The sequence below is a fragment of the Bacillus sp. RC251 genome, assembly GCF_044908765.1.
Classification (GTDB): domain Bacteria; phylum Bacillota; class Bacilli; order Bacillales; family Bacillaceae_G; genus Bacillus_A; species Bacillus_A wiedmannii.
The window spans coordinates 115,344-218,557 of record NZ_JBIYDP010000004.1; the positions used below are offsets into that span (position 1 = coordinate 115,344).

The window sequence follows — 103,214 nt, forward strand, 5'->3', positions numbered from 1 at the left end:
AGCAACTGGCTCTGGAATAAGTTCAACTTGTTTTGGACTAAATACGATAAAGCAAATCCAAACAGTAAAAGTATAAAAAAGAGTTACAAATCCATTAGCGATAGAAATTGCTTTCAGTTTTGCCACAGAATTCCCATTTACTTTTGGGAAAGCGATAAGAATAATCTCAAAACCATACATAGCTGTAATGGTTTCTTTTGATGCTTGAATAATATTCCACCATCCGGCTTCTGTAATTGGAAAAATGTAAGAAAAATCAGCTCGTGTAAGCCCTAGGGCAATTAAAAGAGCCATTGGTAAAATGAGAATAGAAGCCATGACGTAAAACCGTACGATGACTTTGAACGTATTATAAGCTATGTAACAACAAGCTATTGTAAATAGCATGAGGGTGGCATACCAAGGAGTTGCTTGTAATATCCAAACTTTAATGACATTACAAGCATTTAACATAACCGTCATACCGATAAGGGTAAAATAAAAAACATAAGCAAAACCTAATAGTTTTCCAAGCTTATTCCCAAATAGCATACAAACACTTTCATACATATCTGCATCAGGAAATCGTTTTAAGAAAAGCCACATAAGTAAAATAATAAGTTGAATTGCAAGACCAGCGATGAGAGCAGAAATCCATCCGCCACCTTTCGCTATTGGGTGAAGACGGTTTGGTAGAGAAAGTATACCAACTCCGATTTGGCATTGAATAACGAAAAAGGTAAATTGAACAAGTGAAATTTTACTTTGCGTGTTTGTCACCGTTCTCATCCTCTCTCGTTACATGTTGTCGTTGCATTTCTTTCGGTTTTGAATCATGTGGTCGTTCCCAAAACGACCAAATTGGTAGTCGTACAAAAGAGTCTTTCATATCTTTTATCCGCATCGGAGCAACAGGAGAAAGATATGGGGTATGAAATGAATGTAACTGGCATAAATGAACGAAAGTTATAATGAGACCGAATGATATTCCTACATAGCCGAATATGGCAGCAAGGAGCATTAATGGAAAGCGAAGAATCCGAACTGCGGAACTCATATCATTTGATGGAACAAGAAAAGATGAGATTGCAGTTAAAGCTACAACGATAATCATTGTATAAGAAACGAGACCGGCTTTTACAATTGCATCACCAATTACTAAACCACCTACAATACCGATTGTTTGTCCAACTCGGCTTGGCAAGCGAATACCAGCTTCCCGTAATAATTCAAAGATTAATTCCATTAAGAGAGCTTCAAAAATAGGAGGAAGTGGCACTTTTTCTAATGAAGCTTTAATCGTATAAACAAGTTCGAGCGGCAACACATCAGGATGAAAAGCAACTGTTGCGATATATATAGCGGGCAAGAGAAAGGCAATCAAGAAACTGACTAAGCGAATCATTCGGATGAAAGAACCGACAATCCAGCGGTTATTATAATCATCTGGAGATTGATAAAAGGCAAATAATGTGACGGGTACAATAAGTGCTGTTGGATCCCCATCAGAAAAAATGGCGACTCGTCCCTCCATTAGATTCGCCGCGACTCTATCTGGACGTTCTGTATTTAATTGTTGTGGAAAGGGTGAGAAAGAGGTATCTTCTATGAATTCTTGTATGTATCCTGGAGGCATTAATGCATCCGTTTGAATCGTTTCTAACCTTCTTTTTACTTCTGTAACTAGATCGTCATTCGCTATATTTTGCATATAAGCAATTGCCACTTTCGTATGCATTTCTTCACCGAGTGTGAAATATTTAACGACGACATGTGGACTTTTTATGAGTTTACGAATAGAAGCTAAATTGGTTGCTAAATCTTCTACTAAACCAGTATGCGGTCCACGGACAATCCCTTCATTATCAGGTTCTGTTATATCTCTCTTTAAAGATAGAGCTGTTTCGAAAATACAAAAACTGTCGACGTGTTCATGAAAATATAAAGATTTACCTTGTAATAAAAGCTGCACACCATAATTTAAATTTGTTTCTTTTTTCATATTTAATGTGGCAAAAGCTTTATCTAAAGACAGATCCGATCGAGTTAATAATGGTTCAAGAGCTAATTGATGAATTAAATTTGGGTCTGCTAAAGATTCGATATATATAATTGTTCCTTTTCCATTTTGAAAAGGGATATCTAATTTTTTTATATCGTCTGAATGGGAAAGTTTGTTTTCAATGTAATTAATGTTCTCCGGAAGTGATGGAAACATATGCTTTTGATTTTTACTCTCTTGTTGTTCTTTAGGCTCTGTCATAATTTCCACCTCTTTTAGAATAAAGTCACTTCAGTTAATTTTTGTTGTTTGTGAGAAATTTATGCTTGGATTATTCGGGTGAGAGATTGAAAATTCTGCTTTTTTATCTTCTATACTTAAAGAAAATGAAAATTAGGAGAATGGGAAGAAAGCGTATATTAGATTGGCAATATTAATATATATCTTTTGTACTATAGGAGGGTAAACCTAGCGGCACATATAATTACATCATTCGATGAATAGGAAATTTAAGAAAAGCGATTTATAATAATAGTATTGTGTCTTGCCTTTTTAGGGGCAGTACACAGCCGGTGATTGGCTAGTGGAGGTTCTTCCATTTTGCCAGTGCCGGTTTTTTATTGGATAATAGAGAAAATGAAGTTTTATAAAGAAAGAAGGGGTTGTTTTGAAGGATGTAAATTCTATCTTTATGAGAGAAAAGATTGCTAGTTCTTATCTTTATTTTATTTCTTTTCTTGGTTTGATTACTATAACTATATCTTTACTTGAAATTAAAATCCCTTCTCATTTAACAATACTAATATTGTTATTAATATTTATGGGGATTGCAGAGTATTTTCCTGTACGATTTTGGAGAGGAACGAGCTCGCTTACCTTTCCCATAATTTACGCTATGAGTTGGCAGTTTGGAATCCATATAACTATTATTGCTATTGTACTCGTAACGTTAATTATTCACCTGCATCGTCGTTCACCAATACAAAGAATGTTATTTAATAGTACTCAGCATGCGCTTAGTTTGATCTTGGCCGAATGGTTTTCAAATAAATGTATGCACTTATTAATTAACAATATAGATATGTCAGTTCTGTATGAAAATTTAATATCTTTGTTATTATTTTGCGTGTTTTTTTGTTTTTTCAACAACCGCTTTTACGATTTGTTAATGATACTCCTTCCACAGCCATATTCAATCTATCAGTGGTATAAAAAAACTGTAACGGTATTCCTTTGCGAAACTTTTGGTTTCTCTTATGCGGCCTTGATGCATGTATTAATTAGTACATATAGTGTGGAAGTAAATGAGATTACAGTACTTTTTTTCTTTTTTCCACTTGTAGCAATTTCAGTTATTAGCTCTTTTTCTGTACGGATAAGGATGGAGAAGGAACGATTATATGAGCTGTTTCTTATTACGACAGAAATTAGTCGTGGACTAACCGGAGGGAACCTGAAACATATTAAACAAGCACTTAAAGGTTTTTTTGGCATACAAGCATATGGAATATGGACAAAAGATGATGGAAACTGGAATCTTCTATTAAAAGATGGGAAAGTCCGTCTTGATATTTCTGATCATTCGGAAAAGTTTGAGGGAATCTCTAAAAATCTTGTGTTTAATGATTGGAAAACTGGTACGGCTCCTGGAGATGAAATATTTGATAGTGTCATACGCTCCCTTGTATATTTTCCTCTTATTGTAAATGATGAACTAGTCGGAATGTTTGTTGCAGGGAAAAGTAGAACTGCGGGTTTTTTCCCGGAAGATGTACAGTCTTTAGCTACGTTTTCTAATCAATTAGCTAACGTAGTTAAAACAAGGATATTGATTTCTGAACAGGAAAAAAGAATGATTTTAGAAGAAAGAAATAGAATCGCACGCGAAATTCACGATGGTATTGCGCAAACATTGGCAGGGGTGATATATCAACTAGAATCCGCACAGAAAAAATATCGTGATAAACCAATAGATATGCAACAAATAGTAGAGAAAAGTATAAAAGATTTAAGAGGAAGCTTAGGAGAAGTTCGCTATTCTATTTATGCTTTAAAACCATATCCGACACAACAATTAGGGCTAAAGCAGGCGATAGCAAGTAAAATAAAGTCTTTAAAACAAGAATATGAACTAGATATTACATATCATGAAAGAGGTCATGCACGTGCGCTTAGCTTTTCAAAAGAAAGAGCTATTTTTGATACATTACAAGAGAGTTTGCAAAACATTGTAAAACATGCACAAGCAGACAAGACTGATGTTTTACTTAGCTATCAAAGTGAGCACGTGCTTTTAAGGGTTAAGGATAATGGAGTTGGGTTTTCACTATTTGAGTCTATGGTTAAAACGAAGAATGAGCCACATTATGGTATATTACATATGAATGAACAAGCTGAACAATTAGGGGCTACTTTACAGATTGATAGTTCTGTAGGGAAAGGGACAGAAATTACACTATTAATTCCAGATTCACAAACAAGGGGTGCGTAAAATGATTAAAATATTAGTAGTGGATGATCATGCTTTTTTACGAGACGCAATTCGGAGCATACTAGAGGATGAATCTGATATGAACGTGGTTGGAGAAGCTAGCTCTGGGGACGGAGTATTGGAAAAAGTAGAAGAATGCAGACCAGATTGTATTTTGATGGATATTAATCTTCCTGGGAAAAATGGTATTGAAGCTACAGAGTTGGTGAAAAAAAATTATCCGAATTGCCGAGTACTTGTGTTTACAATGTATGAGCATGATGAGTATTTAATGGATGCACTTCAAGCTGGTGCTGATGGGTATTTATTGAAAGATTCATCATCGGAGCAGGTAGTAGCAGCAATTCGGATGTTATATCGAGGCGATTCAGTTATTCATCCGCGTATGACTAAAAAATTAATTACATATCATCAGCAAAAAATGAAAGTAGAATCAAATGAAAATGAACTGACGGAACGTGAAAAGGAAATTCTCTTTGAATTAGTAAAAGGATTTAGTAATAAAGAAATTGCTGAAGCTCTGTATATTAGTGATAAAACAGTTAAAATTCACATCAATAAAATTTTTAAAAAACTAAATGTGAAAAGTCGGTCGCAAGCGGTGATTTATGCTGTTCGAAATCAATTGGTTCCGTTGGATTAAATAAGAGATGTTTAAAAGAACTATCGTGTTTCTTTATTCTATATTACAAAGAATAAAGAGCAAGATAGTTCTTTTGTACTATGTAGACATAGAATCATTAGAAAAAAGATACGCCTTTCGTTTAATTTTCAGAAAAGTTAGAATGTGGAATAATAAAAATAGAACTATTGCTTAAAGCTACTAATAATTCATGTTGTAAATCATTGTAGTTGGAAACAATTTATGGGGGCTTTTATAGAAAGAAGATTAGAAGTGTGGGGATGGCGGTAGTAGTGTTGGAGATTTTTGATCCTTTTAAATAGATCCAAGGTTGATAGAATTGCCAATGCTACATAGGAGCTCAGAAGATTTATTTTAGAAAAAATAATTTTAATAATAAGGAGATGCGCTATGAAGAAGGGGAAATTCGGAAGAATACTTATCGGAACGCTAACTGTTGGCATGTTAATGTCTCAAGGAATTCCATATAACGTATTGGCAGAAGAAGTAAATACATCTACTTTAACTGGAATTGATGATGCAAGTTCTATATTGAAAGGACTTACAAAGGAACAACGTAATGCTTTAAAAACATTAGATACAAAACCTGGTTTTGTTATTTCACCAGGCATTAATACAGCAAGTCCTGATAATGTGAATGTGATTGTAGAATTTAAGCAAGCACCTAGCAAAATCGAGATGTTAAAACAAGCAGCTAAAGGGAAAAAAATAGCTCTTTCAACTGCAGAACAAAAGGTGGAAGCATCGCATAAAGGATTTAAAACTGAGCTTGAACAGCTTCAAAAAAAGAAAGATAAGGGGCCGGATTTTAAAACTGCCAAAATAACAAGAGAATATAAGAATGCTTTTAATGGTGTGGCAATGTCGTTACCTGCGAATATGATCGAAGATTTAGTTCGCACTGGTATTGTTAAGCGTGTATGGGAAGATCGTGAGGTCAAAATTGATTTACCGAAAGAAACAGCTAAGACGGCTGCCGAACCCAAAATGGCAGATAGTGTACCACAAATTGGTGTGGACAAGCTGCATGATGAAAAAATAACAGGAAAAGGAATTAAGGTAGGTGTACTGGACACAGGTATTGATTATAACCACCCTGATTTAAAAGATGCTTATAAAGGGTATCGTGCAAAGCAAGGTGAAGATCCAAGCAAAATAGATCCGAACTCAATAAAAGGATGGGATTTTGTTAATAATGATGCTGATCCAATGGAGACAACGTATAAGGATTGGCAAAATTCTGGAGGATATCCTGAAATTTATGATGGAAGTGCATACTATACATCCCATGGGACTCATGTAGCTGGGACAATTGCTGCAGACAAAAAGAATAGTGTGGATTATGCAGTTACGGGAGTCGCTCCGGATGTAGATTTATATTCATATCGTGTATTAGGTCCATATGGAAGTGGACAAACAAGCGGTATTCTTGCTGCGATTGATAAAGCAGTGAAAGACGATATGGACGTTATCAATTTATCATTAGGTGCGTCTATTAATGATCCTTTATATCCTACTTCTATTGCAGTAAACAATGCGATGTTAGCTGGTGTTGTTACAGTAGTAGCGGCAGGTAATAGTGGTCCAGAAGAAGGTACCCTTGGATCACCTAGTGCAGCAGCACTTCCAATTACAGTTGGAGCAAGTGACGCTGCGATGACTATCCCGACATTTTCCACCGATGCAGCTGATTTACATGTGGATAAAATGATGCTACTTGGAAAAAGCTTTACTGATAAGATTGAAGATTTGAAAGGTCAATCCTTATCGCTTATATATGCAGGACTTGGGAAATCAGGTGATTTTACAGGGAAAGATGTAAAAGGGAAGTTAGCTCTTATCCAACGCGGTGAGATTACATTTGATGAAAAAATTAAAAATGCTAAGGAAGCAGGTGCAAAGGCGGTAATTGTATATAACAATGTAGATGGTGAAATTACAAGTTATCTTGGAGAAAGTACTTCATCTATTCCATCGTTCCGCTTAACAAAGGCAGATGGTGAGAAATTGCAAGCAAAAGCTGTCCAAGGAGATGTCTCTTTAACATTTGGAGAACTGAGTAACACAAAAACAGAGGGAGATCACTTAGCCGATTTCAGCTCTCGCGGTCCTGCAAGTAAAACAGATGATATTAAGCCGGATATTGTAGCGCCAGGTGTGTCTATTTTCTCTACTGTTCCTGAATATATTAATGATCCAAAGGATGGAGAAAATTATCCGGTAGCGTATGGACGTATGTCAGGTACATCTATGGCAACTCCTCATACAGCGGGGGTGGCAGCACTCATTTTGCAAGAAAATCCAAACTACAGTCCGTTTGAAGTAAAAGAAGCGCTTATGAATACTGCAGTTGACTTAAAAGAGGCACGCTCTGTATTTGAGGTGGGATCAGGCCGAATTGATGCGTATCGTGCAGTTCATGCAGATACAGCTATCGAGGTTATCGATAAAACATCAAACGTTGTAAATGATGAAGAAGTAGAAATTGAAGAAAAAACAGGGTCTATTGCATTCGGATATAAAAATCAATTGGGAAATGGACCTATTAAAGATAGTCGAAAAGTCTTAATTAAGAATAGCAATAAAACAGACGAGAAAGAGTTTAAATTAGAAGTAGAGTTTTCACCAACAAGTGTAGGTGTGCAAGATGCAGCGAAGAATGGTGTGAAGCTGAACGTACAAGATTCTATTAAAGTAGCTCCTAGTACATCAGGGGAAATTAGCCCTGAAATTATCATTCCAGAAAACGCTGAATTTGGTAGATATGAGGGATATATTCATATTTCAAATAAAAAAAATGAAAAAGAAGTATATCAAGTGCCATTTGCAGTTAAATTCACAGAAAAAGGAATTGAATCTGTAGATTTGCTGAGAGATGCAATGGCAACAGATACATCTAACTTCCATCCATTTATGGAAAGGCCGAGTTCACCGCTGACATTTAAATTGAACAGTCCACTTGAAACTATCGATGCAGTGGTGAAGGATCGAAAAACAGGAAAGGCATTAGGAATTGTGGGGACAATTAATGCTAGCAGTCTAACACCAAATATTGAATATATCATGTTCGATGGTATGGGTGGCTATGTATTCCCGTTTACAGGAGATCCAAATCATCCAATTGGAGACAAGCGAGTTACGTTGCCTGATGGAGATTACCAACTTGATTTCATTGGATATGACAAAGAAGGGAAACCTTATACAAAAGGAGATAGCGTAATTATTGATAATATCAAACCTGAAATGAAATTTACCGATGTAAAACCTGGCGTTCATGAGGTAAATGAATCTATGTTCAAAGAAGAAGATGGTCAGCGTGCATTATGGGTACATGGTAACATATATGATTCTACGATAGATGTATTAAAGGCAAAAGGCCTTCAGTATGACCAAAAAACTAATGAAATTGTATATTACCAAAACTCTGCTTTTCCGTCAGGTTGGTTGAATACAATTCAAGCCAATGGTGATTTTAAATTTGGTGTACTTCCAGAGGAAATCAATGAACCGCTTAATTTAAGGTTATTTGGATATGATCTTGCAACTGCATCAAATATGGTAAATGGATTTAAAGATTATGTCTTTGTTAAAGAGGGAACGGAATACGCTGTCCCAAGCTATGACAAGGATAAAGTTAAACTAGGAGAAAAAATTACATTAACTTTAAATCTTAATAATGTGAAACAACTTATGTCAGGTACATTTGAGATTCCTTATAGTAAACAGTTGTTTAAATTTGTAGATGTTAAACCAAATCCAGCACTTGCAGAATATGCAAAACAACATGGATTAAATATTAAATTAGAAGATCCAGTGATAAATGAAGAAGGAAACTGGGAAAACAAGGTGAAAGTTGGTGCATCTTTAGAAGGAACAGAATTTAAAGGTCTAGATGGAGACGCACCATTTGTAGATGTTACATTCGAGATGACGAGTGACGAGTATTTTAATAATTTAACAGCATTTGGAGTAGATAAATTCTCTTATACAAAAACAGGTGCATCAGAAGGCGTTGAGATTCCTGTGTTTAAAGATAAATCCTTTTCTATTATTTCGAAACATGCAATGGTTACAGGATATATTGGACCAGAAGCTTTCTTAACTGAAGAGGGGTATTTAGGTAAGAATGACTACACAAAACTAGGAGCAAAAGTGTATGCAGTTGGTAAGGATGGAAAGAAATATACAGGAACGGTTGATGATAATGGGCAATTTGAAATTCATAGTGTTCCAGTAAGTGATACAGAATATAATATTTTCGTAGAAATGCCAGGTCATTTAAATAGTAAATTAACTACAAAAATAGGGAAAATGCAGGATGGAGAATTAGTGGGACAAAACTTTAGAGCTGATATGGATGACAGCCTTGCAGGTGATGTAAACGGCGATAAAATGGTAGATATTCAAGATGCTAGAATAGCAGCTCTTTCATATGAAAAAGGAAAAGTGGCTGTAAAAGATGGAGATGTCAATCAAGATGGTGTTGTAAATGAAACAGATATTCGTTTTATTGAGAAGAATTTCATGAAAAAGGGTCCAGATGCCAAAGAAAATCAGAAACCGAAAGAAAATGTAGGGCCAGTGACGTTAGATAAAATCTTACGTTCCATTGGATTAGAGCCAAAAAAATAAGTGGGCACAATTCTAGAGTAAACTAAGTGATAAAACAATGAGTATAGAATTAAATAGGATTTACTAACAATGGACCGGTAATGATTCGATGTAACATTACCGGTTATTCTTAAAGTGATAGTTATTTGTAAACATGAAGTAAATAATTTAACGTTGGTTAGGTTTCGTTATGGGGAATATTATTTGTTTAATTAGTATTGTTTGTGGGATGGAAATAAGGTTTGGAGTTTGAACTTTAAAAATAGGGGGACTTGTGAAATGAGTATTAAGAAAAAACTTGGTATGGGTGTTGTAACTGCAGGGCTTGGTTTATCTTTAATTGGCGGGGGGACATATGCGTATTTTAGTGATAAGGAAGTATCACAAAACACGTTTGCAGCGGGTACTTTAGATTTGAGTGTTAATCCTGAAGTTGTTATTAATGTCGACAATATTAAACCAGGTGATGAAATGGAACGCGGTTTTCAATTAGTTAACAAAGGAACTTTAGCGATAGGAGACGTGAAACTTCTTACAGATTATAGTGTAATCGATGCTAAAGGAGATAATGGAAGTGCTGATTTTGGTGATCATATCCGTGTCGATTTCTTATGGAATTTGGATAAAAATGAGGTTCCAATTTGGTCTACTACATTATCTGAATTAAAGGTAGCTACGCAAAACGGAAGTATTCCTGATCTTGTACAAAAAGGTGTTGTAGACCGAGAAGGAAATGGACTTGCTCCTGGTGATGATGATACTTTCTATGTAATGTTCACATTTGTAGATAGCAATGAAGAGCAAAATGTATTTCAAGGAGATTCATTAAAATTAAATTGGACTTTCAATTCAATGCAGACAAAAGGTGAAGAGAGATAAAGATAAATGTTATATATAAGAATAAATTGATGAAGAATTGAGAAATAAAATTTTTAATAGTGTAAGGGTTGATTTAGTGAATCAACCTTTTTTGTGTTTTGAGAGAAAATTATGCTTGGATTATTTGAAAAAAAATAAGCTTGAAAGTTACGTTACGTCATCTTTTATACTTAAGGAAACAAGGAGTAGAGGGATGGTGTATATAATTTTGAAAAGTATGTGGGGATGGAAAGAAATTTTATATTTATTTGTGTTTGTATTTATTATTGTTCCAGTAATTGTTGAATCTCTTTTTTATGACTATGCTTTAAAAATAATAGGGAACTCATTATATGCTGGAGTATTAATGGGATTTATAATGGCAGTGATATTTACTACTGTAGTTTATCTTTTTTGTATAAAAAGATATAAGCTCTCGTGGAGAGATATTGGAATTCGGAAGCTTTCATGAAAAGATTTCTTATGGACATTTGGAGCGGTTATTTTCTTAATTGTAGTTAGTATTGCTGTATTAATGATAATGGAGAAAATGGGTATTTCTTTTGAAAATAGTAAAACGGAAACGGTCCAAAATGATAAATCAATATATTCATTCTGTATCGCGGTAATCGGAGCAGCAGTTATATCACCAATCTATGAAGAGATTTTGTATCGAGGGGTTTTTTATACGTTTTTTCGTGATAAATATGGTATATGGGGCGGAGTGCTTATAAGTTCCATAATATTTACCGTTGTTCATATTCCAACATATAACACATTACCAGTGAATTTTTTTAGTGGAGTAGTATTTGCGTGGTTATATGAGAAAACAAATTCTATTTTATCAGCTATGATTGCCCACGCATTATTCAATTTTATAGCAGTACTTCTCACATTTATGTCGAATTAAGAAGATATATAGGAGGGATACATGTGGAAATAGCTGTAGAACGTGTTTTTACAAAAGAGGTTTTAGCAAGAGCAGCAAAGGCATTTCATGTAACAGTGGAAGAAAAGCCACTTGGAGATTTTGAAAATTATATTTTTAAGGCAAAGGGTGATCGTGGTGAAGATTACGTATTACGTTTAACACACTCTTCTCATCGTTCTAAAAAAGAAGTTGAAGCTGAACTAGATTTTTTACGATATGTTGCGGAGCATGGGGCAAAGGTAGCAGGACCTCTTTATTCAAAGTCTCAAAATCTTGTAGAAGGGATCAGAGCAGAGGATGAAACTTTCTTTTTCGCTTCTTTATTTACATATGCAAAAGGTGAACAAGTAAAAGGAAAAGAATCGCCTTATTGGGGAGATGCTTATTTTGAAGCATGGGGAAAAGCGATTGGTCAACTGCACCGCTTAACAATGAACTACCCTAAAACAGATTATCGTGATACGTGGGAAGAAGACGAAAGTGGGATTGTTAATGAATTAGAAGATGATCAAGTGAAAAAGATTGCAGCGGTATTAATGGATGAAATAAAGGCTCTTCCAATTGAAAGAGAAACGTTCGGCCTTATGCACGGTGATATCCATCCCGGTAATTTTCATTATGATGGTAAAGAGCTAACAATCTTTGATTTTGATGATGCGGCTTATAATTACTTTATACATGATTTAGCAATGGTTCTCTATTACTCTGTTCTATTTACACCGTGGACAGCGGAAGAGAAGACAGACTTTGCTCGTAAACAGCTACAAGTGTTACGAAAAGGCTATGAGTATGAGCACAGACTAGCGGATAGTTGGTATGAATCGTTACCGTTGTTCTTACGTCTACGTGATGTTGGTTTATACGGTACACTTCAAAAGAAGTTTAAGGAGAAAGATATGCCAGATAACTTCCGAGAATTATCAGAAGAGCTATATGAAAGAATTATAAAAAGAGAAGCAATTGTGAATATATAATACATTTTTGTGAAAACAAAGTATACAGAATAAATGTATGCTTTGTTTTTTTATACAAAAATATGTTTGTTTTATTAAAATAATATTGTTATAGATTCGGTATACACTTATAATTTTATATATATTCTGAATATTCTTTATAAAGAAGGAGGGGGAATGTTGGAAGCTTTCGTAAATTGGTTAAATAATATTGTTTGGAGTCCAGCACTTGTTTATTTATGTTTAGGAGTAGGTTTATATTTTTCCATTCGAACGAGGTTTTTACAAGTAAGGCATGTAGGCGAAATGGTGAAGCTGACATTTCAAGGTGAAAAATCAGAGGCTGGTGTTTCTTCATTCCAAGCGTTAGCACTTTCGTTATCAGGGCGCGTTGGGACAGGGAATATAGCTGGGGTAGCAACAGCGGTTGCATTCGGTGGACCAGGAGCTGTATTTTGGATGTGGGCAGTGGCCTTTTTAGGAGCAGGATCAGCTTATGTAGAATCTACATTAGCACAAATATATAAGACGAAACATCAAGGGCAGTTTCGTGGTGGACCTGCTTATTACATTGAAAAAGGTTTAGGTGTGAAATGGTATGCATTAGTATTCGTTGCAGCGACAATTCTTGCAACGGGGCTTTTACTACCAGGTGTGCAAGCAAATAGTATTGCTGTAAGTTTAGAAACAGCTTTTGGAATTAACACTACCGTATCAGGGGCTTTATTAGTTGTTATATTAGCTCTTATCATCTTCGGTGGAGTAAAGCGAATTGTTAACGTGGCACAAGTTGTCGTACCGTTTATGGCAGTTGGTTATATTTTAGTAGCTTGCGTTATTGTTGCTATGAATATTGAAAAGTTGCCAGAAGCATTTATGTTAATTATAAGAAGTGCTTTTGCATTAGAGGCGGCTTTCGGTGGTATTATCGGTTTAGCAATTTCTTGGGGAGTAAAACGTGGTATTTATTCCAATGAAGCAGGGCAAGGAACTGGACCACATGCAGCAGCTGCTGCGGAAGTATCACATCCAGCTAAGCAAGGTTTAGTGCAAGCATTTTCCGTTTACATTGATACATTATTTGTTTGTTCAGCAACAGCATTTATGATGATTATTACAGGCATGTATAACGTATTTGATGCAAGCGGAAAAAACTTTATCGTAAATAAATTAAATGGTGCTCAGCCAGGACCGGGATATACACAGGCAGCGGTAGAATCTGTTTTCCCTGGATTTGGAAACGGTTTCGTTGCAATTTCGTTACTATTCTTTGCATTTACAACAATTATGGCGTATTACTACATTGCAGAAACGAATATCGCGTACTTAAATCGTGATAAAGACCGCCCTTGGTTGTCTATGGTACTAAAGTTTGTATTTTTAGGAGCTGTATTCTACGGCTGTATAAAAACAGCAGCAACAGCTTGGGCTTTAGGTGATATCGGTGTAGGAATTATGGCATGGGTAAATATCATTGCGATTTTACTATTACAAAAACCTGCATTAGTTGCATTAAAGGATTATGAAAAGCAGAAAAAAGAAGGAAAAGATCCGGTATTCGATCCAGGGCCATTAGGAATTAAAAATGCTGATTTCTGGGAGCATGAATACGGGAAAGATAAGAAAGAAGAAGTATCTTAATCGAATAGAAATGGAGAAGCAAAGGGAAATCCCTTTGCTTTTTTTATGGGCAAAAATGAAGGGAGAAGTTATTTTTGGGACTGTTTTTGAATATAAAAAGAATGTACATGCTTTGTTAGGGGAAGGAGGGGGAGAGTATGTTGATAGAGTTTCGTAATGTAAATAAATATTATGGCAACTTTCAAGTTTTAAAAGATATTAATGTGCAAGTGAAAAAAGGGGAAGTGGTAGTAGTTGTTGGTCCTTCAGGATCAGGAAAAAGCACGTTGCTTCGGTGTATAAATCAGCTAGAGACAATTACAGATGGAGAGTTACTTGTACAAAATACGGAGGTACACAATACAAAAACAGATATGAATGAATTACGCCGGAATATTGGGATGGTCTTTCAACATTTTTATTTATATCCACATAAAACGGTTCTTCAAAATATTACACTAGCACCGATTAAAGTAAATAAAGTTTCAAAAGAGGAAGCTGAGCAAACAGCGATGTTTTATTTAGAGAAAGTAGGAATTCCGGAGAAGGCTAGTGTATACCCGCATCAATTATCCGGAGGACAACAGCAAAGGGTAGCGATTGCTAGGGGATTGGCAATGCAGCCGGAAATTATGCTATTTGATGAGCCTACGTCTGCTCTTGATCCGGAGATGATTGGGGAAGTACTTGATGTTATGAAAACACTAGCTAAAGAAGGAATGACAATGGTCGTTGTCACGCATGAGATGGGATTTGCGCGAGAAGTAGCAGATCGGATCTTATTTATGGATGATGGTCAAATTATTGAAGATACGACACCAACACAATTTTTTGCAAATCCTGAACAGGAAAGAGCTCGTCTATTTTTAAGCCGAGTGTTAAATCATTAAAGGAGGAATTTCATGCTTAAAATGAAAAAGCTGTTTACCTTAATCGTATTCTCATGTTTATTCGTACTTGTCGTTGCCGGATGCGGAAGTAAAAAAGATGAGGCGAAAGAAACGAATACGAAGCAAGGTGGGGCTGTTGAGCAAATTAAAAAGCGCGGGAAACTAGTAGTTGGGGTGAAGAATGATACGAACTTATTTGGATTAAAAAATCCTTCCACTGGGCAGGTAGAAGGATTTGATGTTGATGTCGCGAAAGCACTTGCGAAAAAAATTCTCGGAGATGAAAAGAAACTAGAATTAAAAGAAGTAACATCTAAAACGCGTATTCCACTATTGAAAAACGGTGATATTGATGCAATTATCGCAACAATGACAATTACAGAAGAACGTAAAAAAGAAGTGGATTTTTCAGATGTATATTTTAAAGCGGGGCAATCGTTACTTGTGAAAAAAGGGAGCGATATTAAAAGTATTGATGATGTGAAAAAGGGTGTGAAAGTGTTAGCTGTAAAAGGTTCAACGTCTACAAATAATATTCGTCAAAAGTCACCAGAAGCGACTGTATTAGAATTTGAAAATTACAGTGAGGCATTTACGGCGTTAAAAGCGGGGAAAGGCGATGTTTTAACGACAGATAATGCAATTCTTTACGGCATGGCAAAACAAGATTCAAATTATGAAGTTGTAGGGAAAATTTTTACGGATGAACCGTACGGAATTGCAGTGCAAAAAGGTGCAGATGATTTGACGAAAGAGATTAATAGCTTACTAAAAGATATGAAAGCGAATGGGGAATACGATAAATTGTATGAAAAATGGATTGGACAAAAACAAGAGAAGTAAAGTGAAACTTTAATTAGTGGGGCTTTATTTCTAGTGAATAGTAACAGTGAGAGGATGAGGGATGCTCATCCTCTTCTTGTAAAGAAAGAGGGGAGAATATGTGCCTGATTTTTCTATATTAACGAATAACATTGATATGTATTTAGAAGGCTTTAAGTATACAGTTATGTCTAGTGTAATTGCATTAATAGGAAGCTTTATTTTAGGAGTAATTTTGGCTGTAATGCGTATTGCACCTATTCGTATTTTAAATTGGATAGGATCAGCTTTTGTGGAGTTTGTAAGAAATATTCCACTTGTATTAATTGCATTTATATTCTATTTTGCTTTACCTGTAATAGGAATTACTTTAAATGGTTTTGTAGCAGGAACAGTTACGCTTACCGTATATACGGCAGCGTTTATTGCGGAAGTTATTCGCGCTGGTATTTTATCAGTGGCAAAAGGCCAAATGGAAGCAGCACGTTCCTCAGGATTGACTTATACGCAAGCAATGTACCATATCGTTTTACCCCAAGCGATGAAAATCGTAATTCCTCCTCTAGGAAATCAATTTCTCAATTTAGTAAAAAACTCTTCCATACTCGGAATTATCGCTGGTACGGATTTAATGTATCAAGGAGACTTAATTTCAACGAAGACATTGGTTACGTTCGACGTCTATATATTTGTCGGGATGTTTTATTTAATATTAACAATTCCGCTCAGTATGCTAGTGCGTTATTTAGAAAAACGCTTAGCAAAGGAGGCGGTGTAAATGGATTTTAAGGGAGCAATTACAGGAGATCATATTCTGTTTTTATTAAAAGGATTACTTATAACGCTAGAGGTAGCGCTCGTAGCGATTGTACTTAGCTTTATTATTGGTAGTGTAATAGGGATATTGCGGTATATGAAAATACCTATCGTCTCACAAGTATTAGGAATTATCGTTGAAGTAATTCGAAATTTACCACTACTTTTAATTATATTTTTCACGTATTTTGCACTTCCAGAAGCAGGCTTGAAATTAGAAATTATAACAGCTACAATTGTTGCTTTAACAATATTTGAAGCAGCAATGATATCTGAAATTGTTCGAAGTGGTTTATTATCTATTGAAAAAGGACAGATTGAGGCTGCAAGATCTTCAGGATTAACGTATGTTCAAGCGCTTTGGCACATTATTTTACCACAAGCATTAAGAAGAATGGTCCCGCCGCTTGTTAGTCAGTTTATTTCATTGCTGAAAGATACATCATTAGCAGTTGTTATATCACTGCCAGAGCTTATGCATAATGCTCAAATTATTAGCGGACAGAATGTGAATTATATGATTCCAACGTTTATAGTAGTAGCTTGTATGTACTTTATCATAAATTATAGTTTATCAATTTTATCGAGAAGATTAGAAATTCGTTAACCTTTACAATATATGTAAAGGTTTTTCCTTGTTTCTCCTTATTTTCCTTTAATTATAATCTAAATCTCGCGATAATTCGATTTTTTATATTGTTTTATCAGAAAAGTTTTAATTTTATATAGAAATTGTAATCGCTTTCGTGTATATTTTTATTATCAGAAAATTTTAACAAGATATAGGGGTATCGGTAGGGGGAGGATTTAGATGCAGCAATCAACGAATGAGAAATTACATCGTACGATGAAGAGTAGACATTTATTTATGATCGCACTAGGTGGTGTAATCGGGACTGGTTTTTTCTTAGGTTCAGGTTATACCATTAATCAGGCTGGACCAGGGGGAGCCATCCTTTCATATTTAGTGGGCGGATTTATTATGTATTTAACAATGCTTTGTCTTGGAGAGTTAACGGTAGCAATGCCGGTTTCAGGTTCTTTCCAAAAGTATGCGACGAAGTTTATTGGGCCAGGAACGGGCTTTATGATTGGCTGGCTATATTGGCTTGGCTGGGCAGTGACAGTAGGACTAGAATTAACGTCAATCGGTTTAATGATGAAAAGATGGTTTCCGAATGTTGATGTTTGGGTATGGTGTCTCGTATTCGGCGTTATTCTATATGCGTCAAACGCAATTTCGGCGAAAAGTTATGCTGAATTAGAATTTTGGTTCTCTAGTATTAAAGTAGTGACAATTCTTGCGTTTGTTGTTCTTGGTGGTGGTGCATTATTAGGGTTTATATCATATGACGGAAAAGAAGCAGCACCTCTTTTCTCTAACTTTGTAAGCGATGGTGGATTATTCCCGAATGGACTAGCTGCCGTATTACTTACAATGATTACGGTTAACTTCTCATTCCAAGGAACAGAGTTAATCGGGATTGCAGCGGGAGAAAGTGAAAATCCAGAAAAAACAATTCCACGTGCAATTCGTAATACAGTATGGCGCATTATGTTATTCTTCATTTTAACAATGACGATTTTAGTAGGATTAATTTCTTGGAAAGAAGCAGGGGTAATTGAAAGTCCATTCGTAGTCGTATTTGATAAAATCGGTATTCCATACGCAGCTGATATTATGAACTTCGTTATTATTACAGCGTTACTATCTGTAGCGAATTCAGGATTATATGCGGCAACTCGTATATTATGGTCACTTGCAAATGAAGGAATGGCACCAACATCTTTCAAGAAAGTAAATAAACGAGGTATTCCAATTACAGCGCTAGTCGTAACAATTGCGGTAGCAGGGCTATCTTTATTCACAAGCTTCCTTGCAGAAGATACAGTATACATGTACTTATTATCTATAGCTGGTTTATCAGCTGTTTCAAGTTGGATCATTATTGCTTTATCGCAACTTCGCTTTAGAAGTCAGTATATAAAAGGCGGAGGAAAGTTAGAGGACTTAAAGTATAGAACGCCGTTATATCCAATTGTTCCTATTTTAGCTTTAATTACAAATAGCATCGTTGTTATTAGTTTAGCGTTTATTCCAGAACAAAGAATGGCGTTATACTGTGGTATTCCATTTATCATTTTCTGCTATATATATTATTATATGAGTAAGAAACGGAAGAAACCGATGAAAGTGGAGATGGAAGCGAAGTATGAAAATAAAAATTAAGCATGATGGTATAGAGGCAGATTTATCGTATGGTCCATTAGCGATTGGAAAAGAAAATGGGTATTCACCGTTACAATTACTCGTTTCTTCTATCGCAGGATGTAGTGCAATTGTCTTTCAAACAATTTTAGAAAAGAAACGTATTACATACGATACGTTTACAATTGAAACTGAAATTGGTAGAAGTGAAGCTTTATCCAAACCAGTTGAAAGTGTTCATTTGCACTATAAAATTAAAGCCCAAAACATTACAGAAGAGCAGTTGGACAAGGCGCTGCAACTTGCAGTGAAAAATTGTACGATTGTTCAATCGGTAAAAGATAGTATAAAAGTTACGGAAACAATTGAACTAATAAAGTGAAACATAAAAACGTGAGAATACGGCTCTCACGTTTTTATGTTTTAGAGAGAGGAGAAAGTGTAATGGAATGTTTAGGATGTAAATTAGCCAACGAAGAAGAAATTATATATAGAATATATGAAGATGACTATGTAACATGTTTTTTAGATCATGAACCTTTTTATCCAGGTCATACTTTAATTGTGCCAAAGCAGCATGTTGTAGAAGTGGACGAATTAGATGATATTGTAGCAAAATCCATTATGGATGCTTCTAAACTGATTGCAAAAGCGATTAAGCTATTATATAAACCAGATGGCGTTACAATTTGTCAAAATGGTGGAATCTTTAATGAGTTAACGCATTATCATATGCATGTCGTACCGAGATATAAAGAGCGCTCGTTTGCCGAGTTTTATACGGTAGAATTAGGAGAAAAGAAGAATTATAACTTGGAAGAGACAAAGCATTTGTTACAAGAAGCGATAGAGCAAATGCTGTTTACTGAAAAGGCGTAAGAGGGGTTTTCTTAAGGGAACAATCAGGGAAATTCTAATAAACAAAAGCCCAATTTCTCAGTTAAAATAGAGAAATTGGGCTTTTGTTTATTCTATTATTAAATTTTATATATAAAGGAATTTTGTAGTGTCACAAAGTATATCGCCCATTCGTTATATAGAGTGAGAGGAGGAATTATATGAAAGTCACAAACAACGATTATGAAAAGATGGAAGAGCTATACGAGTTGTACGAACAAAAAATTTATTATGTAGCGTATTCTATTTTAAATAATATTCAGCAGGCTGAAGATGCGGTTCAAGAGACGTTTATTACTCTTTATAAAAACTTGGAAAAGCTCCATAGCTTGGCTACTCAAGAGCTTAAACGCTACATTTTGAGGATCGCGAAAAACAAGGCGATTGATAGTTACAGGAAAAATAAACGACATGAAACATTTTTAGAAGAATATGAAAGAGAATCAATCGAAGCAGTAGACGAAAATATTGAAGAGTGGGAAAAACGTAAAATGTCTGAGGTTCAAATTGATACATTGCTAACAGAATTAAGTGAATCTAACAGACAGGTGTTTAAGTATAAAGTCTTCTATAACTTAACGTATCAAGAGATTTCAAGTGTTATGGGAATAACCGAGGGTAATGCCCGCAAGCAGTTTGAACGCGCTCGAAAACGAGTCCAAAATATGATAGGAGGTATACAACATGACGAATTCAAAGAACTCCAAAGAAATATATGAACTTGCTGAAAAAATTGCTTTAGATGATTTTGATAAACTCGAAGAACAACATGAATTTTCACATACATATACGCGCAAAAAGAAATTGTTTATGGAGGAAATGAAGTTGAAAGATGGACAACCGCAGAAAAAGCGTAAAAAACATCGTATGTTAATCGCTGCTGCTTGCTTATTGATTGGTATGCCGACAACCGTTTTTGGTGCAGTGAAAGTCTATAATATGATTGTTCAAAAACAAAATTATGAAGTAAATGTTTCGGTAACAAATAAGGACTCGAAAAAGGCTGATAAGTGGTATAAGTTGAAACTGGGTAAATTACCAGAAAATATGGAAGCAATCGATGAAACTGCTATGAAATATTCCTTTAAAGATAACTACGCAAAGGGTGGATTTTCATTCATTCTTTGGAGAGTAGGAAAAGATTCGAACTTTAAAACGCTGTACTCAAAAAGCTACGAAGAGAAAGAGATAAATGGCAAGAAAGCAGTGATTGTCAATAAAGAAAATGGAAACCACAATTTAGCGTTTAACAGAGAGGTCTTTCTCTTTTTTGAGAAAGAAGGGATTATGTTAGAAAGTTATATTGGATCCGATGTAAATGAAGAACAAATGATGGATGTGTTAGGGAGTATTTCACTTGAGCCTACGTCAAAAGAAAAGGCATCAGATATAACAGATTATGATAAAAAGTATTTTAGCGAAGAAAGTAAGCCTAAAAAAACCAAGGTGATTCCATTGAAAAAAGATAGTAAACAACTATTTCATATAGGACAAAAGGTTCCAGTAACGATATCTATGGATAACAGCCAAATTGAATATGTGATAGAAAAAGTTGAAGTCTTTGATTCAATTAAAGATTTTAAACAAGAGAACTTTAATGAACTTGGCCTAGAGATATTAAGCAAGAATAAGGCTTTAGATCAGACGGGAAAATTACTATCGTACAGACGAGATGAATATAAATTAGGGAATGGTAAAGATTCAATTGATACATTAGTAGATTCAAAATTAGTTAATGTTAAATTTGTCTACTTAACAACAACAGTGAAAAATATTGGTAAAAAGCCGACAGAAGAAATCTATATGCATCCATCCATAAAACAGCTTAAATTTGAAGGGAATGCATGGAAATACGCTAAAGAAGAGGGAATGGACGCAACGCGTATTATGACAGGTGAAGTTGATTATTTAGAACCTCACGGAGATGGAAAAAGTTTTTACAATATTGGCAGTATCCGACCAGGACAAACGATGAAAGTAAACTTAGGTTATTTTGTAGATGAGGATAAACTAGATTCAATCTTCCTTGATGCTTTCCATTACAGAGGGAATGGTGGCACTGAAAATATGAATGCGGAATATCGTTGGTGGATTGATATTCGTCAATAGTAACAAAGAGACTAACAAGCTGCTTATATTTAGCAGCTTTTTTCGTCTTCATACATATGTAAAATTTCTTTCGCACGTATACGTAAACCATTTATCAATTCTTTCGGTTCTAACACTTTTGCATCTTTTCCAAGTCTATAAAATAAAGGCGTAATAAAATTAATTTCACCTTTATCAATTGTTGAATGTATATATCCTGTCCCGTCTTCGTTTGCTACAACGAATTCTTCAAGGTAAGGCACGCTTTTACATTGGCGTACACCTTCTGTCGTCAGTAAAACATGTAACTGAGTAGGACTATGTATTACGTTAGAGTTAGAGGCAAACCATTCTTCTAAATTCATGAATGTATCTTCAGTTTTTTCTGTTGATAATATAGAAAGAATACGATCAACGCGATACAGTAATACTTTTTTTCTACTGAAGTCATAGGATGGTAAGTACCATAGCCCGTCATGAGCATATACACCGATAGGATGAACATGTTTTGTTTTTATCCCCAATTTAGATTCGTATTGAAAGTGTAAATTTTTATTTTCAATAGCCGCGGTTAACACTTCGTTTAAAAGAGGGGTATCAATTGTTCTCTTTGGATTCCAAAAAGCGATATAAGAACGTATTTTATCAACTTTCGTTTTCGCATCATGTTGTAGAGAGCTGTACAGTTTATGAGTAACAGAATTGATTTCTGTATTAAAAGGTAAGTTTCTGTAGTAGCTTAAAGATTGAAATGCAAAAAAGATGGATACTGCTTCTTCTTCCGTAAATAAAATAGGGGGAATGACTTTATTCGTTAATACTTTATAGCCCCCGTTACGACCTTGTTCTGCGTAAATGGGTAATCCCATATCACTTAAATCTACAATGTATCTATGGACAGTACGAACGGAAATATTAAATTCATCAGCTATTTCCTGAGCTGTAAATGTTTTTTGGGCAGAAGCAAATATAAGAATATCTAATAAGCGTTTAGCTTTTGACAAATGTATCACCTTTTTTCTTTTTAACATGACATAAATTGTCATGTTTTATTGTTAGTATATTGTTTACATCATAATGTTATCAAGATGAGATGCAAGGAGGAGAAGAGATGTCACGTGAAATTGTTTTATTTATTGCAGCCAGTTTGGATGGATATATTGCGAAAGAAGATGATGATTTACAGTGGTTAATGGAAACGGAAGGAGAGGGAGATAACGGTTATACAGAAATGTATGAAACGATTGATACAATAATTATGGGAAAAAGAACGTACGATTATGTAGTAGAGCATACGGAAACATTCCCGTATGTAGGTAAAAAATGTTATGTTTTTTCTAACTCAGAAAAAGGTTCAAACGGACATGTAGAGTTTGTAAATGAAGATGTAGTGGAGTTTATAAAAAGGTTAAAAGCACAAGAAGGATCTAAAATATGGATGGTCGGTGGAGGGAGTTTATTAAGAGAGTTCTTTAAGAATAATCTAATTGATGAATATGTTGTCACGATTACACCGCATATATTAGGTTCTGGAGTTCCGTTATTTCAAGAAAAGAACCCGGAAATCAATTTAACTTTAACGGATACGAAACGTTTTGGACAATTTGTAAATTTATATTATAAGGAAAAGAAATAGCATACTAATGAACGGACCAAATTACATCTGATTTGGTCTGTTCGTATTCTTAGTTATAGTAAGGTTTATCTGTCCTTAACATATCAATTAGTATAAGGGATAACATATTGATTTGGATAATTCAAAAGGAAAATTGTAATTTTATGTTGAAATGAACATGGAAAGTATAAAGAAATGTACTTAGATTACTAAGGTGGTTGTCTTGAATAAAGGGAGTGAGGAATTGGATGAAAAGAAACTATTAAAATTAGTTTTAGAAATTCAAGAGCTACAAGATTTTGGAGAAGATTTTGAACATAAACTGACTGTATTTGAAAAGAGTGTTCCTTATCCACGTGCAAAAGAATTATTTTTTGCTGACTACGGTGCAGAATACATTGTAAAAAGAGCTATTAATCATAAAAATATAAAGTTAGGAGAGTTAAATAGAGAAGAGTTAGTTACCTTGGTTCAAAAACTTATGGATACAGAAGGAGAAGAATGGGAGCTGGCAATTTGGTTGGACATGGTTAAATCGTCTGTTATTGACCCTAAAATAAGTGATTATATTTTCTGGAGTGATGAAGAATTAACTGCCAGAGAAATTATAGATAAAGCATTGGCTTATAAACCATTACAAATATAAAGTGTGTTACTTTAAGTAGAATTAAAGATTCTTTTTAGAATAAAGAGTGTGAAATGAATATGTTTAGAAATTTATTTAAGTTTTGCCTTTAATTTTATTTAAGTTAAAGGAGAATTTAATTCAATAAGACAATAAAAGACGCTCAGAGTTTTTTCTGCTCTGGGCGTTTTCATATGTCAATTATGATGTAAGTTTGTAGGTTAATTAATGATAGTTGTATTTCTATATAGATGATAATGAAATGATAAAACAAGACCCATGATCGACTTCGCTCGTTACAGTAATATTCCCGCCGTGTAGTTCTACAATTTCTTTCACGATAGATAGTCCTAAACCAGTTCCGCCTGTAGCTCGTGATCTTGCTTTATCAACTCGATAAAAACGGTCGAAAATGTGAGGGAGGTCTTCAGGCGGAATACCTTCGCCTTCATCTTCAATTGTAATGGAAATACGTTTATGTTCTTCTGTAACAGAAATATTTATATGAGAATGCTCTTGTGAATGTCTATAAGCGTTATTTAAAATGTTTACTACAACTTGTTCAAATCGCTGTTCATCTAAGTTTACTACTAGTGTAGGAGGACAAGAAAAAGAAACTGTAATGTATCTTTCTTTATACATGGCATTTACTTTTTCAGCTATGCGAGTAAGGAAGGTGTGTAAATATACTTCCTTTACTTGAATAGAAAAGTTATGTTGTTCCATTTGTGCAAGTGAAAATAAATCTTGAACTAAGTTCGTAATATAATCAGACTCATCTTTTATAATAGATAAATATCGTAAACGTTGCTCAGGAGATGTGTTTTCCTTTAAAGCAATGTCAGCATAACCTCTTACGTATGTTAGCGGTGTTCGTAATTCATGAGCAACACTTGCTAGAAATTCACTTCGCTCTGTTTTCATATAATGTAAATCATTAGCAAGCGTTTGAATAGATGAGGTTAGTTCACCAATTTCATCATTTCGACTAGTCGTTAATGAAACAGATAAATCGCCTTTACTCATTTTTTCAGTGGCATGTTTCATGTGTAACAATGGTTTTGTTAACAACCGTGATAAGAGAAAGATGGTGATGGCTGTTAATAGAAACGTAATGACTCCGGCAATAACGAATTGTCTTGTTAGTCCGTTAACCATTTCCTCGATTGATTCCGTTCCGAGAAACATATATACGTAGCCTTCTGTTTTTCCTGCGACTATAATTGGACTAACTGTACATATATAATTAGATGTTTTCCAATGATTCTCTATAATTGCTCCGTCATGATCTGTCCGTGTTTGCATCTTTTCAATATGCTTTTTTATAGTAGTAGTTATTTCGTTGGATTTAGCTAGCACATCCTTATTGGCATTTGTAATAACGACAGTGGTTTCGGCTTCGGATTCCATTAGTGCAACATGGGAGATTGTTTGCTTATCAAAATACTTTTCAAGGACATCTCGGTGACTATTTCCACGCTTTAATAAAGCTGCCATTTCTTCATTTACTCTATTGTTGACAAGACTATAATAAAGCAAGACAAATAGAACACTTTCGATTAAAAGTGTAACAATTAAAAAATAAAATCCGAGCTGAATAGAAATTCGCTTCATTACTTTGCTCCTTAATCTACAGTATCAACCCATCGATACCCGACTCCGTAAACAGTTTTTAAATGGTGATCAATAGGGAAATTTACTTTTCGTAATTTATCACGCAAATTACGAATATGTGAATCGACTGTTCTATCTTCTGTATTTGTATTTAGTCCCCAAATTCGTTCAATGAGCTGATCGCGGCTTAACACGTAGTTCACATGATGTAAAAATAATCCGAGTAAAGAGAATTCGATTGGAGTGAGAAGAAGTTCTTCATTATAGACAGAGACGAAATGCTTTGCTTCATCCCATAAAATACCGTGATATTGGATTTGTGCGTGTTGATTCGTTCGCCTTAAAACAGCTTCAATTCTTGCGAAAAGCTCTTCTTCATGGAAAGGTTTCGTTACATAATCATCCGCTCCAAGTTTTAACCCTTGGATGACATCTACCGTTTGATCACGAGCTGTTACCATAATGATGGGAACGTTACTAAAGGATCGAATTCTTTTGCACGTTTCCCACCCATCCATCTTTGGCATCATAATATCGAGTAAAACAAATTTGAAGTTTCGATTTTCTATATGTGAAATAGCTTCTTCCCCGGATACTGCACATACGCAGTTGTATCCGATTGGAGTAAGATAAAGCGTTAATAATTCAAGCATTCTCGGCTCATCATCTACGAGTAGTATATCGACCATAGAGTACCTCCGCATTTGTAGTTATTAATTAAATTGTAAGTCAAAATCATGAAGAAATGGTGCAGATTATCATGCATCTGCATAATTTCTTCAGAATTGCTTGTTATTGTAAAGTTGAAATTTCATTTTAGGTAATCATATTGGCTCGAAAATGATTTATACGGAGGCGGTATAGTGAAAAAGGTGACCCGAATCTTTGGGATAACAATAATTACAGCAGTTGGTCTTGCTGCATGTGGACAAACGAACACGGATCGTAAAAATCATGAATCTAAAGAAGAGAAAAAAACAGAGCAAAAGGAAATGAAAATGAATCAGGAGGTAACTGCGCCGAAAGAAATGAACGAAGGTGCATCGAATGATTTATTAACGACAAGTTTAAAAAATGTAACGAGATTAAACACAAACGATCCACTGCAAATGGCAGTAGTAACTTCGCAAACGATATGGCCAGCAACGCATAAAGAGAATCAGCCAGGCGCTGTTATTTTAGTGCCAGTAAACGAGTGGCAATTAGGTATTGCGAGCGCGGATCTTATTCACCATCCGAATAACGGGCCAATTTTATTTATAGAAAAAGAAAAGGTACCCGAAATGACGTTAAAAGAAATAAAAAGATTAAATCCGCTCGGAACGAAAGATGGAACACAAATTATGGTGATGGGGGATGTAGGTCCATCTATCCTTGAGCAATTAAAAGCATATAAAGTAAAGCAAATAAAAGAAACGGATCCAGCTACATTTGCTAAAGATGTGGATAAAGAATATGCCGATATAACAGGTAGCTATCCAAACAGTGTTATTATCGGTTCGTCTGAAGAAGAAGGGCGTTTATATACAACACCAGCTGTAAATTGGATTTCTCATATGCCAGAACCGCTTTTATATACAGAAAAAGATAAAGTGCCAGAAGCGACGATAGAGGCATTAAAAATGAGAAAAGATAAAGCAAATATATATTTACTAGGACCAGAAAAAATCGTTTCAAAAGAAGTAGAAAAAGAGTTAAGTAAATACGGGAAAGTAACGCGTATTAGTGGAGAGACTCCAGTAGAAAACTCTATCTCATTTGCGAAGTTTAAAGATGAAAAAACGAAATTTGGCTGGGGATTCACAAAAACAGGCCACGGTTTATCATTTGTTTCAAGTAAAACACCAGACTTAGCAGTTGCAGGGGCACCTTTTTCTCATATGGGTAAACACGCACCTGTTGTATTGTTACAAGAAGGGAAAGCTTCACAGCCAGTGTATGAATTCCTTGCTAGTATTCAGCCGAAGTTTAAAGATGACCCAACACTTGGACCGTATAACCACGGCTTCTTATTAGGAAGTACGAGTGATATTTCATTTGAAACACAAGGTATACTGGATGAAAGGTTAGAGATTGTTCAGGAAAGTGGTCAAGGGCACGGTGGACATTAATGAAATGAGAAAAGACGCTATGAAGGTAGCGTCTTTTTTTAGGAAACTTTTACATAGCAAAAATCTCTCTACTCGTTATATAATAGCCTTCGTGCAGTCGGTCTAGATTTTCTTATGGAGAAAATCAAATGATAAAAGAGTAGAGGAGTGGTATTTTGTTTCAAACGATAAAAAATGACTGGTTCTTCAACGTGAAAGGAGATGTGCTATCAGGAATTGTCGTTGCTTTAGCGTTAATTCCTGAAGCGATCGCTTTCTCAGTTATTGCAGGTGTGGATCCGACTGTTGGATTGTATGCAGCTTTTTGTATCGCAGTTACCATTTCATTTGTTGGCGGAAGAACTGGGATGATTTCAGCTGCAACAGGTGCAATGGCATTATTAATGGTAACGCTCGTTAAGGATCACGGTTTGCAATACTTATTTGCTACAACAATATTAACGGGTATTGTCCAAATTATTTTTGGCGTGTTCAAACTGAGCTCATTTATGAAGTTTGTTCCTAAATCTGTTATGAGTGGTTTTTTAAATTCACTTGGAATTTTAGTTTTTACAGCGCAATTACCACATTTTAAACATGCAACTTGGCAAATGTATGCACTTGTCGCATTAGGACTTGTAATTATATATGTATTTCCACGTATTACGACGGCTGTACCGTCTACACTTATTTCCATTATTATTGTGACAAGTATTGCACTTATGAGCGGATTGCAGTTAAAAACAGTAGGAGATATGGGAAGCTTGCCGAAAGAATTACCGTTCTTTAGCATTCCTGACGTACCTTTTACACTTGAGACGTTAGGGATTATTTTACCGTACGCAGTTATGCTTGCAATTATCGGTTTACTAGAGTCATTATTAACAGCTTCAGTTTTAGATGATATGACGCATACGGACAGTAATAAACATAAAGAAGCACGTGGGCAAGGTATTGCAAATATTGTCGCGGGTTTCTTCGGAGGAATGGCAGGATGTGCAATGATTGGACAATCTGTTATTAATATTAAATCAGGTGGACGAGGTCGTTTATCGACATTTGTAGCAGGCGGGTTTTTAATCGTATTACTATTCGTTTTAGGTGATTATGTTGTTCATATTCCGATGGCAGCTTTAGTTGCAGTTATGATTATGGTTTCAATCGGAACATTTGATTGGAACTCTGTAACAACGATTCATAAAGTACCGAAAGGAAATGCATTAGTTATGATCGTAACAGTTGTGATTGTCTTAATTACACATAATTTAGCACTAGGTGTAATTATCGGAACAGTAATTAGTGCGGTTTTATTTGCTTTCAATATGGCAAAGATTCACGTGAAACATTTATATATTGAAAATAAGAAAATATACGAAATTCATGGTCAACTTTTCTTTGCATCTACAGCGGACTTCATAAATCATTTTTCATTTGAGGAAGATGTAAAAGAAATTGAGTTGAATTTTACTCATGCACACGTATGGGATGATTCAGCGGTAGCCGCAATTGATAAAGTTATCATGAAGTATGAACAAAGTGGCGTGAAAGTAAGTATAACGGGATTAAATGAACGAAGCTCGAAGATTATTTCAAACTTAGCTACTTATAATAAAAGAATTGCTAGTTAGAAGCCTCCTTTTTAGGGGGCTTTATTATATAATACGGGTAGGATAACGAAAAGGGGATTCAGCATATGTACAAACAAATTATATTAGCATGTGACGGTTCTGAACATGCACTTCGAGCAGCGGAACATACAACATATATTGCGAAATGTAGCGAAGAAACAAATGTTGAAGTTGTGTACGTAGTAGATAATAGAACGGCAAAATCAGATATTATACAAGGTCAAACAGATCTAGAAACAATATCGGCTAGTCGAAAAGATAAATTAAAAGAGATTGAAGGTTTATTAAAGAAAGAGAACATTTCTTATAAAATTACGATATTACATGGCGATCCAGGAGATACGATTGTTCAATATGTAAATACAGGAGACATAGATCTTGTTATCGCTGGAAGTAGAGGATTAAATACACTGCAAGAGATGGTGCTTGGTAGTGTAAGTCATAAAATAGCAAAACGAGTGAAATGCCCGGTGATGATTATTAAATAAATTGAGTGAGATACTCTGTAGTGTAAGTAGGACTTTGATATAATTCAAGGTCCTTTTTGGTGTATAAAAGGGGAAGGTATGGACATACTAGATACATAAGTTTTAGAAAATGTTAACTTACAAATTTGTAAGTTTGTTGTCAGAAAAATCGATGTTATGAAATTTTTCCCATTGGTAAAATAAGAGTATCAAAGGGGAGATAGGGAGGATGGAAGTAATGAAATCATTGCAAAATTTATCATATAGTCAAGGGGTAAGCTTAATTTGTTTAGGCGGATTTGCTGCATCTGTTACGTTAGCTGTTGTAATAAAGATGATTCATCAAATCTTTTAATCTTAGAGTAGGAAAGGAATTGGTTGTTATTAATAGTAAGAGAAGGATGGTAAATAAAAAATAGCTCCTAGCATGTATCTTAGTGCTAGGAGCTATTTTCTTATTTCTCTGTTTCTGCTTTATCGCTTGTTACGCTAACTTTACCCCACTTGTATTGATCTTCTGGTGTATATTTATAATCTTTTACGCGATTATTGATACCCTTTAGATCGAATTTATAATGAAGTGGAATCATTGGTACTTCATCATGGATTAATTTTTGCCATTTATCATATACTTCTGTACGATATTTATCATCAGCAGCTTTTGGAGAAAGACCTTCTTTTAATAACTCAGTATTTTTAGGATTTGACCATCTTTGGTAGTTAAAGCTTGCATCAGGTCCCCAAAGGCCAGATGGATCTGGGTCAGAACCAGTACCGAAAGCACCAGCATATAGATCAACCGCAGGATCGTCTTTTTTCAGCTTATCATAGAATGAGTTAAATTCGTGTAAGCGACCGTCAAGAAGTTCTACTTTAATGCCAATTTCTTTCCAAGATTGAATAAAGAATTTTGCAAGAGGCTCACTTACATCACTACCACTCATTGATAAGAAGTTAAGTTTAACTTCTTTACCGTTAGGGTCTTCACGGAAACCATCACCATCTTTATCTTTATATCCAGCTTCGTCTAACAATTTTTTCGCTTTCTCAACATCTTTATCGTAAGAACCTACTTTATTATTGTGGAACTTAGGTGAAGCTGGTGAGATAGGTGAGTTAGCTGGATAACGTAAACCGTGATATAGTTTTTCACCGATTTCTTTTCGATCAATTGCATAAGCCATTGCTTGACGTAAACGAACATCTTTGAATGTATCTTTATCCATTACCATTTCACGTTTTTCTTTATCCATGTGTCCAAATTTAAAGCCGATGTAGCTGTAGTATAAATCTGTTCTTCCAACTAGTTGTGCATTCTTTAATTTACTTACGTTCGGATATTGATCTGCACTTACTTCTGCAATGTCAATGTCACCATTTTTCAATGAAGCATTAACGATAGATGGATTTACAACTTTTAAGACTACATTTTTAAGTTTTGGTTTTCCGCCCCAGTAATCATCGAAACGTTCAAATTCAACAGATTCTCCAGGAACGATTTTCTTAACTTTAAATGGTCCGAAACCAATTGGATTTTTACGGATTTTATCAGATTCTGCTAATTTATCAATTGGCACATCCGCTAAGTATTTTTTATGAAGAGGATATGTCCAGAGTCCAGTTTTCACAGAAGGATTTGGCTCTTTAAATGTAAATGAAATTGTTTTTTGATCAATTACTTTTACACCGGAAATTTTGTCAGTTTTTCCATCGTGATAATCAGTCATTCCTTCAATCATTTGCATTTGAGTGTCATAGCGAGATCCAGCATACAGCTTGCTACCAATTACAAGGTAAGAATATTCTAAATCCTCAGCTGTTACAGGGTTTCCGTCATGCCACTTTACGTTATCTTTAATTTTTAATGTAATTGTTTTTTTATCTGCTGATATTTCATACGTAGCAGCACCTTCGTTATTATATTCCCAGTTTTTGTCGTTGTCTAATAATCCTTCATCAAAGAAAGTAATAACTTGGTTGTCAGGATCACCTTCATATACAGCGAAGTTCAAAAGTCCTTCAAATGGTGTGTTAGAAACAAGCCCATATGTTAATGAGCCATCTTTAACTTCTTTTTTATCATTTTTAACGGTTTCATTAAATTTATTTGTGTCTACCTTTTTTGTGCTGCTCGTTTTTTCACTACCTCCACTGCCCCCACACGCTGAAAGTAGTAATGTTGAAACTGCAAGTGTACTTAATACTTTGAAAAATTTTGGTTTGTTTGTCATTGTCTCCACCCCTTAACCTTTTCTTTGTCTCGCATCAGCTGAGCGACGTAGCGCTTGACCGATAAAATTTATACACAGCATCAACACTAAAATCATGAGTGATGCAGGTAACCAAATCCACCATTTTTCTTGTAGAACATCAGGATTCGTTGCATAACTAACAAGTGTTCCAAGGCTCGGTGTACTCTCTGGTAGACCAAAACCTAAGAAAGTTAGTCCAGATTCTATGCCAATATTTCCAGCAAGATTTAATGTAACGCTTACGATAATAATAGAACTTAAGTTGGGTAATACTTGGAACATCATAATCTTCCAGTTTGGTGTGCCTAATGTTTTGGAAGCAGATACATAATCCAATTCTTTTTCGGTCAATACTTTTGAACGAATCAACCTGGCCTTTCCTGTCCATAGGAAGATACTCATGATCAAAATAAATACAGTGACATTAAAGACTGGAACAATTGTGATAAGTACGATAACAAGCATTAGGAAAGGTAAAATAAGTTTGAAATCAATAATACGCATAATGATGTTATCAACAGCTCCACCAAAGTAACCAGCGATTAGTCCGATAGAAAGACCAATCAAACATGAGAGGATAGTGATTACAAGTCCAATCGTAAATGAATTTCTCGTTCCAATAATAAGTTGTCCAAAAATATCTCTCCCACCGTAATCTGTTCCTAACCAATGTTCACCAGATGGTGGAGAGTAAATAGAAAACAAATCAACTTTTACAATATCCTCCTGCTTCATGATGAAGGAAGTTGTGTAAACGGCTATCAGTATGATTGCCAATAAGAAAAGTGACAACATTGCTAATTTATCTTTACGAAATTCACGCCACATGACAGAAAAGCCAGAAGGACTTTTTTCGTAATGAACGACTTCAGTTTGTTTTTCGGGATTTGCTAACATAACGTTTCTTCACCTCCATTAATCAATACGAATACGTGGATCAACGATGCTTAGAATAATATCGGAAAGAAGAGTCCCGAGTAGCGTTGCGAATCCAGTAAATAAAACAAGTGCAGTTACGACACTAAAATCACGTTGAGAAATAGACTGCATAAATAATTGACCAATGCCAGGATAACTAAAGATACTTTCTAGAAAAATTGATCCAGCAACCACGCTTGTAATTTCATATCCTAAGAAAGCTGCGATTGGTAAAAATGAATTACGTAAAATATGTCTAGAATAGACCTTTGATTCTGGAACACCTTTTGCTTTTACTGTGCGTACAAAATCTTTATGTTTCGTATCGATAATTTCACTTCGTAAATATTGGATTGTACCCACTGTTGCAATTAATGCACCAGATAAAGCTGGTAATATCATGTGATTCAATTTACTTAAATAGTAAGCGAATGTACCTGTTGCAACTTGAGGATCTACGCTACCGCCGGTTGGGAATATTGCAAGCTTAAATCCAAATAGGAAGAGCATAATTAATGCAAATATAAATAGTGGTGTAGCAAGTCCTAAATAGTTATACAGTGTAATGAGTCGATCTGCCCATGTATCAGTCCAACGTCCACTTATTACACCGAGTGGAATTGCAATCACGTAAGTAAGAACAAGGACAAGAATTGCTAACCAAATTGTATTTCCAAGGCGTTCACCGATTAAATCAGTTACTTTCATTTTATGTGCATAGGAAATACCAAAGTCACCTTGCACAGCATTTTTAACCCAGCGAACATATTGTGTTGTAACAGGATCATTTAAACCTAATTTTTCACGTTGCTCTTCGATAACTTTTGGATCTGCTTTCGGATTATTTACTGCTCTGCCGGTTAAGGCATCGCCTGGCATTGCTTTAGCTAGTAGAAAGACAAGTATACTTAACACGAATAATTGCGGGATCATCACTAAAAATCTCCGTAATATAAATTTCCACATGTTTTATCACTCCCTTATGGTAATGCCACCCGGTGCGTTGGCGAGATTGCTTTTAAGTCATAAGCCCGACCGTTTTCATTGAAATAATTTTCGTATGACTTCTCGTACTCAGAACTTACTTGTTGACGGAGCTTACGCTGTTGCTCTCTGTTTTCAGGACGAATATCAGGAATTGCTGATATTAGGCGTTTCGTATAAATATGTTGCGGATTATTATAAATTTCTGCACTAGTTGCTTCTTCGACAATGCGCCCGCGATACATAACACCGATACGGTCACACATATGGCGAATTACACCTAAATCATGACTGATAAATAAGTACGTTAGTCCAAGTTCAGATTGTAAATCTTGTAAAAAATTTAAAACCTGCGCTTGTACAGAAACATCTAGTGCTGATACAGGTTCATCAGCGATAATAAGCTTCGGTTTTAATGTAAGAGCGCGTGCAATACCAATCCGCTGCCTTTGCCCGCCGGAAAATTCATGTGGATATTTATAAATTGACTCTGGATTTAGACCAACTTTATCAAGATATTCTTGAACCGCTCTACGTTCTTCATCAGGTGAGAGCTTCTCAAAATTTCGAAGAGGCTCAGCAATAATGTCGAGAACACGTTTCTTCGGATTTAATGATGAATACGGATCTTGGAAAATCATTTGAATATCTTTTCGTTGTTCACGTAGCTCAGAGCGACTTAATTTTGTTAAATCTCTATTATTAAAATGAATGCTACCCTCTGTTGCTTTCGTTAAATGCATAATTGCTTTACCCGTTGTTGATTTGCCACTTCCTGATTCACCAACGATCCCGTATGTTTCACCCGGTTGTAATTCAAAACTTACACCATCGACAGCACGCACGTAATCTAATGTGCGGCCGAAGAAACCACCTTTAATTGGAAAATGTACTTTTAAATCTTCTACTTTAAGCAGTGCCATGAGCTACGTCATCTCCTTTCTTATCTTGGAAGTTGAAATGCTTGTAGCAAGTACAACGTACCCAATGGTCTGGTTTTACTTCATGTAAAATTGGATTTTCCTCGTGTTGATCAGGTCTAATCCATGGAATTCGATCTTGGAAGCGACAACCTGTGCGAGGAAGCTTCGCTAACGAAGGAACGACCCCTTGAATTACATGCAATTTTTCTTTTTCACCATACGCAGATGGAATGGAGTTTAATAGAGAACGAGTATATGGGTGAAGAGGGTTGTTAAAAATCTCTTCAACTTTTCCTGTCTCTACAACTTGTCCGGCGTACATAACGACGATACGATCGGCTGTTTCTGCGACAACACTTAAATCATGAGTAATTAAAATGATGCCCATTTTCGTTTGTTCTTGAATAGATTTTAGTAAGTCTAAAATTTGTGCTTGGATGGTTACGTCAAGAGCTGTTGTTGGCTCATCCGCAATAATGAGTGCTGGGTTACAAGCAATTGCAATTGCGATAACAATTCTTTGTCTCATTCCGCCAGATAATTCGTGTGGGTATTGTTTATATGTAAGTTCTGGTTTTGGAATACCAACTTGATGAAGTAGTTCTAAGGTGCGTTCTTTTTTTTCAACTTTTGAAAGGCTTGTGTGGTAGTCTAAGTTTTCTTCGATTTGTTTTCCAACTGTCATAAGAGGATCGAGTGCTGTAAGAGGTTCTTGGAAAATCATACCGATGTTTGATCCGCGTACTTTATTCATTTCTGCGGTCGACATAGTTAGTAAATCCTTATCTCTATAGTTAAGCTGCCCTTGTAATTTTGTATTTGCTTCATTATGCAATCGCATAATAGAAAGGGCAAGTGCACTTTTTCCGCAACCTGATTCACCAACTATCGCGACAATCTCATTTTCATGGACAGTTAACGAAACGTTATCAACTGCTGCATGATATTGATCTTGTATGCGAAAGGAAGTCTGTAAGTTTTCAATGCGAAGAAGTGGATTCTTCATGGCTATCCCTCCATCTTTTCTGAAAAGACTAAATATTTTGTATGTTGTTGTTATTTTAATATAAATTGACAATGTTTGACAAGCATAAGTTGAGAAAATATTCAAAAATCTTTTTATACAGAGATTGAATGCTGTTGTATAAGGGATTGAAGTTATTTGAAAACGCTAACATATAAAAAGAGGAGAATAAATCTTTTGTAAGAAAAAAGATTTATATGTAGAAAAAAGAGAGGTGTTCTGGAAAGAACAGCCTCTCTTTTTTTGATAAGAATAATATTAGTACTTAAGCTTGTTTTTGTTTTGCAGATCCTGTGTTTAAAGTAAGAGCGAGGAAGAACATTGCAAGTACACAAGATACAAGTAATAAGATGAATCCGCCATCCCATCCGAATGCATCAACGATAAAGCCCATAGCTGCGCTAGCAAAAGTAGCTCCACCTAGGTAACCGAAGAATCCAGTTAAACCAGCGGCAGTTCCAGCAGCTTTTTTTGGTGCTAAGTCTAGTGCGTGTAGGCCGATTAACATAACAGGTCCATAAATTAAAAATCCAATTGCGACAAGTGCGATACTATCAACCATTGGATTACCAGGAGGATTTAGCCAGTAAACAAGAACGGCGATAAATACACCAACCATAAATAAAATACCAGCAGGTGCGCGGCGCCCTTTAAATAGTTTATCACTCATCCATCCGCAAAGAAGTGTACCTGGAATACCAGCCCATTCATATAGAGCGTAAGCTGTACGAGAGCTACTATGAGTGAAACTTTTTTCCTCTACTAAATAAGTAGGAGCCCAGTCTACAACGCCGTAACGTACGAAGTAAACGAAAACGTTCGCGATAGCGATGTACCATAAAAATTTATTGTTTAGTACGTATTTAAATAAAATTTCTTTTACTGAAAGTTCGCGTTCTCGATCTTTTACTTTTTCATCTGATGGATATTCTCCAGTATGTTCTTCGATAGAAGGTAATCCACAAGATTGAGGTGTATCTCTCATCGTAATTAATACATAAATACCAACTAAAATTGAAAGAATACCTGGGAAGTAAAAAATACTCTTCCAGTCATTGGCGAAGAAGTATAAGCCTAATGTCACAAGAGAAGGCATAAGCGCGCCACCGACATTATGAGCAACGTTCCAAATAGACATTTTTGTACCACGTTCACTAATAGAGAACCAGTGAACCATCGTACGACCACAAGGAGGCCATCCCATACCTTGTACCCATCCATTTAAAAACTGAAGGACAAACATAAGTATAATGCTCGTTGTAATGAAAGAAAATGAGCCGAAAATAATATTAATGATACCTGATAAAAATAGCCCAGCTGCTAAAAAGTAGCGAGGATTACAACGGTCGGATACGATACCCATAAGAAATTTACTTAATCCGTAAGCGATAGATACTGCTGAAAGGATAACCCCAAGTTCCCCTTTACTAAAGCCTTGTTCGATTAAGTATGGCATCGCTAGTGAAAAGTTTTTTCGAACAAAGTAGTAACCTGCGTAGCCGATGAAGATACCTAAGAATACTTGTAAACGTAATTTACGGTATTCGCTATCAACGCGATCAGCTGGTAAGCGTTCCGCGTGGGGCGCAGGCTTAAATAATTGTGTGAAAAACATAAAATGAAAATCCTCCCCTAATGAATTCGAAATGTTGTAAGTCAGAGAGAATATAAAAAGGCCATGAAATATAAAAAAGTTTCCTTTTTTATGATTCATAGCCGTATACTCCGATTCTCCGTGACTGTCAATATTAACTTCGTCGAAAATTATACAACTTTGTGACAGAAATGTAAACGTTTTTATAAATAAAAAGTGTTGACGGATTTTATTTGTGGGATTAATATTTAAATACGTTAAATATTTTATTGCTTAAATAAGAGGTGGATAACATGCCAAATGATATGACGCATATCGATAAAATTCAAGCTCTTGCCTTTTCGATTGGAAAGAAAATGCAGACGGAGTTATTAGAACAAATGCAAGCAACAGGACTTACACCACCGCAGTTTTATATTTTAAAGATTTTAGATCATTACGGTGCTTCAAGAGCGACAAAATTAGCAAAAAAGATGTATGTAAAGCCTAGTGCAATTACAGTGATGATTGATCGCCTAATTGACCAAGAGCTTGTAGAACGCTATCACGACAAAGATGACCGTCGTGTTGTCATCATTGAGTTAACAAAAAAGGGGAAAGCTAGAGTAGAAGAGGCAATGACCGCTCGTAATGAGCATATTGCAAAATATTTCTCACATTTAGAATTACAAGAAAGAGAAGATTTGTTACGCCTCTTTGAGAAATTAGAAACAATTATTTGCGGGACACAAGAGAAAAAAGAGAATAACTAAGAGGAATTGAGGAGATTACATGGAGCAACAAGAAAACATAAATAGAAAGTTGCTGTTAATTGGTTTAATAATCGCGATGCTATTTGCTGCATTAGATGGAACCATTGTTGGTACAGCAATGCCGCGTATCGTCGGTGAACTAGGCGGATTAAGTTTAATGACGTGGTTAACAACAGCTTATATGTTAACATCAACGACAGTTGTACCAATTGCAGGTAAATTAGCGGATTTACTTGGCCGTCGTAACGTATATATTACAGGACTAGTTATCTTTATGGTTGGTTCGGCGTTATGTGGTATGGCAAATGGTATGACAGAATTAATTATTTTCCGTGGTATTCAAGGTCTTGGTGGCGGTATTATGATGCCGATGGCTATGATTATTATCGGAGATATGTTTACGGGAAAAGAACGTGCGAAATGGCAAGGTATTTTTGGTGCGTTATACGGTCTTGCTTCTGTAATTGGACCACAAGTGGGTGGCTGGATTGTAGACGCAGTGAACTGGAGATGGGTATTCTACATTAACTTACCAGTTGGTATTTTAGCAACAATCTTTATTGCAATGGGATTAAAGTCACATAAACAAACAGGACCGATCAAAATTGATATTGCTGGAATCTTTACGATGATTCTCGGTGTTGTAAGTTTATTACTTGCATTAACGTTTGGCGGAAAAGATTATCCATGGGATTCTTGGCAAATTATCGGTTTATTTGCATTAGCTCTAATTGGTATTATTAGCTTTGTTATCGTTGAAACGAAAGCAGAAGAACCGATTTTACCGATGCATTTCTTTAAAAATCGCACGTTTACAATACTGAATGCGATTGGTTTCTTTATGAGTATCGGAATGTTCGGTGCGATTATGTTCGTACCATTCTTCATGCAAGGAATTGTAGGAGTAAGTGCTGCTGAATCAGGAACAATCATGACGCCAATGATGATTACAATGATAGTGATGAGTATTATCGGTGGTCAACTTGTATTAAAAGTTGGTGTGAAACCACAAATTATTACAGGGATGCTTATTATGGCTGGTGGTTTCTGGTTATTAACAACGATGGATATGCACACGACTAAACTTACTGCTACTTTCTATATGAGTATTATCGGTTTAGGAATGGGTCTTGTTATGCCGACATTAACATTAGCGTTACAAGAAAGTTTCCCGAAAAAAGATCTTGGAGTCGTAACATCATCAAGTCAGTTCTTCCGTCAAATCGGTGGAACATTTGGTATTACAATTTTAGGGTCAATCATGAATAACACTTCAGGTACAACATTAACAAATAAATTAGTACCTGTATTAGATACGTTCCCGAAAGAAGCGGGTCAAATGGTAACGAAATTTAAAGATATGATTCAAACAGATCCACAAGGTTTATATTCGATGCTATTTAGTCCAGAAGCATTAAAACAAATGCCAGAAGCATTCGCTAACAGCATTGTACCAATCTTGAAAAACTCTTTAGTAGACTCACTTCATACTGTATTCTTAACAGGATTAGTATTTATCGTAGTAGGCGCTATCTTTACGATTTTCTTACAGAAGATTAAACTGTCAGATCGTAAAAAAGATGCTGAAGAGCCAGCTACAGAGGAAAAAGAACAAACTGTATCATATTCGTAATGAAAAAGCATCGCCTTATGGCGGTGCTTTTTTTGAGTATAACCTTAAAAGCTTTTTCGTGAGAAATGATTGACGTATTTCTAGAAATACGTTATATTATTTTCTGTAAACGGTTACATGGAATGGGATGGAGAGGGAAGAGAATGAGTACGATTAAAGACGTTGCAAAATTAGCAGGAGTATCTGTTGCTACCGTTTCCAGAGTGTTAAATAAAAATGGATATGTTCATGAAGATACATTAAAGAAAGTAGAACGAGCGATTGACATGCTAGATTATAAACCTAGTACAGTAGCGCGTTCATTGTATAATAAAAAATCTCGTTTAATTGGCTTAGTTGTTCCAAATATCGTGAATCCATTCTTTCCAGAAGTTGCACGTGCCGTAGAAGATGTAGCGCATAAGCAAGGATACACAGTTGTCCTTTGTAACTCTGATGAGAGTTTAGAGAAAGAAAAGCAATATATTGATGTACTTAGGCAAAATAATGTGGATGGATTTATTGTAGCAACGAATCCACAAAATAGTGTTAATTACATGAAGTTGTCTGTTCCAGTTGTTGCAATTGACCGTATGTTTAATGAGCGTATCCCTACTGTATATGCAGATAACTATGCAGGGAGTCAGGCAGCGACAAATCTATTAATAGATAAAGGCTGTAAACATATTGCGCATATTCGCGGACCGCGTGACGTAAGCACGGCTAATGAACGTTTTGAAGGTTTTATAGACGTTATTACGCAAAATAATCTTTCTTATATGATTGCAGAGAGTACATTTGATCCAGCTAATAGTGAGCGTGTAGCAGTGGAATTATTAGAAGAATACCCACATATTGATGGAATTGTTGCTGGAAATGATTTAATCGCAATAGGTATTGTAAAGGCTGCACTCCAAAAGGGGATTTCTATTCCAGATGATTTACAAATTATCGGATTCGATGGAATTTCTTTAACAGAAATGATGTATCCATCTATTACAACTGTTGCACAGCCAATTTATGAAATGGGGAAAATTGCAACAGAGCTGTTATTAGAGCAGATGGAAGGAAACGTATTAGAAGAGAAACACTATCGTTTACCGATTGAAATTATAGAACGAAATACAACGAAGTAAGGAGATGAAACAGATGCCAAATATTGCAGTGGTAGGTAGTATTTCAATGGACTTAGTGGCTGTTTCAAAAAAACGTCCGAAAGCAGGAGAAACAGTAATTGGTGAAGCATTTCATACAATCCCAGGAGGGAAAGGAGCCAACCAGGCAGTTGCTGCAGCTAGATTGGGCGCAAATGTAGCGATGGTTGGTGCGGTAGGAGACGATAATTATGGAGCTGTAGTTAAGAAAAATTTAGAGAACGAACGTGTTTTTATCGACTATGTGGTACCGGTTACAGATACGGCGACAGGAATTGCTCATATCGTTTTAGCAGAAGAGGATAACAGTATTGTTGTCGTGCAAGGGGCGAATGCTCTTGTAAATGAGCCGGTTGTAGATCGTTCAAAAGATCTTCTTATAAAAGCAGATATGGTTGTTCTTCAACTAGAGATTCCACTTGAAACAGTGGAATATGTATTGGCTATTTGTGAGGAGCATAATATTCCAGTTATGTTAAATCCGGCGCCAGCACAAGTGTTATCAGAAGATATTTTAGAAAAGGCAACTTATATTACACCAAATGAACATGAGTGTCGCATCGTATTAGATGATTTCACGTCACCAATTGAAGATTTACTGGCTAAATATCCAAATAAACTATTGATGACAGAAGGTTCTAACGGTGTTCGTTTCCATAATGGTACGGAGATTGTACATGTTCCTAGCATCGCTGTTGATGTAGTAGATACGACTGGAGCTGGTGATACATTCAATGGTGCATTAGCAGTCGCGCTTTCTGAAGGAGAAACACTTCAAAAAGCAATTCGTTTTGCGAATATTGCTGGTGGCCTTTCTGTAACGAGACTTGGAGCACAGGGCGGTATGCCAACGAGAGATAGAGTACGTGAAGTGCAGGTGATTGTCGGATGAAAAAGCACGGTGTATTAAACAGTGAGATTGCATCAGTCCTTGCTTCACTTGGACATACAGATACGATTGTAATCGCAGACTGCGGGTTACCAATTCCTGACGGAGTAAAACGAATTGATTTAGCTGTTGAGATTGGAAAACCTAGCTTTTTAGACGTATTGCAAGTGGTAGCTGATGATATGGCAATTGAAAAAGTAACGTTAGCAGAAGAAGTCATTAATAATAATGCGGAAGTAAATAAAGAAATCGAGCTGAAATTAATAGAGCCAGCATTTGAATATGTATCGCATGAACAATTTAAAGAGCACACGAAGAAAGCGAAAGCAATTATTCGTACAGGAGAGGCTACTCCTTATGCCAATGTAATTTTACATGCAGGCGTGATTTTTTAATAAAAGGAAGTGATGGGAATGCGTATTGAAATGAAAAATATTTCAAAGGCGTTCAATGGCAATCCTGTTTTGAAGAATGCACAGTTTATGATTGAAACAGGGGAAGTCCATGCATTGATGGGGGAAAATGGAGCGGGCAAATCAACGCTCATGAAAATTTTAACAGGTGTATACAAAAAAGATGGTGGAACAATCAAGATTGATGGACAAGAACGAACTTTTAAAAATGCGAAAGAAGCAGAAGAGTACGGTATTGCATTTATACATCAAGAATTGAACATATTATCGAATTTAACAGTAGCTGAAAATATGTTTCTCGGTAAAGAGTTAATGTATGGGAAGACAGGTATTTTGCGTACGCGTCAAATGAACGCGATTGCGCAGCAGCAACTAGCGGAGTTAGGGTTACATGTAAAAGGCGCTATGTTGGCAGGAGAGTTATCGGTTGGACAACAGCAAATTATCGAAATTGCGAAAGCGTTAATGACAAACGCGAGCGTTATTATTATGGATGAACCTACAGCTGCATTAACAGATCGTGAAATTGAAACGTTGTTTACTGTCATTAATAAATTACGTAAAGAAGGCGTTTCGTTCGTTTATATCTCACACCGAATGGAAGAAATTTTTTCAATATGTGATGCCATTACGATTTTACGTGATGGGGAATACGTAGGAAAGAGACTCATTCCGGAAACATCATTTGATGAAGTAGTGAGTATGATGGTGGGGCGCAGCATTGGTGAACGTTACCCAGAGCGAAATAGTCAAATTGGCGATGTCATTTTTGAGATGCGTAACGGAACGAAAAAAGGGAAGTTTGAAAATGTTTCGTTTCAAGTAAGAAAAGGTGAAATCCTTGGTGTTGCTGGCTTGATGGGAGCTGGCCGTACAGATATTATGAAAGCGATATTTGGATACGAACCTTTAGATTCTGGCCAAATTTTTATAAATGGACAAGAAGTAAAGATTGATAGTCCGATAGATGCGATAAGACAAAGAATAGCTTTTATTACAGAGGATAGAAAATCTGAAGGGTTAGTGTTAGATTTCTCAATTCGAGAAAATTTAGCTTTACCGAATTTAGAAAGTCTTTCAAAGGGAAGTGTCTTAAGTAACGAACTAGAACAACAGTTTACAGCGGATATGATGAAACTTCTTAATGTGAAAGCAGCTAGTGGAGAGCAAGCGGTGAAATCTCTTTCTGGTGGAAATCAGCAAAAGGTTGTTATTGCAAAATGGCTAGGTATCCACCCGCAGTTACTCATTTTAGATGAGCCAACACGAGGTGTAGATGTTGGAGCGAAAAAAGAAATTTACTCTATTATGAATAAGCTTACTGAGCAAGGCGATGCCGTTATTATGGTATCATCTGAGCTTCCAGAAGTTTTAGGAATGAGTGATCGTGTTCTTGTTATTCATGAAGGAAAAGTCGGCGGCATTTTAGAGAAAGGTGAGGCATCACAAGAGTCTATTATGGCACTAGCTACAGGGGGAGAGTAAGGATGGCTAAGAAGGGGAATGTATTACAACAACTCGGTTCTTTAATCGGTTTAGTATTAATTATCGTCGTAATTACAGCTTTAAATCCGGCATTTATTGAGATTCCAAATTTATTTAATATACTGCGTCAAGTATCGATTAATGCGCTTATTGCATTCGGAATGACCTTTGTAATTTTAACAGGGGGTATTGACTTATCGGTAGGTTCTATTTTAGCATTATCAAGTGCACTTGTTGCTGGAATGATGGCAAGTGGCATGGACCCGTTCCTTGCGATGGCAGTTGGATTATTAGCTGGTCTTGTAATGGGAATTGTAAACGGTATCATCATAGCGAAGGGAAAAGTAGCTCCATTTATTGCAACTTTAGCAACAATGACTATTTTTCGTGGGTTGACGCTTGTTTATATGGACGGACGTCCGATCACTGGTCTTGGTGATCATTTAATGTTCCAAATGTTTGGCCGCGGTTATTTTCTAGGTATTCCGGTACCAGCTGTTACAATGATGATCGCTTTCGCAGTACTGTACTTCATTTTGAAGAAAACGACATTTGGTCGCCGTACATTTGCAATTGGTGGAAATGAAGAAGCAGCAGCACTATCAGGTATTAATGTTACGAGAATTAAAGTAATGATTTACGGTCTTTCCGGAATTTTGGCAGCGCTTGCAGGTATTGTCTTAACATCACGACTAGATTCTGCACAGCCAACTGCAGGTACTTCTTATGAATTAGATGCAATTGCAGCAGTTGTATTAGGTGGAACAAGTCTTTCTGGGGGAAGAGGATGGATTGTTGGTACATTCATCGGTGTACTTATTATCGGTGTACTAAATAACGGTTTAAATTTATTAGGTGTATCTTCTTTCTTCCAACAAGTTGTAAAAGGACTTGTAATCTTACTAGCTGTATTAATTGATCGCCGAAAAGAAGCGTAATGGAGGGATAGTTCATGAAGAAATGGTTACTTATACTCGTTGCATGTATTATGGTCATTACTGCTGGTTGTTCAATGGAACCACCAGAATGGGCAAAGGATTCTAGCGATAAAGGTCGAAATAAAACTATTAAAGTTGGATTCTCTGTTTCAACTTTAAACAATCCATTTTTTGTGACTTTGAAAAAAGGTGCAGAAAAGAAAGCGAAAGATAGCGGCATTGAATTGATTGCTGTTGATGCACAAAATGATGCAGCAAAGCAAACGAACGATGTCGAAGATTTAATTCAAAAAGGTGTCGATGTAGTTGTTATTAATCCAACCGATTCAGATGCTGTTGCTTCAGCAGTAAGTGCGGCAAACGCCGCGAATGTCCCTGTTATTACAGTAGACCGCGTTGCAAATTCAGGTAAGGTTGTTTCTCACATTGCCTCTAATAATATTGAAGGTGGTCAAATGGCTAGTGACTATATTCGTGAATTAGTTGGCGAGGGAGCAAACGTTGCTGAATTAGAAGGAATACCTGGCTCTTCTGCTGCTCGTGAGCGCGGGAAAGGATTCCATAACGTAGCTGATAAGTCTTTAAAAGTAGTTGCAAAACAAGCAGCTGATTTTGATAGAGCAAAAGGATTATCTGTTATGGAAAACATTTTGCAAGCAAATGGTGATATTAAAGCCGTGTTTGCGCATAACGATGAAATGGCATTAGGGGCACTTGAAGCATTGAAGTCTGCTGGAAAAACGGATGTAGTCGTCGTTGGGTTTGATGCAACAGAAGATGCTGTAAAAGCGGTTAAAGATGGGCATATGGCTGCAACAGTTGCTCAAAAACCGGAATTAATCGGGGAGAAGGCGATGCAAACAGCAAAAGAGATCACGCAAGGTAAAAAAGTGGACAAATCTATTCCGATTGAATTAGAGCTTATTAAGAAAAACAAATAAATATAAAATGAAAATCAGGAAGGAAGAATAACAAATGAAATTCTTTATTGATACAGCAAACATTAACGAAATTAAAGAGGCAAATGCATTAGGCGTAGTAGCTGGAGTAACGACAAACCCATCACTTGTAGCAAAAGAAGGCGTAGATTTCCATGAGCGTATTCGTGAAATTTGCAGCTTTATAGAAGGACCTGTAAGCGCAGAAGTAATTAGCTTAGAAGCTGATAAAATGATTGAAGAAGGAAAAGAATTAGCGAAGATTGCTCCAAACGTTGTTGTAAAAGTACCAATGACAACAGAAGGTTTAAAAGCAGTAAAAGCATTCTCTGATTTAGGAATTCGTACAAACGTTACATTAGTATTCTCAGCAGTTCAAGCATTACTTGCAGCTCGTGCTGGTGCAACATATGTATCACCATTCTTAGGTCGTTTAGACGATATCGGTCATAACGGTATGGACTTAATCCGCCAAATCGCAGAAATCTTTGCAATTCACGGCATTGAAACAGAAATCATTGCAGCATCTGTACGTCACAGTGTTCACGTAACAGAAGCAGCATTAAACGGTTCACATATTGCAACAATCCCAGCAAACGTAATTGCTTCATTAGTGAAGCACCCATTAACAGATCAAGGAATTGAGAAATTCTTAGCTGATTGGGAAAAAACACAAGAGAAATAATAGAAAATCAAGAATCCTAGTTTAATTGACTAGGATTCTTTTTTTTATTTAAAAGAATTTTCATGCAATTTTGCATATTGTCTTTTAAATTTGTTATATAAACTATTTAATATATACAAATCACTCTTTATTTTTCATATTTTGATATAAGAAGATAGAGGGTCTGACCAGAAAACTGGAGGGCATGATTCTATAACAGAAAGTTTAACGTTTATAGAATTATGCCTTTTTGTCCCGCATTAACGGTCAGTAAGATTCCCACCTCAAAATTCAGCTAGAGCAAAGAAGTTAGGTGGAAAATCAACTGCCCGTAAATGCCCGATTGGTTTGGGCTAATAATCAGTGGGGATGGACAAACTCCCCACTGATTAAAGTTTCACTGTATATAGGGAGGGCAGAAAGGAGAGCTTTTGATTTAAATGCACTTATTTATCTGAATTTTAAGTTTTATAAAAGGAGAGAAATAAAATGAGAAGAAAAGCGCCATTTAAAGTGTTATCATCATTAGCAATTGCGGCAATTATCGGATGCACATCTGTAATGAGTGCTCCGCTAGCATACGCAGAAACGCCAGCAAAAGAGAAAGACAATGTATCTACAACACCAATTGATTACAATTTAATTCAAGAAGATCGTTTAGCGGAAGCACTGAAGGAAAGAGGAACAATAAATCCAGCATCTTCTAAAGAAGAAACGAAAAAAGCTGTAGAAAAGTATATTGAAAAGAAACAAGGCGATCAGGCAAATAAAGAAATTCTTCCAGCGGATACTGCTAAAGAGGCATCTGATTTCGTGAAAAAAGTAAAAGAGAAGAAAATGGAGGAAAAGGAGAATGTAAAGAAACCTGAAAAAAATGTTAGCCCTGAGCAAAAGCCTGAACCAAATAAGAAACAATTGAATGGGCAAGTTCCAACATCTAAAGCAAAGCAAGCGCCGTATAAGGGATCTGTTCGAAATGATAAAGTATTAGTATTACTCGTTGAATTTAGTGATTATAAACATAATAATATTGATCAAACGCCAGGGTATATGTATTCGAATGACTTTAGTAGAGAGCATTATCAAAAAATGTTATTTGGTAATGAGCCGTACACATTATTTGATGGTTCAAAAGTAAAGACGTTTAAACAATATTATGAAGAGCAGTCTGGCGGTAGTTATACGACTGATGGATATGTAACAGAATGGCTAACTGTCCCAGGAAAAGCGTCTGACTACGGTGCTGATGGTAGCAGTGGTCATGATAATAAAGGACCAAAAGGTGCACGTGATTTAGTGAAAGAAGCTTTACATGCAGCTGCTGAGAAAGGATTAGATTTATCTCAATTTGATCAATTCGATAGATATGATACAAATGGTGACGGAAATCAAAATGAACCTGATGGTGTAATTGATCATTTAATGGTAATCCATGCTGGCGTTGGTCAAGAAGCTGGTGGTGGTAAATTAGGTGATGATGCAATTTGGTCACATCGTTCAAAATTAGCAATAGATCCAGTAGCGGTTGAAGGTACAAAATCAAAGGTAGATTACTTTGGTGGAAAAGTAGCGGCGCATGATTATACAATTGAACCAGAAGATGGAGCAGTAGGTGTATTTGCGCATGAATTTGGACATGATCTTGGCTTACCAGATGAATATGACACGAAATATACTGGAACTGGTTCACCTGTCGAAGCGTGGTCATTAATGAGTGGAGGTAGTTGGACAGGGAAAATTGCAGGAACAGAGCCAACTAGTTTCTCACCACAAAATAAAGATTTCTTACAAAAGAATATGGGTGGCAACTGGGCAAAAATTTTAGAAGTGGATTACGATAAAATTAAGCGCGGTGTAGGAGTTCCTACATATATTGATCAAAGTGTTACGAAATCTAATCGTCCAGGCGTTGTACGTGTTAACTTACCAGGTAAAAGTGTTGAAACGATTAAACCAGAGTTTGGAAAGCATGCATATTATAGTACAAGAGGAGATGATATGCATACAACACTAGAGACACCATTCTTTGATTTAACAAAAGGAACAAATGCAAAATTCGATTATAAAGCAAATTATGAGTTAGAAGCAGAGTGCGATTTTGTCGAAGTGCATGCAGTAACAGAAGATGGAACGAAAACATTAATTGATAGACTTGGAGAAAAAGTAGTCCAAGAAGATAAAGATACAACAGATGGAAAATGGATGGATAAATCATATGATTTAAGTCAATTTAAAGGGAAAAAAGTGAAACTGCAATTCGATTATATTACAGATCCAGCTGTAACATATAAAGGTTTCGCGATGGATAATGTAAATGTAACTGTTGATGGACAAGTTGTATTTTCTGATGATACAGAAGGACAGGCTAAAATGAATTTAAATGGTTTTGTTGTTTCTGATGGGACAGAAAAGAAAGCTCATTATTACTACTTAGAGTGGAGAAACTATGCGGGATCAGATAATGGATTAAAAGCAGGAAAAGGTCCAGTGTATAATACAGGTCTTGTCGTTTGGTATGCAGATGATAGCTTCAAAGATAACTGGGTTGGGGTGCATCCAGGTGAAGGATTCCTTGGTGTTGTGGATTCGCATCCAGAGGCATTTGTTGGCAATTTAAACGGAAGACCAACTTACGGTAATACAGGTATGCAAATTGCAGATGCTGCATTTTCATTTGATCAAACACCAGCATGGAGTGCAAATTCATTAACACGTGGACAGTTTAACTATTCTGGATTACAAGGTGTTACAACATTTGATGATTCAAAAGTATATAGTAACAAACAAATTGCAGATGCAGGAAGAAAAGTTCCAAACCTTGGACTTAAATTCCAAGTTGTTGGACAAGCGGATGATAAGTCTGCAGGTGCTGTTTGGATTAAGCGTTAATAAAATGGAACTTTAATCAGTCGGAGGTGTTCATCCCCAATGATTATTAGCACACACTTCCTCGTATTCGTCGAATTTCGAGGCGGGATTCTTACTTTCCGCAAATAGCGAGATAAAATAAAAGCACATTCTTCATTCGAAGGATGTGCTTTTTCTTTGTACATTAAGGTATTAATTTATCTATGTGTAGTGTATCAAATTATGTGGGGAAAAGAAGTATTTCCGAGGAAATTGTCGAAAGGATTTATTTGTTTTTTATGAGAATTGACTCGAAGAACTTTCAGTATATCAGATGAGAATTAATTATTTTAATATGGTAAATGTTCTAATTGAAAAAAAAGTAAATACATATTTTTCAAGGTTTTACTAATTTAAGGTGTCGAAATTTAATTATTTTTAAAAAATAAAATTATATATTGCTTTTAGTTTTTGTTTTAAGTAAAATTCATAGGGAATTAATAAGATAATAGTTTAGTAGTTTAATGTAATATTCTTTCGGAAAAAGAAAAGTAGCACGTAGTAAACTTTTAATTTGTAAGTAAAGGGAGAGTAAAGTAATTGAAAGCATGGAAAAATGTATCGTTTGTTATGAAAAGTAGTATCTTTTTATTATGTTTAACTTGTATGTTTTTTATTGTGCCAAGTACAAATGCGAGTGCAGAAACAGTTAAAATTTATCTAGATCCAGGGCATGGGGGAACAGATACAGGTGCTATTGGAAATGGTTTGAAAGAGAAGGATTTAACATTAGATATTGCTTTGCGAATTCGTAATATTTTAAATTCTGAGTATACAGGTCATGAGATTAGAATGAGCCGTACAAGTGATGTGTATCCTACATTAGCACAAAGAACGAATGATGCTAATCAGTGGGGAGCAAACTTCTTCTTATCTGTGCATATCAATAGTGGTGGAGGAACAGGCTATGAGGATTACAGTTATCCGAATGCAGGTGCTCCTACTACAACGTATCACCAATTGATTCATCAAGAAATTATGAAAACAACTGATTTTGTTGATCGAGGAATGAAAACAAGTAATTTTCATGTGTTAAGAGAGACAAATATGCCTGCAATATTGACTGAAAATGGATTTATTGATCGAGCTGAGGATGCTGCAAAGCTTGCCAATGCGGATTTCAGAGAGCAGCTTGCAAGAGGACATGTAAATGGATTAGTAAAATCATTTAATTTACAAAAGAAAACATTCTTACTTCGTGTAAAGGCACCTGAATTATACTATTATAACCAACCTGATTGGAATGCAAAAGCAGGGACTGTGAAACAGGGAGATGTGTTTACTGTTGTAGAAACATTAACTGTGAATGGTTCGAAAATGTATAAATTAAAATCTGGAAATTATATAACTGCGAATCCAGCATATGTTGAAATTATAAATTAAAAGGCTATACATAGAAAGACAATGATGGAATTAACCCATCATTGTCTTTTTTACTTTGCTTTTTTCTTTACTTTTTATTTTGCTTCTTACATAAATCATTCCAGCGAATGTTAATAAGAATGCTGTTCCGATAACGAAGCTGACGCTAGGGGATGCCCCGATTGCACCAACCGTAAAGGATCCAGCAACAACTCCTAATGAGAAGAAAGCATAAAACAATCCGAATGCTTTTCCGCGCTTATCATCTGTCGTATTCTCAACAAGTAATGCATTTATCGATGGGAAAAGGATAGCGAATCCAATGCCATAAATCATCATAACGATAAAGAGCATACCTTTTGTTGCGAATAATCCAAGTAAAGATAACGCGAATGCCATTACTGCAATACCAATTAGCATAAGTTTTGAACGATTAAATCGATCATAAATACGGTTTGTTGGCAGCAAGAAGAAGAGGATAGCGGTAATGCCGAATACACTTAACATCATGCCTGTTGTAGATGCTTTAAGTGCTAATGCCTCAACTTTCACTGGTAGCATATAAGTGACAATTCCTTGTGAAAACATTAGCGTGAAAGCACCAATATATGCTTGCAATAACGGTTCTGATTTTAATAGTTCAATCATATCCTCTTTGTTCATCATTTGTGTTCTTGAAGTATCTTTTCTTGATACGTTATTTGGTAAGAAGAATAGAGATACGATTGTACCAAGGACCATTAAAATAGAAATGGTAATGAACACCCACTCTATACCAGCAGTTGCTTTCATAATTCCACTGAAAGCCGGTCCTACAATTGCCGCTGTTCCAACAGCAGCACCAGATAGAGCCATTGCCTTACCTTGTCTTGCTGAATTTGTTTGTTTTGATAAAAACGTAAAGGCAGCAGGAATTAAAAATCCGTCACTAAAGCCGTGCATAAAGCGCACAACTAATAGTTGTTCACCACTTTGAACAACGGTGTATAACAAGACTATGAAACTCGTAAGTCCCATGCTTATATAAAGTATTTTTTTTGCACCAAATTTATCGACAGCAGCGCCAGCAATAATATTACCGATCATATTAGCGAATGAGTACATACCGACAACTAGCCCAATAATAAGAGGAGATCCTCCAAGACTTTGAGCGAACGTACTCATAATAGGTAATTGTGAAAATGTATCTAGAAACGCTACGATAACAATAAAGTAAATAAAATATTTCAAGCGATATTCACCTCTCCTCTGCTATTATGGCATAATGCTAATTTCAACCGCAATGAAATTAGCATTAACAGATGTGGAAAAAAGTACAAAGTGACAAAATATTGAACGTTATTTGTTAAAATTTAGTGGAAATGAGATTGTTTTTTTGAAATATATGGATAGAAGTATTATAATAGATTTGTAAACTTCACCAGGTTAAGTATATACGTAGAGAGGGATGTATAAAATGAAAGCATTACTTTGGCATAATCAACGCGATGTACGAGTAGAAGAAGTACCAGAACCAACTGTAAGACCAGAAGCAGTTAAGATTAAAGTGAAATGGTGTGGTATCTGCGGAACAGACTTGCATGAATATTTAGCAGGACCTATTTTTATTCCAACAGAAGAGCACCCATTAACACACGTAAAAGCACCGGTTATTTTAGGTCATGAGTTTAGTGGTGAGGTAGTTGAAATCGGTGAAGGCGTTACTTCTCATAAAGTGGGAGATCGCGTCGTTGTAGAACCAATTTATTCTTGTGGTAAATGTGAAGCTTGTAAACATGGACATTACAATGTTTGTGAACAACTTGTTTTCCACGGTCTTGGCGGAGACGGCGGCGGTTTCTCTGAATATACAGTAGTACCAGAAGATATGGTCCACCATATTCCTGATGAAATGACGTATGAACAAGGTGCACTTGTAGAACCAGCAGCGGTAGCAGTTCATGCAGTACGTCAAAGTAAATTAAAAGAAGGGGAAGCTGTAGCAGTGTTTGGTTGTGGTCCAATTGGACTTCTTGTCATTCAAGCAGCTAAAGCAGCAGGAGCAACTCCTGTGATTGCAGTAGAACTTTCTAAAGAACGTCAAGAGTTAGCAAAATTAGCAGGTGCGGATTATGTATTAAATCCAGCTACTCAAGATGTACTAGCAGAAATTCGTAACTTAACAAATGGTTTAGGTGTAAATGTGAGCTTTGAAGTAACAGGTGTCGAAGTAGTACTTCGTCAAGCGATTGAAAGTACAAGCTTTGAAGGACAAACTGTAATTGTTAGTGTGTGGGAAAAAGATGCGACAATTACGCCAAACAACCTTGTACTAAAAGAAAAAGAAGTTATCGGTATTCTTGGATACCGTCATATCTTCCCAGCTGTTATTAAATTAATTAGCTCTGGCCAAATTCAAGCAGAGAAATTAATTACGAAAAAAATCACAGTAGATCAAGTTGTTGAAGAAGGATTTGAAGCACTTGTAACAGATAAAACACAAGTGAAAATTCTTGTTTCACCTAAATAATAGAGAATAGTAAAAAGTAGCCCTTTTCTAGAAATAGAAGAGGGCTACTTTTTTTCTATACAGAAAGGTGATAGACTTTCCTTTAACTACAGGTATTTTGTTTGGAAGGGGAAGTCTAATGCTTTCATTTATGTTGACATTGAAACGAATGCTAAAAGCTTGTTTACGAGCGTGGAAAGATAAAGAATTTCAAGTATTATTCGTATTAACATTTTTAACATTAACATCTGGTACGATTTTTTATAGTACAGTTGAAGGATTACGTCCTCTTGACGCTTTATATTTTAGTGTGGTCACGTTGACGACTGTCGGTGATGGGAATTTTAGTCCGCAAACTGATTTCGGAAAGGTATTTACAATCTTATATATCTTTATTGGGATTGGATTAGTGTTTGGATTTATTCATAAGTTGGCCGTTAATGTACAACTGCCAAGTATATTATCGAATAGAAAAAAAGAGTAAAGCATGTGTATGCTTTACTCTTTTTTTACATTAGTTTAGACAATCATTTGTAGTAGCTTAACAATACTTTATTACAATATAAGTGCATTCATTCATTATATTCACTATGTATAAAGTTATAATGATATGAACATTTGCATATTTTAATTTATTGATAGAAATTTCATGAAAGGTGGGATATTCTAGTCATAGGTTAACCGGACGACATCATAGGATCCTAACAAAAAGTTTACAATAATTCAATTATAAAATGGAGGATTTCAGATGAAAAAGAAAGTACTTGCTTTAGCAGCAGCTATTACATTAGTAGCCCCTTTACAAAGCGTTGCATTTGCTCATGAAAATGATGGGGGAAGTAAAATAAAAATAGTTCACCGTTGGTCTGCTGAAGATAAACATAAAGAAGGTGTAAACTCTCATTTATGGATTGTAAACCGTGCGATTGATATTATGTCTCGCAATACAACACTTGTAAAACAAGATCGAGTTGCACAAGTAAACGAATGGCGTACGGAATTAGAAAATGGTATTTATGCTGCTGACTATGAAAATCCTTATTATGATAATAGCACATTTGCTTCACATTTCTATGATCCAGACAATGGAAAAACATATATTCCATTTGCAAAGCAAGCAAAAGAAACTGGCGCTAAATATTTTAAATTAGCTGGTGAATCATATAAAAATAAAGACATGAAACAAGCATTCTTCTATTTAGGATTATCTCTTCATTATTTAGGAGATGTAAACCAACCGATGCATGCGGCAAACTTTACAAATCTTTCGTACCCACAAGGATTCCATTCTAAATATGAAAACTTTGTAGATACGATAAAAGATAATTATAAAGTAACGGATGGAAATGGATATTGGAACTGGAAAGGTACAAATCCAGAAGAGTGGATTCACGGAGCGGCAGTAGCAGCGAAACAAGATTACGCTGGCATTGTAAATGATAATACGAAAGATTGGTTCGTAAAAGCAGCTGTATCACAAGAATATGCAGATAAATGGCGCGCTGAAGTTACACCAATGACAGGTAAGCGATTAATGGATGCACAACGTGTTACTGCCGGATACATTCAGCTTTGGTTTGATACGTACGGAGATCGTTAAGTATTAAAAAAGGTCAAATCTCACAATAGAGTATTTGGCCTTTTTATAACTAATACATGGAGGTATGAAACGTGAAAGGAAAATTGCTAAAAGGTGTACTTAGCTTTGGGATTGGTTTAGGAGTTTTATACGGAGGATCTTCAGCTCAAGCAGAAACGTCTACAAATCAAAATAATACTTTGAAAGTGATGACACATAATGTGTACATGCTATCAACAAATTTATATCCGAACTGGGGACAAAGTGAGCGTGCTGATTTAATTGGGGCGGCAGATTATATAAAGAATCAAGACGTTGTTATATTAAATGAAGTGTTTGATAATAGCGCATCAGATCGTTTGTTAGGGAATTTGAAGAAAGAATATCCAAATCAAACAGCGGTATTAGGTCGTAGTAACGGAAATGAATGGGATAAAACGTTAGGTAGCTATTCATCTTCAACTCCTGAAGATGGGGGCGTTGCAATCGTGAGTAAATGGCCGATTGTTGAAAAGATTCAATATGTATTTGCAAAAGGATGCGGGCCAGATAATTTATCGAATAAAGGATTTGTATACACGAAAATTAAGAAAAATGATCGTTTCGTTCATGTAATCGGGACACATTTGCAGGCTGAAGATAGTATGTGCGGAAAAACTTCACCTGCATCTGTACGTACAAATCAGTTAAAAGAAATTCAAGACTTTATTAAAAATAAGAATATACCAAATGACGAGTACGTCCTATTTGGTGGTGATATGAACGTGAATAAAATAAATGCAGAGAACAATAGTGACTCAGAGTACGCATCCATGTTCAAAACATTGCACGCTTCTATTCCATCTTATACAGGACATACAGCAACTTGGGATGCGACGACAAACAGTATAGCAAAATATAATTTCCCTGATAGCCCTGCCGAGTATTTAGATTATATTATCGCAAGTAAAGACCATGCGAATCCGTCATTTATAGAGAATAAAGTATTACAACCGAAATCTCCACAGTGGACTGTTACATCATGGCTTAAAAAATATACATATAATGATTACTCTGATCATTATCCAGTAGAGGCAACTATTTCTATGAAATAGTCCTAAAAAAGTTTCTTCTTAATAGGAAGAAACTTTTTTATTTTGTAGAGGAAATTTCAACTTTCTTTCCAATATGTATAAGACATATTGAAAAGAGGAGAGAAAAATGTGGATCGAGGAATTTTTAAAGAGGTTCCATTACCGTGTGCATTTTTGGATGAAGTGGCTTTAGATAGAAATATTCAATCGATTATAAAATTAAGTGGGAATAAGAAGATTCGTATAGCGAGTAAATCGTTACGTTCTGTTCCAGTTATGCAAAAGATTTTAGCTACAAATGATCGATTTCAAGGTATTATGTGTTTTTCACCTAGAGAGGCTTTGTTTTTAATTGAACAAGGATTCAATGATTTATTGCTTGGGTATCCTGCTTATGATAAAAGAGCTTTACATGAAATTAGTTTGCTAACAAAGCAAGGCCTCATTATAACTTGTATGGTGGATTGTGAAGACCATATTGTTTATCTAGAAAAAATTGCTGAGGAGTCTAAAGGGTGTTTTCGTGTTTGTTTGGATATTGATATGAGTAGTCATTTTTTTCAATTTCATTTTGGGGTCAAAAGATCACCAGTAAAAGATGTGCAGAGTACTTTGAAAATAGTGAGAAGGGTAAAAGAATCATCATGTTTAATACTAGATGGTGTAATGGGATATGAAGCCCAAATTGCTGGGGTAGGAGATCACATACCTAATCAAAGAGTGAAAAGTAAAGTAATTTCGTATTTAAAGAAGAAGTCAGTGTTAGAAGTTAAAGAAAGAAGAGGACATATCGTAAAAGAAATACAAAACCTAGGTATTGAACTAAGGTTTGTAAATGGGGGAGGCACAGGAAGTATAAAAACAACTGAGCAAGATAATTCAGTTTCAGAGATTACAATAGGTTCTGCTTTTTATGCCCCGAAGCTGTTCGATTATTATAAAGAGGTGCAATTTCATCCAGCTGTCGGATTTGCTTTACCAGTTGTGCGTAAACCAGCCCTGTTTATTTACACTTGTTTAGGTGGTGGATATATTGCCTCAGGTGCAATCGGGAAAGATAAAGAACCTGAGATTTGGAGACCAAATGGTGCAAAATTATTAGCTTTAGAAGGCGCTGGCGAAGTGCAAACACCGATTTTTTATAACGGTGAGGAACGAGTAGAGATAGGAGATTCTATCTTGTTTCGCCATAGTAAAGCTGGAGAGTTATGTGAGCGTTTTCCTTTTTTATATCGTGTGAAAGAAGGAGAGATTGTTGGGGAGTATTCAACATATCGGGGGGATGGCCAATGCTTTCTATAAAGGGACAAAAATGGAGAAATTGGACAGGGAATGTAGAAGGAACGCCGCATTATACGATGTATCCAGAAAGTATACAAGATGTAGTAGAAGTTGTAGGGCTTGCTCGAAAAAAAGGGAAGAAAATTCGTGTTGTCGGTTCAGGACACTCGTTTACACCTCTTGTGCAAACGGAAGAAATTTTAGTTTCTTTAGATGAATTGAAAGGTATTTTGGATATGGATGCAGAGAAGATGGTTGCCGAAGTATGGGCAGGAACAAAGTTACATGATTTAGGGAAGTTACTTGAAGAAAAAGGTTATGCACAAGAAAATTTAGGGGATATTGATTTGCAATCGATTGCAGGAGCGATTAGTACAGGGACTCATGGAACGGGTATTACCTTTGGAAGTTTATCAACACAAGTTATAGAGATTACCGCAGTTTTATCTACAGGCGAGAGTATAGTTTGTTCGGAAACTGAGAATGTGGAATATTGGAGAGCCTTTCAGTTGTCGCTTGGAATGTTAGGTATCATTGTAAAAATAAAATTGAAGGTTATTCCAGCCTATTCACTCGTCTATAAAAGTGAAAAACAGTCATTATCTACTGTAATGAACAAGCTAGAAGAATATAAGAAGAATCGCCATTTTGAATTTTTTGTTTTTCCTTATTCAGATGAAGTACAAGTGAAATTTACAAATGAAACAACGGGTAAAAAAAGTGACTTGAAATGGCATAAACTAAAGGTAGAGTTGCTGGAAAATAAGATGTTCTCTTTGTTATCTAAAGGATGTAAATGGTTTCCCTCTATAAGTAAAGGAGTAAGTCGATTATCGGCTAAAGCTGTACCGAATACAAAGATAGTTGGTCCGAGTTATGAAGTATTTGCTACGTCGCGTGCGGTTCCATTTTATGAAATGGAGTATAGTGTTCCTTCAAATTATATGCGGGCCGTTGTAGAAGAAATTTCAAACCTTATTGAAAAGAAAAAGTATAAAGTGCACTTCCCAATTGAATGTCGTTATGTGAAAAGTGATGATATATGGCTCAGTCCAGCGTACGGAAGGGATTCAGCGTATATTGCCGTTCATATGTATAAAGGTATGAAGTATGCTGCTTATTTTGGTGAGGTGGAGAAAATTTTTCTAAAGTATGAAGGGCGCCCGCATTGGGGGAAAATGCATACGTTAACGTACGAAAAATTACAAAATATATATCCAGAAATGCATTCGTTTCTAAAGGCGAGGAAGTTTCTAGATGAAGCAGAAATGTTTTCAAACCCTTACACAGAAAAATTATTTACGATTATGAAAAAAAGCTGACAAAGTATTACTTGTCAGCTTTTTTTAGTATGATCGCATTTCTTGTTTGACTAATACGCTCGTAAAATAGTAATTTATCACGACTAAATACATGCAATAAAACATGAATAATAAATAGACCGTTAATTACAAATTGGAATAATAGTATAACTAGTAATACTAAAGGCTCTGTATGATTTAAGATAGAGCTACTCGAAAGAATATAATTGATTCCGCCTAAAATGAAATAGAATATCCCGTAACGAATGAATAATTCTTTTAGTGTAATACGCTCAGCTTGTCCTTTAATATAAATTCGAAGCAACGCTTTTCCTATTGTTCTTCCATTCGTAAAGTATGGAATGATAATAAAGTAAATAAAGATCGAACACGTTATGAAAATGAGTTCGTATATGTTCGTGTAAGATTGAATATTAGAAACAAAGAAGGAATTTCCTTTGTTTTTAATGACAGGTACAACGATAGATAAGAAAATCCAATCAATTTGCATCGCGATAAAACGACGAACGAATCCGACTGGTTTTGTTTCTAAATCAATATGAATATCTAATTCACTTGTTTTCGGAAGGAAGTACGTAAATATTGGTGCAATGATAAAACCAATTACGCCGCCTAGCGTGTTTAAAAACAAATCGTCAATATCAAATAAGCGATAGGCACAATTATAAATACCATATAATCCAGTTACTTGTGTTAACTCAAAGAACAGTGAAAGGCAAAAAGAAATGCACACTGTTTGTAAGAAACTACGTCGGAAATAATAACGTAAGTAAATACCAAATGGAACGGTTAATAGAACGTTAAATGTTACTTGTAAAAACGCAGATTCTTTTAATAGGTAGAAATAAGTAGCTGGTTTCGTTAAAATTGCCGAGGTATGATTACTAATTTCTTGTATGAAATAAAATGGTGATAGTTGCATATGTTGCGTATTAGTCGGTTGTAGGCTACAAGTATCATATGTTTGTGGTAACGGCAAAATCACAAGAAAATAGGCATTTAATAAGTAAAGTAATAATGAGTATAAAATAAATGAACGCCATTTATTTAAATAACCATACTTTCGGTAGTTAAATATTAAAAAAGGTATTAAGAGAAACATTGCTAAAATAGGAAATAAAATAAATGCTGTTTTTACTGGAAATAAATATGCAGTCAAAATGAAGCTCCTTTCATTGAAAATTCGTTTATCATTATAACGTTAAAAGAGCCTGAAAACAAAATTAAAATATTTCGAAATAGAAAAAATTTCAAATTTAAACGGGATTAAGTTATACTAAATTTAATATAAGGATATTGTGATTATTATAAGTTGAGAGAGGGTACAAGATATGCGATATGAGCTTTTTTCTGTAAGTGGGGATCATATTACAACTTTTGAAAGTGCATGGCGTTTTCAGGAGGGAGAACAGATTTTTGTTCATGATGATCAAACAAAACGAAATTTTATTATTATCCGCCTAACGCATGATGTATTTCAACAAAATAAACATGTTATTCGTTTGTATTGTCAAGAAAAGAAAGTATACGCATAAAAGAGGGCCCCTCTTACTGTACAGAAAGGTAAGAGGGATTTTATCATTATAAAGATATAAAAAAGCGAGTCATCCTAGTTTAATAGAATGACTCGTTTTTCGATTTGTAAGTTGAACTTTATAAGAAAATAAGAGTAAGTACACCTACGATAATGCAATAGAAAGAGAAATATTTTAAATTTCCTTTTGCCATAATGTTCATAAACCATTTTAAAGAAATATACGTCATGATAAATGTTGCGATAAATGCAACGACATATGGCACGAATAATGTGTCTAGATTTGGATCTTTTGCAATGTCTGTAATACTTAGTAATAAACCACCTAAGCTAACAGGGATATATAGTAAGAATGAGAAACGAAGAGCTGTTTCTTGCTTCATACCAAGTAACATCGCTGCGACGATTGTTGCACCTGATCGGCTTATTCCAGGAATTAGTGCGCAAGCTTGTGCTAATCCGACGATGATTGCATCTTTCATAGAAAGGTCGCCATCATTTTTACGCCCACGCAAGTTTCTAATAATCCAAAGGCCGACAGCAGTAATAAGGAGGGAAATCCCAACCATCTTCACACCTTTTAAGTACTGATCGATGTAATCTTTAAATAAAACACCAATAACACCTGCTGGAATGGTCGCAATAACAAGGTAAATAATAAAGAAGAAATCTGATTTTGCGCCTTCCGCTCTTGTAAATATATAAGATAGACCATTCTTCGTTAGACGAATTAAATCGTTTCTATAAATAAGTAATACAGCTAATAATGAAGCTGAATTAACAAGTAGTTCGAAGCTAAATCCTTCTATTTTTAGTCCTAGCAAATGTTGTGCTAAAACGAGGTGACCACTTGAAGAAATCGGAATGGGTTCTGTTAGTCCTTGGAACAGACCAAGAATTAAATATTTTAAAATGTAATGAAATTGTTCCATAATAACCTCCTTGTTTATTAGTCGAAAGAAACAACTTTTCCATTATAACAAAGATATGGATGAATATTGAAAAGAAATAAAAATTCGAAATATAATAAAACCCCCTTATAGCGCTAAAGGGGGGGTTATTATTAATGAGAAGCCGCTGTTTCTTGAAGACCTTTAGTCAATTGAACATCGACTTTTTCGGCATCATGAATATGGTTCATAATAGTAGTATTTAATTTTTGGAACATTTGTTGTGTATTAGAGAATTCACGTAATATATCATCATTACAAGATTTTTGGTTTTCGATAGCTTTAATAACATTTGTAGCACCGCTTTGTAACGTTTGAATCATAATTAAAATATTTTCAATTCTAGCGTTTGTATCAGCACTCATTTCGACACCTTCATCAACTAAATGCAAATTATCTTTTGTGTTATCGTATGCTTTTTCAATTTCTTCTTGAATTTTTTTCGTTAAGTTACCGATGTTTTTTGTACTTTCGGCTGTACTTTCCGCTAGTTTTCTTACTTCATTGGCAACGACAGCGAATCCTTTACCGTGCTCTCCAGCACGCGCAGCTTCAATACTCGCATTTAAAGCAAGTAAATTTGTTTGTGCTGCAATGTTTTGGATGACTTCTACAATTTGCTCGATTTCTTTTGAGCGCTCACTTAAATGATTCATACTATTAGACGTGCGCTGAGATTGTTCACCTAATTTATTAATTACAATAAGTAAACGATGAACAGATTCTTTTCCTTCATTAGAACAGTCAATAATTTCTTCAATTGACTGAATTAAGCTTTGTTCTTTTTGTAACATTTCATTATTCAATTCATTGGAATGTGTTGTACGCGTTGAAACATTTTCGAAACATGAGCTTAATTGTTGAACTAAATTTTGAAGTGTATGGTGTTGATTATTTACAAGTTGGTGCTCTTGAACGACGCTTTGCACACGGTCGTGAATAGAAGAAATGATTTCTTGTTTTTCAATATCTTTTTGTTTTAATTCTGCTTCTAATTCCTGTATACGATTTTCTAATTGATCAATTTTATGTTGGAGTGATTTCTTTTGAGTAAACATATATTTATTTCAACCGCCTTTAGAAGTTATATTTTCTCTATATTTGGATTTTAGCATCTTTTATAATTTTTAAATATAGGAATTGTTAAATATTTAAGAATCTATTACATTTTATGCATAATTCCCTTTTTTTCGTCATGAAAAATAAACTGTATTTAATGGTATTGTAAACAAACTGTAAAATAAATCATGTATAACTGTATAAGAAGGGAGTCGGATTATGAACTATTTTAAGCGAATCAGTAGTCTAGTATTAGCAGGCATTATCGGTCTTTCTAGTACAGTCGCTGTAAAAGCAGAGTCAAACGACGAGAAACTTAACAACATGCAACAGCAATTGCAGCAAAACGATGCAGATATGCAAAAGAAAGAGCAAGAGAAGCAAGCTGTTAGTAAAGAAATTAAAGGTATCGAAAACGAACTACATAATTTAAATAATACAATTGCAAAAAATAAAGAGGATCAAGCTGCTATTCAACGTAAAATCGATGAAACACATAAGCAGATTGAGCAAAAAAAGAATGAAATTGTCGTTTTAGAGGATAAAGTCCTTGCTCGTAAGGATATTATGAGAAAACGTATGGTTTCTGTTCAAAACAGTTCAAATACAAGTTTAGTAGTGGAAGTTGTAGTAGAGTCAAAAAACTTTGCAGATTTCTTACAACGTATGAACGCAGTTTCTACTATTTTAGAAGCTGATAAAGAAATTTTACGTCTACAAGAACAAGATCTTCGTCAAATTGAAGAGGATAAGAAAACAATTGATGAAAAAGAAGCATCTTTAGTAGTAGACAAACAAAAATTAGCAAAAGCACAAGCTGAGTTGCAAGATAACTTGAAAAAGCGTCAAGATAACTTACAAACAGTTCAAGCTAAATATAATCAGGTTGCAAGCCAACTTAATTTAGCAGCAGAAGAAAAAGCTAAAATTGAGTCAAATATGAAGGCAGTACAAGAAACAATTGCTCGTGAGCAAGAAGCAGCAAGAATTGCTGCAGAAGAGCGTGCAAAAGCAGAAGCAGCTGCAAAGGCTGAGCAAGAAGCTTTAGCTAAGGCACAGGCTGAAATTGCTGAAAAACAAAAGCAAGAAAAAGCTAGTAAACCAGCTGAACCTGTAGCGAAAAATACAGTAACAGAGTCTAAACCTGATACGAAACCAGCTCAAGGTGGAAAAGAATTTTACGTAACAGCAACTGCTTATACAGCTGATCCATCTGAAAACGGCTATAAACCGGGTGAAACTGTAAAATCTAGGTTAGGACATAATTTAACTGCAAATCCAAACATGAAATTAATTGCTGTAGATCCATCTGTTATCCCACTAGGTTCTACTGTATATGTAGAAGGATATGGAACAGCAATTGCTGGAGATACTGGTAGTGCAATAAAAGGGCATATCATTGATCTATTAATGCCAAACTCAGCTCAAGCTAATGAGTGGGGTAGAAGAACAGTTAAAGTTAAAATTTTAAATTAATATGTAATCCAACTTTACAATACGTAAAGTTGGATTTTTTTATAAAAATAATGTTAAGTTAAGTTTACATTTTGTTAAGGAAAGCATACAATGAAATTGAGAGGTGGTAAAATTGACCATTTTAAATAGAGTGAAGGAGTTAAGAGCTCGCTTTAATTTTTCCCAAAGTGTATTAGCAGAAAAGGTTGGAGTGACAAGACAAACAATCGCGGCAATTGAAAAAGGGGATTATGTCCCTTCACTGTTATTAGCACTTACGATTTGCGATGTATTTCAGTTAAAGATGGAAGATGTGTTTGTTTTAAATAAGGAGGGGGAAAATGATGAATAGAATTGCTGTTTCTTATATTGTAAATGTGCTGAGATTTGTGATTGCTTGTTGGGCATTTATTGAACTCTATTATGCTTGGATAGAGCTGGCAAATATTATTGAAACTGAGAAATTGCCATTTGAAGTAACAATCAATATGATACCATTAGGATTGTTAACAATTGTAGCTATTATAACGACGATTTTTTATAAAGTTCAAAAGAAGAAACATAAAGCACTTTCTTATTGGATGTACCCATTACTCTTTCCACAAGAAGATGAGCGGGAAAAAGAAATCACACAAAAGGCATGCCGAACAACATTTATTTCATTTTGGTACGGAGTAGTTATTGCTATTGGATTTTTAACACTTTCTCCTGTAGCCGATTTATATATTCCTGGATATCCGTTATATATTTTATTTTTCATGCTTTTTGTTCAAATGACAGTCTTTCACGTATCACTATACAGAAATAAATTAGCTTAAAAAGAAACCTTCTTGCACGTGCGAGAAGGTTTCTTTTTAGCTTACACTTGTACATATAGCAATATTATCTTATCATTTTATATAGAGTAAGATTTTGTAAGGGAAAGGAATTGTATATGAATAAGCAAAGAATTTATAGTATAGTAGCAATCCTTCTATTTGTTGTAGGTGGTGTGTTAATCGGAAAGCCATTTTACGATGGATATCAGGCTGAAAAGAAACAGACTGAAAATGTGCAGGCTGTTCAAAAGATGGATTATGAAAAACATGAGACGGAATTTGTAGATGCTTCGAAAATTGATCAACCAGACTTGGCAGAAGTAGCGAGTGCATCATTAGATAAGAAACAAGTAATTGGTCGTATTTCGATCCCGAGTGTTTCATTAGAACTTCCTGTTTTAAAATCTTCTACTGAGAAAAACCTATTATCAGGTGCAGCAACAGTAAAAGAAAATCAAGTCATGGGAAAAGGGAATTATGCATTAGCAGGACATAACATGTCTAAAAAAGGTGTTTTATTTAGTGATATAGCCTCTTTAAAAAAAGGTGATAAAATTTATTTGTATGATAATGAAAATGAATATGAATATGCGGTTACTGGTGTATCTGAAGTAACTCCTGATAAATGGGAGGTTGTCGAGGATCATGGGAAAGATGAGATAACGCTTATTACATGTGTATCTGTGAAAGATAATTCTAAACGTTACGTTGTTGCTGGTGATTTAGTAGGAACGAAGGCGAAGAAGTAAAAAAGAAGGTCAACTCTTTAAAGAGTTGACCTTCTTTTTTACTAATGTTGAGAAATAATAGAATATTTTAGTTAGTATTTAAGTATTTTTCTATTTATGTATAATAAAGTTAGAATTCAAGATTTTGGGAGGAACAAGAGTGAAACAACAGGTGAAGAAACTTCTTTTAACAACAAGTGTAGCGTTATTGGTAGCTCCAATTTCAGCCTATGCGCATCCAGGGCGTACAGATGCTAATGGAGGACATACGTGTCGGACAAATTGTGAAAAATGGGGATTACAGTACGGGGAATATCATTATCACAATAAGCCAGCTTCTAGTAGTGGTGCAACGAGTCCAGCTCCTAGCCCAAATGATAATGGTGCTGTAGAAGCCGAAAGACAAGTAGAAGCGCAGCGCAATGCTGAGGCTGAAAAACAACGTGCCGCAGAGGAGCAGCGTAAAGCTGAAGAAGAGAGACAACGTGTAGCGGAGGAACAAAGAAAAGCAGAGGAAGAGAGACAACGTGTAGCTGAAGAGCAAAGAAAAGCAGAAGAGGCACGTAAGCGAGAGGAAGTACAGCGTCAAGCTGATATGGAAAAAGGGCAGCTTGAGGGACAAAAAAGTGGAGAGACTGATTTTAAAGCAGGGAAAAATGATGCGGAATCACATTTAGCTGGAAAATCAGATACATATAAAGAAGCATTCAAAACTGCATATGTTGCATCTTGGTCTTTAGAAGAGCAGAAGAAAACGCATTTTGAAAAAGGAAAAGAGCAAGGTTTAGCACAAGAGACGATGGAAGATAGTCAAATTGCTCCGGAGTTTAAGCCGAACTTTGCAGAAGGTTTCCAAGTAGGGAATAAAGAAAGAACAGAAAACATTGAAAAAGAGCAAGCTGAACTAGGGGAAAAGGCAGGTAAGGAACTAGCCGGAAAGAACCCTGGAAATAGAGAGAAAGATGTGTACGTGAAGGTGTATGAAACAGCTTATGAAAAGGGCTATAAGTCTACAAAAAAAGCAGTAGAAAAGGCTGGCTATAAGTATGCATTTGAAAACTATGATTTGAAAGTTCCTGCTAAGTATGAAAAAAATGAATCGTTAAAGAAATGGTTTATTGAAGGATTTAAATCAAATAAAAAAGCAGCAGAAATTAGAGAAGAAGGATATAAAAAAGGAGGCAGTTGGCTTGCATTCTTCTATAAGAATTTTGTGCCAAGTGAATATAAAGAACATAAAGAGCTGTACGAACAAGCGATAGAAAAAGGTAAGAATGCATAAAAAAGATGAGGGATTTCCCCTCATCTTTTTTAATCCATCCATTTCACTAATCTCTTAGAAATTAATAATAAAACACAACCTAATACAATTGCTACAGCTCCGATTACGGTAAATACTTCAGCATATCCAAGTGAAGTTGTGAAGCTTGCAAGTTGTCCGCCTAAAATGTTGGCGATTCCTGAGCTTGCTAACCATACTCCCATTAATAAAGAAGCAAGTTTTACTGGGGCAAGTGCACTAACCATTGAAAGTCCAACAGGTGATAGGAATAGCTCACCTAACGTATGGAAAAGATACGTAAAGACGATAAATAGTAAGTTTGCTTTTTCTGTAATGTTATGTTCATCACTACCAGTTTTTAATGTAGCGATAACGAGAATGATATAACCGATACCGAGCAAGATCATACCAAGTCCCATTTTAGTTGGGATTTTTAAATCCCCGCGCTTGCGAGTTGCAAGTTTTGCCCATAATGCTGAAATGACTGGAGCAAGTAAAATAATAAATAATGGATTGACCGATTGGAACCAAGATGTTGGAACTTCCCATCCGAACACAGAGCGGTCTACAAATTTGTTTGTATATAATGTTAATGAGCTACCAGCTTGTTCAAAGCCAGCCCAGAAGAAGACAACGAAGCATGTTAAAATGACGATAACTGCGGTACGTTGTTTTTCTTTTTTTGTTAACGGTGTATCTCCTACTGATGGTTGTCCATCTGTTGTTTGCAAATCACGAGTTGGTTTTTTACCGATATCACCAAGGAAGCGATTTGATAATGTTGTAAATAAAATTTGTCCAATGATCATTCCGACTGAAGCGGCTAAGAAACCGTAACGGAATCCAAAGTGAACAACGCCATCCACTGTTGTTTTGAATAAATTTTCTGATAAAAATCCGCAAACGAGTGGAGCTAAAAATGAACCGACGTTAATACCCATATAGAAAATCGTAAATGCACTATCACGTTTTGGATCGTTCTCTTCGTATAATTCCCCAACCAGTGTAGAGATGTTCGGTTTGAAGAATCCGTTACCGATAATAATAAGCGCTAATCCGAGGTATAGGCCGACTTGGTTTTGCATGGCAAATAGTGTAAGGTTACCGATTGCCATTGTTATACCACCAATTGTGATCGCTTTTCGTCTACCTAGGAACCGGTCTGTTAAGTACCCACCAATCATTGGTGTGAAATAACAGGCTCCAGTATAAAATCCGTAAATGGAGAGTGCCCACGCAGGACTAAACCCAAGACCACCGCTTACTAAAGCTGTCGTTAAATATAATGTTAATAATCCTCGTAATCCATAGTAACTAAATCTTTCCCACATTTCTGTAAAGAAGAGTAAGTATAAACCTGGAGGATGTTTCTTTTTTCTTTGTTGTTCTCTTTCTAGTTGTATCGCTGATTCCATGTTATTTTCCTCCTGACACAAACAAAAACAAAGTTAATAATTTTGTACATTTAATATTTTACTTTATTAACTATTATAAGTCAATAAAGGTTGATTTTTCAGAAGAAATTGGAAAAGAGATATAGCTATAGAATGGGTGTTTCTTTTATGTTAGACTATGGACTATGTTTTCTTTGTTAGGAAGCGGATTATTGCACTTTTTTATATGTGAAATTGATTTCATGAAAGATGAAATTAAAGAAGGAGAAACAAATGAAATTGTTACAGAAAAAAGAAATTTTACTGATTAGCCTTATGTTATTCTCGATGTTCTTTGGAGCGGGGAATCTTATATTCCCACCTTTCCTTGGGTATGAAGCAGGAGAACATGTGTGGATTTCATTAATAGGATTTATTATATCAGCAACAGGTCTTCCTATATTGGGTGTTATCGCTATTGCGAAAGCGGGAAGCTTTCAAACGTTAGCGGGGAGGGTTCATTCTTCATTCGCCATTATTTTCCCATGTATCGTGTATTTATTTATTGGACCAGGTCTTGGTATACCACGTGCAGGAAGTTTAGCTTTTGAAATGGGACCAGGTCAGTTCTTCACAGAATCGGGAAGTGTAGTTTTATTATGTTACACGGTTATTTTCTTTAGTATTGTGTACTGGTTAAGTTTATCACCGTCTAAATTAATGGGGTTGTTCGGAAAAGTTTTAACACCGTTATTATTAGGTATGATTGCCCTTATTTTTATAAAGAGTATGTTTACATCAGTAGGCAGTGTGAAAGAGGCTACTGGAAACTATGAACAAGCTCCTATGTTCCAAGGCTTTTTAGATGGATATTTAACAATGGATGCGCTAGCCGCTTTAATTTTTGGGATTGTTATTGCAAATGCTCTTCGTGCAAAAGGTGTTGAAGATGATAAAGGTTTAGCGAAATATATGAGTATTGCTGGAATTGGTGCAGGACTATTATTATCTATTATTTATGTCATACTTGGATATGTTGGTTCAATTAGCGGTTCGTTAGGTACATTTGATAATGGGGCGAACGTGTTAGCGCAAGTGATGACTACATTATTTGGACAAGGCGGAGTCGTTTTATTAGGTCTTATTTTTACGATCGCGTGTTTATGTGTGTCAATCGGACTTGTTACGTCTTGTAGTCAATTTTTCGCAAGTGTATTTCCGAAAGTAGCGTATAAAGTTTGGGCATTTATATTGAGTTTTGTTAGTATGATTTTAGCTAATTTAGGATTAACACAAATTTTAAAAGTATCAGTACCGATTCTTGGGTTTATTTATCCAGTTGCATTAACACTTATTATTTTAGGGTTATTCCATAAATATATTGGAAAGTATGCATACGTATATGCAGTAACTGTTGGGATTGTAGCAGTATTTAGTGCAATCGATATTTTCAATAAAAATGTAATGATGAATCAGTGGACGCCAATATTGAAATACATTCCGTTTTATACAGAAGGTGTTGGATGGATTGTTCCAGCTATTATAGGTGTTTGTATTGGTGTCATCGTTAGTGTTGTTCTAAATAAGAATAAATGAGTAAAAAGGTGTTTTCCTATTTCGGAAGACACCTTTCTTTTTTTAGGAAAAATAGTATTGAAAATGAATAGACTAAGAGTATGATAAAGATAATTGGTAATATATAGATTTTGAATAGATGATGAGGGGGGAGCGTATGAAGGAGGATTTAAATAAGAAAATAGAAGCGCTCGAAACGGCAATTGAAACGATTCAAGAAGCGCTTTTTGAATTGAAAGCAAAACAAAGAGAAATAGAAGTAGAAAATGCTCAGCAACATGTTAGTAAGGAAAAGGAAGAATATATTGAAACGGTAACGGAGGAAAAACAAAAAGAAGAAGTAGTTACAATAAAAGAGCCTGTGCAAGAACGTGAGGTAAAACAAGTAGATATATCTGCTTTTAAACCAGAACCATTTAATATTGTTAAGTTTTGCCAAACGTGGTTACCACGCATATTTGTCGGTATTATGTTACTTGGAGTAATCTGGTTGTTTAAAGCAGGGGTAGATGCTGGATTATTAACGCCAGCAATACGAATTGTGTTTGGTATTGTCCTATCAATCGGTTTTTATTATATAGGGGATATTCAAATTAAACGAGAGCGGCAAGCGTTAGGGTTAGTATTAGCAGGAGGAAGTATAACGGGTATAGTTTTAACGACATTTGCGGCACATTATTTATATGGCTTTATTCCGGCGAGTGTCGCGTTTGTATGTAATATTGCATGGGTCATTTTAGGTATTTATGTAGCGAAGAGGTATCAATCGGAATATCTTACTATATTCGTAGCCGTAGGAGCTTTCTTCGTGCCATTCTTATTAAATAGTACGACTCCTAATCCTTATATTTTCTTTGGATATGAGACGATACTAACACTTAGCTTATTATGGTATGCGTTGAAAAATCGTTATCAGTATTTATATATGATTTCTTATGCTGTTGCTGCTATTGTCCTTTTTGTTTTCTTTGCTATTATGTCAATGTTAGTAGAGGATTTGCAAGTACAGTTAACAGTTGTTTATGGTTTGATTCACTTACTATTATTTTGGCATATGTTTACGGAGAGAAGCTTTATATTAGAGCCACGCTTGGCGATATTTAGTGCGAATGCAGTTTTCTTTATATTAGCCATTTCAAAAATACCTGAATTTACAACATGGGGATTAATGATTAGTGCACTCGTTCACGCTACGATGTTCGTGTTTGAATATAGAAAAAATAGGCATTCTTCATTTACAAATCTTTTATTTGGTTTCGCAATGGGTGCATTTAGTTTAGCGATTTTATATGAGTATAGTTTAGTGAATGCAGCGATTGTATTATTATTACAAGGTTTCCTCGGTATGGTGACTTCTATTAAAGTAAAACAACAAATAAAATTATATGTTAGCGCGACGATTTACGCGATTGGAATGATACAGACCATTTTTAGCCCGTTCGATCATTTTGTTTCAGCTGGGTTTGTTGCTCATATTATTTTAATAGGTACATTTTATTACTGCATGAAACGAGCGAAAGATGTATTAACGAGCTTCGGAAAATATGTTTATTCTATAGCACTCTATTGGTTTATGGTTATCGTATTTATTGCAATTACTAGAGTCGGTGAAGTGCTGTCTACAGATGGAAGTATAATAAGCGTATCTGTATCGTTATTATGGATGGTATATGCATTATTTGCCGTTTGGCTTGGAAGGAATAAAAATATGAATGAAATATTGTATGCCGGCTTAGTCGTGTTAGTCGTAACGATAGGGAAGCTATTCCTTCTGGACTTACCAGAAGTATCGATGATGATCAGGGCTGTGTTATTCTTAATTGTAGGTAGTATAGGTATCGTTATTTCAAGAATGTTTTTCTCGAAAGAAGAGAAGTGAGAAGAAGGCAATCCGCATGCGGATTGCCTTCTTCATCATTTCTTATTAATCGTTACAGCCTCACTATATTTCGCTGTTGTATTTTGGCGTAGACGAAGTGTTGCTTGTCCAGTTGTATTTGAATCAAGTTGTACGTTCACAATTTTTTCAGCAGAACCAAAGCTGTTTGTTGTGAATGAGAAGGCGCTACTATATCCGAAAGTAGATGGCCAAGTGCCGTTTGTATTTTGGACTTTTGCTACTTGTGTTCCACCAGTCGAGAAGATACCTAAAGAATAGTTATTATAAGTTGTATTAGGTAATAAGTTGTTTACTTGAATCTTTATTTGGAACACTTCATTGTTTGGTAGAATGCTAGGGCGTGTAATCACATAATCATTTGCTGTTACGGCGCCGTTATATCCGTATGAACCAGATTTAAATGTATTTGTATTAAACCATTGGTAACCCGCGTTTGGTGCACTCCAAGGTTCTGGTTGTGGCTCTGTTGATAAGCTTGGTTGTTCAAATGTTTGTAAAGCAGTAGGTGAATCAAGTTGTAAACCGTTTACTTGATCTAAGCTTGTAAATGTTTCTTTATTCGATAGCCAATTTACGATATTTTCTAGTAAGATAGCATCGTTTTCTTCTTTATATCCATCGTAAGTTTTCTTTGTTTGGCCAGAATCTTCACGAACGTATTTTGGCGATGCATCTTCAACTGGAGAAGAATCACCGATAAAGGCAGCTTTTCCAAGTCCTACTTTTGCGATTGCGGCATATGGACCCTCTGCAACGCCACCGCCGTTATAAACACCACTATCAACAGCGTTATTCCATTTTGACGGATTTTCTGGAAGATAAACAAGTCCTTTTGCTAGTTTTGGGTTTGTAATTGCTAGAGTAGAACCAGCGTGCATTGCTACAGATGAAACACCTTTTGTAATTCCAAATGATTGTTCAGGCGACACAATATTTTTAGCTGCAACATCACCGATTGCATTGTAGCGGAAGCGAATACCGAAGTTGTCAGATAGCCAATCAGAGCTTTCTACTCCTTGCATAGCTTGTGAATTTACTTCCTCACTAGACATTCCTTTTGCAGGATTATCCCAAGCACCGCGTCTGTATCCATTAAATACTTCAGAAGAGTCCCAGCGATTTTTATTACGATCTGCATTATAATGATCAGCAATGAAGAAGATACTACCGCCATTTTTCACGTATTGTAACATAGCATCTTGTTCAGATTTTTTGTAAGGAATATTTGCCTCTGGAACGATAAACACGTTGTAATTTTTTAAGTCGTCGTATGTAATAGGTGTTGATTTACGAAGTTCTTTTACATGATATCCATTTTGGGCAATGCCGTTTCCGAAATCAGAAAAGCCACCATCAATAACCCAGTCAGCAGTCCCGGCCGTTTGACCGTGTGTATTATCGAATAATACTTTCTTCCCGCTATTTTGATTTACAACCTTTGCAGCAATTTCAGGAGCTGGGTCTACAGAGCTTTCTGCATAAGTAGACGGTATGAACGAACTCCCCATACTAAGTGTAATTGCTGTTGCTAAAGAAAATGTAATCCACTTTTTATTCTTCATAGAAGAATCCCCCTAATAATAAATATATGTGCTTTAATAATGTAATTTATTTTTCTGAAAAAAAAAAGACGGAAAACGTAAAAAATATTAAAAAATTGTAAAAATACCGTGAATTTTGTTGAGAAATATTTATATAGACAATAAAAAATCCCTTCCAATTAATAAGGAAGGGATAGCTTGTTTAACTAATCTTTGAATTAGGTGTTTCATCAATCTTATGAAATCCTTTCATATAATACACGATAGCTAAGCCAATAAGCCAAATTGGGCCAACGATTAATGCAATTCGTGTATCTTCTGAATACGCCATTATACATAGTACAAGTGCAAGGAAGCCAAGTGAGAAGTAAGAGCTTAATGGATGTAAAGGCATTTTATACGTTAGCTTGTCTTTTTTCTCAGTTGATAATCCTTTACGGAATTTAATTTGAGCGACTAATATAATCCCCCAAGTCCAAATTGCCCCGAAAGTTGAAATACTAGTCAGCCATGTAAACACTTTTGCGGGCACAAGATAGTTTAATATAACACCAACGAGTAAAACGATAGCTGTTGCTACAATTCCTTGACTCGGAATACCGTTTTTATTTAAACGACCAAATCTTTCAGGTGCTTTCTTTTGCTGAGCTAAGGTAAATAGCATACGGCCTGTACTAAATAAACCACCATTACAAGAAGAAAGAGCTGCTGTTAATACGACAAAGTTAATAATACCTGCTGCTTTTGCAATGCCGATTTGTTGGAATGTTAATACGAATGGACTTCCTTTCTCGCCAAGTTCGTTCCATGGATAAATTGCCATCATAACGAATAATGCCCCGACGTAAAAGATTAGGATTCTCCAAAATACGTTATCGATAGCTTTTGCGAGTGTTTTCTTCGGGTTTTGAGCTTCACCAGCTGTAACACCGATTAATTCAACGCCTAAATAAGCGAATAACACCATTTGCATGGAGAGTAGTAACCCAGAAAAACCATTTGGGAACCAGCCACCATGTGACCAAAGGTTTGAAATACCAGTAGCGATACCACCGTTTCCGAATCCGAATAAAATAATACCAGCTCCAACAATTATCATACAGATAATTGTGACAATTTTGATGAGAGCAAACCAAAACTCAAGTTCTCCAAATACTTTTACTGATAAGAAGTTGAAAGCGCTCATTAATAATAGAGCGAGTAGTGCCCAAGTCCAGCGCGGGATATCTGGGAACCAGTACTGCATGTAAATGCCAGCCGCCGTAATTTCAGCCATGCAAGTAACAACCCATAAAAACCAGTAGTTCCAACCAGTAATATAGCCAGCAAGTGGGCCGATATAATCATTAGCGTATTTACTAAAAGAACCGGCAACCGGTTGTTCAATTGCCATTTCTCCGAGTGCTCGCATAATGAAAAAAATAACGAGTCCAGCGATCATATAACCTAGTAAGATGGAAGGACCGGCTAGTTTAATAGCAGAAGCGGATCCTAAAAATAGTCCAACGCCAATAGCTGAACCGAGTGACATTAAAGTAATATGTCGTTCTTTTAAACCTCGATTTAAAGTTTCAGATTTGTTTGTGTGCTGCATAAGAAGAATCCTCCTTGTAGAGTGAACGATATTTGAATGCGTTTGCTAAATATTTAACTATTTCAAATTATAAAACATTTCTATCTGTTATGCTACAAAAATAATCATGATGAACTGTACTACATCTAAACTTGTCAGACTTAAACTTAAAATTCGAACTATTAGCTAATATATTGACTCTTCTTTTTATTGATTGTTAAGATTAAGTATTATATTTTCTCACATACTAGTAAGAAAAGAATATGTGATAATAATTCAGATGTAGGAAGGGTACATAACCATGTTTCAATTACAAAAATATAACACTTCTGTGAAGCAAGAGCTTTTAGCTGGCATCACAACTTTTTTTACATTTGCGTATATTCTTGTCATCAATCCGAAAATATTATCTGATGCAGGTGTACCATTTGATCAAGCTTTTACAGCAACTATTATTGCGACTGTTATAGGGACGCTATGTATGGCGTTTTTAGCTAACTATCCAATTGTTATTGCTCCAGCTATGGGAATGAATGCGTATTTTGCTTATTCTGTTGTTCAACAGGCAGAGGGGATTACATATGTCATTGCGTTTTCAGCAGTATTTGTAACAGGTATCATTTTTCTTTTATTATCTTTCACTTCATTTAGGCAAAAGCTAATTGTCGCAATTCCTGATAGTTTAAAACATGCAATTGCAGGTGGAATTGGACTATTTATTGCTTTTATTGGATTACGCCTTTCTGGAATTATCGTTGATCATCCATCTAATTTAGTTACGATTGGTGATTTTCATTCTCCAGCCGTTATTTTAACTTTAATTGGTTTAATATTAGCGGCGGTATTAATGGCATTACGTGTGAGCGGTGCATTATTTATTAGTATGATTGTGACAGGAGTTATCGCCTTCTCTACAGGTCAATTGAAGTTTACGGATAAAATTGTTGCGATGCCTCATTTACCAGAGGGAATTATCGTTTCAAACCCAATCAATGCTTTTTCAGATGTAATTGAATATGGATTATACGGTGTTGTATTTTCATTTTTACTTGTACTGTTATTTGATACAACAGGTGCATTACTCGGTTTAATTAAACAAGCAGGTTTAATTACAGATAATACAGAGAAGCGTTTTGGTAAAGCATTTATTGCGGATGCAATTGGCGGGACTACAGGTTCTATCTTTGGAACAAGCCCAACAGCAGCGACGATTGAATCATCAGCTGGTATTGCTGCAGGTGGTAAAACAGGATTAACAGGTATTGTAGTTGTCGGTCTAACGATTATAACGGCATTCTTCAGCCCTGTGATTGCTTCTTTATCAAGTGTAGCCGCTATTACAGCTCCTTCATTAATTATTGTAGGTAGTTTAATGGCGCAAAGTCTTCGTGATATTAATTGGAATGAATTTGAAGATGCATTACCAGCATTTTTAATTTTCGTTGGTATTCCGTTAACGTCTAGCATTGCGAATGGAATTGTAATTGGATTTTTAGTGTATCCAGTCTTAAAAATTGTGAAAGGGAAAGCGATGGAAGTACATCCGTTACTATACTTATTTACAATTTTATTTGGATGTCATTTATTCTTATAATATAGATATAGGAAAGGGGCTTCTTATGAGAGGCTCCTTTTTTGTGTATAATAAGGTGAAAATCAAATTAATGGAGTAAAATATAAATTACTTAATGGAATATATATGTTACAATATAGGTGAAGGAGGAACATGAATGGCTGTAAGTAAAATAAAAGTCGCGCGTGTTCAGTTAGATTTAACGCAGCAACAATTAGCAGAAAAAGTAGGCGTTACAAGGCAAACGATTAGTTTAATTGAGAAGGGGAAATACAACCCGTCTTTAGATTTATGTTTGAAAATTTGTTATGCGGTAGACAAAACATTGAATGATTTATTTTGGGAGGAAGAGGAGTGAGGGGATGAGAATGGTGAAAGATGAACGTTTAATGATTGAGGGGCTAAAACATATTAGACTCGTTTTCATCTTACAAAATATCGTCATACTAGGTATTGTTTTTTATCGCTACGTTTTGCAAGATGCAGGATATGAAAGTGTTTCAGATTTATTAATGGTATTTATGTGCGGGATCGTAGTCATTAACTTCTTAAATTTAAAACATTCTGTAGAGGCATATGAGCATACAGGTGGAGTATCACGGAGCTATTTTATGAAATTATTATTTATTCCAGTAGGTATTGTTATTGGAATTTTAGCTATTTGTATCATTGTAACACCAGATATTTCTATAAAGGAAATTAGTATGACAGGACTTATTATGTTTGCTTGTTTTTTAGTTCCTAGTTTGTTTATATACATATATATGAGAAAAATAAAAAGTGAAGATTGAAATATAAGAAGAGCTTTCCCATATTGCGGAAAGCTTTTCTTATATTCTTTTATATAGTACTTTATGAAGGCCGATCGGTTCAATTTCAAAGATTTCACCATATTCTTGGAAGCCTAAGCGCTTGTAATAGTCAGCTACAGTAATTCGGCCATTACACCATAATATATTTGCTTGGCGTTCTTGCAAGATTTGTTCCGCCTTCTGAATTAAGGAGCTTCCAGCACGGTTGTTTCGAAATTCAGGTAATGTTGCCATTCCTCGTAGACGATAATGAACACCTGCTAGTAAGTCAGGGTATATTTCTTTTGAGAAGGAAGCGATACTAATTAGTTCATCGTTTATAAATGCACCTAAGTGAAAGGTGTCTGTTTCATAGTCAGAAGAGTATTTACAATCTGCTAATGTTTGATTCGGGCGTAAAATTTTTTGACGTAATACGTAAGTTTCAGATCCCTCAATATTTTTCACGGTAATCATATTAACATCCTTTCTTATAAGGCGTTTTCTGTTAGTTGTATAAAGAAATAGGCAGGTGCGGCGAAAAGTCCGAGTATGCTAGCAGTTCCGAGAAGGAGTGAAAGTAAGAGGCAAGAGTATTTTATTCCATTCGATTTTTTCCATCCGTAACTACAAATTTCAATGCTAACACCGATGAGAATAATGGCAACGAGTATTTCCGCCAATAATAAAAGAGCTAAAGTTACAATAGACATAATGTGATCCATCCTCATAATATGTGATAGTAACATTTTACCATATAAAATGGAAAAAAATGCCCCTCAATTATGTGAGGGGCATTTTTCTATTCTAATATGCTTTTTAGTGTATCGATATGTTCTTTTGAGCCAGTTACAAGTAATGTATCGCCGTGTTGTAGGCTTGTATCACCATGTGGGATTAATGCTTTATTTCCACGATAAATTTGAATGACGAGTACATCGCCTAAAAATGGAAGGCGACGAAGTGCAACGCCGTTGTATGTATTGCTGCGTAGTTCCACTTCACGGACTGTTTCGTTTGCTGTTGTAATTAAGCGAACGAGACTCGGTTTATCAATTAGTGCACGTAATAGAATACGTGTAGAGTTAATTGTTGAGAATACGGCGATATGTTCTTGCGTTGCTTTTTCTTGTAGAAGTGGATCTTCTACACTTGCAATAACATGTTCAACCCCTAGCTCTTTTGCATGTTCTGCTAATAATAAGTTTTGTTCATCATCGCTTGTTGCAACAACAACGCGGTCTGCATGAAATGCTGTTTGTTCAGTTAATGAAGCGATTGTGATGTCATCTAATTTTACGATAGGGAAGTCATGTGATTTCGCTTCCTCATCATTTATTTTATTTTGACGCATCATATATAGTGTTACGTCATAATCTTCTCGTTTTAAATCAAGTGATAACGGAAGGGTAATTCTGCTTGCGCCAATAATAGAAACTTTTGGTTTTGGTGTTTCTACTTTTGGGAACATTTTTTTAAATAATATAGGTGCAAAAATACAAGTAATAACTGCGCTTAAAATAAGGGAAGCAGATAAACTTGGACTGATGATTCCTAGTTTTTCACCAATTTGTGCAGCTGCAATAACTAAAGAAAGTGTCGATGTTAATAAGATGGCACTTCCTAGTACGATATTACGTGGATACCATTTTCGTAAGACGAGTGATGGTAACAGTTTTGAGATAAAGAGTCCTATAATTAAAATTGGGATCATTAGCATGCTAGAAGGTTCTTTAAAAATAGACCAAACTTCTAGATTCACACCAACCATTACGAAGAAAATAGGGATGAAGAAACCGTAGCCGATGGAATCCAGTTTTTCAACCATATCTTCATTTGGTGATAATAACGATACGAGTACCCCTGCTAAGAAGGCACCTAAAATATTTTCAGCTCCAACAGATTCAGATAACCCAACTAATATTAAGATGAGTGCAAAAACAGCTCGTGTATCAATTTGTACACTACCAGCTTTTAAGCTATCTAAGTATGGAATGTTTTTAAAGCGTTTTGCAACGAAGTAAATAACAATACCAGCGCCGAATAGAAGAAGAAGGAGCCACATGCTTTGACCGCTTTCGGAATTTAATCCGACGAATACAGCGAGTAAAATCATTGTAACTAAATCTGCAATAACAGCGACTAATAAAATGATTTGTCCGATTGCCGTTTTTCCTAAGTTATTCTCTTTTAATGTTGGTACAACAACACCTAAAGAAATAGTTGAAATAATTAAAGTCATAAACATTGCATTATCCACGAATCCTAGCCATACGAACAGTAATGATAGGGCATAAGATAAGATGAAAATAAATAAGAAGATAATGCTTGCTGCTTGGAATGTGTTTGGTTCGTTTGTCGTATTCTTTTTCCCTTTTTGTTTAAAGATAGAAAAATCAATTTCTAAACCGCTTAAGAACATTAAGAAGATAAATCCTAGTGTCGATAAGACTTGAAGCCACATATCTGGCTGAATAATATTAAACCCACTTTTACCTACAAAGATTCCTGCGATGATTTCTGCAACAACGACAGGAAGTGCTTTTAATTTAAAGCGTTGTAACAAAAGGGGAACGAAAAACGCGATTGCAACGACAACCATAAGTGATAGAACAGAAGTATGATGTTCCATTGCGTTCTCTCCCTTCAAATAAATATAGTACCTATTTAGCCATATAATAGGTAGAAAAGCAACGCATATGGATTCGATTTCATAAAGAAAGAGTTTTCTTAACATTTGTCATAATAAGTATATTTTTCATGATTCTGTTGTTAATTCCGTAATGTGGATGTAATAGGTGAGGGGATAAAGTGAAACTTTAATCAGTGGGGGTCTTACTGCTCGTTAATGCGGGATAAAAAAAGACTGCTGAGGAATCTCAGCAGTCTTTTTCATGTACATTACATTGAGAAGAAGATCCATACAGTTAAACCAACTGTTGCAGTTGCAACGAAGAAACTGTATATCATAGTAAGAATTTGAACTCTTCCTTCTCCTTCTTTTAAATGCATGAACATAATTAATTGTAACAACGCTTGCGCAACAGCCATTACGATAATAGTTGTTAAGATTGTTGAAAGTGGCAGGTTTGTATAAAGTGCCACGTATAACGCTAGAAACGTTAGTGCAAGCGATAAAATAAATCCGAAAACGTGTGACCAAGGGAATCCGCTATGCGCATGTCCGTTTGCCTGGTTGTTATTTTGACCCATTTACGCCACCATCCCGTTCAAGTAAACTAGTGTGTAAATAAAGACCCAAACAAGATCAAGGAAATGCCAGTATAAGCTGATAATAAATACTTTACGAGCTGTAACTGGTGTTAAACCTCGTTTTAAAATTTGGATAATAACACAAATTGCCCAAATGATACCGCCTGTTACGTGGGCTCCGTGCGTTCCAAGAAGAACGAAGAATGCAGATAGGAAAGCACTTGTTTGAATTGTTGCGCCTTCACCGATGTACATAATGAACTCTTCGATTTCAAAGAATAGGAAACCTGCACCTAAAAGTAATGTAAGGATGAACCATCCAAGCATTGCTTTTTGGTTGTGCTTACGCATTTCGTGAATTACGATACCACATGTGAAACTACTTGTTAAAAGTAGTAATGTTTGAATTAAAAGCGTTTTAAGTTCAAACAGTTGCGCTGGGGTTGGGCCATCTGCCGTACGACCAGCAAGTACTAGATAAGAGGCGAAAAGTGTTGCGAACAGCATAATTTCAGCCCCAAGAAAAATCCAGAATCCTAGGATATTCAATCTGCTTTGCTCGGATTGATATTCCAAAGGTAAGCTTTTATCTAAAGCCGCCATATCATTTCACCTCTCATGCTATATGTTCTGTTTCTTTAATTTCATCAACACTTACGTAGTAGCCATCATCATAATCGAATGAACGATAGATTAAGCAAGCTAAAATACCAACGCCGCCGATTGCTGCAAGCCAGAACCAGCTAAATACTAATGCGAAACCTGCAAGACCGAAGAATAAAGACGCAATAATAGGCACACCAGAGTTACTTGGCATGTGAATTGGTTTGATATCTTCTGCTGCTGGTGTAACTGTTTCTCCGCGTTTTTTCATGTACCAGAAAGCATCAGCTTCTTTGATTTCAGGAAGTTTCGCGAAGTTGTAATGTTGTACAGGAGATTGAGTTGCCCATTCAAGTGTACGGCCATCCCATGGATCTCCAGTTGTGTCACGTTCACCGTGACGAGCACTCCAAATTACGTTGTAACAAAGAATTAGGAAACCAATACCCATCATTACCGCACCAACAGATGCGATTTGGTTTAGCCATCCCCATCCAAGACTTTCAGAGTAAGTGTACATACGACGAGTCATACCGTCTAAACCTAAGAAGTACATTGGGAAGAAACAGATATTGAATCCGCTCATAAAGATCCAGAATGTCCATTTACCTAGGCGTTCGTTTAACATATGACCAGTCATTTTTGGATACCAGAATGTGAATCCAGCAAGCATAGCGAATACTGTACCTGCGATTAATACGTAGTGGAAGTGAGCAATTAGGAAGTAGCTGTTATGGTACTGATAATCAGCTGCTGCCATACCAAGCATAACCCCTGTAACCCCACCGACTACGAAGTTTGGAATAAATGCCAATGACCAAAGCATTGGAACTGTAAAACGAATACGTCCTTTATACAGTGTAAACAACCAGTTAAAGATCTTAACCCCGGTTGGAATCGAAATCGCCATTGTCGAAATCGAGAAGAATGAGTTAACCGCTGGACCTGCACCCATCGTGAAGAAGTGATGAAGCCATACGACGAAACTTAGTAAAGAAATTGCAACCATTGAGTATACCATCGCACTGTAACCGAATAGACGTTTACGTGAGAATGTACTAATGATTTCAGAGAAAATACCGAATGCCGGTAAAATAACGATATATACTTCAGGGTGACCCCATACCCAGAATAGGTTGGCCCATAACATTGGCATACCGCCGCTCGCCATCGTAAAGAAGTGAGCATCGAATAGACGGTCAAATGTCATTAATGCAAGAGCAACTGTTAATACTGGGAAAGCGAAAATAATGATAACTGTTGTAATTAAGATTGACCAAGTAAACATTGGCATTCTCATTAAAGTCATACCAGGTGTACGCATTTTTAAGATAGTAACAAGGAAGTTAATACCGGTCATTAGCGTACCGAGACCTGAAATCTGTAATGCAATTGCGTAGTAGTTATTTCCTACACCAGAAGTAAACTCTGTACCTGCCATTGGGAAGTAAGAAGTCCACCCAGCGTCTGGAGAACCACCGATTACGAAAGCGATGTTGAATAACATTGCTCCGACAAAGAATAACCAGAAACTTAAAGCATTTAAGAACGGATATGCAACGTCACGAGCACCAATTTGTAATGGTACTACAAGGTTCATTAATCCCATAACGAATGGCATCGCCATGAAAAGAATCATAACTGTACCGTGTGTTGTGAAGATTCCGTTATAGTGTTCAGCATTTAAATAAGTTGTTTCTGGGAATGTTAACTGTGCACGGATCATTAAACCGTCCATACCACCACGGAATAACATGATAACCGCAGAAATAATATACATGGCCCCAATTTTTTTATGGTCAACAGTTGTTAACCATTCGTCCCAAAGCCATTTCCATTTTTTATACTTTGTTAGTACGAAAATGATTGCTAATGTCACAAGAACGATAGAAGCGTCTGCACCGTAAATAATCGGGTCACCTGTGACAAAGAATTCATCAAGCTTCACTGTGTTCACTCCAATCTGTTGGAATAATAGCTATTATTTTTTGTTTTTGTAGTAGTTGTAATCACAATATTCAAGTGATTTTGGATCTACATAACTTAAGTGGTGACTAGAGAATGTCATACGACCAACTACACCAGGTTTAACAATTTCGTTGTACTTATCTTCTGTTAGTTTAGGAGCAGTTTGTTGTACTTCTTTAACCCACTTGTCATATTTCTCTTTAGTTTTTGCTTCAACTTCGAACTCCATATGTGTGAATCCTTCACCAGAGAAGTTCGCACTACGGCCTAGGTAAGAACCAGGCTTATCAGCTTGTAAATAAAGATCCATAATCATGCCATCCATAGTGTACTTCATACCACCAAGTTCTGGTACCCAGAAAGCATTCATTGGACCGACAGAAGTCAGTTTGAATTGAATTGGTACACCAGCTGGGATGTTTAAATAGTTAACGGTTTCAATTTTTTCCTCTGGGTAACTGAATAACCATTTCCAGTTTGCAGATGTAACATAAATCTCAACTGGTTTAATATGTTTGGACTCTTCCGGAACCTCTTCCGAAGCATACGTTGCTTTTACTGTTGGAATCGATAATGCGATAACGATAATAACAGGAACAAGCGTCCAAATAATTTCTAATAATGTGTTACCGTGTTGTTCAGGTGGCTCGTAGTCCATATTCTCTGGTTTTTCACGATAACGAATCAAGATGACTGTAAACAAGATGAATACAATTGCGATAATTAATGACATAAGCAAGAATGACCAAACAATTAAATCATACTGTGCTTTTGCAACAGGTCCTTGCGGATTTAATACTGCGAGTTTCTTATCACAGCCGCCGAGGAACAGAAGTAATGATAACGGAAGAAGCGAAGCCAGCTTCCAAAACGTTTTCTTTAGTTGCACGATTGAAAATCTCCTTTCTCCTTGGATTGAAACTATGCCAATAAAACAATATAAACCTATTAATTTATAGATGGCAATAGTTTTTGTGATATTGTTAAAAAATAGACACAAATGCACACTTTTTAAGGTGAATATCATTTGTAACTTGATAACATTGTAAACTATTTTCCAGTGAAAAACGTGATTGTGGAAATTTTAAGATAAATAAAGTTATACCAAGATATCCAAGAAATAGAAAAAAGCTATCTTATGATAAGGAAGATAGCTGAATATTTTGTATATTTAGTTTACTTCTTTTTTTAGATTTATTTGTTGTTCAAATGTGTCAACTTTTTTATATTTTAATTGGTATAAAATGTAACAAAAAATCATAAATGGAATACCACAATAAAGAGCAATTCTCTGATCTGGAATGAAAGCTAAACTAACAAATGTAATGAAATTGAGTGAGAATGCTACGATTGGAACGATTGGATAAAGCGGTGTGCGATATTTTAAATCATTAATGTCCCCGCCGTTTTTCAAGAAATTTCTACGGAAGAAAAACTGTGAAGCTGCGATTGACATCCAAACTACGACAGCGGCCATAGCTGCAATAGATGTTAAGACTAAAAAGACAGTATCTGCCGCAAATATACTTGTTAATAGAGACAAACTTGCAAAAATTAGACTGAAAATTAATGCGTTTAGTGGCACTCCTTTTTTAGTTAACTTTGTAAAAGCTGGACTTGCCATTTCTTGTTTTGCCATCGCCCAAAGCATACGAGAATTTGCGTATAGACCAGAGTTGGCTACGGATAATACTGCTGTAATAATAACAAAGTTCATAATGTCAGCTGCATATGGAACACCAGCCACATCAAATACAAGTACAAATGGACTTTCGACTAGATTAGCCTCTTGCCATGGGAGTAAACCTACAACAACTGATATTGCTAGGACGAAGAAGAAGAGAGTTCGCCAAATGGTATTTTTAATCGCTTTTGGAATTGTTTTTTCAGGGTTTTCACTTTCTCCTGAAGCAATTCCGATTAATTCTGTTCCTTGGAAGGAGTAATTTACTGTAATCATCGTAAGAAGAACAGCTAATGCACCGTTTGGAAATAATCCGCCATTTTCAGTGAAATTGTGAAGCATTGGCGCTGGTTTTCCATTAAAGTCTAGTAGACCGAACATAACTGCACCACCGAGTACGACGAAAATAACAATGGTTGCGACTTTTACACTTGCGAACCAAAATTCTGCTTCTGCATATGCCTTTGCTGATAATGCGTTTACAAGAAAGAGTGCTGCTGCAAATGTAACACACCAAATCCACGAAGAAACGTCTGGAAACCAACGTTTCATTAAAATACTTACAGTTGTTAACTCTACCCCAACTGTAACAGCCCAATTTAACCAATACATCCAACCGACAACAAATCCAAAACCAGGTGAAATAAATTTGCTTGCATAGCTTTGGAATGAACCTGCTTCTGGCATAGCAACTGATAATTCACCAAGACATAACATCGTTAAATACATAACAAATCCACCGACTAAAAATGCAAGAATAGCACCACCAGGACCGGCGTTATGGACGATTTGACCAGATCCCATAAATAGGCCAGTTCCGATAACACCACCAAGTGCAATCATAAATAGGTGTCTACTTTTCATTGTTCGTTTTAAATCTGTGTGTTCTACTTGTTGATTCATATGCCCCTCACCCCGTTATTTTCTTGTATGTATGAATTGATTTTCATTCCGAGTTTTTAATCATTAGTGGGGGATGTGACACATACTCGGCTTATTTATTATGAAATGAATGGAGTATGTAAAAATGCGAACTATGATTAAATACTCTAAGAATGTTTTTATTAACAAGGTGATATCTTCACTATGTTAATTATTTTGATTTTAGCAAAAATATTCAAAAAAGTATATTGTTTTTTCTTTTTATTAAAAATAATTAGAATCTTATAACGATTAAAGTGTAAACAATAATTCACAGAATCTTTCTAGCAAACTAGTAAGAAGAAAGGTACAATGATAAGAGGTATGTCTGTAAAATAATAATTAATGGAGTTTTGTTTAAAATGAAAAAGTTAAAATATCTTTTTGTTTTTGGAATTATATTTGCTGCCGCGTTTTTTATAGGGAAAGATAAAATTATACAAAAGGCGCAAGTGTTCCGTTTAGAGTTTCTATCTGAAATGAAAGAAGCGACTATGATTGAAAATGTTCCGTTTATAAAGCAGTTACCAGAATTACCTCGTGGATGTGAAGTTACAAGTTTGGCTATGTTGCTACAATACAAAGGTATACAAGTAGATAAGATGCAACTTGCTAGCGAAATTCATCGTGTTCCATTTGAACAAAATGGTTTACGTGGAAATCCTTATGAGGGGTTCGTTGGAAATATTTATACGAAGGCTGAGCCAGGATATGGTGTATATAATCAACCCATTTTTAATTTAGCAGAAAAATATGCTCCTGAAAAAGTAGTTAATTTAACAGGTAGAGACGTGCAAGATATGTATAAAGTAGTTAGTTCCGGTTCGCCAGTATGGGTCATTATTAATACAACGTTTAAGCCACTAGCCGAGAGTAGTTTTGAAACATGGAATACAAGCTCTGGCGAAGTGAAAATTACATATTATGAACATAGTGTAGTAATAGTTGGGTATGATCAAAACTTTGTATATGTAAATGATCCACTTAAAAATAATCCGCGTTTTGCTGTTCCGCGAGCAGAGTTTGAGAAAGCTTGGGAGCAAATGGGGAAACAAGCGATTACTATTTTATAATACTGAAAAAGTCATCTTTTTGATGGCTTTTTATTTTTGGATCATTATAACGGAAAATTCAGAAGATTCTTTTAAAAGTTGACAATTCACGCTATAATAACATTTAACTTGGTGAAGAAGGGGCGAAGAGAAATGGATGTTGCAAAGGAACTGATTTTATCGAAAAATCAATTAATTGAGTGGAGAAGGCATTTTCATAAGTATCCAGAGTTATCTTTTCAAGAAGAAAAAACATCACAGTTTGTATTCGATATACTTCGAAAAATCCCATATTTAGAAGTGTCAAGACCTACTAAATATAGTGTAATGGCAAGGTTGATTGGTAAGCAACCTGGTAAAACCATCGCGGTTCGTGCTGACATGGACGCTCTTCCTATTCATGAAGAAAATGAGTTTGATTTTATTTCTACATATCCAGGTGTTATGCATGCATGTGGCCATGATGGACATATAGCGATATTACTTGGGGTCGTACATAAGTTAGTAGAAAAAAGAGAGAAGATTAAAGGGGAGATTCGTTTTCTCTTCCAACATGCAGAAGAAAACTTTCCTGGCGGTGCAGAGGAAATGGTTGCAGCGGGTGTAATGGAAGGTGTGGATTATATTATTGGTGCTCACCTTTGGGCATCGTTAGAGGTTGGTAAAATAGGTGTAATTTATGGTCCTGCAATGGCTGCCCCAGATGTTTTTAAAATTACGATAGAAGGAAAAGGTGGACATGCTGGAATCCCTCATGAAACGGTTGATAGTATTGCAATCGGTACACAAGTCGTTTCGCAACTTCAGCACATTGTATCTCGCCTCACGAATCCGTTAGATTCTCTTGTAGTATCTGTTACGCAATTTCATGCTGGGACAACCCATAATGTGATTCCAGAACAAGCGGAGATTGAAGGGACAGTGCGGAATTTAAGACATGAGTTGCGAGAAGAAACAGAGAAAAGGATTGAACGGATTGTGAAGCATGTGACGGAATCTTACGGAGCGAAATATACATTTTCTTATGAATATGGATATCGACCAGTAGTAAATGATTATGAAGTTACAGAGATTATTGAGCAAACTGCATTACAGCTTTATGGAAGGGAACGAGTTACTCGTTTACAACCGACGATGGCTGGGGAAGATTTTTCAGCGTTTTTACAAAAGGCACCAGGGACATTCTTTTTTATTGGAGCGGGAAATAAAGAGAAGGGAATTATATATCCGCATCATCATCCTCGTTTTACGATTGATGAAGATGCATTACCGATTGGAGTGGAAGTCTTTGTATCATCTATTATGAATTTTATAAGTAAAGGAGAATGAGATGAAGAAAATACACGTATTAGCGCTTATTCCAGTTTTTTGTTTAGTTGTTGGACCTGTATTTGCTAATTCAGTTACTCCTTACGTATTAGGGATGCCATTTTTATTATTTTGGGTATTATTATCGGTGCTCATTACGTCTCTTTGTATGGGGCTTGTGTACGTATTTGATCCTGCTAATAAGGGGGATGTAAAATGATCGCCTTACTTATCATTATTTTATTTTTGTTTCTCGCACTATTTTTAGGAATTCGGGCACAACATGGAAAAGATATGAATTTAGAGCAATGGTCAGTTGGAGGAAGAGGCTTTGGCACTATTTTTGTTTTTCTTCTTATGGCAGGTGAAATTTATACGACGTTCACATTTTTAGGCGGAAGTGGATGGGCGTATAGTAAAGGAGCACCTACTTTCTATATTTTAGGTTATGGTGCACTAGCTTATATTTTATCTTACTTTTTATTGCCGCCAGTTTGGAAGTATGCGAAAGAGCATAATCTTGTTTCACAGCCAGATTTTTTTGTGAAGAAATATAAGAGTCAGACGCTTGGCATTATCGTTTCTGTCATTGGGGTTATTTCAATTATCCCATACCTTGTTTTACAGTTAAAAGGATTAGGTATTATCGTTTCGGAAGCATCTTACGGCAGGGTATCACCAGTTATTGCAGTGTGGATTGGTGCGATTGTTATAACGATATATGTAATGGTTTCAGGCATACACGGCTCTGCTTGGACAGCCGCTTTGAAGGATATTATGATACTGTTTATCGTTATGTTTTTAGGTATATATTTACCATATCATTATTACGGAGGTTTTCAGCCGATGTTTGAAGCTGTAGAAGCAGCAAAACCAGGATTTCTATCTTTACCTGATGAAGGAATGAGCATTTCTTGGTTTGTTTCTACTATTGTATTAACAGCTCTCGGTTTCTATATGTGGCCCCATACATTCGCTTCTGCTTTCTCTGCAAAAAATGAAAAAGTATTTCGTAAAAATGCGGCAATTATGCCATTGTATTCTTTAGTTTTACTTTTCGTGTTCTTTGCAGGATTTGCAGCTATACTGCAAGTTCCAGGGTTAAAGGGAGGGGATGTAGACCTTTCGTTATTCCGTCTCGCTCTTCAAACATTTGATCCATGGTTTATTGGTATTATTGGTAGTGCAGGAGTATTAACAGCATTAGTTCCGGGTTCTATGCTTGTTATGGCGGCGTCTACTTTATTAGCAAAAAACATTTACCGAACAATGGTCCCATCTGCTTCAGATAGACAAGTTGCTAAAGTGGCAAAATTATTTGTGCCTGTAGTAACGCTTGTAGCTGTTTTGTTCACTTTTAAAGGTGGAGAAACAATAGGGGCACTTCTTTTAATGGGATATAGTATAGTGACACAACTTTTCCCTGCACTTGTATGTAGTTTGTTTCCACGTCAAGTTATTACGAAGCAAGGGGCAATTGCAGGGATGGGGATTGGGTTGTTAGTGGTCGCATATATTACTTTATCTGGTTCAACTATAGCTACGATGTTTCCAGCTTTCCCTCAATATATAAAAGATTTAAATGTAGGTATAGTCGCATTGTTAATGAATATGATTGTGATGTTTATCGTTAGCGGGTTCACGAGAAATGTGTCTATAAAGACAGACAGTATAATAGTAGAAAAGTAATCCGTGTGCTAGAGCTATCTTTGAAAAGAGATAGCTCTTTTTTGTATATATTTTCTTCTATTAGCGGAATCTAACTAAAAACTTGTTGAAAAGGAAGTTAGGTGGGGGAATTGTTAGAGTTAAAAGGTAACTTATTTGAAGTTATGAAAGAAATTAGGGATGAATTAGGTTCGCCTAATGATTTAACAATTAGGGAAGTTGCCCTTGCGGGTAGTTTTACACGCTGTGCGGTTATTTTTTTATGTGGGTTAACAGATAAGGATAATGTTTATAAATATGTAGTTCGTACACTTCAATATGAAGAAGTACAAAAAGAAGAAGCTGTTGTTCAAACATTATTGGATCGTTTTATTTCTATTGCAGAAGTCGGTATGAAGACAACGTTTCCAGACATTATAAATGCGATTTTAGCAGGAGACACAGTTATATTAATTGATAATATTCAAACCGCTATTGTCATTAATAGCCGAGCATGGGAAAAAAGAAGTCTAGAATCTCCAGTAACAGAAGATTTAATACGTGGACCAAGAATTGGATTGAATGAAGATATTAACGTAAATAAGATGTTAATTCGCCGCAGCTTACGTGATCCGAAGTTACGGTTTCGATCCTATATTATGGGGAAGCGATCGCAAAAAGAAGTAACTTTAGTCTATATAGAGGATATTATTAACCCTTATATTGTAGACGAATTAGATCGAAGGCTTCAATCAATAGTGGCAGACGTTATTCTTGAGACAGGAACGATTGAGCAATTAATTCAAGACAATAATTTATCACCATTCCCGCAATTTTTGAATACAGAAAGACCTGATAATATAGTGGCTGCGCTAGCGAAAGGAAAAGCGGCCATTTTAGTGGACGGATCACCATTTGCTCTTATCGCTCCACTAGTGTTTGTTGATATTTTTCAATCTGTAGAAGATCATTATGAGCGCTGGGTAATTGGTACGTTATTAAGAATTTTACGTATGGGATCAGGTATTGCTGCTGTTTTACTACCTGCCACGTACGTAGCGCTTGTTTCGTATCATCAAGGGCTTATTCCCTCTAAATTAGCTTATTCTATTGCGGGAGCGAGAGAAGGGGTACCATTTCCGGCATATATAGAAACGTTAATGATGGCATTAACGATGGAGTTAATACGAGAAGCGGGAATTAGGTTGCCAAAACCGATGGGGCAAACAATTGGGATTGTAGGTGGTCTTGTAATTGGAGAAGCTGCGGTGAACGCAGGGATTGTAAATCCGTTTTTAGTAATTATTATTGCAGTTACTGCAATTGCTACATTTTCACTGCCTGTATATAGCATTACGATTACGTTTCGGATTTTACTTTTTGTCTTTGTTTTAGCGGCGACTGCTTTTGGACTATATGGAATTATTTTAGCTCTTATTGCACTTGCGATTCATATTACGAATTTAAAGAGTGTTGGGGTGCCATATACAACGCCTATTGCTCCTGCATTTTATAAAGATTGGGAAGAAGAAATGATCCGCTTGCCAAAATCAATGTTGAAAGAAAGACCAGAGTACTTACAAACGAAAGATTCTACAATACGTCCAAAGGAGCGAGAGTAATTGAAGCCATTTGAATATGGGGATGAAGAGATTGGATCTCGGGAAATTGGTTTTGCGGTATCGTCAACAATTATCGGTATAGGTGCATTATCTATGCCGCGAGATATTGCTACGCAAACCTTATTTTCGGACGGTTGGATTATTTTGCTTTTGGGTGGATTAGTCTGTGCGGTTTTAGGGTGGTTTGTAACGAGGGTAGCTATTTTATTCCCAAAACAAAACTTTGTTCAATATACGAGTGCACATTTGACGAAGCCTGTTGCATACACAATTAGTAGCATTTTAGTATTAACGTTTGCTGCTTTGACAGCATATGAATCGCGAATGATTGCAATTATTTCACAAACGTATTTATTTAGTGATACACCAGTGCAACTATTGTCTTTCTTTTTCCTATTAGTTGTTATTTATGGAGTAGCAGGATCGAGAGCGGCTTTATTAAGGCTAAACGTTTTGTTTTTACCTATAGTTTTAATTGCGATAGTGCTGCTTTCTTTATTGAATATAAATTTAATGGAAATAAATAATTTACTACCAGCTTTTCAAACGGACGTCAGTCAATATGCTGTAGGAGTTAAAAACTCTATTTTCACATTTATCGGATTTGAGGTAGCTCTGTTTTATGCTGTGATGTTGAACGATAAGTCAGTGAAAAAGGCACCGATGGCAGTTGCAAAAGCGGTGATGGTAAACGTGTTGTCATACATTTTAATTTATGTAACTTGTATTAGTGTTTTTACATATATGACAACACGTGGATTGACATATCCAACAATTGAACTCGGGAAAGAAATTGAAATTGGTGGGGGGTTTTTAGAAAGGTTTGATGCGATTTTTTTTACTACTTGGATTATTACTATTTATAACACTACAGCAATGTATTATGACGTCGCATCTTTATTGTTTTGTGCTATGTTTCCGAAAGTGAAGAAACATATTTTTATTTTCGTAAGTGCCCCGATTATTTTTATGCTGAATATGATACCTAGTAGTTTGAATGACTTGTCAAATTACGGAACTTATTTAGCTTGGATAGATATGGGCTTTGTCGTGTTAGCACCTTTGTTAGTTTTTATTGTATATAAAATAAAAAGAAGGAATGGTAGAAATGAAACACCTTCTTAAAATTATAATGCTTCTAGTGTTAGCGGGATCGATAAGTGGATGCTCTGAGTTAGAAGAAATAGAAGAAAGAGGATTTGTAGTAGGTGCAGCCTATGATATTGTGAAAAAAAAGAAAGCGAATCCAATTATGAAAGGGACGTATCAGATGGTACTCCCCAGTAAATTGTCGCAACAAGGTGGACAAGGTGGTGGAGATAGCGAAAATTATATTAATGTGAGTGCGAAGGCAGATAGTGTCTTTGAGCAAATACGAATTATTGCCAAAAAAATTAGTCGCTCACTATTCTTTCCGCACATACAAGTGATAATTTTTTCTAAAGACTTATTATCGAATCCATATGTTTTACAAAATACGTTAGATGTATATATTCGTGATCATGAGATGAGAAGAAATATACGTTTGTTCGTTTCTAAGAAAAATGCAGAAGCTATTTTGAAGCAGAGCGCTAAGCCTGAAAATTTACCGGCGCAGTATATTGATATGTTAGCTGAACATCCTCCGAAAAATGCTCAAATGATTGAGGCTGCAAGAATTGGTGAAGTTCAGGAAAAGATGATTTCCAACCGAAGCTTCGTATTACCTATTCTTGAATTAACAAGGCAAGGGGTACAAATGAACGGTGCAGCGTTGTTTCGCGGGAAGGATAATAAGTGTGTAGGTAGTTTGAATGGAGAAGAAACATTTGGAATAAATTATATAATAGGTAAGAAAATTGGAGGATTCTTTACCATTCGTAAAAAAGACCAGCTTATTACATATGAAATTCATAAAATGCGTCGAAAGATTAAAGTATCTACAGAAAATGCTACAAAACCGAAGTTCGATATTCACTTGTTTTTGGAAGGAACATTGGCTGAGTTGCATTTTAGTGATCATAAACAAATTATGAACGAAAAGCGATTAAAGAAAAACATCACGGAGGAAATGGAGAAGCGCATTCAAAAATCGATTAAGCTTGTTCAAAAAAAATATAAGGTAGATGTATTAGAGTTAGGGGACGTATATAAGCGGCATAATTATAAAGAATGGAAGAAGATAGATAAGAATTGGGATCAAGGTGAAAATTACTTTAGTAATGCTGAGATTACTGTTCATGTTCATCCGACAATTGAGCATTCAGGTTCAGCTTTACCAAAAAGAGTAAAGTAAGGTGATGGAAGGTGTTTACTGGATTAGGAATTAGTTGCACGATATTAATGGCAGTTCTTCCGGGAGCCATATACTTTATTCATAAGAAACTCACAACGTATGGAGCACAGCCTTGGAATACTGATGCACAAAAAAAGAAACCTGAATGATTTCAGGTTTCTTTCGCGCAAAGCAAATGTGAAGGGGGATACCTTCTATGTATGCTTTGCTTATAAAAGCCCTAACCAATGTACCAATTGTGTAGAGAGGAATGTCACAACAATGGCGATAACGGTAGGGATTGCAAACGATAAGAATGTCCACTTTGCACTTTTTGTTTCTTTATATATGTTAACCAGTGTTGTTCCACATGGGAAGTGAAGAAGTGAGAACAACATTGTGTTTAACGCTGTTAACCAAGTCCAACCATTTTCTAAGAATAGATTTTTAATTTGATTAAAATCGTCTATTTCAGTTAAAGCTCCAGTTGATAAATAAGACATTAATAAAATAGGGATAACAATTTCATTCGCTGGTAGTCCAAGAATGAATGCAGCTAAAATAAATCCATCAAGTCCTAACATTTTAGCGAACGGATCTAGGAAGTTTACAAAATACATAAGTAAGCTTGTGTCACCGATGAAAATATTAGCTAGTAACCAAGTTAATGCAGCCGCAGGGGCAGCTACAACGATAGCTCGTTTTAAAACATAAATTGATTTATCGAGTGTTGCACGTACAATTGTATTCCAAACTTTTGGTTTACGGTACGGTGGTAACTCAAGAGTGTAGTGAGTTGGCACACCTTTTAAAGCTGTTTTTGATAGTACCCAAGAAACAGTTAATGTCATAATAACACCAATTACAACCATTCCAACTACAACGCCAGCAGTAACTAATGTTTGCATACTACCTGTATAACCAGCGGCCATAAATAATGAAGCCATTAAAATTAACATAGGCCAGCGACCGTTACAAGGAACGAAGTTGTTTGTTAAGATTGCAAGCATACGTTCACGTGGTGATTCAATAATACGCGTTGACATAATAGCGGCTGCATTACAACCAAATCCCATTGCCATTGTTAAAGATTGTTTGCCATGTGCACCGGAGCGTTTGAATAAGCGATCCATATTAAAAGCGACACGTGGTAAGTATCCGTAGTTTTCTAATAGTGCGAACATAGGGAAAAAGATGGCCATAGGTGGTAACATAACGCTAATAACAGCACCGATACCACGGAATAAGCCGAGTATTAAAATGCCATGTAACCATTCGGGTGCATGTGCTGCCTGGAACCAAGATGTTAAATACCCTTCGGCCCATCCGAAGAACTCAGCAATCATATCAGAGGGTACGTTAGCACCTGCAATTGTAAGATAAAAAATGATAGATAAAATACCGAGCATAATTGGAAATCCCCAGATTGGAGATGTGAAAATTTTATCTAGTTTTTCAGAACGATACAATTTATCAGTATTTGTATATTGAACAGATTCTTTACATATGCTTGCAGATGTTCGATAAATATCCCCGACAATATCATCTCGTATATCTTCTTTTGAGAGTGCTTGTGCATGTTGAATAATATAGTCTAATGGAAGAGCTTTACTGGCTGAGTGAGATTCCATTCATTACGACCTCCCTTACAAGTGGTTCATTATGGTGTTTTTGAAGTGTAGTTAAGAAATTTTTATCTCCATCTAATATACGTAACGCAATCCAACGTGCTGGATACGTATCACCGAACACTTTATAAATTTGTGGTTCTAATTCCTGAATCATATTTTCGATTTTTTCACTGTAAGAAATTTTAATTGGTGTTGGAATTAATTTTTTATTTGCTACTTTAGCGATAACGCTTAGCAAATGCCCAATACCTACTCGGTTACGAGCAGAAATCTTAACTACAGGTACACCGAGCGATTTTGCTAATTTCTTTTCATCAATAACGATGCCTTTTTTCTCCGCTTCATCAATTAAATTAATACAAATGACTACATTGCTTGTCATTTCCATCACTTGGAGAGCTAAATTTAAATTTCTTTCCATTGCAGTTGCATCTATAACAACTACAGTTACTTCTGGTTTTTCAAATATAATATAATCTCTTGCTACTTCTTCATCCGCAGAATTTGAATATAGTGAGTAAGTTCCAGGTAAATCTATTAATGTATATTTACTTCCGTTATGTTGATATTCCCCTTCAGCTTTTAAAACAGTTTTTCCCGTCCAGTTTCCAGTGTGTTGTTTTAAGCCTGTTAAAGTATTAAATAATGTACTTTTCCCGGTGTTCGGGTTGCCAGCTAAAGCAATACGATGTTTGCTCATCTGAAATCATCTCCTATTAATACCCCGAAAATAAGGGAACTTTCTTCCTTACGTAGTGCGATAGTTGTATTGCTTACTTGATAAGCGACCGGATCTCCAAGCGGACTGCGCTGTAATACTTTAATTGTTGCCCCAGGGATAAATCCTAAGTCTAATAAACGTCGTTTCATAGTTCCTTCTAATTGTATCTTCTCAATTTGTACAAACTCTCCTGTCTTAAACTCGGAAAGTGGTTTTGTATTAGCCGATACCATAAAAGTTACCTCATCTCTATATTGTTTGTTTAAGTTTAAAAAGTTTCCTTAGGTAAACTTTTTGTTAATAATATAGTAGACTACATTGGATGATGCTGTCAATTGGTACTTTAAAAATATTCATTTATTTTTAGAATTGTTCCAATTTATTTAGTTGTACTAAAAAATATTACTGAAATTTTGTTGAATGTAAATAAAGTAAGAGTGTAAAAGTTAAAAGATACAATGTATTTGTAAATGTATTTTTAATTAAAAGGGGAAAAGAGCGAAAAACATTTACATTGAATTTACATTTTTAAGAATAAATTTACATTACAGCTTAATTCGTGTGGATTTTGTTGGGTTCTTTAACTATAAATGTTGGGATTCCTAGCTTTTAAGGGTTATTATCGTCATTTACTTAAAATTAAAAATTGCTTAACACTCACATAATATTGTTGTCCTACAATGAATTTGTGTTCGAAAGAAAATGAATTCGAAAAGTGATAATCCAAATGGGGGTACAAGACATGGTTATGAAAAAAGGTATTAAATTTTCTTTAGCGGCTTTAGTGGTGGCAGGAGCGTTAGTTGGATGTGGGAAAGCAGATGATACAGCTAGTAAAGAACCTGCTAAAGGAAGCGATAATACAAAACAAGAATTATCAGGTACGATTGCAGCAGCTGGTTCTACAGCTCTTCTACCTCTTGCGGAGGAAGCTGGAAAGAAATTCATGGAGAAAAATTCAAAAGTTTCTATTCAAGTGCAAGGCGGCGGTAGTGGAACTGGGATTAACCAAGTAGCATCGGGTGCAGTACAAATTGGTAATTCAGATGTTCCATCAGGGGATAAAATAAAAGATGCTGAAAAAGCGAAAGAATTAGTAGATAACAAGGTTGCGGGTATTGCATTCGCGCTTGTCGTAAATAAAGATGTAAAAGTTGATAACTTAACAGTGCAACAAGTACAAGATATCTTCACTGGGAAAGTAACAAACTGGAAAGAGGTAGGCGGGAAAGATGAAAAAATCAACGTAATTAACCGTCCAGCTTCATCTGGTACACGTGCTACATTTGAAAAGACAGTTATGAAAGAAGCGAAAATTAATGATGGAACTGGTACAACACAAGATTCTAACGGTGCAGTAGAGCAAGCGATCAATTCTACTCCAGGTTCAGTAAGTTATTTAGCAATGTCTTACATGGTTGGCGATAAAAAAGGTGCGCTACAAACAGTGAAAATTGATGGTTCTGAACCAAAAGTTGAAAACATTTCGTCTGGTAAATATCCATTCTGGTCTTACGAGTACATGGTAACAAAAGGTGAAGCGAAAGAAGCAACGAAAGCTTACATTGATTATGTAAAAGGAAAAGACTTTGAAAAGCAAGTAGAAGATATGGGTTACATCCCAATGTCTAAATTAAATAAGTAATAAATTTTTATGGGGCTGGCTGCAAGGCCAGTCCTGTTCATTTCAATCTATGAAGTGGGGTCTGACCTGTGATGAAGGGGAAAAAACAAATTAATTACGTAAAAAGTGAATATATAGGAAGATCGCTTGTTACGTTTTGTGGTATTTTTATTGTTTTAATTACATTAGCTATTATTGCGTTTATTTGCGGTAAAGGTATTCAATCTTTTACACAAAGTGGTATCTCATTTACTGAGATGTTAACATCGACAAAATGGAATCCAAATACTGACGAAGGAACCTTCGGGGCTTTGATTTTTATTGTAGGTTCAACGGTGGTTTCGTTAGGTGCGGTTATTATTAGTGCGCCAATTGCTATAGCTCTTGCTATATTCATGAATTTAATTTCGCCAAAGTTTGGAAATAAAGTATTGAAGCCCGTTTTAGAATTATTAGTTGGTATTCCTTCGGTTGTATACGGATTATTAGGGGTTACGATTTTAGTGCCACTATTACGTGATTCGTTCGGGGGAGTGGGATTTAGTCTAATTGCGGGTATTGTTGTATTAAGTATTATGATTTTACCTACTATTGCTAGTATCGCTTCTGATGCAATACGCTCTGTTCCATTTGATTATTTAGAAGCTTCTTATGGTCTAGGATCAACGAAATGGCAAGCGGTTAGCCGAGTGATTGTTCCTGCTGCGAAAAAAGGGATTTTAACAGGTGTTGTTTTAGGTTTAGCGCGTGCTTTTGGTGAAGCATTAGCGGTTCAAATGGTAATCGGGAACACAATTAAATTACCAGAAGGAATATATAGTCCGACAGCGACGTTAACTGGTATTTTGACAATGGACATGACAAATACATTAAACGGAACTGCTTGGAATAATGCGCTATGGACTTTAGCGATGATTTTACTTGTTATTTCATTCCTGTTTATTTTAGTGATTCGAGCGATTGGGCAAAGAGGTGAGCGATAATAATGAATGCAAGAATGGTAAATAAAATTTGGACAGGTATCTTTTATGCAGTTGCGGCTTTAGTTGTAGCTCTGCTAGTATTCTTAGTATTTGAAATTCTGCAAAAGGGATGGGGATTTTGGGATCCTGATTTTTTGTTTGGAGAACCAAGTAATACAAGAGCTGGTGGTGGGATTGGTCCACAGTTATTCAATTCTTTCTACATGCTTGTTATAACGCTTGTTATATCTATTCCTCTTGGATTAGGGGCTGGAATATATTTAGCAGAGTATGCAAAACAAGGGCGCTTTTTAAATTTTGTTCGCTTATGTATTGAGACAATGGCGTCGTTACCTTCGATTGTTGTTGGTTTATTCGGTTTGTTAGTGTTCGTTACCATGACAGGTTGGGGATACACAGTAATGGGTGGTGCTCTTGCTTTAACTATTTTAAACTTACCAGGTTTAACACGTGTTTGTGAAAATGCGATTTCAGAAGTGCCTCATAATGTAAAAGAGGCAAGTCTTGGATTAGGTGCAACGAAATGGCAAACAATTGCTCGTATCATTATTCCGTCGTCATTACCGCAAATTATTACAGGTATTATTTTAGCGGCGGGTCGTATATTTGGTGAAGCGGCAGCGTTAATTTATACAGCGGGTTTAACATCCCCGATTTTAAATTCAGCAGCGGACTTCTCAAGTCCTGCGCATCCTTTAAATCCATTTAGACCAGCTGAAACGTTAGCGGTTCACATTTGGAAGTTAAATTCTGAAGGAGTTATTCCGGATGCAAAGTTGATTGCGACAAAATCTGCAGCTGTATTAATTATTATGGTATTACTATTCAATGTTATTTCACGCTTGGTAGCATCTGTATTGCACAAACGTTTTACAGGAACGAAAAGAAAAAGTAAAACGACGAAGAAGATAAAAGCAGCATAAAATACAAAAAGAACTCTCTACTTATAAGTAGAGAGTTCTTTTTGTATTTTAATATAGAAGGAATGGATGTAATGATTGTTGAATTTGGAATTGATTATATAGATGAATAGGTTCGGACGAGAGGGGGGAGTTAATTTGTTTCTTCTGCAAATGTCAGGTTTTCCTGGATCGGGAAAATCGACAGTTTCTAAGTATATAGCGAAGTTAACAGGTGCTGTAATTGTAAATCATGACGTTTTGAAATCGGCATTGTTACAATCATTAGAAATGAAAGGGATTGAATCGACGATTGTTGGAGGAGTATCATACGATGTTGAATGGGCATTGCTTGATTCTTATTTAGGACAAGGGCATAGTGTTATATTGGATAGTCCATGTCTATATGAAGGTATGGTTGAAAAAAGAATTAAGCTGTCTAATGAACATGGTGTGAAATATAAATATATTGAATGCTATCTTAATGATATGGAAGAGATTAATAATAGGTTACAAACACGTAAACGTATGTTCAGTCAGATTGGAAAAGTGGATTCGGAAGTAGCTTTTAAAAAGTGGTTAGATGGTAGTAAGAGACCTTCGAATACTGAATATCTTATTGTAGATTCTGGTAAACCTCTAGAGCGATATGCTCAAAAAATGATGGATTATATCGGTAAGTAGAGAAAAAGGCGTTATCTTCGTTCTTGAAGAAAACGCCTTTTTCTTTAAATATCAGGTGTTTCTGTAGAAGTGCTTATTTTTCTGCGAGAGCGTCTTTTTCTTCCGATTTTATCTAATAGTTCATACATAACTGGAACGACTACTAATGTAAGAACGGTTGAGACTGCTAAACCACCGATGACAACGACGGCAAGACTTTTTGATACCATGCTTCCTGCTTGCGATTGACCAAATAGGAGAGGGAGCATAGCGACGATTGTCGTTATAGCTGTCATAATGATTGGACGTAACCTAGTGGATCCCGCTTCTAGTAAGGCATCTCTTGTTTCCATTCCGTGTTCCCGATTTTGTTGCACTCTTTCTATTAATACAATAGCGTTTGTAACAACAATCCCGATTAACATTAATGCGCCGATCAAGGAATTTACATCAACGGGTGTTCCTGAAATGATTAATCCTAAAATACCGCCAACAGCAGCTAATGGCAAGGAGAACAAAATTGCAAAAGGAGCGCGCGCCTGTCCGAAGGTGATAACCATAATTAAATATACAATCCCGATTGCAATCCCCATAATTTTGAATAAATCAGTGAAGTTCTCTTGCATAGATTCAGTTGCACCTGCAATAGTTACTTTTGCGCCGCTAGGTAAATCTAAGTTAGCTATCGTTTTGTTTACTTCTGCGCTTACTTTACTTAAATCTTCATTTGAGGCCTCGGCAGTAATTTGAATCGTTTCTTTTCTATCTTTATGGAAGACTTCTGTTTGAAGTTGCTTTTCTGAAATAGTTGCAATGTCTTTTAAAGGAATTGGTCCATTGATAGGTGATAGTATGTTTGTGTTTAAAATGTCTTCTTGTTTAGTGATGTTTTCTTTTTTGTGTTCTATTATAATAGTTGTTTTTTCATTATTGATTGAAACTTCACCAATAGGTGATTTCTTTATAAGGAATGCTACTTGTTGTGCTGCTAATTCTGGTGTTAAGCCTAGTTGTTCGGCCTTTGTTTGATCAACATGGATTTGCCATTCTTTCTTAGAGTCTTCTAAATTTGTTTTTACTTTAGAGAGAGCAGCCATATCTTTTAGTTTTGTTTCGACGATAGTAGCAGCCTCTTTTAAATTCGTTTCGTTAGTTGCTGTTACGTTAAATTGCAAATTGTTGCCACCACCAGAGCTTGAATAACTCGTTTTTATATAATCTAGTTCAGCAGGCTCAAAAGCTTTATGTTCTTTCTTTAACTCTTTAATATATTGATCAACATCAGAGCCTTTCTTGAAGACTACAAATATACTGGCAAGATTATTTTTTGTCGTTTGCCCCCATTGTGCATCTTCTGCGCTAGATCCCATTCGCAAAATAACATCTGTTACATCCGAATTAGAAAGTAATTTCTTTTCGAAATCGAAGGCTTTTTGTTTTTGTGTTTCAGGAGCGTAATCAGCTGGGAAAGTCATATTAATAGATAACATTGTGTCGTCTTCAGATTTTATGTTCGCTTTCGGTAGTAATACATAGGCTGCAATCGATCCTGCGAATAATAAAAAAGCAGTAAGTAGAATAATGAATTTATGCGAAAGAGCCCACTTTAATGTAGCGACATATCGTGGTGAAGAACTTGGCTTTTTGTGCTTTGTTTTTTTTAGTAGTAAAAAAGCCATAAGTGGAACAACTGTTAGTGCAACGATTAAGGATGATAGTATAGAATATACAACTGCTAATACCATAGGTAACATTAATTTTCCGATTACTCCTGATACGAGGCCGATAGGTAAGAAAACAGCGACTGTTGTTAAAGTAGAAGAAGTAATTGCGACGGCGACCTCTTTCGTTGCATCGAGAATAATATCTTTAGAGAAAGATTCTTTTTGTAAACGACGGAAAATATTCTCGATGACAACGATACTATCATCAACGAGACGTCCAACTGCAACTGCTAAACCACCAAGCGTTAAGGTGTTAAGTGTGATGTTAGATTGGTGTAGTAAAAAGAGTGTTAATAAAATAGATAATGGAATACTGACAACGGCGATGAGTGTCGTTCGGAAGTTACGCAAAAAGATTAAGATAATTAGAGTTGCAGCAATTGCTCCAAGAATTACTTCTTTGCCCATACTAGTAACAGCATTTTCAACTTGCTCATGAGTTGAGGCTAAAAGTTTAATAGAAAACTGATCTTTATATTGTTTACTTATATCTTTGATTTTCTTATCGATTTCCTTTCCGATTGCAACTGCATTTTTACTTGGCTCTTTCATGATGATTAATCCGGTTCCTTCTTCTCCGTTTATATGCGAGATTGTATCGTAGTGTTGTTTAAGTTCGATTTGAGCAACATCTTGCAATTTTACTTGAGGTGCAACGGTTATGTTTTTAATATCATCTACATTTTTTATATCCCCAATGACACGAAGGTTATATTCTTCTTTATTAACGGTAATTGCTCCGGCTGGAGTAGAAGTTTCTTTTCCTTGTAAAACTTTTAATATTTGTTCTGTTGTTACGTTTTTATCTTTTAATTGGTTTGGGTCTAGTATGATAGATAATTCAGAGGCTGATTTTCCGAAAAACATAACGTTGGCAACACCATCAATGCTTTCGAGTTGTGGTACGATTTCTTTTTCGATTTGTTTTTCATCTGCTTTTGAAAATCCGTTTTGCTTCTGGATCGCAATTTGAGCGAGTGGAATCATAGAAGTATTTAATTGGCTAACTATGGGTTTAGTTGCATCTTTAGGTAATTTAATTGTGTTAATGGCCTTTTCAACCTCGCGTGCTGCGTCTTTCATGTTTGCTTTGGATGTATACGCGATATCGATACGTGATAACCCCTCGTGCGTAGAAGAGGTGATGCTGTCGATGTGTTCTAAATTGCGAAATTGTTTTTCGAGGGGATCAGTTACTTCTTTCGTCATCGCTTCAGCGTCGAGTCCTTGGGATAAGGTTGTGACAGTGACTGCTGGATTATCGATGCTTGGTAAAAATTCCATAGGTAATTTAGATCCAGAATAAACGCCAAGTACGGAAATGAGAAAAACCATGATGATAACAGCGGCGCGGTTTTTTAATGAAAACTTTGTTAACCTATCCATAAAGTAATTCCTCCATTGGTTTATTTATAGTTGAGTACGTCCTTTCTTACTATATAACAAAAAATGGATATTTTTCATTAATTAAATGTAAAAAAATTCTAACAATAATCTTAAGTTAATGTTTTTGTTGGAATTTCGTTATTTATTCCGCTATTCGCCGAGCGATAAGACTATTACCTAATCGAGCTGTCTGTAAACAACCGATTCGTTCAATTAATAGTTTGTGTGGAGGAACAAAACTAAAAATCGGCATATTTGCTTTATGTAGGAAGTGGTGAATCTATTTTTTTAGTTTGGAGTGATTTGTTTTTTATATTGTTAGTCTATAGAGAAGTAAATGATCAGGGCTTTAATATAGAAGAGAATGAAAATCTAGGAAGGGGTTATGAAATACAGTTTGGTTAACTAGAGTGTATTGGTATACAATTTAAATAGCTGTTTTCCATAGATGGGATGAGGTGTCTCTATATAGAAGAAAGTAGGATGGATATTTTTTTGTGTTTTTTTTAAAAAAACACTTGTTATTTAAAAATCATGATGGTATATTAATAAACGTCGCTGATGCGGAAACGCAGAAAACGACAAAAAATAAATTTTGAAACGTAGTTGACATCGAAAAATGAAGATGTTAATATGATGAAGTCGCTTCTGAAGCGGCAGACAAGTTCTTTGAAAACTGAACGAAACAAACAACGTGAAACGTCAATTTTTATTTTTAGATGCTAGACAAACTAACTTTATTGGAGAGTTTGATCCTG

The 103,214-nt window shown here is 35.7% G+C and carries 89 protein-coding genes and 3 pseudogenes (1 of these 92 only partly in view); 62 read left to right on the plus strand and 30 right to left on the minus strand.

The window, feature by feature from the left end; genetic code table 11:
* Together ABH961_RS17415 and gerKA are read right to left on the minus strand one after the other, a co-directional pair.
* Nucleotides 1-759, minus strand: the 5' portion of a protein-coding gene (locus ABH961_RS17415) for a GerAB/ArcD/ProY family transporter (RefSeq protein ID WP_098076877.1). Its footprint begins 348 nt before the window's first position; the window shows 759 of its 1,107 coding nt (coding positions 1-759); the start codon lies at nucleotides 757-759; its stop codon lies beyond the left edge, outside the window.
* On the minus strand, nucleotides 740-2,242 hold the full coding sequence (gene gerKA / locus ABH961_RS17420) for a spore germination protein GerKA (RefSeq protein ID WP_098642935.1): 1,503 nt from the start codon (nucleotides 2,240-2,242) through the stop codon (nucleotides 740-742). The genes ABH961_RS17415 and gerKA overlap by 20 nt, the downstream gene beginning before the upstream one ends.
* A gap of 406 nt (nucleotides 2,243-2,648) precedes the next feature.
* Here gerKA and ABH961_RS17425 point away from each other — a divergent pair, with 406 nt between their 5' ends.
* From ABH961_RS17425 to ABH961_RS17500, 16 genes and pseudogenes are all read left to right on the plus strand, one after another.
* A complete protein-coding gene (locus ABH961_RS17425; RefSeq protein WP_048541706.1) occupies nucleotides 2,649-4,472 on the plus strand; it encodes a GAF domain-containing sensor histidine kinase in 1,824 nt (607 codons plus the stop codon).
* 1 nt (nucleotide 4,473) lies between these two features.
* A complete protein-coding gene (locus tag ABH961_RS17430; RefSeq protein ID WP_098076871.1) occupies nucleotides 4,474-5,115 on the plus strand; it encodes a response regulator in 642 nt (213 codons plus the stop codon).
* Between the two features lie 390 nt (nucleotides 5,116-5,505).
* On the plus strand, nucleotides 5,506-9,747 hold the full coding sequence (locus ABH961_RS17435; protein ID WP_098642933.1) for a S8 family serine peptidase: 4,242 nt from the start codon (nucleotides 5,506-5,508) through the stop codon (nucleotides 9,745-9,747).
* Between the two features lie 258 nt (nucleotides 9,748-10,005).
* Nucleotides 10,006-10,605, plus strand: a complete 600-nt coding sequence (locus ABH961_RS17440) for a TasA family protein (protein ID WP_000023371.1) — start codon at nucleotides 10,006-10,008, stop codon at nucleotides 10,603-10,605.
* 202 nt (nucleotides 10,606-10,807) lie between these two features.
* Nucleotides 10,808-11,494 (plus strand): annotated as a pseudogene (locus ABH961_RS17445) (lysostaphin resistance A-like protein).
* Nucleotides 11,495-11,517: 23 nt separating this feature from the next.
* Nucleotides 11,518-12,489, plus strand: a complete 972-nt coding sequence (locus ABH961_RS17450; RefSeq protein ID WP_098076865.1) for a phosphotransferase enzyme family protein — start codon at nucleotides 11,518-11,520, stop codon at nucleotides 12,487-12,489.
* A 159-nt stretch (nucleotides 12,490-12,648) separates the two neighbouring features.
* Nucleotides 12,649-14,109, plus strand: coding sequence for an alanine/glycine:cation symporter family protein (locus ABH961_RS17455; RefSeq protein ID WP_048541712.1), 1,461 nt, complete (start codon nucleotides 12,649-12,651; stop codon nucleotides 14,107-14,109).
* Nucleotides 14,054-14,978: pseudogene (locus ABH961_RS17460) on the plus strand (amino acid ABC transporter ATP-binding protein). Before ABH961_RS17455 ends, ABH961_RS17460 begins: the two are co-directional and overlap by 56 nt.
* Nucleotides 14,979-14,990: 12 nt before the next feature.
* Complete coding sequence (gene glnH / locus ABH961_RS17465) at nucleotides 14,991-15,821, plus strand: glutamine ABC transporter substrate-binding protein GlnH (protein ID WP_000916483.1); 831 nt, start codon at nucleotides 14,991-14,993, stop codon at nucleotides 15,819-15,821.
* 100 nt (nucleotides 15,822-15,921) lie between these two features.
* The gene (locus ABH961_RS17470; protein ID WP_048541718.1) at nucleotides 15,922-16,578 is read left to right on the plus strand and encodes an amino acid ABC transporter permease; all 657 of its coding nucleotides are present in this window, start codon (nucleotides 15,922-15,924) and stop codon (nucleotides 16,576-16,578) included.
* Nucleotides 16,579-17,223, plus strand: a complete 645-nt coding sequence (locus ABH961_RS17475) for an amino acid ABC transporter permease (protein WP_048541720.1) — start codon at nucleotides 16,579-16,581, stop codon at nucleotides 17,221-17,223.
* Between the two features lie 204 nt (nucleotides 17,224-17,427).
* Nucleotides 17,428-18,846, plus strand: coding sequence for an amino acid permease (locus tag ABH961_RS17480; protein WP_088121281.1), 1,419 nt, complete (start codon nucleotides 17,428-17,430; stop codon nucleotides 18,844-18,846).
* Nucleotides 18,830-19,207 (plus strand): OsmC family protein, encoded by a 378-nt coding sequence (locus ABH961_RS17485; RefSeq protein ID WP_048541724.1) that lies wholly within the window; start codon nucleotides 18,830-18,832, stop codon nucleotides 19,205-19,207. Before ABH961_RS17480 ends, ABH961_RS17485 begins: the two co-directional genes overlap by 17 nt.
* 62 nt (nucleotides 19,208-19,269) lie before the next feature.
* Entirely contained in the window at nucleotides 19,270-19,704 is a 435-nt protein-coding gene (locus ABH961_RS17490) for an HIT family protein (RefSeq protein WP_048541726.1), read from the plus strand.
* Nucleotides 19,705-19,883: 179 nt separating this feature from the next.
* Entirely contained in the window at nucleotides 19,884-20,441 is a 558-nt protein-coding gene (locus ABH961_RS17495) for an RNA polymerase sigma factor (protein ID WP_048541728.1), read from the plus strand.
* Nucleotides 20,407-21,831, plus strand: a complete 1,425-nt coding sequence (locus ABH961_RS17500) for a DUF4367 domain-containing protein (RefSeq protein ID WP_098076862.1) — start codon at nucleotides 20,407-20,409, stop codon at nucleotides 21,829-21,831. Before ABH961_RS17495 ends, ABH961_RS17500 begins: the two co-directional genes overlap by 35 nt.
* A gap of 29 nt (nucleotides 21,832-21,860) precedes the next feature.
* Here the strand turns inward: ABH961_RS17500 and ABH961_RS17505 are convergent, their stop codons facing one another.
* The gene (locus tag ABH961_RS17505; protein ID WP_180228548.1) at nucleotides 21,861-22,856 is read right to left on the minus strand and encodes a helix-turn-helix transcriptional regulator; all 996 of its coding nucleotides are present in this window, start codon (nucleotides 22,854-22,856) and stop codon (nucleotides 21,861-21,863) included.
* Between the two features lie 65 nt (nucleotides 22,857-22,921).
* Here ABH961_RS17505 and ABH961_RS17510 point away from each other — a divergent pair, with 65 nt between their 5' ends.
* Complete coding sequence (locus tag ABH961_RS17510; RefSeq protein ID WP_046957321.1) at nucleotides 22,922-23,446, plus strand: dihydrofolate reductase family protein; 525 nt, start codon at nucleotides 22,922-22,924, stop codon at nucleotides 23,444-23,446.
* Between the two features lie 202 nt (nucleotides 23,447-23,648).
* Nucleotides 23,649-24,071 carry a hypothetical protein gene (locus ABH961_RS17515; protein WP_001032608.1) on the plus strand — a complete coding sequence of 141 codons (423 nt, stop codon included), beginning with the start codon at nucleotides 23,649-23,651 and terminating at the stop codon, nucleotides 24,069-24,071.
* 222 nt (nucleotides 24,072-24,293) lie between these two features.
* Here the strand turns inward: ABH961_RS17515 and ABH961_RS17520 are convergent, their stop codons facing one another.
* A complete protein-coding gene (locus tag ABH961_RS17520; protein ID WP_098076855.1) occupies nucleotides 24,294-25,664 on the minus strand; it encodes a sensor histidine kinase in 1,371 nt (456 codons plus the stop codon).
* Nucleotides 25,665-25,675: 11 nt separating this feature from the next.
* Entirely contained in the window at nucleotides 25,676-26,353 is a 678-nt protein-coding gene (locus ABH961_RS17525) for a response regulator transcription factor (protein ID WP_098076851.1), read from the minus strand.
* A gap of 174 nt (nucleotides 26,354-26,527) precedes the next feature.
* On the opposite strand from ABH961_RS17525, the gene ABH961_RS17530 reads away from it, so the two are divergent.
* From ABH961_RS17530 to ABH961_RS17545, 4 genes are all read left to right on the plus strand, one after another.
* Nucleotides 26,528-27,775 (plus strand): ArsR family transcriptional regulator, encoded by a 1,248-nt coding sequence (locus ABH961_RS17530; RefSeq protein ID WP_098076848.1) that lies wholly within the window; start codon nucleotides 26,528-26,530, stop codon nucleotides 27,773-27,775.
* A 155-nt stretch (nucleotides 27,776-27,930) separates the two neighbouring features.
* A complete protein-coding gene (locus tag ABH961_RS17535; protein ID WP_098076845.1) occupies nucleotides 27,931-29,382 on the plus strand; it encodes a SulP family inorganic anion transporter in 1,452 nt (483 codons plus the stop codon).
* A 65-nt stretch (nucleotides 29,383-29,447) separates the two neighbouring features.
* The gene (locus tag ABH961_RS17540) at nucleotides 29,448-29,870 is read left to right on the plus strand and encodes a universal stress protein (RefSeq protein ID WP_404519714.1); all 423 of its coding nucleotides are present in this window, start codon (nucleotides 29,448-29,450) and stop codon (nucleotides 29,868-29,870) included.
* 208 nt (nucleotides 29,871-30,078) lie between these two features.
* Nucleotides 30,079-30,204 (plus strand): DUF4027 family protein, encoded by a 126-nt coding sequence (locus tag ABH961_RS17545; protein ID WP_000453510.1) that lies wholly within the window; start codon nucleotides 30,079-30,081, stop codon nucleotides 30,202-30,204.
* Nucleotides 30,205-30,304: 100 nt separating this feature from the next.
* Here ABH961_RS17545 and opp4A read toward each other — a convergent pair whose 3' ends face one another.
* The 6 genes from opp4A to glpT form a co-directional block, all read right to left on the minus strand.
* Nucleotides 30,305-32,080, minus strand: a complete 1,776-nt coding sequence (gene opp4A, locus ABH961_RS17550; protein WP_404519716.1) for an oligopeptide ABC transporter substrate-binding protein — start codon at nucleotides 32,078-32,080, stop codon at nucleotides 30,305-30,307.
* A 12-nt stretch (nucleotides 32,081-32,092) separates the two neighbouring features.
* On the minus strand, nucleotides 32,093-32,998 hold the full coding sequence (locus ABH961_RS17555) for an ABC transporter permease (protein WP_087983343.1): 906 nt from the start codon (nucleotides 32,996-32,998) through the stop codon (nucleotides 32,093-32,095).
* 18 nt (nucleotides 32,999-33,016) lie between these two features.
* Nucleotides 33,017-33,985: an oligopeptide ABC transporter permease gene (gene opp4B, locus ABH961_RS17560; RefSeq protein ID WP_060629545.1), complete on the minus strand. Its 969-nt coding sequence runs from the start codon at nucleotides 33,983-33,985 to the stop codon at nucleotides 33,017-33,019.
* A gap of 14 nt (nucleotides 33,986-33,999) precedes the next feature.
* Nucleotides 34,000-34,926, minus strand: coding sequence for an ABC transporter ATP-binding protein (locus tag ABH961_RS17565; protein ID WP_087983341.1), 927 nt, complete (start codon nucleotides 34,924-34,926; stop codon nucleotides 34,000-34,002).
* Nucleotides 34,913-35,932, minus strand: a complete 1,020-nt coding sequence (locus ABH961_RS17570) for an ABC transporter ATP-binding protein (RefSeq protein WP_000795385.1) — start codon at nucleotides 35,930-35,932, stop codon at nucleotides 34,913-34,915. The genes ABH961_RS17565 and ABH961_RS17570 overlap by 14 nt, the downstream gene beginning before the upstream one ends.
* Before the next feature lie 283 nt (nucleotides 35,933-36,215).
* Nucleotides 36,216-37,565 carry a glycerol-3-phosphate transporter gene (gene glpT, locus ABH961_RS17575; protein WP_000466391.1) on the minus strand — a complete coding sequence of 450 codons (1,350 nt, stop codon included), beginning with the start codon at nucleotides 37,563-37,565 and terminating at the stop codon, nucleotides 36,216-36,218.
* A gap of 272 nt (nucleotides 37,566-37,837) precedes the next feature.
* On the opposite strand from glpT, the gene ABH961_RS17580 reads away from it, so the two are divergent.
* The 11 genes from ABH961_RS17580 to ABH961_RS17630 all read left to right on the plus strand — a co-directional run bounded on the left by ABH961_RS17580 (nucleotide 37,838) and on the right by ABH961_RS17630 (nucleotide 50,679).
* Nucleotides 37,838-38,296 (plus strand): MarR family winged helix-turn-helix transcriptional regulator, encoded by a 459-nt coding sequence (locus ABH961_RS17580; protein WP_001132358.1) that lies wholly within the window; start codon nucleotides 37,838-37,840, stop codon nucleotides 38,294-38,296.
* A gap of 19 nt (nucleotides 38,297-38,315) precedes the next feature.
* A complete protein-coding gene (locus tag ABH961_RS17585) occupies nucleotides 38,316-39,929 on the plus strand; it encodes an MDR family MFS transporter (protein WP_098076839.1) in 1,614 nt (537 codons plus the stop codon).
* Between the two features lie 143 nt (nucleotides 39,930-40,072).
* Nucleotides 40,073-41,044 (plus strand): ribose operon transcriptional repressor RbsR, encoded by a 972-nt coding sequence (rbsR, locus tag ABH961_RS17590; RefSeq protein WP_098076836.1) that lies wholly within the window; start codon nucleotides 40,073-40,075, stop codon nucleotides 41,042-41,044.
* A gap of 13 nt (nucleotides 41,045-41,057) precedes the next feature.
* A complete protein-coding gene (gene rbsK, locus ABH961_RS17595) occupies nucleotides 41,058-41,954 on the plus strand; it encodes a ribokinase (protein WP_098076833.1) in 897 nt (298 codons plus the stop codon).
* Complete coding sequence (gene rbsD, locus ABH961_RS17600) at nucleotides 41,951-42,346, plus strand: D-ribose pyranase (protein ID WP_000716160.1); 396 nt, start codon at nucleotides 41,951-41,953, stop codon at nucleotides 42,344-42,346. Before rbsK ends, rbsD begins: the two co-directional genes overlap by 4 nt.
* An 18-nt stretch (nucleotides 42,347-42,364) precedes the next feature.
* Nucleotides 42,365-43,849 (plus strand): ribose ABC transporter ATP-binding protein RbsA, encoded by a 1,485-nt coding sequence (rbsA, locus tag ABH961_RS17605; RefSeq protein WP_098076830.1) that lies wholly within the window; start codon nucleotides 42,365-42,367, stop codon nucleotides 43,847-43,849.
* A gap of 2 nt (nucleotides 43,850-43,851) precedes the next feature.
* A complete protein-coding gene (locus ABH961_RS17610; protein WP_001074641.1) occupies nucleotides 43,852-44,787 on the plus strand; it encodes an ABC transporter permease subunit in 936 nt (311 codons plus the stop codon).
* Between the two features lie 14 nt (nucleotides 44,788-44,801).
* Nucleotides 44,802-45,728, plus strand: coding sequence for a ribose ABC transporter substrate-binding protein RbsB (rbsB, locus tag ABH961_RS17615; RefSeq protein WP_098076827.1), 927 nt, complete (start codon nucleotides 44,802-44,804; stop codon nucleotides 45,726-45,728).
* 34 nt (nucleotides 45,729-45,762) lie between these two features.
* Nucleotides 45,763-46,410 (plus strand): fructose-6-phosphate aldolase, encoded by a 648-nt coding sequence (gene fsa, locus ABH961_RS17620; protein ID WP_000667669.1) that lies wholly within the window; start codon nucleotides 45,763-45,765, stop codon nucleotides 46,408-46,410.
* Nucleotides 46,411-46,878: 468 nt separating this feature from the next.
* Nucleotides 46,879-49,278: a M6 family metalloprotease immune inhibitor InhA2 gene (gene inhA2 / locus ABH961_RS17625; RefSeq protein ID WP_048541762.1), complete on the plus strand. Its 2,400-nt coding sequence runs from the start codon at nucleotides 46,879-46,881 to the stop codon at nucleotides 49,276-49,278.
* A gap of 624 nt (nucleotides 49,279-49,902) precedes the next feature.
* Nucleotides 49,903-50,679: an N-acetylmuramoyl-L-alanine amidase gene (locus ABH961_RS17630; protein WP_046957382.1), complete on the plus strand. Its 777-nt coding sequence runs from the start codon at nucleotides 49,903-49,905 to the stop codon at nucleotides 50,677-50,679.
* A gap of 30 nt (nucleotides 50,680-50,709) precedes the next feature.
* On the opposite strand, the gene ABH961_RS17635 is transcribed toward ABH961_RS17630, so the two are convergent.
* The gene (locus ABH961_RS17635; RefSeq protein ID WP_046957312.1) at nucleotides 50,710-51,888 is read right to left on the minus strand and encodes an MFS transporter; all 1,179 of its coding nucleotides are present in this window, start codon (nucleotides 51,886-51,888) and stop codon (nucleotides 50,710-50,712) included.
* A 226-nt stretch (nucleotides 51,889-52,114) separates the two neighbouring features.
* On the opposite strand from ABH961_RS17635, the gene bdhA reads away from it, so the two are divergent.
* The 6 genes from bdhA to ABH961_RS17665 all read left to right on the plus strand — a co-directional run bounded on the left by bdhA (nucleotide 52,115) and on the right by ABH961_RS17665 (nucleotide 58,401).
* Entirely contained in the window at nucleotides 52,115-53,167 is a 1,053-nt protein-coding gene (gene bdhA / locus ABH961_RS17640) for a (R,R)-butanediol dehydrogenase (RefSeq protein ID WP_404519721.1), read from the plus strand.
* Between the two features lie 118 nt (nucleotides 53,168-53,285).
* Complete coding sequence (locus ABH961_RS17645; protein ID WP_000948239.1) at nucleotides 53,286-53,630, plus strand: potassium channel family protein; 345 nt, start codon at nucleotides 53,286-53,288, stop codon at nucleotides 53,628-53,630.
* A gap of 264 nt (nucleotides 53,631-53,894) precedes the next feature.
* Nucleotides 53,895-54,746, plus strand: coding sequence for a phospholipase CerA (cerA, locus tag ABH961_RS17650; protein ID WP_000731011.1), 852 nt, complete (start codon nucleotides 53,895-53,897; stop codon nucleotides 54,744-54,746).
* A 71-nt stretch (nucleotides 54,747-54,817) separates the two neighbouring features.
* Nucleotides 54,818-55,819 (plus strand): sphingomyelinase C, encoded by a 1,002-nt coding sequence (sph, locus tag ABH961_RS17655; protein ID WP_000676775.1) that lies wholly within the window; start codon nucleotides 54,818-54,820, stop codon nucleotides 55,817-55,819.
* Between the two features lie 108 nt (nucleotides 55,820-55,927).
* Complete coding sequence (locus tag ABH961_RS17660; RefSeq protein ID WP_098847543.1) at nucleotides 55,928-57,100, plus strand: amino acid deaminase/aldolase; 1,173 nt, start codon at nucleotides 55,928-55,930, stop codon at nucleotides 57,098-57,100.
* Nucleotides 57,088-58,401: a D-arabinono-1,4-lactone oxidase gene (locus ABH961_RS17665; RefSeq protein ID WP_098048178.1), complete on the plus strand. Its 1,314-nt coding sequence runs from the start codon at nucleotides 57,088-57,090 to the stop codon at nucleotides 58,399-58,401. The genes ABH961_RS17660 and ABH961_RS17665 overlap by 13 nt, the downstream gene beginning before the upstream one ends.
* Nucleotides 58,402-58,408: 7 nt before the next feature.
* Here the strand turns inward: ABH961_RS17665 and ABH961_RS17670 are convergent, their stop codons facing one another.
* Nucleotides 58,409-59,560 (minus strand): VanZ family protein, encoded by a 1,152-nt coding sequence (locus tag ABH961_RS17670; protein ID WP_404519724.1) that lies wholly within the window; start codon nucleotides 59,558-59,560, stop codon nucleotides 58,409-58,411.
* Between the two features lie 172 nt (nucleotides 59,561-59,732).
* Here ABH961_RS17670 and ABH961_RS17675 point away from each other — a divergent pair, with 172 nt between their 5' ends.
* The gene (locus ABH961_RS17675; RefSeq protein WP_001268332.1) at nucleotides 59,733-59,936 is read left to right on the plus strand and encodes a hypothetical protein; all 204 of its coding nucleotides are present in this window, start codon (nucleotides 59,733-59,735) and stop codon (nucleotides 59,934-59,936) included.
* Between the two features lie 118 nt (nucleotides 59,937-60,054).
* Here the strand turns inward: ABH961_RS17675 and ABH961_RS17680 are convergent, their stop codons facing one another.
* The gene (locus tag ABH961_RS17680; RefSeq protein WP_048541769.1) at nucleotides 60,055-60,867 is read right to left on the minus strand and encodes an undecaprenyl-diphosphate phosphatase; all 813 of its coding nucleotides are present in this window, start codon (nucleotides 60,865-60,867) and stop codon (nucleotides 60,055-60,057) included.
* A gap of 131 nt (nucleotides 60,868-60,998) precedes the next feature.
* Nucleotides 60,999-61,517, minus strand: a pseudogene (locus ABH961_RS17685) (methyl-accepting chemotaxis protein); the annotation flags it as partial.
* A gap of 646 nt (nucleotides 61,518-62,163) precedes the next feature.
* Here ABH961_RS17685 and ABH961_RS17690 point away from each other — a divergent pair.
* The 5 genes from ABH961_RS17690 (at nucleotide 62,164) to ABH961_RS17710 (ending at nucleotide 66,227) form a co-directional block, all read left to right on the plus strand.
* Nucleotides 62,164-63,420 carry a 3D domain-containing protein gene (locus tag ABH961_RS17690; protein ID WP_048541773.1) on the plus strand — a complete coding sequence of 419 codons (1,257 nt, stop codon included), beginning with the start codon at nucleotides 62,164-62,166 and terminating at the stop codon, nucleotides 63,418-63,420.
* 112 nt (nucleotides 63,421-63,532) lie between these two features.
* A complete protein-coding gene (locus ABH961_RS17695; RefSeq protein ID WP_000154013.1) occupies nucleotides 63,533-63,751 on the plus strand; it encodes a helix-turn-helix transcriptional regulator in 219 nt (72 codons plus the stop codon).
* On the plus strand, nucleotides 63,744-64,217 hold the full coding sequence (locus tag ABH961_RS17700) for a DUF2178 domain-containing protein (RefSeq protein WP_098077393.1): 474 nt from the start codon (nucleotides 63,744-63,746) through the stop codon (nucleotides 64,215-64,217). The genes ABH961_RS17695 and ABH961_RS17700 overlap by 8 nt, the downstream gene beginning before the upstream one ends.
* Before the next feature lie 116 nt (nucleotides 64,218-64,333).
* Entirely contained in the window at nucleotides 64,334-64,966 is a 633-nt protein-coding gene (locus ABH961_RS17705; protein ID WP_048541777.1) for a class A sortase, read from the plus strand.
* A gap of 139 nt (nucleotides 64,967-65,105) precedes the next feature.
* Entirely contained in the window at nucleotides 65,106-66,227 is a 1,122-nt protein-coding gene (locus ABH961_RS17710) for a YHYH domain-containing protein (protein ID WP_404519726.1), read from the plus strand.
* A gap of 29 nt (nucleotides 66,228-66,256) precedes the next feature.
* On the opposite strand, the gene ABH961_RS17715 is transcribed toward ABH961_RS17710, so the two are convergent.
* Nucleotides 66,257-67,642: a peptide MFS transporter gene (locus ABH961_RS17715; RefSeq protein WP_404519727.1), complete on the minus strand. Its 1,386-nt coding sequence runs from the start codon at nucleotides 67,640-67,642 to the stop codon at nucleotides 66,257-66,259.
* Nucleotides 67,643-67,894: 252 nt separating this feature from the next.
* Here ABH961_RS17715 and brnQ1 point away from each other — a divergent pair, with 252 nt between their 5' ends.
* Complete coding sequence (brnQ1, locus tag ABH961_RS17720; RefSeq protein WP_098076807.1) at nucleotides 67,895-69,196, plus strand: branched-chain amino acid transport system II carrier protein BrnQ1; 1,302 nt, start codon at nucleotides 67,895-67,897, stop codon at nucleotides 69,194-69,196.
* A gap of 136 nt (nucleotides 69,197-69,332) precedes the next feature.
* Entirely contained in the window at nucleotides 69,333-71,054 is a 1,722-nt protein-coding gene (locus ABH961_RS17725) for a DUF2339 domain-containing protein (protein WP_098076804.1), read from the plus strand.
* A gap of 35 nt (nucleotides 71,055-71,089) precedes the next feature.
* Here ABH961_RS17725 and ABH961_RS17730 read toward each other — a convergent pair whose 3' ends face one another.
* Nucleotides 71,090-72,637: a DNA-binding protein gene (locus ABH961_RS17730; RefSeq protein ID WP_046957300.1), complete on the minus strand. Its 1,548-nt coding sequence runs from the start codon at nucleotides 72,635-72,637 to the stop codon at nucleotides 71,090-71,092.
* Nucleotides 72,638-72,818: 181 nt separating this feature from the next.
* Nucleotides 72,819-74,210, minus strand: a complete 1,392-nt coding sequence (locus ABH961_RS17735) for an amino acid permease (RefSeq protein WP_048541791.1) — start codon at nucleotides 74,208-74,210, stop codon at nucleotides 72,819-72,821.
* Between the two features lie 280 nt (nucleotides 74,211-74,490).
* Here ABH961_RS17735 and ABH961_RS17740 point away from each other — a divergent pair, with 280 nt between their 5' ends.
* From ABH961_RS17740 to ABH961_RS17750, 3 genes are all read left to right on the plus strand, one after another.
* A complete protein-coding gene (locus ABH961_RS17740; RefSeq protein ID WP_404519728.1) occupies nucleotides 74,491-75,783 on the plus strand; it encodes an NCS2 family permease in 1,293 nt (430 codons plus the stop codon).
* A gap of 136 nt (nucleotides 75,784-75,919) precedes the next feature.
* Nucleotides 75,920-76,120, plus strand: a complete 201-nt coding sequence (locus ABH961_RS17745; RefSeq protein ID WP_000301181.1) for a helix-turn-helix transcriptional regulator — start codon at nucleotides 75,920-75,922, stop codon at nucleotides 76,118-76,120.
* 4 nt (nucleotides 76,121-76,124) lie between these two features.
* Complete coding sequence (locus ABH961_RS17750; RefSeq protein WP_048562931.1) at nucleotides 76,125-76,553, plus strand: hypothetical protein; 429 nt, start codon at nucleotides 76,125-76,127, stop codon at nucleotides 76,551-76,553.
* Nucleotides 76,554-76,592: 39 nt separating this feature from the next.
* Here ABH961_RS17750 and ABH961_RS17755 read toward each other — a convergent pair whose 3' ends face one another.
* From ABH961_RS17755 to ABH961_RS17790, 8 genes are all read right to left on the minus strand, one after another.
* Complete coding sequence (locus ABH961_RS17755) at nucleotides 76,593-77,030, minus strand: GNAT family N-acetyltransferase (protein ID WP_098076798.1); 438 nt, start codon at nucleotides 77,028-77,030, stop codon at nucleotides 76,593-76,595.
* Nucleotides 77,031-77,044: 14 nt separating this feature from the next.
* Nucleotides 77,045-77,302 (minus strand): DUF4022 family protein, encoded by a 258-nt coding sequence (locus tag ABH961_RS17760; RefSeq protein WP_000926994.1) that lies wholly within the window; start codon nucleotides 77,300-77,302, stop codon nucleotides 77,045-77,047.
* Nucleotides 77,303-77,355: 53 nt separating this feature from the next.
* Complete coding sequence (locus ABH961_RS17765; RefSeq protein ID WP_098076795.1) at nucleotides 77,356-79,185, minus strand: monovalent cation:proton antiporter family protein; 1,830 nt, start codon at nucleotides 79,183-79,185, stop codon at nucleotides 77,356-77,358.
* 269 nt (nucleotides 79,186-79,454) lie between these two features.
* The gene (gene qoxD, locus ABH961_RS17770) at nucleotides 79,455-79,766 is read right to left on the minus strand and encodes a cytochrome aa3 quinol oxidase subunit IV (protein ID WP_000531382.1); all 312 of its coding nucleotides are present in this window, start codon (nucleotides 79,764-79,766) and stop codon (nucleotides 79,455-79,457) included.
* The gene (gene qoxC / locus ABH961_RS17775; RefSeq protein ID WP_000729313.1) at nucleotides 79,767-80,369 is read right to left on the minus strand and encodes a cytochrome aa3 quinol oxidase subunit III; all 603 of its coding nucleotides are present in this window, start codon (nucleotides 80,367-80,369) and stop codon (nucleotides 79,767-79,769) included.
* A gap of 13 nt (nucleotides 80,370-80,382) precedes the next feature.
* A complete protein-coding gene (qoxB, locus tag ABH961_RS17780; protein WP_000762383.1) occupies nucleotides 80,383-82,317 on the minus strand; it encodes a cytochrome aa3 quinol oxidase subunit I in 1,935 nt (644 codons plus the stop codon).
* A gap of 33 nt (nucleotides 82,318-82,350) precedes the next feature.
* Nucleotides 82,351-83,226 carry a cytochrome aa3 quinol oxidase subunit II gene (locus ABH961_RS17785; RefSeq protein ID WP_001176181.1) on the minus strand — a complete coding sequence of 292 codons (876 nt, stop codon included), beginning with the start codon at nucleotides 83,224-83,226 and terminating at the stop codon, nucleotides 82,351-82,353.
* Between the two features lie 282 nt (nucleotides 83,227-83,508).
* Complete coding sequence (locus ABH961_RS17790) at nucleotides 83,509-84,924, minus strand: amino acid permease (RefSeq protein ID WP_098076790.1); 1,416 nt, start codon at nucleotides 84,922-84,924, stop codon at nucleotides 83,509-83,511.
* Between the two features lie 380 nt (nucleotides 84,925-85,304).
* On the opposite strand from ABH961_RS17790, the gene ABH961_RS17795 reads away from it, so the two are divergent.
* The 8 genes from ABH961_RS17795 (at nucleotide 85,305) to ABH961_RS17830 (ending at nucleotide 92,995) form a co-directional block, all read left to right on the plus strand.
* Entirely contained in the window at nucleotides 85,305-86,015 is a 711-nt protein-coding gene (locus ABH961_RS17795; RefSeq protein ID WP_046957293.1) for a C39 family peptidase, read from the plus strand.
* Nucleotides 86,016-86,147: 132 nt separating this feature from the next.
* Nucleotides 86,148-87,323 (plus strand): amidohydrolase, encoded by a 1,176-nt coding sequence (locus ABH961_RS17800; RefSeq protein ID WP_098076784.1) that lies wholly within the window; start codon nucleotides 86,148-86,150, stop codon nucleotides 87,321-87,323.
* 1 nt (nucleotide 87,324) lies between these two features.
* On the plus strand, nucleotides 87,325-87,522 hold the full coding sequence (locus ABH961_RS17805) for a DUF3311 domain-containing protein (protein WP_000719861.1): 198 nt from the start codon (nucleotides 87,325-87,327) through the stop codon (nucleotides 87,520-87,522).
* Nucleotides 87,519-88,991, plus strand: coding sequence for a sodium:solute symporter family protein (locus ABH961_RS17810; protein ID WP_048541807.1), 1,473 nt, complete (start codon nucleotides 87,519-87,521; stop codon nucleotides 88,989-88,991). Before ABH961_RS17805 ends, ABH961_RS17810 begins: the two co-directional genes overlap by 4 nt.
* Before the next feature lie 101 nt (nucleotides 88,992-89,092).
* The gene (gerLA, locus tag ABH961_RS17815) at nucleotides 89,093-90,571 is read left to right on the plus strand and encodes a spore germination protein GerLA (protein WP_095205680.1); all 1,479 of its coding nucleotides are present in this window, start codon (nucleotides 89,093-89,095) and stop codon (nucleotides 90,569-90,571) included.
* Nucleotides 90,572-91,696 carry a spore germination protein GerLB gene (gene gerLB, locus ABH961_RS17820; protein WP_048541809.1) on the plus strand — a complete coding sequence of 375 codons (1,125 nt, stop codon included), beginning with the start codon at nucleotides 90,572-90,574 and terminating at the stop codon, nucleotides 91,694-91,696. It begins immediately after the preceding gene.
* Complete coding sequence (locus ABH961_RS17825) at nucleotides 91,680-92,846, plus strand: Ger(x)C family spore germination protein (RefSeq protein WP_048541812.1); 1,167 nt, start codon at nucleotides 91,680-91,682, stop codon at nucleotides 92,844-92,846. The genes gerLB and ABH961_RS17825 overlap by 17 nt, the downstream gene beginning before the upstream one ends.
* 11 nt (nucleotides 92,847-92,857) lie before the next feature.
* The gene (locus ABH961_RS17830; protein ID WP_000493989.1) at nucleotides 92,858-92,995 is read left to right on the plus strand and encodes a hypothetical protein; all 138 of its coding nucleotides are present in this window, start codon (nucleotides 92,858-92,860) and stop codon (nucleotides 92,993-92,995) included.
* Nucleotides 92,996-93,055: 60 nt separating this feature from the next.
* Here the strand turns inward: ABH961_RS17830 and ABH961_RS17835 are convergent, their stop codons facing one another.
* Genes ABH961_RS17835 through ABH961_RS17845 form a run of 3 tightly spaced genes read right to left on the minus strand, consistent with a single transcriptional unit; the run spans nucleotide 93,056 to nucleotide 95,410 of the window.
* Nucleotides 93,056-94,456: a nucleoside recognition domain-containing protein gene (locus tag ABH961_RS17835; protein ID WP_088061939.1), complete on the minus strand. Its 1,401-nt coding sequence runs from the start codon at nucleotides 94,454-94,456 to the stop codon at nucleotides 93,056-93,058.
* Nucleotides 94,434-95,156, minus strand: a complete 723-nt coding sequence (locus tag ABH961_RS17840; RefSeq protein WP_098076781.1) for a FeoB small GTPase domain-containing protein — start codon at nucleotides 95,154-95,156, stop codon at nucleotides 94,434-94,436. Before ABH961_RS17840 ends, ABH961_RS17835 begins: the two co-directional genes overlap by 23 nt.
* Nucleotides 95,153-95,410 (minus strand): FeoA family protein, encoded by a 258-nt coding sequence (locus tag ABH961_RS17845; RefSeq protein WP_000252989.1) that lies wholly within the window; start codon nucleotides 95,408-95,410, stop codon nucleotides 95,153-95,155. Before ABH961_RS17845 ends, ABH961_RS17840 begins: the two co-directional genes overlap by 4 nt.
* 509 nt (nucleotides 95,411-95,919) lie before the next feature.
* Here ABH961_RS17845 and ABH961_RS17850 point away from each other — a divergent pair.
* The 4 genes from ABH961_RS17850 to ABH961_RS17865 all read left to right on the plus strand — a co-directional run bounded on the left by ABH961_RS17850 (nucleotide 95,920) and on the right by ABH961_RS17865 (nucleotide 99,367).
* Nucleotides 95,920-96,822, plus strand: coding sequence for a phosphate ABC transporter substrate-binding protein PstS family protein (locus ABH961_RS17850; RefSeq protein WP_048541819.1), 903 nt, complete (start codon nucleotides 95,920-95,922; stop codon nucleotides 96,820-96,822).
* A gap of 71 nt (nucleotides 96,823-96,893) precedes the next feature.
* Nucleotides 96,894-97,784 (plus strand): phosphate ABC transporter permease subunit PstC, encoded by an 891-nt coding sequence (gene pstC, locus ABH961_RS17855; protein WP_141519962.1) that lies wholly within the window; start codon nucleotides 96,894-96,896, stop codon nucleotides 97,782-97,784.
* A gap of 2 nt (nucleotides 97,785-97,786) precedes the next feature.
* Nucleotides 97,787-98,707: a phosphate ABC transporter permease PstA gene (gene pstA, locus ABH961_RS17860; RefSeq protein WP_098076776.1), complete on the plus strand. Its 921-nt coding sequence runs from the start codon at nucleotides 97,787-97,789 to the stop codon at nucleotides 98,705-98,707.
* Between the two features lie 135 nt (nucleotides 98,708-98,842).
* Complete coding sequence (locus ABH961_RS17865; protein ID WP_098076773.1) at nucleotides 98,843-99,367, plus strand: P-loop nucleotide/nucleoside kinase family protein; 525 nt, start codon at nucleotides 98,843-98,845, stop codon at nucleotides 99,365-99,367.
* A gap of 44 nt (nucleotides 99,368-99,411) precedes the next feature.
* Here the strand turns inward: ABH961_RS17865 and ABH961_RS17870 are convergent, their stop codons facing one another.
* A complete protein-coding gene (locus ABH961_RS17870) occupies nucleotides 99,412-102,456 on the minus strand; it encodes an efflux RND transporter permease subunit (protein WP_098076771.1) in 3,045 nt (1,014 codons plus the stop codon).
* Between the last annotated feature and the right edge of the window lie 758 nt (nucleotides 102,457-103,214).

Excerpts from the sequence above, each read along its gene's own strand:
- ABH961_RS17440 (WP_000023371.1), top strand. The coding sequence starts at position 10,006 with ATGAGTATTAAGAAAAAACTTGGTATGGGTGTTGTAACTGCAGGGCTT.
- ABH961_RS17510 (WP_046957321.1), top strand. The coding sequence starts at position 22,922 with ATGTCACGTGAAATTGTTTTATTTATTGCAGCCAGTTTGGATGGATAT.
- ABH961_RS17700 (WP_098077393.1), top strand. The coding sequence starts at position 63,744 with ATGAATAGAATTGCTGTTTCTTATATTGTAAATGTGCTGAGATTTGTG.
- ABH961_RS17825 (WP_048541812.1), top strand. The coding sequence starts at position 91,680 with ATGAAACACCTTCTTAAAATTATAATGCTTCTAGTGTTAGCGGGATCG.
- ABH961_RS17555 (WP_087983343.1), bottom strand. The coding sequence starts at position 32,998 with ATGTTAGCAAATCCCGAAAAACAAACTGAAGTCGTTCATTACGAAAAA.
- ABH961_RS17690 (WP_048541773.1), top strand. The coding sequence starts at position 62,164 with ATGAACTATTTTAAGCGAATCAGTAGTCTAGTATTAGCAGGCATTATC.
- ABH961_RS17540 (WP_404519714.1), top strand. The coding sequence starts at position 29,448 with ATGTACAAACAAATTATATTAGCATGTGACGGTTCTGAACATGCACTT.
- rbsR (WP_098076836.1), top strand. The coding sequence starts at position 40,073 with ATGAGTACGATTAAAGACGTTGCAAAATTAGCAGGAGTATCTGTTGCT.
- ABH961_RS17545 (WP_000453510.1), top strand. The coding sequence starts at position 30,079 with ATGGAAGTAATGAAATCATTGCAAAATTTATCATATAGTCAAGGGGTA.
- ABH961_RS17500 (WP_098076862.1), top strand. The coding sequence starts at position 20,407 with ATGACGAATTCAAAGAACTCCAAAGAAATATATGAACTTGCTGAAAAA.
- ABH961_RS17750 (WP_048562931.1), top strand. The coding sequence starts at position 76,125 with ATGAGAATGGTGAAAGATGAACGTTTAATGATTGAGGGGCTAAAACAT.
- ABH961_RS17645 (WP_000948239.1), top strand. The coding sequence starts at position 53,286 with ATGCTTTCATTTATGTTGACATTGAAACGAATGCTAAAAGCTTGTTTA.
- opp4B (WP_060629545.1), bottom strand. The coding sequence starts at position 33,985 with ATGTGGAAATTTATATTACGGAGATTTTTAGTGATGATCCCGCAATTA.
- ABH961_RS17585 (WP_098076839.1), top strand. The coding sequence starts at position 38,316 with ATGGAGCAACAAGAAAACATAAATAGAAAGTTGCTGTTAATTGGTTTA.
- ABH961_RS17430 (WP_098076871.1), top strand. The coding sequence starts at position 4,474 with ATGATTAAAATATTAGTAGTGGATGATCATGCTTTTTTACGAGACGCA.
- rbsA (WP_098076830.1), top strand. The coding sequence starts at position 42,365 with ATGCGTATTGAAATGAAAAATATTTCAAAGGCGTTCAATGGCAATCCT.
- ABH961_RS17490 (WP_048541726.1), top strand. The coding sequence starts at position 19,270 with ATGGAATGTTTAGGATGTAAATTAGCCAACGAAGAAGAAATTATATAT.
- ABH961_RS17730 (WP_046957300.1), bottom strand. The coding sequence starts at position 72,637 with ATGAAGAATAAAAAGTGGATTACATTTTCTTTAGCAACAGCAATTACA.
- ABH961_RS17760 (WP_000926994.1), bottom strand. The coding sequence starts at position 77,302 with ATGTTACTATCACATATTATGAGGATGGATCACATTATGTCTATTGTA.
- ABH961_RS17475 (WP_048541720.1), top strand. The coding sequence starts at position 16,579 with ATGGATTTTAAGGGAGCAATTACAGGAGATCATATTCTGTTTTTATTA.
- ABH961_RS17665 (WP_098048178.1), top strand. The coding sequence starts at position 57,088 with ATGCTTTCTATAAAGGGACAAAAATGGAGAAATTGGACAGGGAATGTA.
- ABH961_RS17505 (WP_180228548.1), bottom strand. The coding sequence starts at position 22,856 with ATGACAATTTATGTCATGTTAAAAAGAAAAAAGGTGATACATTTGTCA.
- ABH961_RS17740 (WP_404519728.1), top strand. The coding sequence starts at position 74,491 with ATGTTTCAATTACAAAAATATAACACTTCTGTGAAGCAAGAGCTTTTA.
- ABH961_RS17675 (WP_001268332.1), top strand. The coding sequence starts at position 59,733 with ATGCGATATGAGCTTTTTTCTGTAAGTGGGGATCATATTACAACTTTT.
- gerKA (WP_098642935.1), bottom strand. The coding sequence starts at position 2,242 with ATGACAGAGCCTAAAGAACAACAAGAGAGTAAAAATCAAAAGCATATG.
- ABH961_RS17520 (WP_098076855.1), bottom strand. The coding sequence starts at position 25,664 with ATGAAGCGAATTTCTATTCAGCTCGGATTTTATTTTTTAATTGTTACA.
- ABH961_RS17485 (WP_048541724.1), top strand. The coding sequence starts at position 18,830 with ATGAAAATAAAAATTAAGCATGATGGTATAGAGGCAGATTTATCGTAT.
- ABH961_RS17725 (WP_098076804.1), top strand. The coding sequence starts at position 69,333 with ATGAAGGAGGATTTAAATAAGAAAATAGAAGCGCTCGAAACGGCAATT.
- glpT (WP_000466391.1), bottom strand. The coding sequence starts at position 37,565 with ATGTTTTTCACACAATTATTTAAGCCTGCGCCCCACGCGGAACGCTTA.
- ABH961_RS17565 (WP_087983341.1), bottom strand. The coding sequence starts at position 34,926 with ATGGCACTGCTTAAAGTAGAAGATTTAAAAGTACATTTTCCAATTAAA.
- brnQ1 (WP_098076807.1), top strand. The coding sequence starts at position 67,895 with ATGAAATTGTTACAGAAAAAAGAAATTTTACTGATTAGCCTTATGTTA.
- ABH961_RS17580 (WP_001132358.1), top strand. The coding sequence starts at position 37,838 with ATGCCAAATGATATGACGCATATCGATAAAATTCAAGCTCTTGCCTTT.
- ABH961_RS17800 (WP_098076784.1), top strand. The coding sequence starts at position 86,148 with ATGGATGTTGCAAAGGAACTGATTTTATCGAAAAATCAATTAATTGAG.
- pstA (WP_098076776.1), top strand. The coding sequence starts at position 97,787 with ATGAATGCAAGAATGGTAAATAAAATTTGGACAGGTATCTTTTATGCA.
- ABH961_RS17795 (WP_046957293.1), top strand. The coding sequence starts at position 85,305 with ATGAAAAAGTTAAAATATCTTTTTGTTTTTGGAATTATATTTGCTGCC.
- qoxC (WP_000729313.1), bottom strand. The coding sequence starts at position 80,369 with ATGGCGGCTTTAGATAAAAGCTTACCTTTGGAATATCAATCCGAGCAA.
- ABH961_RS17525 (WP_098076851.1), bottom strand. The coding sequence starts at position 26,353 with ATGGTCGATATACTACTCGTAGATGATGAGCCGAGAATGCTTGAATTA.
- ABH961_RS17755 (WP_098076798.1), bottom strand. The coding sequence starts at position 77,030 with ATGATTACCGTGAAAAATATTGAGGGATCTGAAACTTACGTATTACGT.
- ABH961_RS17735 (WP_048541791.1), bottom strand. The coding sequence starts at position 74,210 with ATGCAGCACACAAACAAATCTGAAACTTTAAATCGAGGTTTAAAAGAA.
- rbsB (WP_098076827.1), top strand. The coding sequence starts at position 44,802 with ATGAAGAAATGGTTACTTATACTCGTTGCATGTATTATGGTCATTACT.
- ABH961_RS17495 (WP_048541728.1), top strand. The coding sequence starts at position 19,884 with ATGAAAGTCACAAACAACGATTATGAAAAGATGGAAGAGCTATACGAG.
- rbsD (WP_000716160.1), top strand. The coding sequence starts at position 41,951 with ATGAAAAAGCACGGTGTATTAAACAGTGAGATTGCATCAGTCCTTGCT.
- cerA (WP_000731011.1), top strand. The coding sequence starts at position 53,895 with ATGAAAAAGAAAGTACTTGCTTTAGCAGCAGCTATTACATTAGTAGCC.
- ABH961_RS17630 (WP_046957382.1), top strand. The coding sequence starts at position 49,903 with ATGTTTTTTATTGTGCCAAGTACAAATGCGAGTGCAGAAACAGTTAAA.
- glnH (WP_000916483.1), top strand. The coding sequence starts at position 14,991 with ATGCTTAAAATGAAAAAGCTGTTTACCTTAATCGTATTCTCATGTTTA.
- ABH961_RS17870 (WP_098076771.1), bottom strand. The coding sequence starts at position 102,456 with ATGGATAGGTTAACAAAGTTTTCATTAAAAAACCGCGCCGCTGTTATC.
- ABH961_RS17570 (WP_000795385.1), bottom strand. The coding sequence starts at position 35,932 with ATGAAGAATCCACTTCTTCGCATTGAAAACTTACAGACTTCCTTTCGC.
- rbsK (WP_098076833.1), top strand. The coding sequence starts at position 41,058 with ATGCCAAATATTGCAGTGGTAGGTAGTATTTCAATGGACTTAGTGGCT.
- opp4A (WP_404519716.1), bottom strand. The coding sequence starts at position 32,080 with ATGACAAACAAACCAAAATTTTTCAAAGTATTAAGTACACTTGCAGTT.
- ABH961_RS17610 (WP_001074641.1), top strand. The coding sequence starts at position 43,852 with ATGGCTAAGAAGGGGAATGTATTACAACAACTCGGTTCTTTAATCGGT.
- ABH961_RS17680 (WP_048541769.1), bottom strand. The coding sequence starts at position 60,867 with ATGGAACAATTTCATTACATTTTAAAATATTTAATTCTTGGTCTGTTC.
- pstC (WP_141519962.1), top strand. The coding sequence starts at position 96,894 with ATGAAGGGGAAAAAACAAATTAATTACGTAAAAAGTGAATATATAGGA.
- bdhA (WP_404519721.1), top strand. The coding sequence starts at position 52,115 with ATGAAAGCATTACTTTGGCATAATCAACGCGATGTACGAGTAGAAGAA.
- ABH961_RS17765 (WP_098076795.1), bottom strand. The coding sequence starts at position 79,185 with ATGGAACATCATACTTCTGTTCTATCACTTATGGTTGTCGTTGCAATC.
- ABH961_RS17835 (WP_088061939.1), bottom strand. The coding sequence starts at position 94,456 with ATGGAATCTCACTCAGCCAGTAAAGCTCTTCCATTAGACTATATTATT.
- ABH961_RS17845 (WP_000252989.1), bottom strand. The coding sequence starts at position 95,410 with ATGGTATCGGCTAATACAAAACCACTTTCCGAGTTTAAGACAGGAGAG.
- ABH961_RS17745 (WP_000301181.1), top strand. The coding sequence starts at position 75,920 with ATGGCTGTAAGTAAAATAAAAGTCGCGCGTGTTCAGTTAGATTTAACG.
- ABH961_RS17480 (WP_088121281.1), top strand. The coding sequence starts at position 17,428 with ATGCAGCAATCAACGAATGAGAAATTACATCGTACGATGAAGAGTAGA.
- ABH961_RS17705 (WP_048541777.1), top strand. The coding sequence starts at position 64,334 with ATGAATAAGCAAAGAATTTATAGTATAGTAGCAATCCTTCTATTTGTT.
- ABH961_RS17790 (WP_098076790.1), bottom strand. The coding sequence starts at position 84,924 with ATGAATCAACAAGTAGAACACACAGATTTAAAACGAACAATGAAAAGT.
- ABH961_RS17715 (WP_404519727.1), bottom strand. The coding sequence starts at position 67,642 with ATGGAATCAGCGATACAACTAGAAAGAGAACAACAAAGAAAAAAGAAA.
- ABH961_RS17850 (WP_048541819.1), top strand. The coding sequence starts at position 95,920 with ATGGTTATGAAAAAAGGTATTAAATTTTCTTTAGCGGCTTTAGTGGTG.
- ABH961_RS17840 (WP_098076781.1), bottom strand. The coding sequence starts at position 95,156 with ATGAGCAAACATCGTATTGCTTTAGCTGGCAACCCGAACACCGGGAAA.
- ABH961_RS17435 (WP_098642933.1), top strand. The coding sequence starts at position 5,506 with ATGAAGAAGGGGAAATTCGGAAGAATACTTATCGGAACGCTAACTGTT.
- inhA2 (WP_048541762.1), top strand. The coding sequence starts at position 46,879 with ATGAGAAGAAAAGCGCCATTTAAAGTGTTATCATCATTAGCAATTGCG.
- fsa (WP_000667669.1), top strand. The coding sequence starts at position 45,763 with ATGAAATTCTTTATTGATACAGCAAACATTAACGAAATTAAAGAGGCA.
- ABH961_RS17810 (WP_048541807.1), top strand. The coding sequence starts at position 87,519 with ATGATCGCCTTACTTATCATTATTTTATTTTTGTTTCTCGCACTATTT.
- qoxD (WP_000531382.1), bottom strand. The coding sequence starts at position 79,766 with ATGGGTCAAAATAACAACCAGGCAAACGGACATGCGCATAGCGGATTC.
- ABH961_RS17805 (WP_000719861.1), top strand. The coding sequence starts at position 87,325 with ATGAAGAAAATACACGTATTAGCGCTTATTCCAGTTTTTTGTTTAGTT.